107 protein-coding genes and 2 pseudogenes (1 of these 109 only partly in view) are annotated in these 113985 nt (G+C 68.0%); 65 read left to right on the top strand and 44 right to left on the bottom strand.

Translation table 11 applies throughout. The annotated features are described in order from the left end of the window. The 5 genes from AB0N66_RS25810 to AB0N66_RS25790 form a co-directional block, all read right to left on the bottom strand. Window positions 1-1297, bottom strand: the 5' portion of a protein-coding gene (locus AB0N66_RS25810) for a hypothetical protein (protein WP_365439259.1). It extends 812 nt beyond the left edge of the window; the window shows 1297 of its 2109 coding nt (coding positions 1-1297); it begins with the start codon at window positions 1295-1297; the stop codon falls past the left edge of the window. A 128-nt stretch (window positions 1298-1425) separates the two neighbouring features. Beyond that, window positions 1426-2376 carry a 2-oxoglutarate and iron-dependent oxygenase domain-containing protein gene (locus tag AB0N66_RS25805; protein ID WP_365439438.1) on the bottom strand — a complete coding sequence of 317 codons (951 nt, stop codon included), beginning with the start codon at window positions 2374-2376 and terminating at the stop codon, window positions 1426-1428. 91 nt (window positions 2377-2467) lie between these two features. Further along, window positions 2468-2953, bottom strand: coding sequence for a nucleoside deaminase (locus AB0N66_RS25800; protein WP_365439436.1), 486 nt, complete (start codon window positions 2951-2953; stop codon window positions 2468-2470). Window positions 2954-3038: 85 nt separating this feature from the next. After that, window positions 3039-4163, bottom strand: a complete 1125-nt coding sequence (locus tag AB0N66_RS25795) for an abortive phage infection protein (protein WP_365439257.1) — start codon at window positions 4161-4163, stop codon at window positions 3039-3041. A 132-nt stretch (window positions 4164-4295) separates the two neighbouring features. Further along, on the bottom strand, window positions 4296-4994 hold the full coding sequence (locus AB0N66_RS25790) for a TioE family transcriptional regulator (RefSeq protein ID WP_365439255.1): 699 nt from the start codon (window positions 4992-4994) through the stop codon (window positions 4296-4298). A gap of 101 nt (window positions 4995-5095) precedes the next feature. Between AB0N66_RS25790 and uvrA the strand changes: the two genes are divergently transcribed. Beyond that, window positions 5096-7696 (top strand): excinuclease ABC subunit UvrA, encoded by a 2601-nt coding sequence (gene uvrA, locus AB0N66_RS25785; RefSeq protein ID WP_365439253.1) that lies wholly within the window; start codon window positions 5096-5098, stop codon window positions 7694-7696. 216 nt (window positions 7697-7912) lie between these two features. Here the strand turns inward: uvrA and AB0N66_RS25780 are convergent, their stop codons facing one another. Next, window positions 7913-8551: a hypothetical protein gene (locus tag AB0N66_RS25780; RefSeq protein ID WP_365439251.1), complete on the bottom strand. Its 639-nt coding sequence runs from the start codon at window positions 8549-8551 to the stop codon at window positions 7913-7915. Between the two features lie 160 nt (window positions 8552-8711). On the opposite strand from AB0N66_RS25780, the gene AB0N66_RS25775 reads away from it, so the two are divergent. Together AB0N66_RS25775 and AB0N66_RS25770 are read left to right on the top strand one after the other, a co-directional pair. Continuing rightward, window positions 8712-9608, top strand: a complete 897-nt coding sequence (locus AB0N66_RS25775; protein ID WP_365439249.1) for a helix-turn-helix transcriptional regulator — start codon at window positions 8712-8714, stop codon at window positions 9606-9608. After that, window positions 9571-9687, top strand: coding sequence for a DUF397 domain-containing protein (locus AB0N66_RS25770; RefSeq protein ID WP_365439247.1), 117 nt, complete (start codon window positions 9571-9573; stop codon window positions 9685-9687). Before AB0N66_RS25775 ends, AB0N66_RS25770 begins: the two co-directional genes overlap by 38 nt. A gap of 10 nt (window positions 9688-9697) precedes the next feature. On the opposite strand, the gene AB0N66_RS25765 is transcribed toward AB0N66_RS25770, so the two are convergent. Then, window positions 9698-10348: a methyltransferase domain-containing protein gene (locus AB0N66_RS25765; protein WP_365439245.1), complete on the bottom strand. Its 651-nt coding sequence runs from the start codon at window positions 10346-10348 to the stop codon at window positions 9698-9700. A gap of 90 nt (window positions 10349-10438) precedes the next feature. Between AB0N66_RS25765 and AB0N66_RS25760 the strand changes: the two genes are divergently transcribed. Beyond that, complete coding sequence (locus tag AB0N66_RS25760; protein ID WP_365439243.1) at window positions 10439-10858, top strand: CoA-binding protein; 420 nt, start codon at window positions 10439-10441, stop codon at window positions 10856-10858. A gap of 177 nt (window positions 10859-11035) precedes the next feature. After that, a complete protein-coding gene (locus tag AB0N66_RS25755) occupies window positions 11036-12103 on the top strand; it encodes an EamA family transporter (protein WP_365439241.1) in 1068 nt (355 codons plus the stop codon). Here the strand turns inward: AB0N66_RS25755 and AB0N66_RS25750 are convergent. Next, window positions 11991-12893: a LysR family transcriptional regulator gene (locus AB0N66_RS25750; RefSeq protein WP_365439434.1), complete on the bottom strand. Its 903-nt coding sequence runs from the start codon at window positions 12891-12893 to the stop codon at window positions 11991-11993. The two genes, AB0N66_RS25755 and AB0N66_RS25750, sit on opposite strands and share 113 nt — an antisense overlap. Window positions 12894-12971: 78 nt before the next feature. Then, window positions 12972-13370: a PLD nuclease N-terminal domain-containing protein gene (locus tag AB0N66_RS25745; protein WP_365439239.1), complete on the bottom strand. Its 399-nt coding sequence runs from the start codon at window positions 13368-13370 to the stop codon at window positions 12972-12974. 88 nt (window positions 13371-13458) lie between these two features. On the opposite strand from AB0N66_RS25745, the gene AB0N66_RS25740 reads away from it, so the two are divergent. Both AB0N66_RS25740 and mqnP read left to right on the top strand, forming a co-directional pair. Then, complete coding sequence (locus AB0N66_RS25740; RefSeq protein WP_365439237.1) at window positions 13459-14910, top strand: menaquinone biosynthesis decarboxylase; 1452 nt, start codon at window positions 13459-13461, stop codon at window positions 14908-14910. 31 nt (window positions 14911-14941) lie between these two features. Beyond that, complete coding sequence (gene mqnP, locus AB0N66_RS25735; RefSeq protein ID WP_365439235.1) at window positions 14942-15844, top strand: menaquinone biosynthesis prenyltransferase MqnP; 903 nt, start codon at window positions 14942-14944, stop codon at window positions 15842-15844. Window positions 15845-15955: 111 nt separating this feature from the next. Here mqnP and AB0N66_RS25730 read toward each other — a convergent pair whose 3' ends face one another. Next, the gene (locus AB0N66_RS25730) at window positions 15956-16579 is read right to left on the bottom strand and encodes a hypothetical protein (RefSeq protein WP_365439432.1); all 624 of its coding nucleotides are present in this window, start codon (window positions 16577-16579) and stop codon (window positions 15956-15958) included. A gap of 183 nt (window positions 16580-16762) precedes the next feature. Beyond that, window positions 16763-17389, bottom strand: a complete 627-nt coding sequence (locus AB0N66_RS25725; protein WP_365439430.1) for a rhomboid family intramembrane serine protease — start codon at window positions 17387-17389, stop codon at window positions 16763-16765. Window positions 17390-17480: 91 nt separating this feature from the next. Here AB0N66_RS25725 and AB0N66_RS25720 point away from each other — a divergent pair, with 91 nt between their 5' ends. From AB0N66_RS25720 to AB0N66_RS25695, 6 genes are all read left to right on the top strand, one after another. Next, entirely contained in the window at window positions 17481-18155 is a 675-nt protein-coding gene (locus AB0N66_RS25720; RefSeq protein ID WP_365439233.1) for a UbiX family flavin prenyltransferase, read from the top strand. Window positions 18156-18238: 83 nt separating this feature from the next. Next, window positions 18239-18694 (top strand): Lrp/AsnC family transcriptional regulator, encoded by a 456-nt coding sequence (locus AB0N66_RS25715; RefSeq protein ID WP_365439231.1) that lies wholly within the window; start codon window positions 18239-18241, stop codon window positions 18692-18694. 71 nt (window positions 18695-18765) lie between these two features. Further along, on the top strand, window positions 18766-19929 hold the full coding sequence (gene mqnE, locus AB0N66_RS25710) for an aminofutalosine synthase MqnE (RefSeq protein WP_365439229.1): 1164 nt from the start codon (window positions 18766-18768) through the stop codon (window positions 19927-19929). A 13-nt stretch (window positions 19930-19942) separates the two neighbouring features. Further along, window positions 19943-20476, top strand: a complete 534-nt coding sequence (locus AB0N66_RS25705) for a GNAT family N-acetyltransferase (protein ID WP_365439227.1) — start codon at window positions 19943-19945, stop codon at window positions 20474-20476. Window positions 20477-20710: 234 nt separating this feature from the next. Beyond that, window positions 20711-21016, top strand: a complete 306-nt coding sequence (locus AB0N66_RS25700; RefSeq protein ID WP_365439225.1) for a DUF4229 domain-containing protein — start codon at window positions 20711-20713, stop codon at window positions 21014-21016. Between the two features lie 46 nt (window positions 21017-21062). After that, window positions 21063-21725, top strand: coding sequence for a TetR/AcrR family transcriptional regulator (locus tag AB0N66_RS25695; RefSeq protein ID WP_365439223.1), 663 nt, complete (start codon window positions 21063-21065; stop codon window positions 21723-21725). Between the two features lie 51 nt (window positions 21726-21776). Here the strand turns inward: AB0N66_RS25695 and AB0N66_RS25690 are convergent, their stop codons facing one another. The 3 genes from AB0N66_RS25690 to AB0N66_RS25680 all read right to left on the bottom strand — a co-directional run bounded on the left by AB0N66_RS25690 (window position 21777) and on the right by AB0N66_RS25680 (window position 25344). Further along, the gene (locus AB0N66_RS25690) at window positions 21777-22769 is read right to left on the bottom strand and encodes a hypothetical protein (protein WP_365439221.1); all 993 of its coding nucleotides are present in this window, start codon (window positions 22767-22769) and stop codon (window positions 21777-21779) included. A gap of 238 nt (window positions 22770-23007) precedes the next feature. Further along, window positions 23008-24300: a DUF6716 putative glycosyltransferase gene (locus AB0N66_RS25685; protein ID WP_365439219.1), complete on the bottom strand. Its 1293-nt coding sequence runs from the start codon at window positions 24298-24300 to the stop codon at window positions 23008-23010. A gap of 219 nt (window positions 24301-24519) precedes the next feature. Further along, complete coding sequence (locus AB0N66_RS25680; RefSeq protein WP_365439217.1) at window positions 24520-25344, bottom strand: MaoC/PaaZ C-terminal domain-containing protein; 825 nt, start codon at window positions 25342-25344, stop codon at window positions 24520-24522. Between the two features lie 434 nt (window positions 25345-25778). Between AB0N66_RS25680 and AB0N66_RS25675 the strand changes: the two genes are divergently transcribed. Further along, the gene (locus tag AB0N66_RS25675; RefSeq protein WP_365439215.1) at window positions 25779-27683 is read left to right on the top strand and encodes an AMP-dependent synthetase/ligase; all 1905 of its coding nucleotides are present in this window, start codon (window positions 25779-25781) and stop codon (window positions 27681-27683) included. A 120-nt stretch (window positions 27684-27803) separates the two neighbouring features. Here AB0N66_RS25675 and AB0N66_RS25670 read toward each other — a convergent pair whose 3' ends face one another. Beyond that, on the bottom strand, window positions 27804-28007 hold the full coding sequence (locus AB0N66_RS25670; protein ID WP_037627265.1) for a cold-shock protein: 204 nt from the start codon (window positions 28005-28007) through the stop codon (window positions 27804-27806). A gap of 358 nt (window positions 28008-28365) precedes the next feature. On the opposite strand from AB0N66_RS25670, the gene AB0N66_RS25665 reads away from it, so the two are divergent. Both AB0N66_RS25665 and AB0N66_RS25660 read left to right on the top strand, forming a co-directional pair. Continuing rightward, a complete protein-coding gene (locus AB0N66_RS25665; RefSeq protein ID WP_365439213.1) occupies window positions 28366-29214 on the top strand; it encodes a menaquinone biosynthesis protein in 849 nt (282 codons plus the stop codon). Window positions 29215-29279: 65 nt separating this feature from the next. Next, on the top strand, window positions 29280-31052 hold the full coding sequence (locus AB0N66_RS25660) for a protein kinase (protein ID WP_365439428.1): 1773 nt from the start codon (window positions 29280-29282) through the stop codon (window positions 31050-31052). Here AB0N66_RS25660 and AB0N66_RS25655 read toward each other — a convergent pair. Further along, window positions 31039-31656, bottom strand: coding sequence for a hypothetical protein (locus AB0N66_RS25655; RefSeq protein WP_365439211.1), 618 nt, complete (start codon window positions 31654-31656; stop codon window positions 31039-31041). The genes AB0N66_RS25660 and AB0N66_RS25655 overlap by 14 nt on opposite strands. A gap of 87 nt (window positions 31657-31743) precedes the next feature. On the opposite strand from AB0N66_RS25655, the gene AB0N66_RS25650 reads away from it, so the two are divergent. The 3 genes from AB0N66_RS25650 (at window position 31744) to AB0N66_RS25640 (ending at window position 39214) form a co-directional block, all read left to right on the top strand. Continuing rightward, window positions 31744-34080 carry a PQQ-binding-like beta-propeller repeat protein gene (locus AB0N66_RS25650; protein WP_365439209.1) on the top strand — a complete coding sequence of 779 codons (2337 nt, stop codon included), beginning with the start codon at window positions 31744-31746 and terminating at the stop codon, window positions 34078-34080. A 60-nt stretch (window positions 34081-34140) separates the two neighbouring features. Continuing rightward, window positions 34141-34599: a hypothetical protein gene (locus tag AB0N66_RS25645; protein WP_365439207.1), complete on the top strand. Its 459-nt coding sequence runs from the start codon at window positions 34141-34143 to the stop codon at window positions 34597-34599. 157 nt (window positions 34600-34756) lie between these two features. Beyond that, window positions 34757-39214, top strand: a complete 4458-nt coding sequence (locus tag AB0N66_RS25640) for an FtsK/SpoIIIE domain-containing protein (protein WP_365439205.1) — start codon at window positions 34757-34759, stop codon at window positions 39212-39214. 123 nt (window positions 39215-39337) lie between these two features. On the opposite strand, the gene AB0N66_RS25635 is transcribed toward AB0N66_RS25640, so the two are convergent. After that, complete coding sequence (locus AB0N66_RS25635; protein WP_365439203.1) at window positions 39338-39604, bottom strand: WXG100 family type VII secretion target; 267 nt, start codon at window positions 39602-39604, stop codon at window positions 39338-39340. 186 nt (window positions 39605-39790) lie between these two features. Between AB0N66_RS25635 and AB0N66_RS25630 the strand changes: the two genes are divergently transcribed. From AB0N66_RS25630 to AB0N66_RS25620, 3 genes are all read left to right on the top strand, one after another. Continuing rightward, window positions 39791-40108: a hypothetical protein gene (locus AB0N66_RS25630; protein ID WP_365439201.1), complete on the top strand. Its 318-nt coding sequence runs from the start codon at window positions 39791-39793 to the stop codon at window positions 40106-40108. Between the two features lie 138 nt (window positions 40109-40246). Beyond that, complete coding sequence (locus AB0N66_RS25625; protein ID WP_365439199.1) at window positions 40247-42364, top strand: hypothetical protein; 2118 nt, start codon at window positions 40247-40249, stop codon at window positions 42362-42364. Between the two features lie 54 nt (window positions 42365-42418). Beyond that, on the top strand, window positions 42419-43096 hold the full coding sequence (locus AB0N66_RS25620; protein ID WP_365439197.1) for a hypothetical protein: 678 nt from the start codon (window positions 42419-42421) through the stop codon (window positions 43094-43096). A gap of 17 nt (window positions 43097-43113) precedes the next feature. Here AB0N66_RS25620 and AB0N66_RS25615 read toward each other — a convergent pair whose 3' ends face one another. The 8 genes from AB0N66_RS25615 to AB0N66_RS25580 form a co-directional block, all read right to left on the bottom strand. Continuing rightward, the gene (locus AB0N66_RS25615; protein ID WP_365439195.1) at window positions 43114-44304 is read right to left on the bottom strand and encodes a hypothetical protein; all 1191 of its coding nucleotides are present in this window, start codon (window positions 44302-44304) and stop codon (window positions 43114-43116) included. Window positions 44305-44392: 88 nt separating this feature from the next. After that, window positions 44393-44848: an RDD family protein gene (locus AB0N66_RS25610; RefSeq protein WP_365439193.1), complete on the bottom strand. Its 456-nt coding sequence runs from the start codon at window positions 44846-44848 to the stop codon at window positions 44393-44395. Window positions 44849-44852: 4 nt separating this feature from the next. After that, the gene (locus AB0N66_RS25605; RefSeq protein WP_365439191.1) at window positions 44853-45119 is read right to left on the bottom strand and encodes a hypothetical protein; all 267 of its coding nucleotides are present in this window, start codon (window positions 45117-45119) and stop codon (window positions 44853-44855) included. Window positions 45120-45132: 13 nt separating this feature from the next. Continuing rightward, complete coding sequence (locus AB0N66_RS25600; RefSeq protein WP_365439189.1) at window positions 45133-45993, bottom strand: hypothetical protein; 861 nt, start codon at window positions 45991-45993, stop codon at window positions 45133-45135. A 42-nt stretch (window positions 45994-46035) separates the two neighbouring features. Next, entirely contained in the window at window positions 46036-47073 is a 1038-nt protein-coding gene (locus AB0N66_RS25595) for a hypothetical protein (RefSeq protein ID WP_365439187.1), read from the bottom strand. A gap of 125 nt (window positions 47074-47198) precedes the next feature. Next, window positions 47199-48284 carry a hypothetical protein gene (locus AB0N66_RS25590; RefSeq protein WP_365439185.1) on the bottom strand — a complete coding sequence of 362 codons (1086 nt, stop codon included), beginning with the start codon at window positions 48282-48284 and terminating at the stop codon, window positions 47199-47201. After that, window positions 48275-48946 (bottom strand): hypothetical protein, encoded by a 672-nt coding sequence (locus tag AB0N66_RS25585; protein ID WP_365439183.1) that lies wholly within the window; start codon window positions 48944-48946, stop codon window positions 48275-48277. Before AB0N66_RS25585 ends, AB0N66_RS25590 begins: the two co-directional genes overlap by 10 nt. A 224-nt stretch (window positions 48947-49170) precedes the next feature. After that, entirely contained in the window at window positions 49171-49518 is a 348-nt protein-coding gene (locus AB0N66_RS25580) for a hypothetical protein (RefSeq protein WP_365439181.1), read from the bottom strand. A gap of 471 nt (window positions 49519-49989) precedes the next feature. On the opposite strand from AB0N66_RS25580, the gene AB0N66_RS25575 reads away from it, so the two are divergent. From AB0N66_RS25575 to AB0N66_RS25560, 4 genes are all read left to right on the top strand, one after another. Then, window positions 49990-50217 (top strand): GntR family transcriptional regulator, encoded by a 228-nt coding sequence (locus tag AB0N66_RS25575; RefSeq protein WP_365439179.1) that lies wholly within the window; start codon window positions 49990-49992, stop codon window positions 50215-50217. Window positions 50218-50331: 114 nt separating this feature from the next. Further along, window positions 50332-50742, top strand: a complete 411-nt coding sequence (locus AB0N66_RS25570) for a hypothetical protein (RefSeq protein ID WP_365439177.1) — start codon at window positions 50332-50334, stop codon at window positions 50740-50742. Window positions 50743-51321: 579 nt separating this feature from the next. Continuing rightward, entirely contained in the window at window positions 51322-51774 is a 453-nt protein-coding gene (locus tag AB0N66_RS25565; protein WP_365439175.1) for a hypothetical protein, read from the top strand. Next, entirely contained in the window at window positions 51759-52790 is a 1032-nt protein-coding gene (locus tag AB0N66_RS25560) for a hypothetical protein (RefSeq protein WP_365439173.1), read from the top strand. The genes AB0N66_RS25565 and AB0N66_RS25560 overlap by 16 nt, the downstream gene beginning before the upstream one ends. 256 nt (window positions 52791-53046) lie before the next feature. Here AB0N66_RS25560 and AB0N66_RS25555 read toward each other — a convergent pair whose 3' ends face one another. Then, window positions 53047-53541 (bottom strand): MarR family transcriptional regulator, encoded by a 495-nt coding sequence (locus AB0N66_RS25555; RefSeq protein WP_365439171.1) that lies wholly within the window; start codon window positions 53539-53541, stop codon window positions 53047-53049. A gap of 66 nt (window positions 53542-53607) precedes the next feature. Between AB0N66_RS25555 and AB0N66_RS25550 the strand changes: the two genes are divergently transcribed. Then, window positions 53608-54909, top strand: coding sequence for a multidrug effflux MFS transporter (locus AB0N66_RS25550; RefSeq protein ID WP_365439169.1), 1302 nt, complete (start codon window positions 53608-53610; stop codon window positions 54907-54909). A gap of 78 nt (window positions 54910-54987) precedes the next feature. On the opposite strand, the gene AB0N66_RS25545 is transcribed toward AB0N66_RS25550, so the two are convergent. Together AB0N66_RS25545 and AB0N66_RS25540 are read right to left on the bottom strand one after the other, a co-directional pair. Beyond that, window positions 54988-55296: a hypothetical protein gene (locus AB0N66_RS25545; RefSeq protein WP_365439167.1), complete on the bottom strand. Its 309-nt coding sequence runs from the start codon at window positions 55294-55296 to the stop codon at window positions 54988-54990. Then, a pseudogene (locus AB0N66_RS25540) lies at window positions 55296-55448 on the bottom strand (type II toxin-antitoxin system RelE/ParE family toxin); the annotation flags it as partial. The pseudogene AB0N66_RS25540 and the gene AB0N66_RS25545, both read right to left, overlap by 1 nt. A gap of 138 nt (window positions 55449-55586) precedes the next feature. Between AB0N66_RS25540 and AB0N66_RS25535 the strand changes: the two are divergent. The 11 genes from AB0N66_RS25535 (at window position 55587) to AB0N66_RS25485 (ending at window position 65264) form a co-directional block, all read left to right on the top strand. Further along, window positions 55587-56234 carry a hypothetical protein gene (locus AB0N66_RS25535; RefSeq protein ID WP_365439165.1) on the top strand — a complete coding sequence of 216 codons (648 nt, stop codon included), beginning with the start codon at window positions 55587-55589 and terminating at the stop codon, window positions 56232-56234. 205 nt (window positions 56235-56439) lie between these two features. Further along, entirely contained in the window at window positions 56440-58131 is a 1692-nt protein-coding gene (locus tag AB0N66_RS25530) for a RecQ family ATP-dependent DNA helicase (protein WP_365439163.1), read from the top strand. Window positions 58132-58542: 411 nt separating this feature from the next. Next, on the top strand, window positions 58543-59250 hold the full coding sequence (locus AB0N66_RS25525; RefSeq protein WP_365439161.1) for a hypothetical protein: 708 nt from the start codon (window positions 58543-58545) through the stop codon (window positions 59248-59250). A 20-nt stretch (window positions 59251-59270) separates the two neighbouring features. Then, window positions 59271-60134, top strand: a complete 864-nt coding sequence (locus AB0N66_RS25520; protein WP_365439159.1) for a hypothetical protein — start codon at window positions 59271-59273, stop codon at window positions 60132-60134. After that, window positions 60131-61444: an ATPase, T2SS/T4P/T4SS family gene (locus AB0N66_RS25515; RefSeq protein ID WP_365439157.1), complete on the top strand. Its 1314-nt coding sequence runs from the start codon at window positions 60131-60133 to the stop codon at window positions 61442-61444. The genes AB0N66_RS25520 and AB0N66_RS25515 overlap by 4 nt, the downstream gene beginning before the upstream one ends. Window positions 61445-61449: 5 nt before the next feature. Further along, a complete protein-coding gene (locus AB0N66_RS25510; protein ID WP_365439426.1) occupies window positions 61450-62433 on the top strand; it encodes a type II secretion system F family protein in 984 nt (327 codons plus the stop codon). Next, on the top strand, window positions 62430-63359 hold the full coding sequence (locus tag AB0N66_RS25505) for a type II secretion system F family protein (RefSeq protein ID WP_365439155.1): 930 nt from the start codon (window positions 62430-62432) through the stop codon (window positions 63357-63359). The genes AB0N66_RS25510 and AB0N66_RS25505 overlap by 4 nt, the downstream gene beginning before the upstream one ends. 42 nt (window positions 63360-63401) lie before the next feature. Beyond that, the gene (locus tag AB0N66_RS25500) at window positions 63402-63653 is read left to right on the top strand and encodes a hypothetical protein (RefSeq protein WP_365439153.1); all 252 of its coding nucleotides are present in this window, start codon (window positions 63402-63404) and stop codon (window positions 63651-63653) included. Window positions 63654-63787: 134 nt separating this feature from the next. Continuing rightward, window positions 63788-64168, top strand: a complete 381-nt coding sequence (locus AB0N66_RS25495) for a TadE family protein (RefSeq protein WP_365439151.1) — start codon at window positions 63788-63790, stop codon at window positions 64166-64168. After that, window positions 64168-64608: a TadE/TadG family type IV pilus assembly protein gene (locus AB0N66_RS25490; protein ID WP_365439149.1), complete on the top strand. Its 441-nt coding sequence runs from the start codon at window positions 64168-64170 to the stop codon at window positions 64606-64608. Before AB0N66_RS25495 ends, AB0N66_RS25490 begins: the two co-directional genes overlap by 1 nt. Before the next feature lie 218 nt (window positions 64609-64826). Beyond that, the gene (locus tag AB0N66_RS25485) at window positions 64827-65264 is read left to right on the top strand and encodes a pilus assembly protein TadG-related protein (protein ID WP_365439425.1); all 438 of its coding nucleotides are present in this window, start codon (window positions 64827-64829) and stop codon (window positions 65262-65264) included. Window positions 65265-65467: 203 nt separating this feature from the next. Here AB0N66_RS25485 and AB0N66_RS25480 read toward each other — a convergent pair whose 3' ends face one another. From AB0N66_RS25480 to AB0N66_RS25455, 6 genes are all read right to left on the bottom strand, one after another. Beyond that, on the bottom strand, window positions 65468-66100 hold the full coding sequence (locus AB0N66_RS25480; RefSeq protein WP_365439147.1) for a class I SAM-dependent methyltransferase: 633 nt from the start codon (window positions 66098-66100) through the stop codon (window positions 65468-65470). Between the two features lie 183 nt (window positions 66101-66283). Next, window positions 66284-67564, bottom strand: coding sequence for an MFS transporter (locus AB0N66_RS25475; RefSeq protein WP_365439145.1), 1281 nt, complete (start codon window positions 67562-67564; stop codon window positions 66284-66286). A 147-nt stretch (window positions 67565-67711) separates the two neighbouring features. Further along, entirely contained in the window at window positions 67712-68050 is a 339-nt protein-coding gene (locus tag AB0N66_RS25470) for a hypothetical protein (RefSeq protein WP_365439143.1), read from the bottom strand. Between the two features lie 79 nt (window positions 68051-68129). Then, a complete protein-coding gene (locus AB0N66_RS25465; RefSeq protein WP_365439141.1) occupies window positions 68130-68390 on the bottom strand; it encodes a hypothetical protein in 261 nt (86 codons plus the stop codon). A gap of 46 nt (window positions 68391-68436) precedes the next feature. Beyond that, window positions 68437-68640 (bottom strand): DUF397 domain-containing protein, encoded by a 204-nt coding sequence (locus tag AB0N66_RS25460; protein ID WP_365439139.1) that lies wholly within the window; start codon window positions 68638-68640, stop codon window positions 68437-68439. 8 nt (window positions 68641-68648) lie between these two features. Next, window positions 68649-69500 (bottom strand): helix-turn-helix transcriptional regulator, encoded by an 852-nt coding sequence (locus AB0N66_RS25455; protein ID WP_365439137.1) that lies wholly within the window; start codon window positions 69498-69500, stop codon window positions 68649-68651. 238 nt (window positions 69501-69738) lie between these two features. Here AB0N66_RS25455 and AB0N66_RS25450 point away from each other — a divergent pair, with 238 nt between their 5' ends. Continuing rightward, window positions 69739-70146, top strand: coding sequence for an ATP-binding protein (locus AB0N66_RS25450; RefSeq protein WP_365439135.1), 408 nt, complete (start codon window positions 69739-69741; stop codon window positions 70144-70146). Window positions 70147-70158: 12 nt separating this feature from the next. On the opposite strand, the gene AB0N66_RS25445 is transcribed toward AB0N66_RS25450, so the two are convergent. Together AB0N66_RS25445 and AB0N66_RS25440 are read right to left on the bottom strand one after the other, a co-directional pair. Continuing rightward, window positions 70159-71211, bottom strand: coding sequence for a hypothetical protein (locus AB0N66_RS25445; protein ID WP_365439133.1), 1053 nt, complete (start codon window positions 71209-71211; stop codon window positions 70159-70161). Continuing rightward, a complete protein-coding gene (locus AB0N66_RS25440) occupies window positions 71211-71867 on the bottom strand; it encodes a hypothetical protein (RefSeq protein WP_365439131.1) in 657 nt (218 codons plus the stop codon). The genes AB0N66_RS25445 and AB0N66_RS25440 overlap by 1 nt, the downstream gene beginning before the upstream one ends. Window positions 71868-72188: 321 nt before the next feature. On the opposite strand from AB0N66_RS25440, the gene AB0N66_RS25435 reads away from it, so the two are divergent. From AB0N66_RS25435 to AB0N66_RS25420, 4 genes are all read left to right on the top strand, one after another. Next, window positions 72189-75203, top strand: a complete 3015-nt coding sequence (locus AB0N66_RS25435) for a BTAD domain-containing putative transcriptional regulator (protein WP_365439129.1) — start codon at window positions 72189-72191, stop codon at window positions 75201-75203. Next, entirely contained in the window at window positions 75200-76195 is a 996-nt protein-coding gene (locus tag AB0N66_RS25430) for an A24 family peptidase (protein WP_365439127.1), read from the top strand. Before AB0N66_RS25435 ends, AB0N66_RS25430 begins: the two co-directional genes overlap by 4 nt. A gap of 99 nt (window positions 76196-76294) precedes the next feature. Continuing rightward, complete coding sequence (mqnC, locus tag AB0N66_RS25425; RefSeq protein WP_365439125.1) at window positions 76295-77494, top strand: cyclic dehypoxanthinyl futalosine synthase; 1200 nt, start codon at window positions 76295-76297, stop codon at window positions 77492-77494. Between the two features lie 28 nt (window positions 77495-77522). Further along, window positions 77523-77969, top strand: coding sequence for a hypothetical protein (locus tag AB0N66_RS25420; RefSeq protein WP_365439123.1), 447 nt, complete (start codon window positions 77523-77525; stop codon window positions 77967-77969). 118 nt (window positions 77970-78087) lie between these two features. On the opposite strand, the gene AB0N66_RS25415 is transcribed toward AB0N66_RS25420, so the two are convergent. After that, window positions 78088-79113 (bottom strand): chitinase, encoded by a 1026-nt coding sequence (locus AB0N66_RS25415; RefSeq protein WP_365439121.1) that lies wholly within the window; start codon window positions 79111-79113, stop codon window positions 78088-78090. A 391-nt stretch (window positions 79114-79504) separates the two neighbouring features. On the opposite strand from AB0N66_RS25415, the gene AB0N66_RS25410 reads away from it, so the two are divergent. From AB0N66_RS25410 to AB0N66_RS25395, 4 genes are all read left to right on the top strand, one after another. Beyond that, the gene (locus AB0N66_RS25410; protein WP_365439119.1) at window positions 79505-79825 is read left to right on the top strand and encodes a hypothetical protein; all 321 of its coding nucleotides are present in this window, start codon (window positions 79505-79507) and stop codon (window positions 79823-79825) included. 19 nt (window positions 79826-79844) lie between these two features. Next, entirely contained in the window at window positions 79845-82184 is a 2340-nt protein-coding gene (locus tag AB0N66_RS25405; protein ID WP_365439117.1) for a bifunctional polysaccharide deacetylase/glycosyltransferase family 2 protein, read from the top strand. 132 nt (window positions 82185-82316) lie between these two features. Then, on the top strand, window positions 82317-83594 hold the full coding sequence (locus AB0N66_RS25400) for an acyltransferase (protein WP_365439423.1): 1278 nt from the start codon (window positions 82317-82319) through the stop codon (window positions 83592-83594). A 109-nt stretch (window positions 83595-83703) separates the two neighbouring features. Further along, window positions 83704-84396 carry a demethylmenaquinone methyltransferase gene (locus AB0N66_RS25395; RefSeq protein ID WP_266831057.1) on the top strand — a complete coding sequence of 231 codons (693 nt, stop codon included), beginning with the start codon at window positions 83704-83706 and terminating at the stop codon, window positions 84394-84396. A gap of 165 nt (window positions 84397-84561) precedes the next feature. Here the strand turns inward: AB0N66_RS25395 and AB0N66_RS25390 are convergent, their stop codons facing one another. Both AB0N66_RS25390 and AB0N66_RS25385 read right to left on the bottom strand, forming a co-directional pair. After that, entirely contained in the window at window positions 84562-84903 is a 342-nt protein-coding gene (locus tag AB0N66_RS25390) for a PASTA domain-containing protein (RefSeq protein ID WP_365439115.1), read from the bottom strand. A gap of 92 nt (window positions 84904-84995) precedes the next feature. Next, entirely contained in the window at window positions 84996-85502 is a 507-nt protein-coding gene (locus AB0N66_RS25385; protein WP_365439113.1) for a GNAT family N-acetyltransferase, read from the bottom strand. Window positions 85503-85600: 98 nt separating this feature from the next. Between AB0N66_RS25385 and AB0N66_RS25380 the strand changes: the two genes are divergently transcribed. Next, complete coding sequence (locus AB0N66_RS25380; protein WP_365439111.1) at window positions 85601-86896, top strand: geranylgeranyl reductase family protein; 1296 nt, start codon at window positions 85601-85603, stop codon at window positions 86894-86896. Window positions 86897-86997: 101 nt separating this feature from the next. Here AB0N66_RS25380 and def read toward each other — a convergent pair whose 3' ends face one another. Both def and AB0N66_RS25370 read right to left on the bottom strand, forming a co-directional pair. Continuing rightward, the gene (gene def / locus AB0N66_RS25375) at window positions 86998-87627 is read right to left on the bottom strand and encodes a peptide deformylase (protein ID WP_365439109.1); all 630 of its coding nucleotides are present in this window, start codon (window positions 87625-87627) and stop codon (window positions 86998-87000) included. A gap of 199 nt (window positions 87628-87826) precedes the next feature. Beyond that, on the bottom strand, window positions 87827-88669 hold the full coding sequence (locus AB0N66_RS25370) for a C40 family peptidase (RefSeq protein WP_365439107.1): 843 nt from the start codon (window positions 88667-88669) through the stop codon (window positions 87827-87829). A gap of 712 nt (window positions 88670-89381) precedes the next feature. On the opposite strand from AB0N66_RS25370, the gene AB0N66_RS25365 reads away from it, so the two are divergent. The 14 genes from AB0N66_RS25365 to nuoN are packed head-to-tail and all read left to right on the top strand — an operon-like array spanning window position 89382 to window position 105360. Beyond that, window positions 89382-89741 carry an NADH-quinone oxidoreductase subunit A gene (locus AB0N66_RS25365; RefSeq protein ID WP_365439105.1) on the top strand — a complete coding sequence of 120 codons (360 nt, stop codon included), beginning with the start codon at window positions 89382-89384 and terminating at the stop codon, window positions 89739-89741. Between the two features lie 14 nt (window positions 89742-89755). Then, window positions 89756-90310 (top strand): NADH-quinone oxidoreductase subunit B family protein, encoded by a 555-nt coding sequence (locus tag AB0N66_RS25360; RefSeq protein ID WP_301983200.1) that lies wholly within the window; start codon window positions 89756-89758, stop codon window positions 90308-90310. Further along, window positions 90307-91044: an NADH-quinone oxidoreductase subunit C gene (locus AB0N66_RS25355; protein WP_365439103.1), complete on the top strand. Its 738-nt coding sequence runs from the start codon at window positions 90307-90309 to the stop codon at window positions 91042-91044. The genes AB0N66_RS25360 and AB0N66_RS25355 overlap by 4 nt, the downstream gene beginning before the upstream one ends. After that, window positions 91041-92384 carry an NADH-quinone oxidoreductase subunit D gene (locus tag AB0N66_RS25350; RefSeq protein ID WP_365439101.1) on the top strand — a complete coding sequence of 448 codons (1344 nt, stop codon included), beginning with the start codon at window positions 91041-91043 and terminating at the stop codon, window positions 92382-92384. Before AB0N66_RS25355 ends, AB0N66_RS25350 begins: the two co-directional genes overlap by 4 nt. Beyond that, a complete protein-coding gene (gene nuoE / locus AB0N66_RS25345; RefSeq protein WP_365439099.1) occupies window positions 92381-93223 on the top strand; it encodes an NADH-quinone oxidoreductase subunit NuoE in 843 nt (280 codons plus the stop codon). The genes AB0N66_RS25350 and nuoE overlap by 4 nt, the downstream gene beginning before the upstream one ends. After that, on the top strand, window positions 93223-94608 hold the full coding sequence (gene nuoF / locus AB0N66_RS25340) for an NADH-quinone oxidoreductase subunit NuoF (RefSeq protein WP_365439097.1): 1386 nt from the start codon (window positions 93223-93225) through the stop codon (window positions 94606-94608). The genes nuoE and nuoF overlap by 1 nt, the downstream gene beginning before the upstream one ends. Next, window positions 94605-97109: an NADH-quinone oxidoreductase subunit G gene (locus AB0N66_RS25335; RefSeq protein ID WP_365439095.1), complete on the top strand. Its 2505-nt coding sequence runs from the start codon at window positions 94605-94607 to the stop codon at window positions 97107-97109. Before nuoF ends, AB0N66_RS25335 begins: the two co-directional genes overlap by 4 nt. Continuing rightward, complete coding sequence (nuoH, locus tag AB0N66_RS25330) at window positions 97106-98479, top strand: NADH-quinone oxidoreductase subunit NuoH (RefSeq protein ID WP_365439093.1); 1374 nt, start codon at window positions 97106-97108, stop codon at window positions 98477-98479. Before AB0N66_RS25335 ends, nuoH begins: the two co-directional genes overlap by 4 nt. Next, a complete protein-coding gene (nuoI, locus tag AB0N66_RS25325; RefSeq protein WP_365439091.1) occupies window positions 98472-99101 on the top strand; it encodes an NADH-quinone oxidoreductase subunit NuoI in 630 nt (209 codons plus the stop codon). Before nuoH ends, nuoI begins: the two co-directional genes overlap by 8 nt. Further along, the gene (locus AB0N66_RS25320) at window positions 99098-99913 is read left to right on the top strand and encodes an NADH-quinone oxidoreductase subunit J (protein WP_365439089.1); all 816 of its coding nucleotides are present in this window, start codon (window positions 99098-99100) and stop codon (window positions 99911-99913) included. The genes nuoI and AB0N66_RS25320 overlap by 4 nt, the downstream gene beginning before the upstream one ends. Continuing rightward, the gene (gene nuoK, locus AB0N66_RS25315) at window positions 99910-100209 is read left to right on the top strand and encodes an NADH-quinone oxidoreductase subunit NuoK (protein ID WP_003974374.1); all 300 of its coding nucleotides are present in this window, start codon (window positions 99910-99912) and stop codon (window positions 100207-100209) included. Before AB0N66_RS25320 ends, nuoK begins: the two co-directional genes overlap by 4 nt. A 14-nt stretch (window positions 100210-100223) precedes the next feature. Continuing rightward, window positions 100224-102137 (top strand): NADH-quinone oxidoreductase subunit L, encoded by a 1914-nt coding sequence (gene nuoL / locus AB0N66_RS25310; RefSeq protein ID WP_365439088.1) that lies wholly within the window; start codon window positions 100224-100226, stop codon window positions 102135-102137. 5 nt (window positions 102138-102142) lie between these two features. Then, window positions 102143-103714, top strand: a complete 1572-nt coding sequence (locus AB0N66_RS25305; RefSeq protein ID WP_365439086.1) for an NADH-quinone oxidoreductase subunit M — start codon at window positions 102143-102145, stop codon at window positions 103712-103714. Then, complete coding sequence (gene nuoN, locus AB0N66_RS25300; protein ID WP_365439084.1) at window positions 103711-105360, top strand: NADH-quinone oxidoreductase subunit NuoN; 1650 nt, start codon at window positions 103711-103713, stop codon at window positions 105358-105360. The genes AB0N66_RS25305 and nuoN overlap by 4 nt, the downstream gene beginning before the upstream one ends. Before the next feature lie 73 nt (window positions 105361-105433). Here nuoN and AB0N66_RS25295 read toward each other — a convergent pair whose 3' ends face one another. Continuing rightward, window positions 105434-105916: a hypothetical protein gene (locus tag AB0N66_RS25295; RefSeq protein WP_365439082.1), complete on the bottom strand. Its 483-nt coding sequence runs from the start codon at window positions 105914-105916 to the stop codon at window positions 105434-105436. A 271-nt stretch (window positions 105917-106187) separates the two neighbouring features. On the opposite strand from AB0N66_RS25295, the gene recQ reads away from it, so the two are divergent. Then, the gene (gene recQ, locus AB0N66_RS25290) at window positions 106188-108197 is read left to right on the top strand and encodes a DNA helicase RecQ (protein WP_365439080.1); all 2010 of its coding nucleotides are present in this window, start codon (window positions 106188-106190) and stop codon (window positions 108195-108197) included. Between the two features lie 298 nt (window positions 108198-108495). Here the strand turns inward: recQ and fahA are convergent, their stop codons facing one another. Continuing rightward, window positions 108496-109734: a fumarylacetoacetase gene (gene fahA / locus AB0N66_RS25285; protein WP_365439078.1), complete on the bottom strand. Its 1239-nt coding sequence runs from the start codon at window positions 109732-109734 to the stop codon at window positions 108496-108498. Window positions 109735-110094: 360 nt separating this feature from the next. Here fahA and AB0N66_RS25280 point away from each other — a divergent pair, with 360 nt between their 5' ends. After that, the gene (locus tag AB0N66_RS25280; protein ID WP_365439076.1) at window positions 110095-110901 is read left to right on the top strand and encodes an HAD family hydrolase; all 807 of its coding nucleotides are present in this window, start codon (window positions 110095-110097) and stop codon (window positions 110899-110901) included. Window positions 110902-110963: 62 nt separating this feature from the next. On the opposite strand, the gene AB0N66_RS25275 is transcribed toward AB0N66_RS25280, so the two are convergent. After that, window positions 110964-113198: an MMPL family transporter gene (locus tag AB0N66_RS25275; protein ID WP_365439074.1), complete on the bottom strand. Its 2235-nt coding sequence runs from the start codon at window positions 113196-113198 to the stop codon at window positions 110964-110966. 323 nt (window positions 113199-113521) lie between these two features. Between AB0N66_RS25275 and AB0N66_RS25270 the strand changes: the two are divergent. Then, window positions 113522-113985: pseudogene (locus AB0N66_RS25270) on the top strand (hypothetical protein); the annotation flags it as partial.

The raw sequence follows: 113985 nt of genomic DNA, 5'->3' as shown, positions 1-113985 counted from the left end.
GGAGCTCCTGGTAGGCGGCCCGTCCCTCGCGGTCGTCCAGCAGGGCGACGTCGGTGGTGAGCAGCGCGCCCAGGGTGCCGGCCTCGGGGAGATTCTGGTGGGCGGACTCGGCCAGCACGGCGATGCCCAGCGGATTGCCGCCGGTCAACCGGTGTGTGGCGTGCGGGAGTTGGGGCGGGACCGGGACGTCGAGGCAGGTGGCGCCCACGATGTGCAGGGTGTCGTCCGGAGTCAGCGGCGGCAGCGACACGAGCAGCGCGCGCGAGGAGGGCGAGGTGTCCGGCGTCCAGTCGCTGCGCCGGGCGACGTCGGGCAGCGTGCGGCGGACGGCGTTGCGCAGCGCCGGATGGCTGTATCCCCGTAGGGAGGTGAAGAAGACGACCTGGTCGGCGATGCCGTCGGCGCGGTCCCGCAGCACCGACTCCATCAGGCCCTGCCCTGCGGGTGCCTGCACGTTGTCGACGAGCACGACCGGACGGCCGAGCCGGTGCGAGCGCTGCAACGCCCCCGTGTACGCGTCGTCGAGGTCCGCCAGCAGCGCTCGTACGAGATAACGCTCCGCGTGCGTACGGGAGTTGCCGCCCGCCCTGAAGTGCCGGGAGAGCAGGATGAGTCCGAGTTTCGGGTTGCCGCCCGCGTTGGGATAGTCGCGGTACCAGGCCGCCGCCTTGCGCAGCCGGTGATGGGTGGGGGAGACGCCCTCGGAGAACGCCTCCAGGGTCGCCTCGATGATCGGCTCAAGTACTGGTCCCGTACCGGACATTGAGGCGATCAGCTTGGCGACGACCTTGTTCACCCAGCGGTTCGCGAAGCCGGAGAGCCAGGAACCGGACTCGTTCAGCAGCAGGATCCGCTCCGCCTCCTGCCGGATCCGCGGCAGGTCACGATCGCTCCAGCCGCTCGCCGCGACGGCCAGCAGCCCGGCCGCGAGCCGCGGGAAACTGATCCGCTTGGCGCCGGTCACCGGCTCCGCGAGCTGCTCGGCGATCGTGGTGAGCGCCTGCGCGACCGGCGACCAGGACTCGGCGGGACGCTCCGGCGGCGGTCCCGCGAACTGTGCCTCCTCGCCGTCCACCAGCGCGACCGGCGTATGCCCCTTGCACGCCTTCCGCAGCTCGGCGAGCAGCGCGGTCTTGCCGAGGCCCCGGCCGCCCGCGAACACCACGAAGGGCAGTTCCTTCGGGTGTTCCTGCGGCGTCGAGCGGTGCTGGTACGGACGCAGGCCGACGAGCCGTGGAGCGAGACCGGGCGGATCGCTGTCGAACAGCGCCCCCCGGCCGTGCAGCCCTCTGTGCACCGCAACTCCCCCCGGGGCGGTCAGGTCCGATGTGCTGCTGTGAGGTCTATCAACACCAGTGTAAAAAGGGGGACTTGGTTCGGGATAGGGCGCCTGGTGACCGTTGGGTTACGAAAGTTTGCGGTCTGTCAGTGGACTGTGATCGAGTCGAGCTTCTCCCGCAGGTAGACATGAGAGTCCACGGGCGGGTAGGCGACCCGGCCCACCGGCGCCGGTACGGACTCGACGAGCGTCCCCGGGGTGCACTCGCCGAAGTAGACCAGCGACATCAGCTCCTCGGTCGGTTCGTCGGCGGGCGGCGGCAGCACGCGGTGCCGGCCCGAGCGCCACCTGTCTCCCGTCCAACGGGCCATCAGATCCCCGATGTTGATCGTGAAAGCCGCCGGGTCGAAGGGCGCGTCCTCCCAGCCGCCCTCGTCAGTGAAGACCTGGAGCCCACCCTTGCCGGCCTGCCGGTCGAGGATCGTGACGGTCCCGAAGTCGGAGTGCGGGCCGATGCGGAACTGGCCCGGCTCCGGCTCGCCGACGACCTCCGTACCCGGATACCAGTTGATGTTGAACCCGTACGTCGGGTGGTCCATGTGCTTCGTGAAGAAGTCCGGCTCCAGGCCCAGAGCATCGCCGAGGAGCGCGAGCAGGTGGTTCTCCAGCTCGCCCATCCTCGTCAGATACTCCTCGCACAGCTTCTGCAACTCCGGCGCCTCGGCGGGCCACACGTTCGGTGCGTACCACTCCGCGTTGGTCTCCGGGTCCTCGAACGCCTCGTGCGTCGCGAAGGTCAGCGACTCCTTGAGGTCCGGCGGGGTCTCCGTACCCTCCGAGTAGCCGTTCGCCTCGGCACCTGGGCCGAGCCAGCCACGGCCGCCGACCCGGGCGGCGTACGGCTGCTTCCTCTCCGCGGGCAGAGCGAAGAACGCGCGGGCGGCCTCGCGGATGCCGCTGCGCAGCGACGGGTCCACGCCGTGTCCCGTGACGAGCAGGAAACCGGCGGTCCGGAGGGCCTGGTCGACGGTGCGGGCGATGTCGGCGCGGGCGTCCGGGTCGCCGGAGAGCCAGGGGCGCAGGTCGATGGTGGGGATGCGGGGGGTGGCGGGGGTGCGGGGGGTGGGATCGGGGCCGGGCTGGGGTTTGGCGTCGGCTTGCGGTTTGGTGTCGGCCGGGGGCTTGGCGTCAGTCACCGATGTCCTCGTTCCAAAGGGCGGGGTGGTTCTTGATGAAGTCACGCATCAGGGCGGTGCAGTCGGGGTCGTCGAGGACCACGATCTCAACGCCGTGTTCCGCGAGCCAGTCATGTCCGCCCCGGAAGGTGGCCGATTCGCCGATGACGACCCGGGTGATCCCGAACTGCCTGACCAGACCGCTGCAGTACCAGCAGGGGGAGAGGGTGGTCACCATCGTCGTACCGCGGTACGAGCGTTGCCGTCCCGCGTTCCGGAAGGCCGCCGTCTCCGCGTGCATGGACGGGTCGTCGTCCTGGACGCGGAGGTTGTGGCCGCGGCCGAGGAGGGTGCCGTCCGCGCCGTACAGCGCGGCCCCGATGGGGATACCGCCCTCGGCGAGTCCGGCGCGGGCCTCGGCGAGGGCGGTGGCGAGCCAGGCGCGGGCCTGTGCCTGGGCGCGGGCCTGTGCCTGCGCCTGCGCCTGCGCCTGGTCCATGGGGTGATCCGTGTCCATGGGTGGATGCATGCCTCCACTGTCCGTCGGCGCAAACACCGAGGCAACGTGTGGATCCGTAACCAGGTCAGCAGCCCGCGCCCGCCCTCCGGTACTGACGGGCCAGCGCGCGGAAGGACTCCTTCGGCTCCCAGTGCCAGCCGGACGCGGGGTCATCGGGCCGGTCCTTGATCGGCTTCACGATTCCGTAGCTCGCCATGTCGAGGTCGTGGCGCGGGTCGTGGGGGAGGTGCGGGGCGTCCGGGGTGACGAAGGTGAACGCCATCGCCGAGTACAGGCCCATCGACTCGAACACCGACTGCACGTCCGTCAGGTACGCGGCCTGAGTGTGCTCACTGCGCACCGGACCGCCCTTGATCTCGGGCGGCTCCTTCGTGTAATCGACGACGTCCCAGCCCATGCCGCCCGCCTCCGGCGCCCCTTCGAAGGTGCAGCAGCCGAACTCCATGATGGCGACCGGCTTCCCGAAGCGCCGGAACCGGTCGAGATCGCGGACGTACTCGGCGCGGCTGCGGAAGTACGAGTAGTAGTCGATGCCGACGAGGTCGAACAGGCCCCAGTCGACGTCGTCGTCCTGGGCGGCCGCGTAGGTCAGTTTTCCGCGGAAGACGGACCGGCCGACAGCCGCCGCCTTCGCGGTGAAGCGGCTAAGGCGGCGTGCCATCAGCACCGGATCGAAGTTGCCCTTCACCAGGTTCTCGATCCGCTCCACGGCGTTGTCGCCGGGCACGATGCCGGGTACGAAGAGCCAGAACTCGCAGCCGACGCTGAGGTGCACCCCGGCGCCCTGCCGCCGCAGCCGCTCGGCGAACCGCCCTGTCTCCGCGAGGTGTTCGAGGATCTCCTTCTCCGGTACGTCCCCCAGCGTGGGTTCGAGCCAGACGTTCAGCCCACGCTCCGCCGCCTCGGCCGCCGTGGCCGTGAGCCGCTCGACACCGGCGCCGGTGACCTTGACGGAGTTGGCGTGCAGTTCGCGGTCGATCGCCCGCATGTCGGCGCGCATGCGCCGGGTACTCCAGGCCGTGCCCGGCGTCTCCCCGTCAGCGACCTCATAGACGACACCCCGGTACGTCAGCCCGCGCCCGCCCCCGCCCCCGCTCGCCGAAGCCCGCCCCGCCGCCACCGGCAGCACCGCGGCACCCCCGACCCCCGCGGCCATCCCCAGAAACCGTGCCCGAGTAATCCCCTGCATAGCGCCTCCCCAAGTCGTCGTCCCGACCCAGTCTGGGAAGCGACCCCGCGTCCCGCCGTCCGCCGATGGTCTAGGCACGGACGCCGAAGGTATGAAGTCGGGGGCGACTTATGGCGGGTGGTCGGGGAGAGCTCAGCCCTGGGTCACATAGGAGTGCAGCGCGCCCGCGCCGTCCAGCATGGCCGTCGTGCGGGCGGTCAGCGCCGTGTTCCGGGCCGCGATCGCCGTACGCAGCGCGGCGGAGCTGCCCGTGCGGCGCAGCCCGTCCAGGACGGGCTGGATCTGGGGGAGGGGGTAGTGGCTCTGGCGAAGGGTGTGGATCAGGCGGGCGTCCCGTATGTCGGCGGGGGCGAAGAGCCGGTATCCGGTGCCGCGTTCGCGCCGGGGTGTCAGTAGGCCGGCGGTCTCCCACACCCGCAGCGCGGAGGTGCGGACGCCGAGGCGCGCGGCGACCTCACCGATGCGCAGGTCCGGTGCGGGTGCCTCCCGAGAGTCCGCGAGCGCCTGCAAGGCCTCGCTCGCCGCCCGCAGTGAGACCCGCTCCTCGTGCAGCGCGGCATGCGTGGCGTCGACGAGCGCGAGTGCGCCGGGTAGGTCCTCGGCATGCACGGCCCGCATGATCTCCGTCGCCCGCGTGGGCCCGTACCCCTTCGAGAGCGACCGGTATGTGAGCAGCGCGCGACGGTGTACGTCGCCGAAGGTGCGGTATCCCGACGCGGTGCGCGGCGCCGGGGGCAGCACGCCGTGGTCCTCGTAGTTGCGTATCTGCTGGGTGGAGAGTCCGGAGAGACGGGCCAGATCCACGGGGCGCAGTCGTGCGGGGTTCATCACGGATTTGAAGGTTACGCGCGACCAGATCACGGTGATGCAGGTGATGCAGCACGGGTATGAGTAAAAGTCCCAACACGTTGTTCAATGAAAAACTTGAAGCCATGGCCGACTTCATTCACGTCAAGGGCGCCCGTCTCCACAACCTCAAGAATGTCTCCCTCGCCATCCCCAAGAACCGCCTCGTCGTCCTGACCGGTCTCTCCGGCTCCGGCAAGTCCTCGCTCGCCTTCGACACCCTGCTCCGGGAGGGCCAGCGTCAGTACCTGGAGTCGCTCGGCCTCGTCACGAACTGGGTCAGCAAGCCCCCCGTCGACTCGATCACGGGCCTGTCCCCGGCGATCAGCGTCGACCAGCACCTGACGAACCGCAGCCCGCGCTCGACGGTCGGCACGGTCACCGAGGTCTTCACGTATCTGCGGCTCCTGTGGGCGCGGATCGGCAGCCGCGCCTGTCCGGGGTGCGGGGCGGGCATTGCGCCGTCGTACGAGTCCGGGGACGCCTGGGACGAGGAGGCACCCGAGGGCGAGTCGGTACCCTGCCCGCACTGCGCGACCCCTGTCCCCGAGTTGGTGATGGGCAACTTCTCCTTCAACAAGCCCGCCGGAGCCTGCCCCGCCTGCACAGGACTGGGCGTCGCCTTCCAGGCGGACGTGCGCCATCTGCTCGACGAGAGCCGGAGTGTGGCCGGGGGAGCCGTCCTCGGCTGGCACCCGAGACTCACCGAGCGCAACGTCGCCGTGCTGCACGCCGCGGCCCGGCACTACGGGTTCACCTTCGACGCGGATGCACCGGTAGGTGAACTGGACGCTACGCAAAGGGACTTGCTCCTGCACGGCGTCGAAGGCCAGGCATTCCAGCGGCACTTCCCTTCCTCCGAAGCTCCCTCCTCCGAAGCTCCCTCCTCCGAAACTCCTTCCTCCGATGTCCCCTCCCCCGAAGTCCCCGCCACCGTCACCGCCGGTCGCTTCGAGGGCGTCGTCACGAATGTCATGCGGCGCTACGCCGAGCGCATCGAGGACGCCGACTACCGGGAGAAGACGGAGCGGTTGCTGGTCAAGGAGGTGTGCCGGGAGTGTGAGGGCACCCGGTTGCGTCCGGAGAGCCGGGCGGTGACCGTCTCCGGGCGCACGATCGTCGACGCGGCGCGCATGCCGCTGGACGAACTCGCCAAGTGGATCGACGACTTGGAGGTCGGGACGGAGGAGCAGCGACTTGTCACCGAACCGGTCGTCGCGGATCTACGTGATCGCGTACGCCGGCTCGTCGACGTCGGCGTGGGATACCTGACCCTGGAGCAGCCGACCCCCAGCCTCTCCGCCGGGGAGACCCAACGGCTCCGGCTGGCGGCTCTGCTCGGCTCCGGGCTCACGGGCGTGCTGTACGTCCTCGACGAGCCGACGATCGGCCTGCACCCGGCGGACACGGCCCGCCTGATCGAAGTCCTCCGCAAACTGCGGGACTTGGGCAACACGGTGCTGGTCATCGAGCACGACCTCGATGTGCTGCGCGCGGCCGACCATGTCGTGGACGTGGGTCCGGGCGCGGGGCGGGACGGCGGCCGGATCGTCGCCGAGGGGACGCCCGCGGAGGTGGCCGCGAGCGAGGGTTCGGTGACCGGCGCGTACCTCTCCGGCCGTCTGCCGATGCCGGTGCCCGAGGCCCGCCGCCCCGGCGACGGCAAGGCGCTCACGATCCACGGCGCCCGTGCCCACAACCTCAAGGACATCACCGTACGCATCCCGCTCGGCATGCTGGTCACGGTCACCGGACCGTCGGGGTCGGGCAAGTCGACGCTCCTGCTGGACATCCTGGACCGGGCGGGACGCTGCCGCTTCTACGGCGCGAACGAGGCGCCCGCGGAGCACGACAGGATCGAGGGCTGGAACCTGCTGGACAAGATCATCACGATCGACCAGCAGCCGATCAGCCGCATCCCCCGCTCCAACGCCGCGACGTACTCCGACGCCTTCACCCCCATCCGCGAGACCTTCGCCGCCCAGGCCCCCGGCCTCACCCCCGGCCACTTCTCCTTCAACGTCCCCGGCGGCCGTTGCGAGCGCTGCGAGGGCGCGGGCGTCCTCACCGTGCGGATGCACTTCCTGCCCGCCGTGGAGGTGCGCTGCCCCGCGTGCCAGGGGCGCCGATTCCGGCGGGAGGTGCTCGGGGTGCGGTACGAGGAGTACGACATCGCCGAGGTGCTTGAGGCGACCGTCGACGAGGCGCTCACGGTCTTCGCGGACGTACCGCCCGTCGCCGCCCGCCTGCACCGCATGTCGGACGTGGGCCTCGGCTATCTCCCGCTCGGCCAGCCCGCCACCACCCTCTCCGGAGGCGAGGCCCAACGCATCAAGCTGGCAAAGGAGTTGGGCCGCAGAGCCTCCGGACGCACGCTGTACCTCCTGGACGAGCCGACAACCGGCCTGCACGCCGCAGACACCGCCCGCCTCCTCGGCGTACTCCAACGCCTCGTCGACGCGGGCAACACGGTGGTCACCATCGAGCACGACCTCGACGTCGCCCGCGCCTCCGACTGGCTGATCGACCTCGGCCCGGAGGGCGGCACGAACGGCGGCCGGCTGGTGGCGGAGGGCACGCCGGAGGCGGTGGCGGGGGTGCCGTCTTCCCGAACGGGGGTGCTGCTGGGCGGCCGCCGTCCTACGCTTTCCGCTCCCCGACCCCGAAGGGAGAACGCCAACTACTGAGCGCCCGCCCTGTGCCGCTCCGGAGCCTCACCAATCCTCCCGCCAATGCAAAGATCCACGATTGGCAGATTTGTCCCACCGCTCGGGGAGAAACCCCAGGTGAGAGAGGCTCATGCATGGGACAGATCTGCCAAACACGTTGCGGACCGGGCCTGCCCGGTCCGGGGAGGCGGGGACGCGGGGAGGCGGGTGTCCGGGGAAGCGGGGACGCGGGTGTCAGGGGTTGGCGGGCTCCATGATCGCGTAGTCCGCGAAGTTGCGGCGGTAGCGGGTGTGCCGGGTTTCCTGGGTGTGGGTGCGCTGCCACTCCTCTACCTCCGCCGGGCCGTCGCAGGGGCCGGACGCGGCACCGCAGTCGGCCTCGTCGCCTGAGACGCACCGCGCCTCGTACTCCGGTTCCGCGGTCGCGTCCTGAACGATCGAATACGGCACGTAGCGGAAGATGCGGCGGCGGCTGCCCGGCACGTCGTGGCCTCCTCGCAGATGTCGGCGCAGCAGCACGTTGGCGTCGGTCTCCTCGGTGCCGTCGCACCGGGCGCGGGCTTCGTCACGCCGTACGGCGAGGCCCTCGCACGTCGCGCAACCGGGGACGGGCTCGGGCGGGCGGCTCGCTTCATCGCCCTGGGGCGCCGCCACACCACCTGCCTGCCCGGAACGGCTGTTGGCGGCCCGCACTCCCGCGCTGAGCCGTTCCTCTGCCGTGGCCCGGCGGATCAGCGCGGGATCGGCCTGCCATTCCCGGCCGCCGCCGACGGGGCGCAGCATCGCGTACGGGCCGGTCCTGTCCCGGTACTCGCCGACCTTGTCCGTACGCGGGTCGTAGACCAACGTCCCCGTCTCCCACTGCTCGGCCATGCTCACTCCCGTACGTTCGTCATCACTCTGGGTGTATCGAGCGTGACTCAGGGGAACGGTCGGTATCAATGGCGGACGCGTGACAGTGGTCCACTGTCACGGAGGGGGTGCGGTGAGCCGACGTAATGCCGACGGGGGAGCGGCCGTCACGACTGCCGCCGTGTTCGGGGAGGTGTTGAAGCACTACCGCGAGGCGCATGTCCTGACGCAGGAGGATCTCGCGCGCCGGATCCCGTGCGACCGCTCGCAGGTGGCCCGCGTGGAGGCAGGTGCGCGGGTACCGCAGGACACCTTCGCCAAGACGTGCGACGAACTGCTCGATACCGGCGGGGTGTTGCTGCGACTGTGGAGCCGGATCGACTGGTATCCCCAGGTGGAGCATCCGGACTGGTTCCGGCGGCGGGCCGAGATGGATGCGGTGGCGGTGGCTCTGCGGGAGTATCAAGAGCGGGTCGTACCGGGTCTGTTGCAGACGGAGGATTATGTGCGGGCGCTGTTCAGCCGTCGTCGCAGGAGCGTCGACGAGGTGGAGGAGCGGGTCCGCGCTCGGCTGAGCCGGCAGCAGCGATTCCTGGAGGCTGACGGCCCGTTCTACGCCGTCGTGCTGGACGAGAGCTGTTTGCGCAACCTGGTGGGGAGCGCGGCCGTCATGCGCGACCAGGGTGCGCACCTGCTGCGCGTAGGCCGGCGCCCCAATATCCACATCCAGGTCGCCCCCTCCGACCTTGCATTCGTCCGCCCCAGTGGCTCCATGTCGCTCATCACGCTGCCCGATGGGCACCAGTGGGTCTACTCGGAGTCCCTGGACCGTGGCCATTTCAATGATGATCCGGCCGTCTACGAGCGCCACAGCCAGACCTATGATGTGCTCAGGGCGGACGCTCCGTCAGCCCGAGAATCCGCCGCTCTGATCAGCGACGTGATGGAGGGGTACGGGCATCATGGACAGGCACGAGCTGGGCGCGGCGACCTGGATCAAGAGCAGCCACAGCGACGACAACGGCGGCAACTGCATCGAAGTGGCCCCCGATTTCCCCGCCGTCGTCCCCGTCCGTGACAGCAAGAACCCGCACGGCCCGGTGCTGGTCATCGACCGCTCGGCCTGGGCGGCGTTCGTCGCGGGCGTGCGGCAGTAGTCACCGGTATTCAGCGCACCTCCGGCTTCCGGGCCAGGATGAACGCCTGCGGAGTGCCCTCCGGCGCCTCCGCCTCGCGCACCAGCCGCGCGACCTCGACAAGCCCCGCCGCGCGCAGCAGTCCAGCGACGCGCTCGGGTGGGAAGCGGTGGACTTCGAGGTCCAGGTCGTGGCCGTACGCGTGCGCCAGATGCACGTGCTCGTCGCCCACCTTGAAGGCGAGGAGGAGATGACCGCCGGGGGCGAGGACGCGGTGGAACTCGCTGAAGAACAGCGGTAGTTCGTCCACCGGTGTGTGCACCGTGGAGTACCAGGCGAGGGCTCCGGCCAGGGAGTCGTCCTTGATGCTGTCCAGGGCGGTCATCGTGCCGACCTCGAAGCGCAGGTGCGGATGGTCGCGCCGGGCCACCTCCACCATCCCGGGGGACAGGTCGATGCCGAACGCGTCGAGGCCGAGCGACTCCAGGTGCGCGGTCACCCGACCCGGCCCGCAGCCCAGGTCCGCGACGGGCCCGCCCCCGCCCGCCCGCACGTGCCCGGCGAACGCGGCCAGCATGGCGCGGTCCAGCGGCTTGTTCTCCAGTTGGTCCCTGAGGATCTCGGCGTAGTCGGCGGCGGCGGTGTCGTACGACGCCCGGGTGGCGTCCAGATGAGAGGTCATGGCCGGAAGGCTAGAGCCAGGATCTGACAGTGCGGTCGCCATTCTGACGGCACCATCGCCATATTGGATCCTGTATGCCATCCTGTGGCGATGACCTATGGCGACGACGCGACAGTCAACGACATCCTCACCGGCGCCGGAGACATCTGGGCCGTGGTCGGGCTGTCCGACAACCCCGAACGGGCCGCCTACCGCGTGGCCGAGAAGCTTCAACGCATCGGCAAGAAGGTGGTGCCCGTGCACCCCAAGGCCGAGGTGGTGCACGGTGAGCAGGGCTACGCCTCGCTCGCCGAGATCCCCTTCCCGGTGGATGTGGTGAACGTGTTCGTCAACTCCACCCTGGCCGGCGGCATCGCGGACCAGGCTGTCGCGCTCGGCGCCAAAGTGGTCTGGTTCCAGCTGGGCGTCATAGACGTGGCCGCCTACGACAGGACCCGCGAGGCCGGCCTGCGGATGGTGATGGACCGCTCCGCGGGACGGGAGATCACCCGGCTGGGGCTACTGGCCTGAGCCATCGGCGCCATCGGCTGATCGATCCGCGCCATCGGCTGATCGATTCACGGGATCTGCTGATCGATTCACGGCATCGCTGATCGATCCGCGCCATCGCCCCCGCCGATCCCCCCATCGGCAGGACCCCCCACTGGCTCGTGGACCGGCGATGGCCCCCGCTCGTAGCTTCAGGCCATGGCCTACGAAAGCAGCCCCGAGCACAAGGGCACCGTCCAGCTCACCGCCGCGATGGTGCTCTCCGGAACGCTGGGCATCTTCGTCGTCGAGTCCGGCGCCTCCCCGTTCAACGTCGTCTTCTTCCGCGTCCTCTTCGGCGCACTCGCCCTCGGCGGCTACGCCCTCGCCCGCGGCTACTTCCGCGACCACGGCCTCACCCCGCGCAAGCTCGGACTGGCCGCGCTCGGCGGGGTGTTCATCGTCTTCAACTGGGTCCTGCTCTTCCAGTCGTACGAGAACACGTCGATCTCGGTCGCGACGGTCGTCTACCACACACAGCCGTTCTACGTCGTCCTGCTGGGCGCCCTGCTCTTCCGCGAACGCCTCACCGCGGCGAAGGTGGGCTGGGTCGGCGTCGCGTTCGTCGGCCTGATCCTGGTCTCCGGGATCCGTCCCGCCGACTTCACCGGCTCGGACACCACCTACCTCCTCGGCATCGGCCAGGCCCTCCTCGCGGCCATCCTCTACGGCCTCTCCACCCTCGTCACCAAGCGCATCACCGGCGTACGCCCGCACCTGATCGCCCTCGTCCAAGTCCTCATCGGCATACCGCTGTTGCTCCCCTTCGCCGACTTCGGCGCGATGCGCGGCACGGGAGCGGACTGGGGCTGGCTGGTCGGGCTCGGGCTCATCCACACGGGCCTGATGTACGTCCTCCTGTACTCCGCGTACGCCAAACTCCCGACCGCGAAGATCGCCGTACTGGCCTTCACCTACCCGGCGGTCGCGATGGTCGCCGACTGGGCGGTGTACGGCCACCACATCGGCCTCGTCCAGGCGTTGGGCGTCCCGCTGATCGTGCTGGCGAGCCTGCGCGTCACCCTGGCGAAGCCGGTGGAGGTCACGTCTGCGACGACGGCATCCGCGTCGGTGGAGGTCACGCCTGCGACGACGGCACCCGCGCCCGTGGAGATCACGCCTCCGACGACTGCTCCCGTACCAGCCGCCTCGCCTGTTCCACGAACAGCCGCACATGTGCCGGAAGCCGCTTCCCGGCCCGCCACGCCAGCTGAGTCCGAAGCGTGAACGGCGCCTCCCACGGCAGCCGCAGGAGGCTGCCGTCCGCCAGTTCCGCCGCGACCGTCACCTCGGGCAGCAGCGCGATCCCGAGGCCGGCCGCCGCGGCACGCTTGGTCGCCTCGATCGTGCCGAACTCCGTGAAGGCGACCGAAGAGCCCTCCCGAGCAAGGGAGTTGAGCTCCAGCTCGAACAAGTCCCGGTAGGCGCAGCCGGGTTCGGTGCCGAGCAGGGACTCCCGTACGAGATCGGCCGTGAGCACGGCGACGGAGGCCAGCCGATGACCCGGCGCCGCGACGAGCGCCAGCGGCTCGACCGCGAGCACCACGGTCTCCAACCCCGCGTGCTCGGTCTCCCGCTCCATCAGGAAGCCCACGTCGTACGTGCCCTGCCGCAGCGCCTGCCGGGTCTCGTCACCGATGGTCGTGCGGAGCGAGAGCCGGACGGCCGGATAGCGGTGGTGGAACAGCTCAAGGAGGGGCAGCAGACGGTACGCGGTCAGCGACTCCATCGTGCCGACGGTCAGCGCGCCGGCCGGCTCCTCTGCGCCGACGACCGCCGTCCGCGCCTCCTCGCTCAGCTCGATGATCTGCCGGGCGTACGGAAGGAGCCGCTCGCCCGCCTCGGTCAGCCGGATCCTGCTCCCCAGCCGGTCGAAGAGCTCGGTCCCGAGCGAGGACTCCAGGGCGCGGATCTGACCGGTCACGCTGGACTGCGCGTACTTCAGCTCGGCGGCGGCCTGCGTGAAGCTCAGCACGGTCGCGACCTTCTCGAAGGTGACGAGCAGCCGTAGTTCCATGTCGGCCATGGCCGGCTCAGATCTCGTTCGTATAAGGCATGGCGTGCTCAGGCCTCGTTCGTATAGGGCATACCGGGCTCAGGCCTCGTCCTCGCGCTCGCGCCGCTTCAGTTCCTCCTCGCGGCGCTGGAGGTCGGCCTCCCACTTCTTGAGGAGCGCCTCGTCGTCCTTGCCGCCGCCCTTGTCGACCTTCTTGAGGGACTTGAGGAACTCGGGGTTGTCGTCGGGCGCGACGAAACCCGTGCGCTGGTCGCGGCGCCACGCCGAGGGCGCGGAGCCGTCTCCGGGTGCCCTGCGCTTCTTGCCCGCCACCAGCCAGGCGACCGGACCGACCAGAACCTCGCCGAAGAGCAGGATGATAATCACCCACACCACCTTCGGCAGGCCCCGTACTTCCTTCTCCGGCGTGTTCAGGCAGTCGATGAAGGCGTAGATCCACAGCGCCAGGACCAGCAGGAAGGGCAGATACCTGAGCATGGGCGGACGTTCCCCCAGTGAGCGGCGGCGGAGCGGCGAAGGGCCCCGGTGACGGGCACAGGTTATCGGGTGGCCGATACTGGGACGCATGGCTTACGACGATCTTCGCTCCCTGTTGCGGGCCCTGGAGCGCGAGGGTGACCTCAAGCGCATCAAGGCCGAGGTGGACCCGTACCTGGAAGTCGGGGAGATCGTCGACCGGGTGCAGAAGGCCCAGGGCCCGGCGCTGCTCTTCGAGAACGTCCGCGGGTCGGCGATGCCGCTCGCGATGAACGTGTTCGGGACCGACCGGAGGCTGCTGAAGGCCCTGGGCCTCAAGTCGTACGGCGACATCTCCGAGAAGATCGGCGGGTTGCTGAAGCCCGAACTGCCGCACGGGTTCGTCGGGGTGCGCGAGGCCTTCGGGAAGCTCGGCGCGATGGCTCACGTACCGCCGAAGAAGGTCAAGGACGCGCCGGTCCAGGAGGTCGTGCTCCGGGGTGAGGACGTGGACCTGGACCAGCTTCCGGCGCTGTTCACCTGGCCGCAGGACGGCGGGTCCTTCTTCAACCTGGGCCTCACCCACACCAAGGACCCCGACTCCGGCATCCGCAACCTCGGGCTCTACCGCCTCCAGCGGCACGACAAGCGCACCATCGGCATGCACTGGCAGATCCACAAGGACAGCCGCAACCACTACCAGGTGGCGGCCCGGCGCGGCGAGCGGCTGCCGGTCGCCATCGCCTTCGGGTGTCCGCCCGCCGTGACGTACGCCGCGACCGCCCCGCTGCCCGGTGACATCGACGAGTACCTCTTCGCCGGGTTCATCCAGGGCAAGCGGATCGAGATGGTCGACTGCAAGACGGTGCCGTTGCAGGTGCCCGCGAACGCCGAGGTCGTCATCGAAGGATGGCTGGAGCCGGGCGAGATGCTCCCGGAGGGGCCGTTCGGCGACCACACCGGGTTCTATACGCCGCAGGAGCCGTTCCCGGCGCTGACCATCGACTGCGTGACGATGCGGAAGCGGCCGCTGATCCAGTCGATCGTCGTAGGCCGCCCTCCGACGGAGGACGGACCCCTCGGCCGGGCGACGGAGCGGTTCTTCCTCCCCCTGTTGAAGATCGTCGTGCCGGACATCGTGGACTACCACCTCCCCGAAGCAGGCGGTTTCCACAACTGTGCGATCGTCGCGATCGACAAGAAGTACCCCAAGCACGCCCAGAAGGTGATGCACGCTGTGTGGGGAGCCCACATGATGTCCCTCACCAAGCTGATCGTGGTCGTCGACTCCGACTGCGACGTCCACGATCTGCACGAGGTCGCGTGGCGGGCGCTGGGCAACACGGACTACGGACGCGACCTCACCGTCGTGGAGGGCCCGGTCGACCACCTCGACCACGCCTCGTACCAGCAGTTCTGGGGCGGCAAGGCGGGCATCGACGCGACGAGGAAGTGGCCCGAGGAGGGCTACACCCGGGACGGGGGCTGGCCCGAGATGGTGCTGTCCGACCCGGAGACGGCGTCGAAGGTCGACCGCCGCTGGAAGGAGTACGGCCTGTGAGGTCGCCCAACAACGGAAAGGCGGGAGGCCGGTGAGCAGCGCTTCCGCGGCACTCCCGCAGCCGGGCCGCACCAAGGCGTTCCTGCGTCTCGTTGTGATCGAGCACTCGGTGTTCGCGCTGCCCTTCGCCTACATCGCCGCGCTGACCGCGATGTTCCAGTGGGACGGCAACATCCACTGGGGACGACTGCTGCTCGTCACCATCGCGATGGTCGGGCTGCGTACGTTCGCCATGGCCGCGAACCGGATCATCGACCGCGAGATCGACGCCCGCAATCCCCGTACGGCCCATCGCGAGCTGGTCACCGGCGCGATGAGCGTGAAGCACGCCTGGACGGGCGCGCTGGTCGCCCTCGTCTTCTTCCTCGGCGCCGCGGCCCTGCTCAACCCGCTGTGCCTGGCCCTCGCGCCCATCGCGGTCATCCCGATGGTCGTGTACCCGTACGGCAAGCGGTTCACGAACTTCCCGCAGGCCATCCTGGGTCTCGCCCAGGCCATGGGCCCGATCGGCGGCTGGCTCGCGATCAGCGGCGAGTGGTCCTGGGACGCGGTGATTCTCGGACTCGCGGTCGGTATCTGGATCGGCGGCTTCGACCTGATCTACGCCAGCCAGGACGTCGAAACGGACCGGGCGGTCGGCGTGATGTCGGTGCCGGCCCGGTTCGGCATCCCCGCCGCGATCCAGGGCGCGCGCGTCTGCCACGCCGTCACCACGGCCCTCCTGGTCTGGTACGCCCTCGCCACCGACGCCGGAACGTTCTTCTGGGTCGGCCTGGTGATCGTCGCGGGCGCCTTCCTCTACGAGCACTCCATCGTCAAACCCCACGACCTGTCCCGCCTGAACCGCGCGTTCTTCAGCGTCAACGGATTCATCGGCATCGCACTCTTCGTATGCGCACTGCTGGACCTGCTGGTGCGCGGACTCAGCGTCTGATTTGCTCCTCGGACTGAAGCCAGGCAGAAGCCCGAGAATTCTGGCCTTCTCGTATGTACGGCCGGCCGCGGTTGCCCCCCAGTCGTCCCCACCGCGGCCTGGCGCTACTCGTCAGCTGAGGGAGCTGTCAATTGAGGACAGTGGCACGGAGAACAGCACCCGTTGCGGAATCGCGTTGCCGGTACCCGTCCAGTGCCGCGCTGTCGGCCGCCCATTCGGTGAGCGTCCACACCCGGCCCGTACTCCACCAATAGGACATGCTCTCGGTGTGCTGGCCCCAGCAGGCGTACGCGATGTCCTGCCCGCAGTTGGCGGCCGCCTTGGCTCCGGTGGTGTTCTGCCGCCACAGGATGCCGTGCTGGCCGACACCGCCGCGTGCGTCGTCGACGTAGAAGTTCGGTGTGCCGCCGCTGGTGGCGCTCCGATGATGGTCACTGGTTCGGGTCCGGCGCTTATCTCGAACGGCCGCGACGAACTGCTGATGTGGATGTCGCTGGTCCGATACGCGATTTCCTGCCTGCCCCGGGTGGCCGATCCATTCCCTTGCACCAGGAAAGAGAGGTGATAGACCTCGGGGTCGGACTGGCGTATGAGTCTTTGGGTCCGGCGGAAGACCAGGGAGTCGAAGGTCGCCGGCCACACCGTCACGTCCGCGAGCTCGATCAGCCGCTGGCGTCCGCGGTAGTTCGCCGCGCGGTCGCTGGACAGTTGCATGGGTGCGTGAGTCCGCCCCATTCGCTGAACCCACGCCTCGAACCGGTCTTCCCTCGGCAGATCCATGGTGTGAAAGATCGACTCCTGCAACACGGCCGTAGTCAATCACAGGAACCGTCGGCGGCGACCAACTCTCCGTGGTCAGGCGGTACATCCCGGTAGCTGTAGCTGTAGCTGTAGCTGTAGCTGTAGCTGTAGCGGTACTTACGCGGTGACGGCCCGTCGGTCGGTCCTGCGTCGGAACAGGAACGCCGCTGCCACCCCCGAGACCAGGCCGACCAGGTGGCCCTCCCAGCTGACGCCTGTCTGTGTCGGGGCGAGGCCTATCAGGATCGAGCTGCCCCAGACCGCGCCGACCAGCAGGCCGACGAGGACGCCCAGTGGGCGGCGCTCGATGAAGCCGCTGACGAGGAGGAAGCCGAACAGGCCGAAGATCAGGCCGGAGGCGCCCGCGGTGTTGGTGTTCGCCGGGGATATGAGCCAGACGCCCAGGCCGTCCGCGACGATGATCACCGCGCAGACCGCGGCGAACCGGCGCAGCCCGCCGAGGGCCGCGAGAAAGCCGAGGACCAGCAGCGGCACGCTGTTGGCGGCGACATGGCCGAAGCCGAAGTGGATGAAGGACGCGGGCACGATGTCGACCAGCTCGGAGGCCTGGCGCGGGACGATGCCGAGGCCGTCAAGCGCGTGGCCGCTGACCACGTCGACCACTTCGAGCAGCCACAACAGGGCTACCCAGCCCACCATCAGCTTGGCGGCGGCCCGCGCCCGGTCGCCCCGCGTCCACTCCAGTGCCGCACCCGACCTCGTACCCGACCCCGCACCCGACATGGCAACCCCCACGGTCAACTCGTCCCCTCCGGGGAACGCTCCGGACCCCTTGGCCGGTTCCCACCCCGCGACGCCGGATAGGCTCAGCATCATGAACCCAGGACAGACGCAGCGACGGCCTTGGATCGTGGGGGTGTCGGGCGCGTCCGGTACCCCGTACGCCGCCGCCGTGCTGCGTGCGCTTCTGGATGCGGGGGAGAGCGTGGACCTGGTGGTCTCCCGCGCCTCCCGGCTCACCCTGCTCGACGAGACGGGGCTCGCCTTCCGGGACGCCCACTGGCAGCAGGACCTGCGCGAGTGGCTGGCCAGGGGCGCCGACGGGAAGCCCGACACCTTTGACGTGCGCATCGATGACGTACGGCACTGGAGCGCGCGTGACCTGGCAGCCGGGCCCTCCTCCGGCTCGTACCCCACGAAGGGCATGCTCATCGTGCCCGCCTCCACGGCCTGCGTGGCCGGAGTCGCCCTCGGCCTCTCGAAAGACCTGCTCCAGCGCGCCGCGGGCGTCACTCTCAAGGAGGGCCGCAAGCTGGTCGTCGCGGTCCGCGAGACCCCGCTGAGCGGGCAGACACTTCGGCAGCTGGTCGCCCTGGACGACGCGGGCGCGACGGTGCTGCCGGCCTCGCCGGGGTTCTACGCGGGGGGCACGCACATCCAGGACCTGGTGGACTTCGTCGCCGGGCGGGTCCTCGACGCGGCGGGCGTCGAGCACAGCCTGTACCGGCGGTGGGAGGGCGAACTCGGCGGGGGTTCGCGCGCCACGTGAGTACGGCGATCGGCACCACCTGGGCACCAAGCAGGACCCATTCAGCACTTTCAGGAACTCTTCAGCGGAAGGCTATCGATCGCATGGACGCGGTGGACAGGCAGCTCATCCAGGCCCTGAGAGAGAACGGCCGGGCTTCCTACGCGGAACTGGGGCGCCTCGTCGGTCTGTCGGGACCCAGCGTCACCGACCGCATCAACCGGCTGGAAGCGGCCGGTGTCATCACCGGCTACCGCGCGACCGTCGACTCGGCCTCGCTCGGTCTGGGCGTGATCGCCCTGATCGGCATCTCGCTCTCCGACGCCGCCGACCACGAGGACGTGGCGCGCCGGATGCGGGACCTGAGCGAGATCGAGGACTGCTGGTTCATCGCCGGCGACGACTCGTTCATGCTCAAGGTGCGCGCGAGTGACGTGGACGGCCTGGAGAAGACCATCCGGCGCCTGTCGGGAACGAAGGGCGTCTCCAGGACCCGTACGACCATCGTGCTCTCCACGAAGTGGGAGAACCGGGTGGGAGAGCTGCCCGAAGAGGAGTAGCCGCCTGCTTCGAGAGGGCCGGGAAGCTAGGCGTACGGTTGACAGGGTTCGTCAAAGGGAGAGGTACACGCATGGATGTCGGGCTCAAGCGCGAGCTGGAGGACAAGGTCCGGGCCGGTGAGCGGCTGACCCGCGAGGACGGCATCGCGCTGTACGAGTCGGACGACCTGGCCTGGCTCGGCGGTCTCGCCCACGAGGTGCGGATGCGGAAGAACGGCGATGTCGTCCACTTCAACATCAACCGCCACCTCAACATGACGAACGTGTGCACCGCGTCCTGCGCGTACTGCTCGTTCCAGCGCAAGCCGGGCGAGAAGGACGCGTACACGATGCGCATCGAGGAGGCCGTCCGCCTCGCCAAGTCGATGCAGGGCGAGAACCTCACCGAGCTGCACATCGTCAACGGCCTGCACCCGAACCTTCCGTGGCGGTACTACCCGCGGTCTCTGAGCGAGCTGAAGAAGGCCCTCCCGGAGGTCTCGCTGAAGGCCTTCACGGCGACCGAGATCCACCACTTCGAGACGATCTCGGGGCTGAGCGCGTCCGAGATCCTCGACGAGCTCATCGACGCCGGTCTGGAGTCCCTCACCGGCGGCGGCGCGGAGATCTTCGACTGGGAGGTCCGGCAGCACATCGTCGACCACCGCACCCACTGGGAAGACTGGTCGCGCATCCACCGGCTCGCGCACGAGAAGGGTCTCAAGACCCCGTGCACGATGCTGTACGGCCACATCGAGGAGCCCCGCCACCGCGTGGACCACGTGCTGAGGCTGCGTGAACTCCAGGACGAGACCGGCGGTTTCCAGGTCTTCATCCCGCTGCGCTACCAGCACGACTTCGTGGACGTGAAGGACGGCAAGGTGCGTAATCGCCTTCAGGCGCGTACGCAGATGGCCACCGGCGCCGAGGCCCTGAAGACCTTCGCGGTCTCCCGGCTGCTCTTCGACAACGTTCCGCACGTCAAGGTCTTCTGGGTCATGCACGGCGTCCAGACCGCGCAGCTCGCCCTCCAGCACGGCGCCGACGACATGGACGGCTCGGTCGTCGAGTACAAGATCACGCACGACGCCGACAACTACGGCACCCCGAACAAGCTGACCCGCGAGGACCTCCTCGACCTGATCCGCGACGCCGGCTTCCGCCCGGTCGAGCGGAACACGCGGTACGAGATCATCCGCGAGTACGACGGTCCGGACCCGGCGCGCCGCGAGTCCCCCCAGCCGATGCGGGTCTGAGCGGGCGCGCACGATGGCACTGACCTTCCAACTGGACCCGACCGTCGGTCCGGAGCTGCGTGACGGCGTGATCGGCCTGTGGGCGGACGTCTCCAACGCGGGCGGCTCCGTCGGCTTCGTACCCCCGGTGGACGCCGAGGACATCCGGCCCGAGTGGCGCAGGCACCTCACGGCGATGGCGGACGGCCGCACCCGGCTGCTCGTCGGATACGACGAGCACGGTGTCGTCGCGGCCACCGCGTTCTTCAGCTTCAACACGCACCGGCTGATGACGCACTGGGTGTGGCTGTACACGGTGATGGTGCATCCCGGGCACCAGGGCGAGGGGTACGGGCGCCAGCTGCTGGCCGCCGCCGAGGAGGCCGCCGCCGGCTTCGAGGGGATCGACGCGGTACGGCTCACCTGCCGGGGCGGAGAAGGCCTTGAGCGGTTCTACGGCTCGTGCGGCTACAAGGAGGTCGGCCGGGTGCCCGACGCGATCCGGGTCGCGCCCGGCGACGACCGGGACGACATCACGATGCTGCTGACGCTCGCCTCCCGCGACTGAGGTCATGCCTGACGCTCGCCTCCCGCGACTGAGGTCATGCCTGAGGCTCGCATCCGGTGGCTGAGGTCACGCCTGAGGCTCCCCTCCCGCGGCTGAGGTCACGCCGCTCATGACGGCCGAGGCCCTGCCTCCTTCGCCCGGGGCCCGCCTGCAAGATCCCTGTCCCGCCGTGCTTCACTGGACGGTGCCCTTTGGGATGTTCCAAACGGATTCGGATCGGAAGAGTGGATTGACATGGGCCGCTACACGCTGATGCGTCTTGGAGTCTTCGCGGGCTGCCTCGTGGTCGTCTGGGGCCTGGTCTCCCTCGGTCTCGCCCCGCGCGGCTTCGGTGACTCCAACTACATGTGGATCGTCCTGCTCTCCCTGCTGATCTCCGCCCCGATCAGCTTCGTCGTGCTGCGCAAGGAGCGCGACCGTGCCTCGGCCCAGGTCGTCGCCCGAGTCGACCGCATCAAGACCAACCTGGATGAGAACCGCAGTCAGGAGGACAGCGTGGACGACGCGGCCCGCGGCGGCGCGCAGAGCCAGCCCTCCTGAAGTTCCCCTTGCACGGCCGGCGGCGGCCGATCGTACGCTTGCCCGCATGGGTGCTGTGAAGAGCGACACGGGTGCTGTGAAGAGCAAACGGATGCCGCGCGCGATACGTGAACAGCAGATGCTGGACGCGGCCGTGCGGACCTTCGGGCAGTTGGGGTACCGGGCCGCGTCGATGGACGAGATCGCCGAACTGGCCGGCGTGTCCAAGCCGTTGGTGTATCTGTACCTGAACTCGAAGGAAGACCTCTTCACCGCCTGCATCCGGCGCGAGGCCGAGGCGCTCACCGGCGCCGTCATGGCGGGCGTACAGCCGGAGCTGCCCGCCGACCGCCAACTCTGGGACGGACTGCGGGCGTTCTTCACGCACACCGCGGAGAACCCCGACGGCTGGTCCGTGCTGCACCTCCAGGCACGTACGCACGGCGAGCCGTTCGCCGCCGAGGCCGGCGCGATGCGCGAGGAACTCGTCGCGTTCGTCACGCGGTTGATCCTCGTCGCGGCCCGCGAGGCACACCATGACCCGTCCCTGCCGGAAGGCGAGGTCGCCGGGCTCGCCGAGGCCCTGGTCGGCGCCGCCGAGTCGCTCGCGGCCTGGGCCAACGCCACGCCGGGTGTCTCGGCGAAGCAGGCCGCTGCGACCTTGATGAACTTCGCCTGGGCCGGCCTCGGCGGTCTCATGGAGGGCCGGCCCTGGTCACCGCCCGCCTGAGGGAGTTGTTTCAGGTCATCTGTGTCATCTGTGGCGTCTGTGGCGTCTGTGTCATCTGTGAATTACCTCTTGTAGGAAGGCTGCCGCCCGCGGCGAGGTATCCGGCTCCAGCCAGTCCATGACGTCCGCGCAGACGGTGATCTCCACGCCCGTACCGGCGAGGACGAGCGGCAGGGTGTGCAGAACCGTGGAGGGCAGACTGACCAGGGTTTCGGCGACCGGGCCCCTCAACAGTTCGAGTTCCAGGGGCAGTTCGGGTCGTACGACCTCCAGCTCGGCGTACTCGGCGATGAGCCGCAGCTTGTCCGGGTCCTCGCGGCGGTGTGCGAAGTAGCGTTCCGCGTTCGTCTCGTCGGCGAGGGCGATGATCTCCCGTATGTACCGCTCGGGGTCGATCAGGCCGGTCTCGGCGAGCGAGCTGCCGATCAGGTCCACACCGGGGAGGACCCGCGGCGGTCCGTACCGCCGGCGCGCCCAGCTGTAGGTGTTGACCGAGGCGATCCCGCCGGGCGGCAGTCTGAGGCCGGCCGTCAGGCAGGAGAAGACCTCAAGCTGCCGCCCGTGTCCGGGAGTTATCCGGCGGGCGGCGCGGGCGGCCGCGGCCGGAGCGGAGCCCGTGCGGTGCCAGCGGACCAAGGGGCGGCCCGCGAGCAGATGGCGGGAGAGTTCCAGGGTCGCCGTACCGTCGTCCACGAGCACCAGGTCCCGCGCCCTGGCCAGTGACAGCAGCCGCTGGATCATCCCCGAGAACGGATCGCCGATCACCAGGCGTCCCGCCCCGGCCAGCTTCGGCACGAGCGACGCCAGCGCGAGCGGGAAGCCGGCCGGCACCTTGCGGATGTCGTACATACCGACCCCGATGCCTTCCGCGCGGGCCAACTCCGCCATCGCGCGGAGCTGTTGGCGCGAAGTCGGGTCGCGCGGCAGCAGGACCGCCACCTCGCACCGGGCGGGATCCGGCGCTCCGTCGCGCTCACCCAGCGCCCACTCAAGGAGGTTGAGCAGCTGGGCGGGGCTCTCGACGAGCGCGAGGGTGCGGGTCATGGTCGTATTCCCTCGGGGTTGCGGATCACGGTGTGCTGGCGGCGGGGTTGCGGATCCGCTGTGGGCCGGGGGCGGGCGCGGATCAAGATGTGCTGCCGGGGCTGGGCGTCACGGTGCGCTGCCGGGGTCGGATGTCACGCTGTGCTGCCCTGGTCGGGCGTCATGGTGTGCCATCGTGGTCGGGCGTCACCGTGTGCTGCCGTGTTCGGGGGCCACGGCGGCCCACCGTGGGCGGGGGTCATGTCTGCCCCCAGCGGCGGAGTGCGGGGGCGACCCGCTGGTAGCCCATGCGGTAGAGCCGCTTGGCGCCGCGCCGCGTGGCACCGCGGACGGCCGCCTTGAGGGCGCCGTCACCGGCCCCCAGCGCGGGCAGCGGCCGGCCCTTCTCGTCGAAACCGTTGCGCTCCAGCAGACCGCCGAGGTAGATGCCGGCCCGCTGAGGCGAGTAGTACGGCCGCAGTTGGGGCAGCGGACCCGCGGCGCGCAGCGCGGCGATACGTGCCCGCGTGGCGGCGTACGGGTCGGTCTTGCCGATGCCCTGCGCGGCCGCCCACGCCGGGTCCACCCGCGGCAGTGCGCCGGCGTCGAGCTCGTCCCACGAGGCGAGGGAGCCGGATTCCACGAAGTAGTGGTTGCCGTGCGCCTCGCGGACACCGAAGTCGGTGAGGATCGCGGTGGGGATGTTCCGGTGCATCGACTCCAGCGCGGCAGTGGAGCTGACCGTCACCAAAAGGTCGGTGCGGTCGAGGACTTCACCCATGTTTCCGTACACCAGCTGGAGGTTGGAGGGGGCGGGCTCGGCCAGGTCCTCGATGAGTTCCTGGTACGGGTTCGCCTCGACGTGGGTCGTGTGCTCGCCCGGCAGACTGCGCAGCTTCATCAGGACGAGGCGTTTGGGGTGCCGTCGGGCGTGTGAGGCAGCGCGCTCCAGGAGCGTGAGCCGTTCCTCCCTGCCCTTGGGCACCGAGGGCTGCACGGCGAAGGTGAGCGTGAAGGGGCGGTCGGTGGAGGGCGCGTACGGGTCGCCGCCGAGGAAGGGCAGTGCGCATTCGACGACCGTGTCCGGGTCGATGCCCACGTTGGCGAAGACGCCGCGGAACCGCTCGCTGTCGTAGGCGCTGTTGGCGAGGACGACGTCGGCGCCGGCGCGGGTGAGCAGGCCGTCGACCATCTTCTCGTAGACGACTCCGACGTAGCCGGTGACGGTGACGGGCCGCTCGGCACGCGCCTGCCATGCCAGACCGAGACTGTGGACGAGCGCGAGCGCCGTACCGCCGATGATCGACAGGACCACGATGTCGGCGCTCGCGAACTCCTCGTCGTCGACCAACTCGGCCGCGGTGACGTCGCGTCGGGTGTCCGGTGCGATGCCGACCTCCGCGAGCTGACGCTCCGTCGGAGTGGCCCGGGTGCGCAGGAAGTACGCGTCGAGGGCGTGGTCGGGAGCGATCTGGCGTGCCACGGAAGCGCCCCACTTCCAGCGGGTGTCCGAATCGGCGAGTACGGCGATACGTCTGAGGGAGGGGGGCATGGCTCGGGAGCCTTCCTGGCGTGGTTCCAGCAGGTGGACCGAGGCTAGGAAGGGTGTCTGAGCGTGGACTGAGCGGAGGCTTGAAAAAACCTTGGTGATGCTTAGGGTTTACTGTGGGCGATTTCTTACCTCGGGCCCCTCGACCGGTGTATTGCCTGTTGAGGGGCGGTGCACGAGGGGGCGGTGAGGGTGAAGGCCCGCTGATTGTTTGCCCGTTGTTCACATGGGAGCTGTCTGTATCTCGCCTGTGAGATGCACCCCGGGCATCGAGTCCCCCTCCGCGCCGCGGAGTTCGAAGCGGCTGCCTTCGGCCGCATAGGTCACCGTTCCCGGGAGGAGGACGGGTGCCTTGAACTCCGCCCGCACGGTGAGGAATTCGCCGTCAGCGGGGAGCTCGGCGAGGCAGCGGGCGACGGTCCACATGCCGTGGGCTATGGGCCGGTGGTAGCCGAACAGGCGGGCCGTGAGCGGGTACAGATGGATGGGGTTGCGGTCGCCGGACACGGCGCCGTACCGCCGCCCGACGTCTGAGGCGAGCCGCCACTGGGCGAGGGCGGGCAGCGGCGGGTCAGTTTTCCGAAGCCCGGGAGCGCCGCCCGTCGTCTTGTGCCGCGCGAGATACGTACTCCTCGACTCCCATACGAGTCTGCCCGCGCGCCTCGCCCCGGTCACCACGGTCGCCTCCGTGCCGCGTCGGTGCGGTGACAACCCCTCGACGTGCACGCTGAGTTCGTACTCCCCGGTGGCGGGCAGGGTGCACCGCTGCGTCATCTCCACCGACGTGTGCACGAGCCCGAGCACCGGAAGCGGAAACGCACGGCTCGCCATGACCCGCAGCGTCAGCGGAAACGCCAGCACCTGCGGATACGTGACCGGCATCGCCTCCGCCCCGGTGGCGAACCCGCACACCCGCTCGTACGCGGCGAGCCGCCCGAGGTCGACGCGAACGCCCGAAAGGACATGGGGGGCCGAGGGTGCGACGGCGTCGGGGCGGGGGCGCTTGAGGGGGGAGAGGAGGGCGGCGCGGGCGAGGAGGAGGTGCACGAGGGGTTCCCTTCCAGCCCGTCCGGCGTTTGAGGACGAGGCCGTTCAGGCTGATACGGGGGTCTGGGGGCGGAGCCCCCGGATACGGGACGGGTAGGGGCGGAGGGGGCGAAAAGAACCAGGCGCGGCATCAGCCGGACACCAACTGACGCCGAAGTAAAGTTACCCGGGGTAAGCCCATGTCGGACCCCCAGGCCCAGGAGAGCGCGACAGGCGCCGAAACACGCGCCCCCCACGCCCCCGGAGTACCCGCGGTAACTCGCACGCCGCCCGCCCGCCAAAGCCACAAACCCCACACTCCGGCGCCGTACGATCCCCACCTCACCCGGTTTCAAACACTCGTCCGCCCCACTTGAACCCCGGACTCCCCAGCAACGTATGAGGAATCGGGCATCTCACCCCGCCCCGGCCCCCGGCCGACAAGGAGCCACCCCGTGTCCAGCCAGTACTCCTCCGAACCTCCGTACCTGGAGCCCGAGATCAAGCGGCTGGACGGGGTCGTGCGCGAGGTGGCCACACCGCCGCTGGTCGCCCCGATGACGCACGGCTCCCTCGCGGACATACCGTTCGACAACGAGACCGCGGCCCCGCAGGAGGCCGTCCTCAGCCGCAAGGGCCCGGACGGCGAGTGGACCGACGTGACCGCGGCCGAATTCGCGGCCCAGGTACAGGCGGTGGCGAAAGGCCTGATCGCGGAGGGACTCGCCCCCGGCGACCGCATCGCCATCATGGCGCGGACGACGTACGAATGGACGCTCCTGGACTTCGCCGCCTGGGCGGCGGGCCTGGTCACCGTCCCCGTCTATCCCACCTCCTCCGTCTTCCAGGTCCGCTGGATCCTCCAGGACTCGGGAGCCGTCGCGCTCGCCACCGAGACCGTCGCGCAGGCCGCCGCCCTCGGCCCGGAACGCGACCGGATCCCCGACCTGCGGCACATGTGGGTCTTCGAGAAGGGCCACGTGGAGCGGCTGGCCGAGCTGGGCCGGGACGTCCCCGACCAGGAAGTGGGCGTACGGCGGGGGGTGTTGGGCCCCGACACCCTCGCCACCCTCATCTACACCTCGGGCACGACGGGCCGCCCCAAGGGCTGCGCGATCACCCACGGAAACTTCTTCGCCGAGATCGACAACGCGGTCGAACTGCTCTTCCCGATCTTCAGGACCCGCACCCAGGACGCGGCCTCCATGCTTCTCTTCCTGCCCCTCTCGCATGTCTTCGGCCGGATGGTCGCGGTCGCCTGTCTGCGCGCCCGCGTGAAACTCGGCCACGCGCCGAGCCTCCAGACCGAGGACCTGCTCGCCGACCTGGCCTCCTTCAAGCCGAGCGTCCTGCTGGCCATCCCGTACGTCCTGGAGAAGGTCTTCAACACGGCCCGTGCGACGGCCGAGCGGATGAGCCGCGGCTCGTCTTTCGACCGGGCGGCGCGTATCGCGCAGCGGTACGGCGAGGCGCTGGAGGCCCGCCAGCACGGCACGGGTTCAGGACCGGGCCGGGCCCTGCGCACCGCCCGCGCCCTCTACGACCCCCTGGTCTACCGCCGTATCCGCAACGCCCTCGGCGGCAAGGTCCGCTACGCGATCTGCGGCGGCTCCCCGCTCGGCCGCCGCCTCGCCGCGTTCTACGCCGGCGCAGGCATCGAGATCTACGAGGGGTACGGCCTGACGGAGTCGACCGCCGCCGCCACGGTCACCCCTCCGAACAAACCCCGGCTGGGAACGGTGGGCCGCCCCCTCCCGGGCACCCGGGTGCGGATAGCCGCCGACGGGGAGATCCTGCTGAACGGCGGGCAGATCTTCCGCGGCTACTGGGACCCCCACGCGGGCGGCGTGGTCGACGCGGCCCCGGACGGCTGGTTCGCGACCGGCGACATCGGCGAACTGGACGACGGCGGCTACCTGACCATCACCGGCCGCAAGAAGGAAATCCTGATCACGGCGGGCGGCAAGAACGTGGCCCCGGCCCCCATGCAGGACTGGCTCCGCGCCCACCCCCTCATCGCCCAGTGCATGGTCCTGGGCGACCGCCGCCCCTACGTCACCGCCCTCATCACACTCGACCCCGACGGCATCAACCACTGGCGCCAGATGAACGGCAAGCACGCGGTCCCCGCCGAGCTGCTCGTCGACGACGAGGAACTGCTCGCGGTCCTCCAGCGCGCCATCGACGAGGCGAACAAGCTCGTCTCCCGCCCCGAGTCCATCCGCCGCTTCGCCGTCCTCCCGGGCGCCTTCACGGAGCAGGCGGGTCACCTCACCCCCACCATGAAGCTGAAGCGGGACGCGATCGCGGGCGACTTCGCCAGGGAGATCGAGGGCTTGTACGCGGACTACGAGAAGTAGGCGAGGGCGCGGGGGCGGCCCGGCGGGCAAAGGCAGGAGCCCCGCGACAGGCTGCCGCGGGGCTCCTTGGGTACTGCTATCCGATCCTGTTCAAAGCACTGGGCTCATGGAGCCGCAGGCTTAGAGCGGGGTTACGTTCTCCGCCTGCGGGCCCTTCGGACCCTGCGTCACGTCGAAGGAGACCGACTGGTTCTCCTCGAGTGAACGGAAACCGTTGGCGTTGATCGCGGAGTAGTGGACGAAGACGTCCGGTCCTCCGCCTTCCTGGGCGATGAAACCAAAGCCCTTTTCGGCGTTGAACCACTTCACGGTTCCGGTAGCCATAAGCCCTCCTTGGGCCCAAAGGGTTGCCCTGCTCCAGAACCTGCAAGGTGTAAACATCTGCGTGTAAACAACTGCATTCATCTGAAAACGACGAGAGCCCGCGGTCACATGCTCCGCAGGCTCTGTACTGCAAGGGAAACCAAACTGCAACTTGCGGGCGAGCTTAGCTACCCGGGCAGCTGAAAGCAATAGAGGGCAAGATCACGTCACCCAGAGGTTTGACCAGCAAGGCATCTGGGTTGACGGCGCAGTGGATCAGTACCTGTCACAGGGGTTGACACGAGAGGTACGGACGGTTTCCGAAACCACTCAGGGACCCGAAGCCTGCACCGTACCTCACTGGGTCTAGCCTCGCGATGTGGACAATTCTCGCAACCGGCCGCGCGTCGGCCACATCCAGTTCCTGAACTGCCTGCCCCTGTACTGGGGGCTCGCGAGAACAGGCACGCTCCTCGACTTCGAGCTCACCAAGGACACCCCGGAGAAGCTCAGCGAGAAGCTGGTGCGGGGCGACCTCGACATCGGGCCCATCACGCTCGTCGAGTTCCTCAAGCACGCCGACGAGCTCGTCGCCTTCCCCGACATCGCGGTCGGCTGCGACGGCCCGGTGATGTCCTGCGTGATCGTCTCGCAGGTCCCCCTCGACCAGCTGGACGGCGCCCGCGTCGCCCTCGGCTCGACATCTCGTACGTCGGTCCGCCTCGCCCAGCTTCTGCTGGCCGAGCAGGTCGGCGTCGAGCCGTCGTACTACACCTGCCCCCCCGACCTCCCGCTGATGATGCAGGAGGCCGACGCCGCCGTACTGATCGGCGACGCGGCGCTGCGCGCCAACCTGACCGAGGGCCCGAAGCTCGGCCTGGAGGTGCACGACCTCGGCGCCATGTGGAAGGAGTGGACGGGCCTGCCGTTCGTCTTCGCCGTCTGGGCGGTCCGCCGCGACTACCTGGAGCGCGAGCCCGCCGTCACCCGCAAGGTCCACGAGGCCTTCCTGGCGTCCAGAGACCTGTCCCTGGACGAGGTCGGCAAGGTCGCCGAGCAGGCGGCACGCTGGGAGGCCTTCGACGAGAAGGTCCTGGAGCGGTACTTCACGACCCTCGACTTCCGCTTCGGCGGCCCGCAGCTGGCGGCCGTACGGGAGTTCGCCCGCCGGGTCGGCTCGACCACCGGATTCCCGTCGGACGTGAACGTACGGCTGCTGGAGTCCTGAGGCCCCGGGGGCTCACGGCACTACTCTGCTAGCAGTAGTGCGTACGGGGGAGAGGGATGAGCGCCATGCAGCCGCTCGGAGTCGACGAACCCACGGTCGTGGGGCCCTACCGGTTGCTCGGCCGGCTGGGGTCCGGCGGCATGGGCCGGGTGTATCTGGGCCGCAGCGCGGGCGGGCGTACGGTCGCGGTCAAGATCGTGCACCCGCACTTCGCGCTCGACGAGGAGTTCCGCGCCCGTTTCCGCCGCGAGGTCGATTCCGCGCGGCGGGTGGGCGGCGCGTGGACGGCCCCGGTCCTGGACGCTGACCCGGAGGCGCCGGTGCCGTGGGTCGCGACGGGCTACGCGGCCGGCCCGTCGCTCGCGGCCGCCATCAACGACACCGGCCCGCTTCCGCTCCATTCCGTACGAGTCCTGGGCGCCGGCCTCGCCGAAGCGCTCTCGGCGGTCCACGCGCTGGGCCTCGTCCACCGCGACGTCAAGCCGTCCAACGTCCTGCTGACCCTCGACGGCCCCCTGCTCATCGACTTCGGCATCGCGCGCGCCACGGACGGCACGGCGTCGCTGACCTCGACGGGCGTCTCGGTCGGTTCCCCCGGCTACATGTCTCCCGAGCAGATCCTCGGCAAGACCGTCGCGGGGGAGGCGGACGTCTTCTCGCTGGGCGCGGTGCTGGTGTACGCGGCGACCGGTGAGCCGCCCTTCCCCGGCGACTCCTCCGCGTCCCTCCTCTACAAGGTGGTCCACGAGGAACCCCGACTCGGCTCCCTGGAAGGCGAGTTGCGCGACCTGGCCGCCGAGTGCCTGGCGAAGGACCCGGGCGAGCGGCCGACTCCCGGTGACATGGCCCGCCGCCTCGCCCCGGACGGAGCGGCCCGGCTGGTGACAGCGGGGTGGCTGCCGGGACCGATGGTGGAGCAGGTCAGCCGCAGCGCCGTGCGGTTGCTGAACCTGGAGACGGGGGAGACGGGGTGGCCGCCGGCTTCGGGGCCGGTGGAGTTCAGCCGGCCTTCGGTGGGGACCGGTGAGCTTTCGGCAGGGACCAGTAGTCCTTCGGTGGGGACCGGCGGATCTGTGGCGGGCGGCGGCAGTCCTTCGGTGGCCGGGGAGTTCGGGCCGCCGCCGGTCATGACGCCGGCCGGCCCCAGCTACGTACCGGATCGACGCGGGACCTACATCCCGGATCAACGTGAGACCTACGCCCCGGATCCACGCGAGCCGCGCGATGCGACGCCACCGCCCGCCGACCGCCCCGGCAAGGTCTCCGTCAGTGTGGCCGCCATCTCCGCGACCGGTGTGAACGGCCGTGGCCGCAGGCTGAGTTGCACGGTCGCTCTGGCGGTCGCGGGAGCGCTGGCGGCGGTGACGGTGGGCTCGGCGTTCCTCTTCGACCTGCTGCCGGGCGAGGACAAGCCGACCCAGTCGGGCGACTCGGCGACGGACACCCGCCCCTCCACGTCGACGAGCGCGTCCGCTCCCGGGGAGCAGTCGATCCCCGCCTCCTACCTCGGCACCTGGGAGGGCGACGGCCTGGCGCTCAGCGGCACCCTCCCCATGGGCACCATCCGCGTCACCGTCCACCAGGCTGCCGTGGGCGAGGAGTTGGGCACCTTCCGCCAGACCGATCAGATCGGCGGCATCTGCGACGACGTACTCATCCTGAAACAGGTGACGTCCAAGCAGCTCGTCGTCACAAGCGTCGCCGAGGAGTCCAACCGCGACGTCTGCACGACCGGCGAGCACGAGGTACGCCTGACTCCCGTCGGCGACGACCTCAAGTACGAGACGGACAACGCGGAGGCGGGGGATCCGGTGGCTCGGATGTCTAGGGTCGAGTAGTGGACGGGGCACCGGCGTCGGAGGTCCGGCGCCGCCTGTCGTAGGCGGCGTAGGCCGCGAGGAGCAGCACCGAGCCGACGAGAGTCGCGGCCAGGCCCACGAGGGAGACATAGGGGTAACGGCCGCTGATCCAGCAGTGTTCGCTGGACGACGAGCAGCCTCCGGAGCCGCTGCGGCGTGTGGGGTGCCAGGTCTGCATGGCGATGGCCGAGATGAGGACGGCGGATGCCGCTCCCGGCAGTGAGAGCGCGATCCACGGCAGTGAACGAACTTTGTCCTGCCGCCACTTCACCCGAGTCAGCGGCATCCCGAAGAGTGGCAGCGAGACAGGGAACAGCAGTCCCGCCGTGACGGCGAAACCGTAGCCGCCGCCCGGCCAGTCCGGAGCCACCTCGTGCCACAGGTCACCGGCCCACGCGAGCGGGCCCATGGCCAGGGCGACAACGGCGCCGAGGCCGATGAGAACGACGAGACAGGCGAAGCCGACGGCGCGGGATCGCCTCCAGGAACGCCCCGTTGCTGACGGCCTGCCGGCGCCGGAACTGCTGTACCCGAGGGCAGGCGCGGCCGCCCGTCGCCGCTTCGGTCGCGTCGATCCGCTCACTGGACCTGCCCTCCCCGTCCGCCCCACCCGTTACTACTGTGTCTGCGATAGCGAACACCATCATCACGCAACGGGGAAGGCTCGACCATGGAGATACTGCAGCCGGACGATCCACGGGGATTGGGCAGCTACCGGTTGCTGCGAAGACTGGGCGCGGGCGGCATGGGCCGGGTGTATCTGGCCCGTTCGCCCGGTGGACGCACCGTCGCGGTGAAGGTCGTACGCCCTGACCTCGCGGCGGACGGCGACTTCCGCCGCCGGTTCGAGCACGAGGTCGAGATAGCCCGGGCCGTCTCGGGCCGCTACACCGCTCCCGTCGTGGACGCCGACCCGAGTGCACCGCTGCCGTGGCTGGCGACGTCGTATGTGCTCGGCCCCGACCTCACGGACGTGGTGGAAGCGCACGGGGCTCTTCCCGAACTCACGGTCCGCGCGCTGGGTGCGGGCCTGGCCGCCGCCCTCCAGGAGATCCACGCGGCGGGCCTGATCCACCGCGATCTCAAGCCCTCGAACGTCCTCCTTGCCGCCGATGGCCCCCGCGTCATCGACTTCGGCATCGCCCGCGCGGTGGACGGAAACCGTATGACCCAGACGGGAGTTGTGGTCGGCTCACCCGGCTACATGCCCCCGGAACAGGCGCTCGGCAGGGACGTCGGAACGCCCGGCGACGTCTTCTCCCTCGGCGCCGTCCTCGCCTTCGCGTCGACCGGCCGCAACATCTTCGGCGACGACGCGGTCTCCCACGCGGCCATGCTCTACCAGGTCGTCCACGGCGAACCCGACCTCACCGGCGTACCGCAGTCCCTGCTCGGCCTGATCCGCGCGTGCCTGCTGAAGGATCCGGCACAGCGCCCGGCCCCGACTGAGATCGTGGCGGCCCTGGCCCCGGGCGGCGTCGAGAACGTACTGACCAACTGGCTCCCGTCGGCGGTGGCTTCGACGATCGCCACGCACGCGGCGGGGATCCTGGACCTGGAGGCTCCGGAGGAGCCTGCACAGGTGCAGGTACTGGCACAGACCTTCGGCCCGGCTCCGTCGATGCCAGCCGGGACGCCTGTGCCCGGTGGCACGCCTCTGCCGAGGTATGGGACACCGCCGACCGGTACCCCCGTACCCGGCTATGGCACCCCGCCAGGCGGCACCCCGGGATACGCCAGGTCTTCCCCGGGTACCGTCCACCTCGGCCCGCCCGCCCCGGCCCCCGCCCCCTCCCGCCGACGCTTCCTCGGCCTGACCGCGGCCGGTGTCGCGGGCGTCGCGGCGCTCGGCGGCGGCACCGCCTGGTGGCTCTCCCGCGACGGCACCTCCTCCGGGACGTCGACGAGCTCAAACGGCAACGGCAGTTCGGCCGAACCGGCCGCGGAGAACTTCACCACGCCACCCGCCGGCACCGCACCGCAGCCGCTGTGGCACAAATCGGTGGCGGAGGACAGCACGACCGACAGCCTGCCGCTGCTCACCCACGACGGCGTGCTGCTGATCAGCGGTGACCCCCTGGTGGCGTACGACGTGAAGACGGGCAAGGCGCGCTGGTCCCGTAAGGAGGCCTGCCGCCCGGGTGCCCACCTACTGCTGGCCGACGGCAGGTTGTTCCTGGCCGACACGGACTACGACGGAGTGCTCATCGCACGGGACGTGGCCACCGGCGAGGAATCCTGGCGCAGCCGCCTGAGCAAGGAGCTGCAGGTCGACGGGACGATCGCCATCGACGCGAAGAACGTCTACGCCAAAGTGACGGACTATGGCGAATCACGCAGTGCCACAGACTTCCGCCTGGCCATTGCGGCGATCAGCCACAGCACGGGCAAGCAGGTGTGGCTGCAGAAGCGCGACTGGGGCACCAAAGACTGGGACGTCGAGGGCGTGGTCAATGGGAAGTACCTCGTCTACGCCGACTCCAACTACAACCTCACCGTCCGCGACACCGCCACCGGCGCCCAGCTGTGGACCAAGAAACTGGGCGACGACTGGAGTTGGACCCCCACCGTCGCCGCCGGCCTCGTCTTCCTTCCCGGCGAGACGCTGACGGCGATCGACGCGGACTCCGGGAAGACGAGTTGGACGCTGTCGCCCAACGGCCGTCGCGGTTTCCACGAGCCCACGGTCATCGACGGCGTGCTCTACGTCAGCGACTACGACCACGGCGTGTGGGCCCTTGATGCCAAGACGGGCAAGAAGATATGGCTCTGCGAGGACCCCGGGGCCGACGAGGCCGCGAAGACGTTCCTCCGGGCCGGGGAGACCCTGTATGCGGCCACGCTCATGGACGGAGGCGGGATCTACGCCCTGGAAGCGAAGACGGGCAAGCCACGCTGGGTCTACAACGACAACAAGGATCCGGGGGAGCCGTGGCAGGTTGCGATCTCGGGGAACCGGCTGTTGGTTACGCATGGGTATGAGATCTATGCGCTGCCGGCGGTGTGAGATAGGCCAGAGAGTTCTTGTCAGGTAGGTAGTCAGCGAACCCGAGCGATTGCGATCGTCATGTCTGCAGATTCGTCGTCAGCGTACGAAGTCCACTTCACCTGGACGCCTTTCCAGCTGCTCAGCGGCGCGTGGAAGAAGCGACTCGTCGCGTTCCGCGTCGATCAACAAGGCGTGACCTTGGGTGGTGCACCCGCACGGCATGAGCGTCAGACCGCCTTCGTTCCCTGGAGCGACATCGAAGCGGTGGTGTTGTGGCAGCAGGACACTGCCGCGTTGACGCCGATGCGTTACGTGGGCCTCCGCCGCAGAGCGGGTGCCCCTGTGCTTCCGGGGCCCAACGCTGCCCTGAGCCGGGATCAGACTGGCCGCCTGGCTTCGCATGTCGATCACGAGGTCTTCCTGGCGAGTAGGCACATCAACCTCTGGACGCTCGACCGAGAGCGTTTGGCTGAGGCCATGCGCACGTTTGCTCCGAGGGTCCCGTTGGAGGAGATGGCCAATCCGGAGGATAAATAGAGAAAAGAGAGAACTATCCCAATTTGTCGCATAGTTAGTCCCTCCCCGATATGTGCACAGCGCCGCACCCGGATGGCTGACCACTGCGGGCTAAGCTCTGAGCGGCTTGGTTCAGATCATTACCGGCAGGATTCGAAGGGGAGGGGGACACGTCCCGATGCGAGTGCGGGCGACCGTAGTCCGGGAAGGAGTCGCACCACAGGACGCGGTTATCAACGTTGACGACGGTACGACCGCAGGTGAAGTGGCTGCGGCCGTGGACCGGCTCTATGGGCGAGGCGGTCCTGCGTCGTTCTCGCCTCAGCGGGTGCTGACGCCTCTTCCGCATCAAGCCCCTTCGTGGCAGCGGCCGGCCGCCGTTGCAGGGCTGTGGGTGGACGGCAGGCTCTGCGAACCAGAGGCAAAGATCGGGAGTGCGCTGAGGGACGGGGTCCGCCTCACGACCGACCCATCTGTCGGCCCCTTCATGGTTAGTGGCGAGCCCGTCGGCAGGTATGAGGTCACCGTCAGCGGTGGCGCCGGGGCAGGCCGAGTTGCCCGGCTGTCCGCAGGAGTCAGCACGATTGGCTCCGGGCCCACTGCCACACTCTCGGTAGAGGACCCCTATCTTGCGCAGCTGGCCGCGAGGGTGACCGTCGGCGTCAAGGGGCGGATTGAGATCGCCCCATTCGACGGCGCCGAACTCACCCTGGATGACGAGCCGGTGTCCGGCCCGCAGGCGTGGCAGCCGGGAGCACTGCTGAAGTCCGGCGAATCACTGTTCAGCCTCTCCGAAGTCGGTGAACCCGATGCTCACCTCTCGCCCGCCGGAGCGGGTGGTCTGGCCTACAACCGCCCGCCGCGCCTGACTTCGCCGAGGGCGAAGCCGCGACTGATCGTCCCCGCACCGCCGAACAAGGACGAAGCCCAGCGCTTCCAGCTCATTTCTGCGGTGCTCCCCCTGTTCTTCGGAGTGGGCATGTACTTCGTCACCAAGATGATCTACATGCTCCTGTTCTGCCTTCTCTCGCCCATCATGATCTTCGGCCAATGGGTCAGCGACAGGCGTCACGGTAAGAAGAAGTACCGAGCGGCCATGAAGGAGTACAGGAAGGCCAAGGCCGAGCATGAAGTCGAGGTGGAGCGGCTGAGCGAGCTCGATCAGCGCCGCAGGCGGGAGGCCTACCCGGACCCGGGTCAGCTCTTGTTGTTCGCCACCGGTCCGCGGCGGCGCTTGTGGGAACGCCGGATCACTGACCCGGACGCGATGCACCTGAGGGTCGGTTTCAGTGATCTCCGTGCAGAGATCGACCTGGCCAACGCCCGCACTGCCAGCGCGGACGTGGACGACCCGGAACCTCCAGTGGTGACCAACGTGCCGCTGACACTGCCATTCGCAGAGCTCGGAGTGGTCGGCATCGCAGGAGACCGGCCACGGGCGGTAGCCAGCGCTCGGTGGATGGCTGCTCAGGCTGCGGTCCTCCACAGCCCTCGTGACCTTTCCGTGGTGGTGCTGACCTCGGCGACGGACGCTGCGGAGAACTGGAGTTGGGCGCAATGGCTGCCTCACACGAGTCCTCAGCAGGGCCAGAACTGCGTCGCCTTGATGGGCACCGATGCGGAATCCATCTCGCGACGGGTCGCCGAACTCCTCGCGGAACTCACCAGACGCCAGGCAGTCGCCAGGGAGAACGGCGGGCTGAATGTGCTCCGTCCCGACCCGCAGGTGCTGCTCATCCTTGATGGCGCTCGGTTGCTGCGCAGAGTGCCCGGCGTCCCTCAACTGCTCCAGGAGGGGCCGGCTCACGGAATCTTCGCGCTGTGCGTCGACGAGGACGAACGGCTTCTGCCGGAAGAGTGCCGCACTGCCATCTGCTGGACACCGGAATCGGCGAGCAGGGTTCACCTTCGGGGATACGGATACGAGGCCGCAGGAGACGTACTGGCAGATCAGGTCTCCACTGCCTGGTGCGAACGGATGGCCCGTGCTCTCGCACCCGTGGTGGATGTGAGCCGAGACGACGCAGACAGTGCGCTGCCCACGGCCGCGCGCCTGCTCGATCTGCTGGAGATGCCGAACCCGACCGGTGCCGACATCGCCTCGATCTGGCAGCGAGGTGGGGCGACCACGGCTGCTCCGATCGGACTGGCCGCCGACGGTCCCTTCGTCCTGGACATCCGGCGGGACGGACCGCACGCACTGATCGCAGGCACGACCGGTGCCGGTAAATCGGAGCTGCTGCAGACAATCATCGCTTCGCTGGCCGTGGGTAACACTCCGGATTCCCTCAACTTCGTGCTCATCGACTACAAGGGCGGAAGCGCCTTCCAGGACTGTGCGCGGCTGCCGCACACCGTTGGCATGGTAAGCGACCTTGATGCCCACCTGACGGAGCGTGCGCTCGCGTCGCTCGCCGCGGAGTTGAAGCGACGGGAGGAAATTCTCTTCGAAGCCGAGACCAAGGACATCGAGGACTACAACGATGCCCGAAGACTGAGGCACGAACTCGAGCCCATGCCACGGCTCATGCTCGTCATCGACGAGTTCGCCTCGCTGGTCGCGGAGCTTCCCGACTTCATCGCGGGGCTCGTGGACATCGCGAGGCGGGGCCGGTCGCTGGGTGTGCACCTCATGCTTGCGACGCAGCGCCCAGCAGGTGTGGTCAGCGCGGACATCCGGGCCAACACCAACCTTCGTATCGCGCTTCGCGTCACCAACGGCGAGGAATCGCGCGACGTCATTGACGCCCCCGACTCGGGCAACATCTCGAAGGCGACACCCGGTCGCTGCTATGTACGGTCCGGAGCCCAGTCGCTCGTCGGAGTCCAGTCCGCGCGTATCGGTGGGCGTCGGCCCGGCCTCGACACTGCGCCTCAGGTCAGCTTGAACCTCCTGGACTGGGTGGCTTACGGACATCCGCCACCGCGAGCCACGCAGGCCGACGGCGACGACGGCACGATGGTCACTGACCTGGCTGTACTGGTGGAGGCGATTGGCTCGGGGGCACAGCAGCTCGGCTGTGCCACTCCCCGGAGCCCGTGGCTGCCGCCAATTCCCTCGCACGTGCTGACCTCGGAGCTGCCCGCTCTGCCCGAGGCGGGTCCGGGCGCCGATACGGTCCGCCCCGTGCCCTTCGGACTCACCGACCTGCCGGCCCAGCAAGCACGTGCCGCACTGGCGCTAGACCTGGCCGACGGGGAGCACCTGATGATCGCGGGTGGTCCGCGCTCCGGGCGGTCGACAGCACTGCGGACGGTCGCAGGAGCGCTTGCGCAGAACTGCGCACCGAACGACGTCCATATCTACGGCATCGACTGCGGAGCCAACGCGCTGCTCCCGCTGACCAGCCTTCCGCACTGCGGCGCGGTCGTAACCCGTGATCAGACTGCTCGCGTCGATCGTCTGCTGGGACGGCTCCTTGACGAGGTCACACGACGACAGATGCTCCTCGCGGAGAAGGGCCAGTCAAGCGCTGCTGAGCAACGCGCCGCCGCGGAGCCCGCGGACCGTCTGCCGTGGATGGTCGTTCTCATCGACGGGTGGGACGCTTTCCGCCTGGCGTTTGAGAACTACGACTACGGACGCCTCGTCGAAGCAGCGAAGCGGCTGTTCCGCGAGGGTGCCGCCGTTGGCGTCAAAGTAGTTCTCGCCACGGATCGCAGCGGCCTCATGGGCGAGATCGCCAGCTCCTTCGCCGAACGGCTCGTACTGAGGCTTGCCGACCCACAGGACTACTCGTTCGCGGGCATCACGCCGAAGGACGTACCCAAGGAGGTGCCGTCCGGCAGGACCCTCAAGGCGACGGACGACGGCGTGCAGGAGAGCCAGATCGCGCTGCTCGCCGAGAACCCGAGTGGCCAGGCGCAGGTGGCGGCGCTACAGGAGATCGCACGGATGGCGGTGCAGACCTGGCCACGTCCGGTTCCTCATCAGAGGCCCATCCGGGTCGACGTGCTGCCGGCGCGGATCAAGGCCTCTGAGGCCCTGGCGCTGCAGCCCGACTCCACTCCGCCGTCGGAACTGTGGGCGCTCTTCGCGGCAGGCGGGGACGAACTGTCGCCGCTCGGTATGGACTTGGAGGAGTCGGGGCCCGGCTTCGTCATCTCGGGTCCGCCGAAGTCAGGGCGCTCCAGCACTCTGGTGGCGGCGGCGATGTCGTTGCTCGGCCGTGGCACGGAGGTCATTCTCATCACCCCGCGGCGTTCTCCCTTGCGTGACCTGGCCTCGGAGCCCGGTGTGCTCGGGTCGCTCGACAGCGAGAGCTCGTCCGACGATCTTCAAGCACTGACGAGCAGTGCGCGGGGACCGTACGTGATCCTTGTGGATGACGCTGAGTTGATCTATGACACCCCGCTTGACGAGGCGCTCGAGGAGGAACTGCGCCGTGGCATGGACGGAGGCCTTGGCCTGATCGCGGCTGGCGCGGTCGACACGCTGTCGTCGCAGTACCGCGGCTTCGTGGTGCAGGCACGGCGTTCGCGCAACGGCTTTCTGCTCTCCCCGCAGGGCACGGCGGACGGTGAGATGTTCAATATCCGCCTGTCGTCGAACAGCGGGGGTGGCGGGCCGACCGGTCGTGGACTCTTTGTTCGGAGCGGAGAGGCCACGCCGGCGCAGGCGGTGTTGCCGGACTAGGGGCGCCTTATCTCTGAGGCGTAGCAACGCATTCGGGCCGGACAGCTCCAAGGCTGTCCGGCCCGAATGCGTTTGCTCGAAGCGGGGTCGGTCGACCGACCCGCAGCTACGACTAATCCTTGACTAGTCGTTGATAGTGTCGTTCGCCTGGGCGGCGTCGTTCGTCTCCTTGCGAGCATTCTCAAGAGACGTGAGGAAGTTCTGAAGCTGCGGCTTCAGTTTGTCCCATTCCTCGCGGAATCGGTTGGCTCGGCCGCCCTTCCAGAACTCCTCGCTGTGGCCCGTACCCGCCGAAATGGCCCGAATCAGATCGTCCAGGTTGCCGTGCTGAGTCTTGAAGGTGGTGGAAAGACTCCGCAGTCGAGTGGTATCTGCGCCCTTTAGCGTCATGACTTCCTCCCCGTGTGTCGATAGCTAGACGAACCCTCCGTCCGCCGAACCCGATGCTATCGCAACGGGCGGAGCTGCGTCAGCTACCGGAGTGCTCCTTGCCCGGGTCACTGGAAGCTCCGTATTCTTGAATCGGAAGTCCTGTAAAATTTCCGAACGGTATCTTGACATCGCGCTGGAGGGCCAATGGGGGAGACGAACGAACAACCGAAGGTCGACAACCCTTATCGAACTCATCTCGAGACGTTGAAGGGGAATCTCGTGGATGAGGTCAAAGAGCTCAAAAAATGCCTGAAAACCGCATCTCAGGATGTTGGGGACAAAAGAAAGTCTTGGGTCGGCAAGACCGCCAACGGATGGCATGACGAAATTGAAGGCAACCGTGGCCGCATGATCAGGGAGATCGACAAGCTCATCCCGGCGGTGCAGAAGAAGATCGACTCCCTGCCTGAGAAGGTGCCGCTTTCCGAGGCGAAGATGATGCGGATGGATCTGCGTTACTGACGCTCGCACGCTCGCGCATGGAGCGCTTGCCCGAGGAATCCGCGCAAAATATTCGCAGAAAATTCACGAAGATACGAAGACATGCCAGGCAAGCCAGGCATCTGAAGCACGCAAGATTTACTGAACGGGGAGACTTTCATGGGAAGTGGCAAGGACGGCGGCAGCGGTGGGGACGGGTTCTCCGGTATCGACCCTGATCAGCTGGCCAAGACGATCCAATCGCTCCAGAAGGACCAGGAGAAGCTGAAGTCCAGCGCGACGTGGATCAAGTCGAGTTTCGAGCGATACGGCGTCGAAACGGCCCCGCTGACCGACCTGCTTGCCATCGCCGGGTGGGCCGAGAATCAGCTTCCCATGCTCAGGCGCCGACACCATCTCGCCATCGGGGAGGACCAGAAGTACGGCCACGGCTACAAAGGCATGGTGCAGATCAAGGAAAGCATGGTCGGACAGACCAAGCAGTCACAGGCTGACGGAAAGAAACTGGGCGATGAGTTCAAGGAGAAGTTGAACAACGGGGACAACATCAGTCCTGAGATGTTCGCTGAATTGCGCGCCAACGAGGCAGATGCGGATTATTTGAAAGCTTTCTATAACACACTTGGATCGCAGCGCCTGATGTGGATGTCCAACGAAATGGGCGACCACAACAATGATTTCTACAAGGATCACCCTGACCAGCGAGAGAAGGATCGTGCGGTCATCGCAGACACCTTCGGAACATTCACGAAGGTGGCCTTCGAGGGGAATTCGCCCAAGGCTAAGCAGCAGGCATGGAACAAGTGGTTCGACGATTCCGCATTGGGAGAGTATGAGGGATTTCGTCCTGACCGGCTAACTCCGTTCCTTAAGGGAGGCTCGCACGACAAGGACTTCCTTGTAGCCTTTGGTGATCGAGTTTTCAAGAAGGATACGAAGACCGACGAGACTCGGTTCTTCGGGAATAGCGGAATGGGTGAAGGGGAGTGGGGAAAGGATAACTATACTCAGCTCTTCGACGCTATTTCGCAAAACCCGGAGGCCTCCGGTGAGTGGTTTGACCATAATAATGGTTTCGCCCTGAAGGCCCTTTACCCAACGGGCCCGTGGAAGGTGGATGAGCCGAAGGAACGCGGGAAGGCGTTCTTTGACTTGCTCAATTCCGGGACTGTGGGACTCAAGAGCGAGAACCCATCGCTGGCCGAGAAGAACACAGCACGGATCCTGTTTGACAATTATCAGCACAGGAACGGATCCGACACAAAGGGGCTGCATCCGGTCGACGGAACTCAGGCTCTCTATGCGAGCATCATTACAGCGTATTGGAAAGACCTTGAATACGCGGTCACCTCGCCGGTGGGTAATTCACTCTGGGGGGGCGATATCGTGGCCAAAGGTGAAGCGAAGTTCAAGGATGCCAGCAAATGGAGCCTCGCGGACTACATGAAAGGCCAGGACGGCAGCCGTCCTGGCCTTGAAGCATCCGCGAGCATGTGGCGATCACTGATGGAGGAATCAGCTCGTGATCCCAAAGCGGCCGGCACTCTCAGTGCGCTTTTCCAGTCCTACGACAAGAAGGAACTTGATCACGCGTACGGGACTCACGAGAGCTCCAAAGATGCTGGCTCGTATGATTCCATGAAACGCGGCATGATGCAGCAGTTCTATGTGACCACATTCAAGACGGCCTCGACCGAACTCGATATGGGCATCGATAAATGGGTCAATGACACAAATGCCTTCCGGGCTTCGGTGATCGACAAGGCCGGCGCTGTGGCGATGGGTGCAACGGGCGGAGCAGGGTTGGCCGGTGCCAAGGGTGCAGCTATCGGGGTCGCTTACGGACTGGGATCGGACGTTGCCACTGGTTGGATCAAGGAGCTTGTGAAGGTCGATGCGAACGATGCTCCCAAGGGTCTGAAAGAGCAATTTAAGGGAGTCAAGGAAGCGACAGCTGATTTCTCTTGGCAGACCGACTACCAGAATAATGCAGACTCGGCTCGGGAGCATGACAGGATCGAGAAAGTGACGATTATGACTGACGGAGAGAAGGGAGAGAAGACCACCAAGGAGTACACGGGCGATCCCAAGGACTACGCAAAGGGTGACGGGAACTTCCTGGACAAGGGCGGCAAGATCAAGGATGTTTCCGACATGACGAATGCGCAGCGCACTGCCTACGGGAAATGGCTGCAAGATCCGGCGGTTGTCAACGCGGTCTGGCCAGAATTCTCAACGGGCAGGGACGGGCGGGACTATCCCGGGCAGGATGGGTAATTGTGCCAGGCTGGTGACATTCATCTAGAAAGCACTACAAGTGAGGTGCGCGCAATGGGTATTGTCGGAAAAAGAGTTGCTGCGACCATCGCCACGACCGTTGTTCTACTCAGTGCAACGGCGTGCGGAGGAGATGAGGGAACGGCGGGAAGTGAGCCGCTGACCAAGGCGCAAATAAAGCAGGCAGCACTGAATCAGGGTGATGTGCCCGGGTACACGATCCGCGATAATTCGGACATCAAGTCCGATCCGTCGGCACAGGCTGTGCAGAAATCATGCCAGCCGATTGTTGCGGTGATGGCTCCTGTGGTTTCGTCGAATGACGAGCGTCTGGCGCTGCGGAGCATTGTCAGGACATCGACTGGTTCCGAGAGTCCGGAAGCAAGCTTTCAACTTGTGCTGTCGAGCGCCGGGTCGGAGTCGGCGGCCGAGCAGGCCGTGCAGGACTTGAGGAACGCCATCTCGTCTTGCAGTTCGGGGTTTGAGGTGACACTTTCCGGAGAGGACTACAGGATTCGCCAAGTAGCGGCGAACAAGACCGATCTCGGAGATAAGTCCGTGGACTTCTCACTTGAGTACCAAATGGGCCGGAAGATTCGCTACGTGATGGTCCAGAACGGGGCATCGTTGACCAAGATCTCCGCCTCGGATCAGTTCGAGCACAATTTTATTGCCATACCGCAAAAGATCGTTGATGCGCAGCAGCGTAAGCTGGATGAAGCGGCAAAGTAAGTCGGCACGCGCTTTTCTTACTTACTCTCGGGAAGTTGCAGTTGGACTACTGCCGTTCTCCGGTTCTCCGGGTTACTTCTGTCGTCTCCGGACTGGGATTCCACTGCGACGAACAGAGCGCTGTCGGAAGCAGCGATGGCTTGAACTCCTCCGATTACAGGAGCCAATTTGCCATTGGTTACTCGGTAGACAAGCTTGCCATTGGTCGATTTTTCGATGAGCTCTTTCTGCGAATCGGATGTGACACCACGCCAGCGATACGAGCCTTCCAGGGAGGGGGTATATTTATCCCCTGCCTCTGTGTAGTAAACCTCGCCACGCCCCGGAACTACGGCCAAGTCGCCTCGAGTGCCATCGGAGGCGTTGCGTTGGATCTCCGCATCGAGAGCACGGCCCACACTTTCGAAAGGACCTTTTGCTTCAGTGATCTTTCCAGGAGAAGCGGCTCCAACGAACGGGCTCAACGTGCCGTCATTGTTGACCTGGACAATCCCAAGACCAGTCCTCCAATAGAGGCCTTCCTTGCCGGACGCGAGCCAACCAGAGTTCCAGTTATCCGTAACCAGCACATCTTTCGCTTTTGTTCCGGCGGTCGGATTGATGCCGTTCTTCACTGCCGGGTTGGACTGCTTGTAGGACTCGCCGGCTTGTGGCGGGCGCCCCGCCGCAAGCTCGATGGAGTTGCCATTGAGCTTGTGAACATACGAGGCGATGTCCCCCCAATTCACCTGATCGCCGATGTAGACAGAGCCGTCCTCGGTGACAGTCACCCCTGTGACCTGCCCGGTGCAGAACTCCTTGACTGCTGTGGCGAGCGGAGTGGGCTGTTCGCAGCTTGTGTCGATGACCTTGGTTGCCTTCCCTCCTGGGCTGATCCTCCAGAGGTCGCCTGCGGCGAGGTAGACGGACCCGTCGGGCGCCACGGCTGCTTGCTCTGCCGTGGCCGTGTCTAGGCCGGTGACGGGGATCCGTTCGGCGGCACCAGATGGCTTCTTCCGCCACATCGCCATCCCGTCCTTCTCTTGAGTGAACAGATAGACGGTGCCATCGGAGGAGGCGGCGAGGCCTTCGTATGAGCCAACGATGGCCAACTTGTCGCCCTTGCCGTTTACCTCAGCCCCGCCCCCGAGTATGAAGTCGACGTTCAACGGCTGGTCCGCATCGCTTGATGTCACCCGATAAATGGTGAATCCGGCGATTGCGGCCATGGCTACGCCACCACCAATGATGGTCCGTCGCCTGCGGGACAAGGAACTGAAGCCGCTCAACAGACTCTGCCTCTCTGTACTGACGGGACTAGGATCGGGGCACTCGACGCACCATATGGAGGCTTACCACGTCCTGTTGCTCCACATCGCTATCCGTTGCCAGATGGATAGGAACAAAGACGACCATCCAGTAGAAGCCGAAAAGCCAGCGGCCGATGAGGCGGAAGAAGCCCGGGCGTCCGCCGTCGGATGTGCGGACCACTTGCAGTCCGGTGAGTAGTTTTCCGAGGCTGGCCCGGGTCGTCACCGTGAGTAGGACGTGGTTGAGGAAGGACAGTCCGAGGGCCGCGCCGAGCGCTGCGCCCCACACCGTGGGGGACTGCGGCCGGAGCTCGACCACTCCGTCGACCACCTTCACGCCGGCCGTGGCTCCGGCCGCGAGACCGCATACCAAGGCGGCAAGCGCGTCGATGGTCGCGGCGGTTACCCGGCGTGCCTGAGTGGGGGATGCGTCGCGAGCCGGAGTGCGTTGCTGGTTGGCCACGGCGCTAGTTCCCGGTTCCTGTCTTCTTCTTGTCTTCCTCTTCCTGCTCCACGCGCTTGAGCGCTTTGTCTATCGCGGCGCGCGCGTTGGCCACGGCGTCCTTGATCTGCTTCTTGTGACCGGACCACTCGCTGCGGAATCGATCACTCTTGGGCCCCGTCCATGTGGCAGGACCGGAGAGGGTCTGGACGTTGTCGACGGAATGCTCAAGTTCGTCCGCGTACTTTTTGAGCAGGCGTACGTCCTCACGGCAATCGCTCTCTCTGGACACGTCTCCGCCTTCCTCAGCTCGGGGTGATCAGCTTGATGATCAGCTTGAGTAGCGTCGCCTTGCCGACGGGGCGTGCTTCAATGCCGGTCGCAGCGTTCGGCTTCTCGACGTAAACCGTCCACAGGGCTTTATCGGTGGCGTACGTCGTCAGGAGCGGACCTGGCGCGTCGGCGAGGAGCACTGTCTGGCCGACCACCAGCGCGTTGTTGATGGCCTCGCTTAGGGCGCTGCCGACGTTGTCAGCGCTGATCTGCTCTGGAGTGATCTGCTGGGCGCGGCCGTCCTTGTCTGCGACCTCGAAGGGATCGATGAAGAGTTGCACCATCTCCGCCGCGTCCTTGACGGAGCTGGCGAGAGTGAACATGTGCAGGCCGCCAGCGGTGACACGCTCCACGAGGTAGAGGTCCTCGGCGTGTATGTAGACCAGCATGTGCGTGACACCGGTCGAAGTGTGCTGCTCGACAGCCAGCGCCCGCGCGGCAGTTCGCCGCAGGGTCAGCGCGAGGCTTACCTCGGGCGTGATACGCATGTCGAGGTCCACACCGGAAGGGGTGGATGCCGGATTGCTGCCCGCGTCGGAGTCACCGTCGCCGGACCCGGAGGTCACGGAAGACGCTCGAAGCACGGCGTCGAGTTCGTCGATGTTGGCGATTTCCACCGCCTCACGCGAGACGAGAGACCGTAGCGCGGTGGCGTAGACCCATTCGCGTTCCTGGGCGGAGAGTTCACCGATCCGCGGTGTGGGGGCGACGCATTCGGTCAATGAGTCGGGATCGAGAATGGCTATCTCTTCATCGGTGAGCCTCAGGAGGGGTTGGGTCCCTCCTTCGGCGAGCGCCTCAGCCAGGATTCCGCGGAACTCCTGGAGGTCCATGTCAATTTCAGGGCTTTGCATGCTTTAGCGTCCGATGCTCGCTTACCAGAACTTGTATTTTCGGATGGTGTTAGGGACTAGGTTGGTGACGGCACTCTTGGCTCCGTTGACGATCTCAGCACCCTTGTCCTTGATGTCGCCGGCCCACTCCGTCGTGGCCTTCCATGCTTGCTTGGCGCCGTCCTTGATGTCGTCCCCCCACTTGTCCCAGGCCCAACTGCCCAGGAAGTAGGCCCCGGCCACGCCAAGGGCGACCCAGCCTACGACGGGGACTGCGGCGGCCACTGCGGCGGATGCTCCAAGGGCTGTGGCCATACCCGCGCCGCCCAGCACGGCTACGGCACCCGCGGCCTGGATGCCTCCCATGCCGCGGTCAGCCCAGCCCTGGGCGCCTTCGTGAGTGGGGAGGAACATCTCCTTGACGCCGCTGATGATGCTGAGGGGAAGGAAGACTCTCTGCGCGAGCATGCCTGCCCCCGGTGCCTTGGTGAAGAGCTTCGCGGCGAACGGGATCTTGAGGCGTATGGCAGTGTTCCGGACTGCCTGCTGCCATTTCCAGGGCTCCTTGTACCAGTTGCGAATCTTCTGGTCCTTGAGGAGCTCCTTCAGGAGCTCGCCACGCTTCGCCGCGATGCGCTCGGCGGATGATCCGAAGTACTTGTTGAGTTCCCAGACCGCCCGTGCGCCCGCTACGTTCTGGCCCTGGGCCCACCGTTCGTAAAGGTGGATCGAAGCCTCAATAGCGGTCGGAATCTTGAGGATTTTGAGGGGTGTCTTGATGTCCTTGAGGGTGCCCTCTTTGAACTCTTTCCACGTCTCTAGCGCACCAGCGAGGCCTGCGAAGGTGAGGATCGCCTCCGGATCGTCCTTGGACAATCCCAGGCGGCGTCGGATGTCTTTGGCCTCGTCTTGTGCCCACGATGCCTTCTTCGGGAAATCAGAGACGCCTTCCGCCTTTGCGTCCCATTTTGCCAGAATGTTGCTGATCAACCCACCTTGGATGGTGAGTGTTCCCCCCAAGACATCGACGGCGGCAGCCAGTTTCGGTGCCTGGACATCGTCCATCCCCTTGAAGCCCACTGCTTTGATCCTTTCCTTCCTTGATTCTTTTCGCTAGCGGCAAAAACTCGCCTGCCACTGTGTGAGAACCTGTGCCAGCACGAGAGCGGTCAACTTGTCTCAGCGTTGGCTTTGTCGGGGGACGCTTACCGGTTGACGGACTGGATTTCCTGGACGGTGATTTCCTGGACGGCCTCAATCGTGCCGTTGGGCATGCCGACCGGGCCGGCCTGGCCGGTGCCCGTCCAGCTGATCTCCCAGGTAAGGGCGGCCTTGAGGGGGAACGTGCCGTCGCTGGAGGAGCGGCGGTAGATGATGCCGCAGGGCGGGGTCTCCTCGGACCTGCCCTTGGCGTAGGGCTCGCCGATCTTGCCGTCGACAATGGGGCATTCGCCGTTGGCGGGGATGGTGATCGCGTCTTCGGTGCCGGGGTCGAGGGTGAGGGACTTGGGGGTGGCGGTCGTTGTCGCCTGGATGTTGAAGCCGGGGACGTTGATGGCTGCCGTCGCTTGGACCTTGTCGAAGACTGCGTCGTCGAGCCAGGCCCAAGTCGGCAGGTTCACTTTGGTGTTGCCCTCGGGGGCGAGGGTGACCTTGGTATCGGGGAGCCGCATGTGCTGGTACGCGAGAGCGGCGAGCATCTCTGGAGTAATGGCCTCTTCGTACTGGGGCGGCGGGGCGTCGCCGTTGTCGACCCAGAAGGGCAGGTCGGTACACGATTTCCGCTTGAGATAATCCGGCTCGCTGGGGTTTTCGACACCAGCCCAGAACATCCCCTTGCCGTCCTTCTCGACGTTGTAGTCCTTGTAGCCGGGGGTGTCGGTCCAGCCGTACTCATCCTCGTAGTGGCGCTCCATCTCGCCGATCGCCGCGCCTGCGTGGCCAGCCATGCCGGGCGCGTTCTTGGAGCTCTCGATGTCCTTGGACATCTTTTCCTTGAAGTCCTTGGCGCCGAGGTAAGGGGCGTACCAGCAAGGTGGCGGCGTCCAGTTGACGTCGGACGAGGTCACGTTTCCACTGCTGCCGTCTTTGGCGACAGCTCCGGAGTACTGGACCTGTGCGGCGGCGTAGATGCCGGTGCCGTCTCCGCCGCCTTGCTGATCTGCGCTGGCTCCCTTGTCGGAACCCACAGGCTTTGCCGCGTAAGCGGATTCCGTGAGTACGAAGGCACTGAGGGCCAGTGTCAGGGCCGCGGTGCTGAGTACTGTGCGCCGCGATGCGTTCACTGGCACTTCGCCGCCTTCGTCTCGACGAACACCTGGGACGCCTGCCACAGGTCCGTACCCGTGGGAAACTTGACCATGATGATCTTGTAGTAGTCGAAGTCTTCGATGCTGGGCTCGGTCTTAAGGACCTTCGCGGTCTTGATTTCCTTGCCGTAGAACTTGCCCGAGTCCGCGCAGAACGCCACCTCCACCGCGTTGCCGTTCGTGGTGGAACGTGTGGTGGCTTGGTAATGGCGCAGGGTGCCGGTGGCGGTCCAGCCGCCGTCGATCCAGGCGTCGATCTGCGTCTTCGCGTAGTTCAGCCCCTCGCCGGTGGCGTAGGCAGCCACGGCCGCGTCCTTGGTCGTGCGCTTGTCGACGCCCCGGTAGATGGCCCGGAAGAAGTTGGCGGCGTCAGCCATCGCGGCCGCCTCGTTCTCGCTCTCCGGCTTGTCCCAGTCGAAGACCAGGTTCATGTCCTTGGGCAGGGACACGTCCACGCCGTCCGGCTTGTCCTCCGCCGGTGCTGCCGGCGATTCCGACGACGCCTTCGGCTTCTCCGATCCCTGTTGAGCGCCAGCGATCTTGTCACCGTCGCTGGACTTGTCGTCCCCACCGCCGCACGCGGTCAGCAGCAGGGTTGCGGTCGCGGCGAGCGCGGCAGCAACGGGCAAAGAGCGGCGCTTCAAAGTGGACTCCCCGTAAGACAAAAATGCAGTCAAGAGCAATGACGGTATCGGTGGGGCTGTTGGTTTCGCCAGGCTGGACTTCCTTCAAGAGGTGACTGATTGATGATCTAGCGGGGCAAAACGGTCGCCTTCTGTGCCCTGATCGTGTCGGCTCTTGATGGGGCTGGCCCCGGACGCTCGGGGTGGCGTCCGGGGGTAGACCTATGGGTGTGTCTTCGCTGGAGCTATCGGGCTGTCCTGCACCTTGGGCAGCTGCACGGTGGGAAAGCCGAGGTCTGTGGGGTGGGGTCGATGCGGCTGCCCGTCCAAGTACGGATCGCGCCGCCCTCCTGGACGACGGCGCCCCCTGCGTCGACCTTGTAGACGCGGATGGTCATCCGGGACGGTCTCGGGGCCTCGGCTTCGAGGAGTTCCAGGGGGTCCGTCATGGGTGGGTAGTGGTCGGCGCAGTCCGGGCAGGCGTAGACGTTGAAGCCGGGGCCGGTGGCCGCGTGTACCTCGTGGACCAGGACCGGTTCGTCGGTGGTGCATTGGCAGCGGGCGCACATGCGGACCGGTGGGCGGGCGGTCATTGGGTGGCTCCCACGGGGATGCCGTGGATGTGAGCCGAGCCGACGTCGATGCCGAGTGTTGCTAGGTAGAGGGCGTAGCGGCGTTCGCGTTGCCTGCGGCGTTCCAGGTGTGACTCGGCGTCGCCCAGGAGGTAGGGGCGTACGAGTGATGATGCGTAGCCATCAAGTGGGCTGACGCGGTGGGGGAGTTGGAGAGCGGGCGTAGCTGAGAGGCGCCGGGTGAGACGTGTTGCTCGGTGTCGGCCGCTCGGGCGCGGTGTTAAGGCGGTGAGGATCCATCCGAGGAGTCGGAGGATAGGGTTTTGCATGCTGGCGCTCCTTCGAAGCGTTCGGCCATGCCCCCGGGCCGTCCCATCGGTCGCGGGGGTCTTCTGTCGTCCCACGGTAGGTCGACATGTAATGACCTGTCTATACCTAGGTTATTAAAGGGGCTGCTATGCCTAGCTCCGTATGTCTACGTACACTTCGCTTGTGTTCGAATTTGACCCCACGAGGCCCAAGTGGCAGCAGATCGCCGAGGTGGTCCGACAGCGGATCGCCAGCGGCGAATACCCCGTGCGCGGACTCATCTCGGAGGTGAAGCTGGAGCAGGAGTTCGACGTCTCCCGTGTGACCGTGCGCAAAGCCACCGCTGCCCTGCGGGCAGAAGGGCTGATCACCACCACCCGGGGGATGGGCTCCTTCGTCGCCGACCGGTGACCAGGTGGAGGCGGCGACAGGCAGGTCGTCGGCAAGTTCACCGCACGTGACGGGGTATGGATCGCGACAGGCGCGATCGCGCTCGCTGTCGCGGCCGGCGTCGCGCTGTGGGTAATGGGCGCCTGGAAGTGGCTGGTTCGGCAGACGGTGCCGGTTCTGCTGGTGTGGCCCGGAGGTTCGTGGGGATTCGGGGTTCTCTGCGGGTTGGTCAGCGTGGCGGGCGGGATCGGTGTGCTGTGGTTCTTCGGGACTGAGCCGGGGAGTTTGCGGCTGCGGCGCTCGGAGCGGTCGGCGGGGCTGCCGGTGTGCGTGGTGGTGGTGGCGTACGGGCCGTCCCCGTACATGCTGAGTGCGCTGCCCGGGAGGCATTGCCCGTCGGGTGAGTCGCAGTGGCGCTACATCCCTGGAACCGGCAGCACGTTCCTTGCCTACGTCGTCACGGTCGCACTCGTCGGGTGGACCCTCTGGCGGGTCCTCAGCGCCCGCGCCGAGTTGCAGGTGGTGAGGGGAAGCGGGCGCGGATGAAGAAGCTGCGTAGGAAGGGCATGGGGAAGAGCAGGGCGGAGCAGGGGCGGTGAGCGTGACGTGCGGTCGCGTGAGCGTTCTTACCCTCGACCTTGTGTCTGCCTGCGTGCCCGGAGTCGTCGGCTACTTCGTCCCGCGTTCGCCGTGTCCAGTCGCAGAGGGGATGGTGGACCCGCCCACGCAGCGGCCGTACGCCTCGATCGCGGGATCGCTGCGCTGGACGCTGGATTGCGAGACGTGTCAATTCAGTGAAGCCGTGGTGTGCGGTGTTTTGCGAAGCAATCACGGCTTGCTGCCGCACTTGGCCCAAGGTGTGCCCGTCATGCCATCATCTCTTGGCACGCTGATCATCTACCCCTGAGGACGCCCGCCATGCTGACAATGCGACGGAGGGCGGCTGCGGCCTGTCTCATTGTTGCTGCTGCCCTGTCCGTGACTGGTTGCAGTGGTGATTCATCCGACACCGGCAACGACAAGATCGCAGGGGCGGATTCGGGTGAATCGGATTCCGCGTCGCCTTCTGCCTCCGCATCGGCCGAGGCGGGCGCGCCGACCTTCGATCTTCCTGCGGACATTGAGGTGACCGTCGAGAGGCAGTCGACCGGGGACGCGACGAAGGACGCCATTCTGCGGGACACGGCGTATGCGGCTCAGGCTCGCATTGAGGCCTTCGCCAAGGGGGATGGTCAGACCGTGAACATGAATCGCTACTTCGCGGCCTACGCCCGTACCTATTGGGTCGAGAACGCCGCGACGTTCAAAAGAGACGGGCTCACCGTCACCGGCGACTACCGGTACTTCGACTTCGAGGTCACGGACGTCGCGAACGGCAAGACGGCGGCTGTCCACTACTGCGAGGACCAGAGCAAGGCGTACAACAAGGAGATCAAGACGGGGAAGGTGCAGCGGACCCAGCCCAGCGACAAGGACTTCGTCCTGTACACGCTCCAAGCCGTGCAGGACTCCGCCGGGGACTGGCAAGTGACGCAGCAGAGTTGGAAGAAGGGGGACGCGGCATGCGTGCAGGGATAAGGGCAGACGTTGCTCGTCCGGTTCTCCGGACGGCCGCGGCCGCAGGCCTGGTGGTGGTGCTGGCAACGGGCTTCCCCGCGTATGCGGGCGAGACCACAGCGGACGATCAGGGGAGTGTTCAGCCCGACCCGCCCACCCCCGACTCCAACGCCACCTCCGGTAACGGCACCATCGGCGCCAACATCCGCATCGCGCAGAGTAGAACCGGCTCGGGCGAGTCCACCACGACCGCCACGTCGTCGAACGCGAGCTGGAAACCTCCGGTCTGCTGGTACGAGCCCATGTACACGCCGGAGGAGTACGAGGAGTTCATCAAGTCCTCGTACGGCGGGGCGCTGGAGCCTGCGGCGAGCTACGCCAAGAAGCGGGAGGAGGAGAAGTACCACGAGGACGACGAAGGTCTTTGGTGGCAGGTGAAGTTCCGTGACGACAACTACACCGAGGCCTGTCCTGTCACCACGGACAGCTGGGAGATCTGGGTCCCGCCGGCGGATCCGCAACCGGACCCCAACAAGCTGACTCCGGAGATCCTCTCCGAACTGGCCTACAACTCAACCAAGTTGCCTGCGCCGCCTGTCGAGTTGAGCCCGAGTGAGGACCGGCTGATCGTCAATCTCGGTACGCGGGTCGCGTTCAAGGGCGACTTCGATCGCGTGTGGACGACCGCGAGCATCAACTACAAGGGTGTCCAAATGGCCGCGACCACCGTCGCGACCCCGGTCGCGCTCAAGGTCGAGGCCGGCACCGACGAGGCGGACCCGCAGAGTTGCACGTACGACCTCGTCAAGGGCGAGGACGGCTATTCGGTCGACAGTAAGAACGCGGGCTGCAACGTCACGTACCGTCGCTCGTCCGGTACCGGAACCTATCCTTTCAAGGCGTCGATCACCTGGCAGGTGACCTGGACCGACTCCGCTGACCCGGACGGCCCCGCGCGGCAGCCGGCTCTGCCGGACGGATTGTCCACGTACGAGCAGGACGTGACGGTCAAGGAGATCCAGTCCGTGAACCGCTGACGGATCACCGAGGCATAGAAGCACCCCGCGAACGCGCGATCCGTGGAGTCCACTGGGCGCAGGCGGGCGGCGAGCCTTGAGACGTTCGCTGACGAGTAGGCCTGGCGGGGCCATCGACTCTGCCGTACGTTCGCTGAACGCGATCACCTGGCCCCCGACGTCCTACGGTGCCGGGGGCCAGGTTTTTCATCCGTTGTTTGCCGGCAGAACCGCCGGTCCGGGCCCCCGACTCCGGCGGAGTGATCTGCAAAGTTCGCTAGCCCCGCCCCAAATGCCCCTCCATCACCCCCGCCAACCGCCCCAACGCCCCCATGACCCACTCCCGGTCCTCCCCGAGTCCTGCCAGCAGCTCCACCTCCGCGGCCAGTTGCCGGGGGAACAGGTCGTCGACGGCCTTCTTGCCCGCCGGTGTGACGGTGACCAGTGCTGTGCGCCGGTCGGCGGGGTTGGGGGTGCGTTGGATGAAGCCGCGTTTCTCCAGTCTGGCGAGGGTCTTGCTGACGCCGGCGCGGGAGAGGCCCATCTGTTGGGCGAGGCGGCGGGCGATGGCCGGTTCGGTCGCGTGGCGGAGGGGGATGAGCATGTCGACTTCCGGGGCGGTGAGCGGGGCGCCTTCGTAGAGCGGCTCGACGGCGCGGTCGAGCAGTGCGGTGATGCGCTTGAGCAGACCGATGAGTTCCATCGGGGAGGTGTCGAGGCCGGGGTTGTGCGCGGCCCACTGCCCGCGGACATCGGCGGTCGGGAGTGACATGCGGATCACCCTTTTTTAACCTGGTGGAAATTGTTAACCAGTGAACCATCAGTTACCTTTAAGTCCATGGTAGCCCTGTCCTCCGGTCACAAGACCGTCCCCCACGACGCCGATGGCGACGCCGACACCCTCACTCCCGCCCAGCCGTCGAAGCGCGCAGCGGCGCTCCTCGTGGTGGTCCTCGCGGCGCTCACCGCCGTCGCTCCGCTCGCCATCGACATGTATGTCCCCGGCTTCCCCTCGATGGGCGACTCGCTGCACGCGAGCAGCTCGGCGGTGCAGTTGACCATGACGGCGTTCCTGGCCGGTCTCGTGGTCGGGCAGCTGGTGATCGGCCCGATCAGTGATGGTCTCGGACGGCGCAGGCTCCTCATATCGGGAGCCGCGGGCTTCGTCGCCTTCTCCCTCGTCTGCGCCATCGCGCCGAACATCATCGTCCTGACCGGCGCCCGCTTCCTGCAGGGCGTCGCCGGAGCGGCGGGCATGGTTCTGGCGCGCGCGGTGCTCACGGACCGTTTCCACGGCCCGGACATTCCCCGCTACTTCGCGCTGCTCTCGCTGATCCTCGGCGTGGCACCGATCGCCGCGCCGGTACTCGGCGGCGCGATCCTCTCCGTGTCCACCTGGCGTGCGGTGTTCGTCGCCCTCACCGCCATGGGCGGCGCGCTGCTGCTCGCGGTACTGCGGAAGGTGCCCGAGACGCTGCCGCCCGAGCGCCGACAGAGCGGCGGCCTCGCCAGCACCTTCCGTGCGATGGGCGCTCTGCTCGGCCGCCGGACCTTCATGGGGTACGTCCTTGTCCTGGCCCTCTGCTCTGCGGCGATGTTCGCGTACGTCAGCGGATCGAGCTTCGTCTTCGAGAACCTGCACGGGGTCTCGTCGACGACGTACTCACTGATCTTCGCCTCCAACGCTGTCGGCATGCTGATCGCCGGTGCCGTGTTCGCCAAGCTGGCGGGGCGCGGCGTACGCCTGAACACCCTCCTCACGGCGGGCGTCTGTACGGCCGCGCTCGGCACGCTCGCCCAGGTCGTCCTGGTCACCACCGTCGGCGAGACCCTCGCGGGCACCTGGGCCACGCTGTTCGTGACCATGACCGGCGTCGGCATGGTCTACCCGTCGACGACGAGCCTTGGCCAGACCCTGGGCCGTGCCGCCCCGGGCGCCGCCTCCGCGCTCCTCGGCGGCCTGCAGTTCCTGTTCGGCGCCCTCGCCTCCCCGCTCGTCGGCCTGTTCGGCGAGGACAGCTCCGTGCCCATGGCGGTCATCATGCTGATCGCCGTCGCGGGGGCGGGAGCCGCGCTGGTGGGGCTTGCGCGGCCTTGGGAGGGGCGGGGGGAGCCGGGCGGCTCGGAGGGCGGACACTAGGGCCGGGGCCGGGGGAGCGGGAGTAACGCGGCGGGGTTTGCTCGTATTCGCTCGTACCAGGTCGTCGCAGGCGGGGCCTCAGGCCGCGTGGCCCTCGAAACGGAACTCGGGGGTTGTGCGCGGGTCGATCCGTGCACCCGATTCAAGGGCGGCGGTCAGTTGCTCGATCAACTCAAGAGTCGGGTCGACACCGCTCTCCTCGATGGACTCGATGTCCTCCTCGGACATGTCGGCCCGATCAGCCAGCTCGGCCGTCCTCCAGCCCAGGGCGGAGGGCCCGGTCGTAGACCGCCTGGGCGAAGTCCATCCGCCGCCCGCAGCGCGATACTCCGGGTCTTCGCGGTGCTCCGGCGGGACCTTCCAGCTGGTGTGGTATCCGCTGCTCATCAGGCCTCCTCCCTTCTACCGTAGACGTCGTGCTCACCGGCTGGCGGGTGCTCGGACTCGCACCGCTTCCGAGCCCGATGTGCCTTCAGGACCTCGTCGGTCTCGCGCATCCTCGTCTTGCGGAACACGGTGAGCAGAACCGCTCTCCTTCCTTGGACGCGGCCGGAGCGCCCGGGGTCGGGCCCGGGCCCGACCCCGGATACCTCGTAGGCTGACCCGAGCCGATCAGTCGATCAGGTGTACGGCGAGCAGGCGTGCGTAGGGGCAGGCAGAGGGACGGGGGAGACACCATGGCCCGCTACATGGAGACGCTCACCATCGAGCGTGGCGGTTTTCGGATCAAGGTGCCGCAGTCGTGGTGGGAGTTCGACGTGCGGCCCGAGTCGCGTGACGACTCGATACGGCGGATGGTCGACGAGCGGGTTCGGCAGCGTCCGGAGCTGGTCAAGTACCGCGACACGTATGCGGCGTTCCTGCAGAAGGCGGCCGCCGATGCCTGGAAGTCCGGTGCGCTGTACTGCGGTTGCATGGCGGAGGCCTTCGGTGGTGACACCCCGATCACCGGTTCGGTCACCGTCTCGATCGTCGGCGGCCGTTCCGCGACCGGGGAGCCGCTCTCCACCGACCCCCAGACCATGGCCGGCCAGCTCTCCGTGCGCGAGGCCAAGAAGGAGGGGGACGCCTGGCGCAAGGTGACGACCGTCGACATCCCCGGCGTGGGCCCCGCCGCGCGCACGTACGGCATCGAGGACATCGTCGTACCCGACGACGCTCTGAACCGCACCATTCGCGCCGTGCTCATGCAAACCTTCGTGCCCGTGCCGGGACAGGAGGGCAAGGTCGCCCTCGTCGCCGGGAGCAGTCAGGTCCTCGACCTCGCGGACTCCTTCTTCGACATCTTCGACGCGATCACGTCGACGTTCCGCTTCGCTGAGTAGTTGGAGTAGTCGGAAGTGGGCGGAGTAGTCGCGGTGGTCGCGGTGGTCGGGGTGGTCCCGGCGGGCCCGCCTCGTGGTCGGCCGGTCGATTCCTCGTCCGCGGGATCCGGTCGCCGACGGACTGCTTCCGGCGGGGGTGGGCACTAGACCCACCACCGCCCGTCCGGTTCCGCCCCGGCCGCGCGCCACCGCTCCGGGAGTCCCTTTGCCGATCAGCCTGTTCGTCGCCCGCCGTCTCCGCAGAACCGCGCGGGAGGTCTTCGGATGGGACGCGTTGCGTCCCGGCCAGCTCACCGCGATGAAGGCGGTCATGGGCCGTCGGGACGCCATGGTGGTGATGCCGACCGGTTCGGGCAAATCGGCGGTGTACCAGGTGCCGGGCATGCTGCTCGCCGGTCCGACGCTCGTCGTGTCACCGCTGATCGCCCTCCAGCGGGACCAGATCGCCGGACTGCTGCGGAACAGTGGCCAGACCGCCGTCGCGGTCAACTCGTCCATGTCCAGGACGCAGAACGAGCAGGCCTGGGAGAGCGTGAGCGACGGAAAGGCCCAGTTCCTGTTCCTGGCCCCCGAGCAACTGGCCAAGCAGGAGGTGGTGGAGCGGCTGTCCGCGCTGAAACCGTCTCTCTTCGTCGTGGACGAGGCGCAGTGCGTCTCCTCCTGGGGCCACGACTTCCGCCCGGACTACCTGAGACTCCGACAGGCCGCCGAGAGCATCGGACGCCCGCCGATCCTCGCCCTCACCGCCAGCGCAGCCGCACCGGTGCGCGCCGACATCGTCGAGCAGCTCGGCATGTGCAAGGTCCGCGAGGTGGTGGCCGGCTTCGACCGGCCCAACATCCGCCTGGAAGTCACCCGTTTCCAGGACGACTCGGCCAAGCGCCGCGCCGTGGTGGAGCGGGCGGCGGCCGAGCCCAAGCCGGGCATCGTGTACGTCGCCACCCGCAAGGACGCCGAGGCGTACGCCACCGAGCTGGGCGAACTCGGCCTGAGCGCGGCCGCTTACCACGCGGGCAGCCGGTCGGCCGACCGCAGCGCGGTCCATGACCGCTTCCTCGGTGGAGAGTTGGACGTCGTGGTGGCCACGTCGGCGTTCGGCATGGGCATCGACAAGGCCGACGTACGGTTCGTGCTGCACGCCTCGGTACCCGGGTCGCTCGACGCCTACTACCAGGAGATAGGCCGGGCGGGCCGGGACGGCGCGGCCTCCCGGGCCATCCTGCTCTACCGCACAGAGGATCTGGGCCTCCAGAGGTTCTTCTCCACCGGCCGCCCGGACGCGGACACGATCGCGGACGTCGCCCGCCGGGTGCGGGACCGTGCGACCGCGGTGACACCGACCGAACTCCAGCAGGAGACCGGCTTGTCCGCCACCAGACTGACCGCGGTCCTCAACCTCCTGGAGAACGCCGGAGGCGTCACCACCGAGCGCGGAAAGGTGGCCCCGGTGCCAGGGGCCGACGCCGAGGAAGTCGCCGCACGGGCGGTGGAGTTGGGCATCGCCCACGAGAGCATGGAACGCTCCCGCGTCGACATGATGCGCGGCCTGGCCGAGACCACCGGCTGCCGACGGCGTTTCCTGCTCGGCTACTTCGGCGAACGGCTGCACGGTCCCTGCGGCAACTGCGACAGGTGCGAGCAGCGGCCCACGGGCGCGGGTGGCGGTGCCGGTGCCGGCGATGTCCCGGGCCCGCCCCGCTCCCGGACCGCCGCCTCGCCCACGCGCCACGACCACCCGTTTCCGCCGGGCACCAGGGTCCGCCATCCGCAGTGGGGTGACGGCGAGGTCCTCAGCGGAGAGGAGAGCCGGATCACCGTCCTGTTCGCCTCGGTGGGCTACCGGACTCTGTCACTGCCGGTGATCCTGGAGAAGAACCTGCTCACGGCTGTTTCCTGATGCGGACGACCGTTTCCTGTTCTGGATCTGGCCGAAAGATCACGCTGCCCCGCCGCTATCAGTGAGCACCTCGTGCAGGCCTCGTGCACACCCCGTAACGAGACCCCGCGGCGGCACGACAGAAGATTCGCTGCTGCGCAGCATCTCCCCCTCCCGGATCCCCGTGCTCAACAAGGCGTCCCCCACTCCTCATTGCAGCTGTATAACGTCGAGCCCCCTGAGGTCCGCGGGCCGTAACGCGCCTTGAGGGGCTTATGCGCGGCTGATACGGTGCCATGGCTTGAGACTCGCTTCCGCGCTGGCTGTTTCGCCAGGTCGGGCGGTACGTCCGGCAAGGGCGGACCGGGGTGGAGTGTCCCGGTTGGCGCGGTAATTGGTCGAAATCTTCTTGGGTGTACGGGGAGCGGTTGCGTGAAGATCCAAGAGCGTACGGGGGCGGGCAACAACCGTTCCGCTGCGCCGGTCCATCCGGCGATGGGCGAGCGCCTTCCCGCGCCGCCTCGCGAGCGCAAACCCGCGCTCGCCGCTCTCGCGGTGCTTCTGATCCTCGTGGGCGCGCTGGGCGCGACCATGTTGGTGCTGCGTGCCGGGGACCGGATCGAGGTCGTCCAGGTGACGGCCAACATCCAGGCCGGGGACTCCGTGGGCGACAACGTGAAGTCCGTGATGGTCGCGGACGACACCGGTGTCAACTACATCACGTGGGCTCAGGTCAAGGCGCTCAAGAAGCTCAAGGCCAAGTCGCCGATCTACGACGGGACCCTCGTCATCGGCGAGATGTTCGAAGAGGTCGCGGCCATCCCCGAGGGCAAGGCCTCCGTAGGCCTCGCCCTCAAGGAAGGCCAGTACCCCAACGGCATCAAGTCGGGCGACACCGTGGCCGTGTACCGCGTCAGCGAGGACAGCGGCGCCGGCAGCAGCTCGTCGAGTGCCGGAGGCGCCGACAGCACACTGATCGTCGACCGGGCCGAGGTCAAGAACGTCAAGACGTCGACGGACAGCACGATCAGCAGCACCAGCCTCCCGGTCACGCTCACCGTGGACAGTGCCGACGCGGCCGCTGTCGCGCAGGCCTCCTCGGCCGGCGAAGTCGCCCTCGTCCTCATCCCCGGCAACTAAAGGCGAGTGAGTAAAGAGACATGGCGCTCATCGCCCTCGCCGCCGACAAGGGTTCCCCCGGCGTCACCACCGCCGCGGTAGCCCTGTCGGCCGTCTGGCCCCGCCGGGTCCTGCTCGCCGAGACGGACCCCGCCGGCGGCGACCTCGTCTACCGCAGTGCCGCCGCGCACGGCGGTCCGCTCAACCCCAACACCGGCATGCTGTCGATAGCGGCTACGGCCCGCCGTGGCCTCGTACCGGACCAACTCTGGGACCACGTTCAGCCGTTGAGCGGCGGGCTCGAAGTCCTCGTCGGCCTCGGTGTCGCCGAGCAGGCCGCCGGGCTCGCCGGGTTGTGGCCCACCCTGGGCCGCGCCTTCGCGCAGCTCGCCGACTCCCCGCACGCACCCGCCGACGTCATCGCCGACTGCGGCCGGATCAGCGGAGACACCCCCGCCGTCGAACTCTTCCCGCACGCCGCCCTCGTACTGCTGCTCGCCCGCACGGAGCCGGAGTCGATCGCCCGTGTCCGGGACCGTGCCGCCGCCCTCTCTGCCAAGCTGCACGGCGGCGCGCGTGGCGCGGCCACCCTCGCGAACCCCCTCATCGGCGTCATCCTGATCGCCGAACCGAGCGAGTCCGCAAAGCTCGTTCACCAGGTCAACGACATGCTCGTAGCGGCGCAGACCGGTGCGCGGGTCGTCGGCACGCTCGCCGACGACCCCGCCGGAGCCGACCAGTTGGCCGGGCGCAAGCGCGGGCGGCTCGACAAGTCGCTGCTCATCCGGTCCGCCCGCAAGGTCACCGCGGATCTGTACCAGCAGTACGGCGCCGCCTGGGCCGTACCCGCCCATGGCCAGGTCCCCGGACCTCACGGACAGCTTGCCGCCGGAGCCGGGCGATGACCGCGGTCGACCACCAGCTGGTCAAGCGGTTCCGGCAGGACGCCGGTGACCGGATCTCCGAGCAGCGCCGCGAGGACCAGGTCCGCGGCGTCACGCCGATGTCCAACGAGGACGAACGGCACTACGCGCGTGCCGTGATCGCTCAGATACTTGAGGACTACGCCCGTACCGAGATCAACCTCGGCCGGACACCTCTCGACGCCGAGACCGAGGAGCAGTACGCGGCCGCCGTGCACGCCGCGCTCTTCGGCGTCGGCCGCCTCCAGCCGCTGCTCGACAACCTCGAAGTCGAGAACATCGACATCAACGGCTACGACCAGGTCTTCGTAGGCTTCGCGGACGGCAGCGAGGTCAAGGGCGATTCCGTCGCGGAGAGCGACGAGGAGCTGATCGAGCTCATCCAGATCCTCGGTGCGTACTCCGGGCTCTCCTCGCGGCCCTTCGACTCGGCCAACCCCCAGCTCGACCTGCGGCTTCCGGACGGTTCGCGACTGTCGGCCGTGATGGACGTGACGCGTCGGCCCGCGCTCTCCATCCGTCGCGCGCGGATGGGCAAGGTCTTCGTGTCCGACCTCGTCGGCAACGGGACGATCTCGCCCGAGGTCGCGCACTTCCTCGCGTGCGCCGTCCGCGCGCGCAAGAACATCATGATCGCGGGCGCCACGAACTCCGGTAAGACGACCCTCCTGCGTGCCCTCGCCAACGAGATCCCGCCGCACGAGCGCCTCATCACCGTCGAACGCGCCCTGGAACTCGGCCTCGACACCTTCGCCGAGCTTCACCCCAACGTCGTGGCCTTCGAGGAACGGTTGCCCAACTCGGAGGGCCAAGGCACCATCTCCATGGCCGAGTTGGTGCGCCGGTCGCTCCGTATGAACCCCTCGCGCGTCATCGTCGGTGAGGTCCTCGGCGACGAGATCGTGACGATGCTCAACGCGATGTCGCAGGGCAACGACGGCTCGCTGTCCACGATCCACGCGAACAGCTCCAGCGAGGTCTTCAACCGCATCTCCACGTACGCGCTCCAGGCGACCGAGCGGCTGCCCATCGAGGCCAGCCAGATGCTCATCGCGGGCGCCGTGAACTTCGTCGTCTTCATCCAGCGGCGCAACAACTACGAGACCGGCGGCCGCCTCCAGCGCATGGTCACCTCCGTCCGCGAGGTCAACGGCGTCGACGGACGCGTGCTCTCCAGCGAGGTGTTCGCCGAGGCCCCGGACGGCCGGATCGTCCCGCACGCACCCATAGCGTGCCTCGAAGACCTCATCGCGCAGGGCTATCGGCTCCCGGGCAGCGGGAGTTGGGGATGATGACCATGACCCGGGACACCCACACCACTTCACTTGCCGCACTCGACTCGCTCGGTTCCATGGGCGGGCTGTTCTCCACGTCCATTCTGTACGCGCTCGTGTGCGGGGTCGCCGTCGGCGGCGGACTCGCGCTGCTCGCCGTCGCCGTACGCGGGCTTCCCGTCAAGCCCGAGCACGAGAAGCAGAAGGCGAGCGAACGGGCCAACGAGCTGATCCGGTTCGTCGGGCAGCGCGGCTCGATCGCCGCCATCGCCGGGCTCGTCGTCCTCCTGCTCACCCGCTGGGCCGTGGCCGGAATCGCCGCCGGGATCCTCGTCTTCTTCTGGGACAAGCTCTTCGGCGGCGCCTCGGAGGAGAAGTCGGCGATGCGCCGCGTGGAGGCCCTGGCCTCCTGGACCGAGTCGCTCCGGGACACGATCGCGGGCGCGGTCGGCCTGGAACAGGCGATTCCCGCGGCGGCACGCGCGGCGGCACCCGTGCTGCGGCCGCACCTGGACGCGATGGTGGACCGTCTCCGCTCGCGTACCCCGCTTCCCGAGGCCTTGCAGCACCTCGCCGACGAGATCGACGACGCGTCCGCCGACATCATCGTCGCCGCGCTCATCCTCAACGCGCGGCTGCGCGGGCCGGGCTTGCGCCAAGTCCTGGGCGCGCTGGCCAAGTCGTCGCGCGAGGAGGTCGACATGCGGCAGCGGGTGATGGCGCAGCGGGCTTCAACTCGCCGCTCGGTCCAGATCGTTGTCGCGGTCTCCATCGCCTTCGTCCTCGGCCTGTCCATCTTCAACCGCGACTTCGTCGAGCCGTACGGCACGGCGGTCGGACAGCTCGTACTCGCCTGTGTCTGCGGCCTGTTCGCGCTCGGCTTCTGGTGGCTGCGGAAGCTGTCGACGATCGAGACTCCGGAGCGGTTCCTGGTGCGGGACGAGGCGTCGGTGCAGTTCGTACGTCCTCGCACGCCGGTTTCTGGGGATGAGGCGGTACGCCGATGAACCTGACCCTGCCGATCGTGATCGGTGCCGTCCTGGGCCTGGGTGTCTACGCCCTCGTACGGGCCCTCATGCCGTCCAAGCGCAGCGCGGTCGCGCAGGTCGCGCGGATCGACGCGATGCGGGCGCGGGGCGCGGCGTACGAGTCCGCGCACCACGGCGGCACCGGCAAGGATGCCGGGCGGCTGGGCAGCGCACGGGCCCGAGTGGGCGTCCGGGTCTCCGAGTTCTATCTACAGCAGGGCTGGGAGCTGCGGTCACTCCGCGCCGACCTGGCCGTCCTGGACCGGAGTTGGGAGAACTTTCTGGCGACGAAGGTCCTGCTTGCTGCGGGGGGTGTCTTCTTCGGCCCGCTCCTGTTCGCGGTGGTTTGGACGATCGGCTTCAGCCGTAGCCCGATCATCCCGGTCTGGCTGGCTCTGGTCTTCGCGGTCGTCTTCTTCTTCCTCCCGGATCTGGAGGTACGGCGGGACGCGGCCGACAAACGGCGCGACCTGCGGCGCGTGATCGGCGCGTATCTGGACCTGGTGTCGATGAGCCTGGCCGGTGGCCGGGGTCTTCCCGAGGCGTTGATGGCCGCCGCCGAGATCTCCGACGGCTGGGCGACGCGGCGCATCCGCAGCGCGCTGGCCGACGCCCGGATCACCGGCGTCAGCCAGTGGCAGGCGCTCGGTTCGCTCGGCGAGGAGCTGGGCGTCGAGGAGCTGAAAGACCTGTCGGCCTCGCTGGCGCTGGTCGCGGACGACGGCGCGAAGGTACGAGAGTCGCTCGCCTCGCGCGCCGAGACGATGCGGCACCGCGAACTCTCCGAGATCGAGGGCAGCGCGGGCGAGAAGTCGCAGTCCATGCTCGTGGCGCAGCTGTTGCTGTGCGCCGGCTTCCTGGTCTTCCTGATTTTCCCGGCCGCGATGCGCGTGTTCCAGGTCTGACGTCCATTCCCTACCCGTTTGAATTCGAGAGGACAACTCACCATGAACGGACGGAACTTCAACACCGGGATCCCGGGGGTGGACTTCCTGATCACCTTCCTCCAGGGCCGGGTGCAGCGTGCCCGCTCCGGCGAACTCGACCGGGGTGCGTCCGCGGTGGAGTGGGTCATCATCTCCGCCGTCGTCGTGGCGATCGTCGGCGTGGTCGCCGCGATCATCAACACCGCGCTGAGCGACGGCGCCAACAAGGTCGGGGACTGCATCGCGGGCGCCAACCAGAGCGGTACCTGCTGATCCACCCGTCCACCCGTCCATCCGTCAACTCGTCTACTTCGGAAGAACGAGAACCGCTCGTGTGCGTAAGTCGCTGGGTCCGCCGCCGGGTGGAGGCCGCCAAAGGTGCCCCCTCCACCCGCGGTGACTCCGGCATGACCGCGATCGAGTTCGTCTTCCTCACGCCGGTGCTGTTCTTCATGATCTTCGCGACGGTGCAGTTCGCGCTGTACTTCTTCGCGGATCACGTGGCCCAGGCGGCGGCCCAGGCGGGCGCACGCAAGGCCCGCGCCACGGCCGACGAGCAGCCCGGCGCATGGCGCGGCGAGGCCCGTGACGTCGTCGACAGCTACATCCAGCAGCTCGGCCCGCAGCTTGTGCTGTCCCCCGACGTGACGATGCTCCAGCCGGAGCAGAACACGGTGGGGGTGGAGATCACGGCGAAGGTGCCCACGGTGTTCCCCGGGTTCGACCTGACCGTGCACGCGCAGTCCTCGGGGCCGGTGGAGAGATTCGTACCGGAGGATGGGCCTTGATGGGTTTCCCCACCTGGATCCGCTGGATCCGCGCGCGCGGCGCCGCCGGACGGGACCTGGGGCTGTCCACGATCGAGGTGGTGATCCTCGCTCCAGTGATGATGCTCTTCATCCTCGTACTGGTGGCCTTCGGGCAACTCGTCGACGGGCGCGGAGCGTTGGACGGCGCCGCACGGGACGCGGCGCGTGCCGGATCGATTCAGAAGGAAGAGGGCACCGCGATGGCGGAGGCCCGAGCGGCGGCCGCGGCCGACCTCACGGACGTCTGCTCCGGCCCGGTGACCGTGACCAAGACGAGCACCGGCTGGGCGGAAGCCGAACTCTTCACCGTCGAGGTGAGCTGCGAGGTACGGGGCCTGGCGATGCTGGGCCTGGACATCCCGACCCGGCTGACATCGACGTTCACCTCGCCGCTCGATCCCTTCAAGCGGAAGGCGTGATGGGGCAGGTGAGAGCTTTGGCGGAGGTCGGAACCGCTGCCCGCACGCGGGTGGACACCGGTGTACGCGGCTGGGTAGGGACCCGTGTACGGGGCTGGAGGGACAGCCGTGTACGGGGCTGGACGGGCACCCGTGCACAGGGCTCGACGGACACCCGTGCACAGGGCTCGACGGACACCCGTGCACAGGGCTCGACGGACACCCGTGCACATGGCTGGGTGGAGACCCGTCGCGCCCGCCTCGACGACCGCGGCTCGGGCGCCGGCGCGGTCATCATCTTCGCGCTCGTCTTCCTCTCCCTCTCGGCCTTCGTCATCGACGGCGGCATGTCCATCTCCAAGCGAGAACGTGCCGCCGACATCGCGGAACAGGCGGCGCGCTACGCCGCCCAGGACATAGACGTCGAGGACCTCTACGAGAACCAGAACGGTCCCGCGCCCATCAACTTCGCGAACTGCGGCGCCCGCGTAAAGGCCTTCGCCCGCGAAATGGGCATGTCCGGCGCGGACATAGCGGCAACCCACTGCATCGCCGCCAACGCCGACCAGGTCGAGGTCGAGGTCCAGCTCACCTACTCCCCGATCTTCACGGGGATGTTCTACGACGGCGACGTGGTCGTCCATGGACAGGCGGTCGCGGAGAACGAGGTGGGCTGAGGGGCCCGGCCGGAGTGAACCTTGCGGTCGGGGCTGTTGCGGCCTCGGCGTCCGATCCCTGGCCCGGCTCGCGCACAGCGCGAGGAGATCGTCCAGCCGCTCCGCGAGGACGCCGCCGGAACAAGCCGAGTCCGCCGCCTCCCAGCACCACGAACCACAGTGATCGGGATTTGCAGTTGAGGTGGGCGCGGGCAGTGGTCTCGTCAGCCGCAGTTGCGAAAGACGAGCAGATAGCGCCAGAAGAGGAGCCTGCGGATGCTGCATCCAGGCAGCAGGACCGCGGCCTCCTGACGGATCTCCAGCAGGGGAACGGTCGGCTGGCTCACCGGTGCTTTCACCTGTTCTCGACCGGTCGAAGCCGCGGCAGGGCGAAGCCTGTCCTTCAAAGCGACGGTCAGCCTGGCGACAGCGTTGACGGGCACGGCCGCCAGGCTCCAAGTCCAGTCGAGCCGGGTCTTCTCCGGATAGCAGCCCAAGATCACGAGGACGCCGCCGGGTGCGAGTGCGTCACGCAGTGCGGCGACGGTGTCGAAGGGCATGTGATGGATGGTGGCGAGGCACGAGATGAAGTCGTAGTGAGCCTTGGGCAGTTCGACCTCGGTGACGTTCGCGTGTTGGAAGCGCGGCCTCCGGTCACCGGCTATCCGTCCCGACAGCGCGTGGGCCTCCGCGAGGGCCTCCTCCGACGGGTCGATCGCATCGACCTCTACGCCCAGGTGAGCGAGCCGATGAGCGAACCGGCCGGTCCCACAGCCGACGTCCAGGGCCGCATCGCAATTCCGCGGCACCTGGCGCAACAGCAGACGGTGATAGTGGTCGTTGTGATCGAAGGGCATGGTCCAAACCTGCCACAGCGGACGCGCACGGCTCGGCGGTTCCACCACCAAGACCCAGGCAGTGAAGTGCGTCGTACCGGCGGGGCTGCAATGCAATACGCGCCGCTGTCACCGTCGCGAACGCGGTTCCGACAGCGGACCTGCGAAGTCACGGAGCAGCCCCGAAAACCTCAGAAGCGGTCGCTACGCCTGCTGCTCTATCTCGCGATCGTCATTCGCTGCCCTCGACTCACCTTTCGGCGCGAGCCGGTTGACGCGGTGCACATCCGGGACGCAGAGGTTGAGGACGGTCGTAAGTGCAATTATTCCGGCGCAGGCCAGTAGCACTCCCTGGCTGTTCCACGAGTGGGCCGCGAGGGCGGTGAGGAGGTAGCCGAGGGGGATGGCGAGGCGTTCCCCGACACCGTTGAACGCACTCATGCGACCCTGCTCCGCCTGGGGCACCTGCTGTTGAAATGCGGTGTTCCAGGCAACGATCGCGACATCGAGTCCGATACCTGCCAGCAGGGCGGCCACGAGAACAAGTGGCAGAGACAGGCTGCAGGCCATGGCGGTCAGAGGGAGCGCGAGGGCACCGCTCGTCGCCACCGCAACCGTGAGCAGCCGGTACGGCTTCCAACGAAGGCACACAAGGGTTCCCGCCAGAAGGCCGGAGGCGAGAGCCGCCTGGATCAGACCCCAGTCGCGTGCGCCGGCGTACTGCCGCACGGCAACAAGGGGGCCAAGAAGCTGAAAGCCCGCCAGCCATGCGGCGACGAGGACCGTGCCGGCGGCTGTATAGGTCCACAGCCAGGTACGGGACCAAAAGCCTGTCCATCCTGCCCGCAGATCGGCCAGGACGCCGCCGGGTGTAGTGGGCGGGACCTCCAGGCGCAGGCCAAGAAGCAGGACAGCCGCGATGGCGAACGTGAACGCGTCCCAAGCCAGTGCCCATGCCGCGCCACTCACGGCGACGACGAATCCGCCGACGACCGGACCCAGCACCCTCACCGCGTTGCTCGGGAGTCTGAGCAACGCGTTGGCCTGCTGAAGGTGCTCCTCGGGAACGATCTGTGCGACGGCACCTTGCGTGGCTGGAACGATGAACGACGCCGCGGTTCCCGAGACGAAGCCGCACGCCGCGATGGACATGGTCGTCGCATGCCCCGTGGCCACGGTGACGGCCAGCGCACCTTGCGCGCCCGCGGCCAGCAAGTTCCCCAGGAAGAGGAGTCGGCTTCGGGACAGTCGGTCGGCGAAGAGGCCGCCCATGAGCAGGAACACAATCGTGGGTACGGTGTTCGTGGCCAGGACCAGGCCAAGAGATCCGGCCCCTCCACCTTGCTCAATGACGGAGTAGGCCAGCGCGAGGGGAGCCATCGCGGACCCAGTCGCCGAGATGAGATTGGCCGAGGCGAACCGCCGGAAGGCACCGATCTTCAACGGTGTGCTGATCATCTTCGATGACTCGGCGGCGGTCTTCATGATCTCCCTTGGCTCGGCGCAGCGAGCACCTTAGTGCAGCAGTACGCCGTGCCGGACACCAGCCAGAGTCGGCCGAGCAGCCATACCGCTGTTTCACCAGTACGCGGGCTCTGAAACGGCGGGGCCGGGCCACGTGAGTGAGGGTGTCTACGAGTCGCCGCTAGTCTTCGGTCCGTTGTCCTCCTGCTTCACGCCCTCCGAGACGTCCTTGGCGAGCTGGTCGTCGAGTTTCTTGAATTCGCGGACAACGGCGTCGGACATGTCGGCGAGGGCGTCGAGGGCCTGGGTGATGTCCTCGCGGCCGTCCTCCCAGCCGGACTCGAAGTCGTCGAGGGCGTCGTAGACGGTGTTGTCGCCGAGGTCTTCCTTGTAGGACTCGAAGAGCTTCTTGGTCCGGTTCATCCGGGTCTTGATGGACCGCAGCCGACTTCCGTAGTCCTCCAGCTCGCTCAGCGGGAGCGCGAGGTCACTCTTGCCGTTGCCCATGTCGGGTCCCCCAAGGTCGGAAGGTGCCGGTCAGCGCCATATGAAGGGTACGGGTGTCGCCCTGACGATTCCGGCGCTGTCACGCGAAGAACTTACGGATCTCTTGAGGCGGGTGGCCCTGTCTCTTCCACTGTGTCAGCAGGTGGGCGGCCATCAGCGGGAACCCTTTGATCATGTCCGGATCCTCGATGAGGTTGCCGTCGGAGTCCGACGGGCGAATCGAGTCGGCCTCCTCGTCGAGGATGAGGAACACCTCGTGAGTGCCGTCGACCTCGCCTCTGTAGAGGAAGGGGGGAGACGAGCTGCCCTGAATCAGGGTCAATCGGAAGAAGTAAGTCACACGTTTTCCCCCCGTGAACACCGACCCGGGCTTCGTCGAGGGGCTGTTACGCCCAAGGCGTGGGGACCGTGCCCGTGCGTATGGCCTGGAGGAGGTGGGCCAGGGGAGTGGGGGTGGTCGTGAGGTGGGTGGTGGGGGTGTCGCTTTCGCGGAGGTGGATCTCGGCTGGGCCGGTGGCGAGTTCGAGGCAGGAGTTGCCGTCGCCGCCACCGGAGAAGGATGACTTCTGCCAGTTGTGCGGGTTCGTCATGGTGCGCCTCACAGTTCTTTCGTCAGCCTGTGGATGAAGTCACGCGACCGTGCGGGCTCGAGTGACACACCCTCCACTCTACGGAAGAGCGTTCGAAAGCTGCTGAGTTGAGCTTCGGAATCGACGAAGGCCGAGCCATGCGGTGCATCCCGTACGACGGTGTCCAGCTTGGGGACGGCGCCGCCCGCGTACACCATCGCGCTTCCGGCATCGATGAAGCGGTCCAGGTCGAAGGGGATGACCCGTACGGTCACATGGTCCGCTTCCGAGAGTTCGAGGACCCGGTCGAGCTGCGCACGTGATGCGGCGCGGTCGCCGACCCTGATGCGCAGTGCCGCTTCGTGCACCACTGCCTTGTAGGGAATGGGTTGGGCGCCGTCGATGATGGTGCGCCGTTTCATCCGGTGCTCGATGCGCAAGGCGAGCTCGCTCCGGGGGAGTTCGGGCACTCTGTGTGAGAAGACCCCGAGGGCGTACTCCTCGGTCTGGAAGAGACCCGGGATATGAAGGAAATCCACATCCCACCGAAAAGTGGCGTGGTGCTCCAGCTCGGACAGGTCCAGGAAAGGCGTGGGCAGCAGGCCCCGGTACTCCTCCCACCAGCCCCGCGTGCGGTCCGTTGCCCATGCCACCAACCCGTCGATCAACTCATCGTCAGCGCAGGAGTAGTGCGAGGCGAGGCGGCGCACGCGTTCCTCGCTCACGCCCGCGACGCCTGCCTCGATCTGGCTCATCTGGGCGGAATTCGCTCCCAGCAGGGTCGCTGCCTCGGTGGCCTTCAGGCCCGCGGCGTCCCGCAGCTTGCGCAGCTCGGCGCCCAGTCGCATCTGTCGAGCGGTGGGGTGTCGCCTTGTTGCCATGTGCCCAGCTCCCTGGTCCAACTCGCCTGCCGGGGTGCCCCGTTCGGGTGTCAGGCTACGCGAACGGCTTGCGTGGTCGCAAGTTTAAGGCATACGGTTAGTGACGCTACGCACACACTGCGGGATCTCGGGACTCCGGAAGTGCACCACCCCGTCATGCCGTGACGGCCGTGAAACTGCCACCGCCCGCGCCCCGCCGTTCCCCCTCAACTCCGCACACCTCAAAGGGAGTTCACCCATGCCAAAAAACGACAACGAACCCTGGGAGTACGTACTCCACATCCCCCACGACGCCCGTGCCGTCACCGTGTGCCGCCGTACCGTCCGGCTGATCCTCACCATGCACGGCCTGATCCGCCTCGCGGACGTCGCCGAGTTGCTGGCGGCGGAGCTGGTCTCCAATGCCGTACGGCATACGAAGGGCCCCGCGGCCCTACGCCTGCACCACCGAAACGGAGTGCTCCGCATCGGTGCGTGGGACGCCAGCCCGGTGCCGCCCCCGTACGATCTGGCGGTCGCCGCCGACGGGGAAGCGGGCCGCGGCCTCGCGCTCGTCCGGGCGTGCGCCGACAACTGGGGCTGGCATCCGCTTCGCCAGGGCGGCGACACCGGCAAGTACGTGTGGTGTGACCTCGGTGCCGCGTAATGCGGCTCGCGTTCAGCGGTTGACCGACTGGATCTCCTGGACGTTCATGTTCTGGGTCGTCTCGAAGGTGCCGTCGGGGAGGTCGCCGCCGGTGCCGTCGGAGCCGGTCCAGGTGATCTGCCAGGTGACGGAGGCCTTCAGTTCGTACGGGTTTCCGTCGGTGGCGCGGAGGTAAGTGAGGCCGCAGGGCGGGGTCTTGTCGGCGTCGCCCGTCCTGTACGGGATGCCGATGGAGCCGTCGTCGTTGATCTTGCACTCGCCGGAGGCGGGGTAGGTCTCGGCGTCAGCCGTCCCGGGTTCGAGGTGGAGGCTCACCGGCTTCGCTGTGGTCTCCGCCCAGAGGCCCGTGTCCGGGAGTTCCGCACGGACCTTGACCTCCTGGAACGTGCCCTTGTCGAGCCAGACCCAAGTGGGCAGGTTCACCGTGGACTTGGTGGCGGGCTTCAGCTCGATCTCGGTCTCGGGGACCTTGACCTTGTCGTAGGCGTACTCGGCGAGGGTCTGCGGCGTGGGTGCGTTCGGCACGTCGGGGATCTCGCCGGCGTTCTGCCAGAACATGAGCTGACCGCACAGCGACGTGTCGTCGACGTTCGCCAGGTCCGGAGCGACTCCGCGCCAGAAGTAGCCGTCCTTGCCGAGGTTGTAGTCCTTGTAACCATTGGCGGTCGACGGTGTGGCGAAATAGTTGGGGGCGTCCTGCTCGTCCCTGAAGTGGTCCGTCCACAGGCGCGTTCCGTCCCAGGCCTGCCGGAGGCTGACGTCACCGTCGGCACCGGTCTCCGAGAAGGCCTTCAGCTGAGCGGGAGTGAAGACGGGCTCGTACCAGCAGGGTGGTGGCTTCCAGTTCACGTTGGTGGACGAGAGGGAGCCCTGCTTTCCGCCGGTGGGGCCGCTCACCTGGGTGACCTTGATCCGGGTGTGGGAGGAGGCGGAGGCGGCGATGTTTCCCTTGTCATCGACGGATCCGTTGGCGCCGCCGTCTCCGATGGCATGGGCCGGTGTCGACGCGAGAACGATCGTGATCAGTGGGGCAATGGTGAAAGACGGCCATCCGCGAAGGCTCATTACTGGCAGGCGCCCCTCTCTGAGCGGGTCGACACGTTCTGCCAGACGCCCTGAGAATTCTTGGCCAGGGAGGCGATGTAGAAGACCTCAGGGTCTGTTCCCGCGGGGTTTCCGGCGACCTTGCCGGTCGCGCGGTTCCTTGAGTACGCCTTGCTCTCGTCGGTGCAGTAATTGAGCGACGCGCTGGTCTTGTTCGATCCCATGGTGACCTTGGGATCGAAGGCGGGCAGGTCGCCGAACACCGTGAGGTCCTTGTCCGAGTAGGACTTGATCCACTGCCGGTCCTGGGAAAGGCCGGATTCGGTGTCGTAGAAGGCAAGGGCCGGACCGCCGTCGGGCTGCTTGGCGATGATGGCCGCGTACCCGGCGCGGAGTTGTTCCTTGGCGTCGTCGAGAACCGCCTGCTCGTCGGCGTCGCCGCTGGTCCAGCCCTCGAAGGTCAGCTTGAAGTCGCTCGGCAGGGTGATCTCAGGGCGTTTGACGTCGGATGCCGATGATGCGGAGGCCGAGGCAGAGGGCGACGGGCTGCTCGTCCCCGTGTCCGCCCCCTTGATGTCGTCCGAGGACGAGTCGTCGCTTCCGCCGCAGGCGGTGAGCAACAGGGCCGTGCTCGCGGTGAACGCGACGGCGGCGGTGGTCAAGGTACGACGGGCCACGGGCCTGATCCCCCAGTGTTCGGCTGTGTGCGACAGAGAACGAAACTATCAAGGGTGAGTAGAGGCGATCAGGGCGGTGGTAGGGGATTGTGTGAGGGCCGTGAGAAGTGTGGTGTGACGGTTGCGAATGGTGTGGAGGGTGGGCGGCGCGAGAGTCGCGAACCGACGGGCAACTCGGGCTTAGCGGGCGGAAGGTGAGAAATCGGTCCAGGTGGCGGTACCCGCCCTCTGGTTGGCCTTCCGCGCCAAACATAAGATCTCAGTAGGCTCAGTACGCCCCCCTTATCCCACCCCTCCACACACGACCCCAGGACACCCGCCATGGCCCGACGCACCACTTCTTCAAGCTCCACGGGAAGCCCGCCGGGTCCGAGGAATCGGACGCCGCAGCCCCTGCCCCGGCGTCGTCGGACGTTCGGGGACTTCGTGAAGGCGTTCGGGGCGTTCCTCGCTCTGGTCGTGCTGCTGGTCGGGGTGCCCGGCGCGCTGGCGACGCAGATCGGGTGGCCGCTGCCGAGTGGGGCTCCGACGCTTGACTGGTTGCAGCAGCCGATCACGGTGAGCACCTTCATCAATGTGCTCACCGTGATCGTCTGGTTCGCCTGGGCCCAGTTCACCGCCTGCGTGCTCGTCGAGGTGAAGGCCGCGCTGTCGGGCGTGGGGATGCCGAACCGCGTACCGGGCGCCGGGCCGAGCCAGTTGCTGGCCCGCCAGCTCGTCGCCGCGCTGCTGCTCGTGGGCGCCGCCGCGGCCAGCTTCACGCCGGGACTCTCGCAGTTCGGGCAGGGCATGGAGGGGAACCAGCGGGGGACCGTCGCCGCCGCTCAGCAGACGCCGGGCGGGCTGTTCGGACAGCAGCAGGAGCAGGCCGCCTCGAACGCGGCCGCCGCCATCGCCGAGCAGGCCGCCAACGCCGCGTCGCACGCCGACAGCGGGAGCGGGGCCAGTACGGCCACGGAAGGCGACACCAAGTACTACCGGATCCAGCCGCCCGAGGGCCGTCACCACGACTCGATGTGGGAGGTCGCCGAGCGGCATCTGGGCGACGGGCGCCGGTACAAGGAGATCTACGAGCTCAACAAGGACCGTACGCAGCCCGACGGTTCCAAGCTGTCGGAGGCGAGTCTCATCCGGCCCGGCTGGATCCTGGAGATGCCCGCCGACGCCCGCGGCGGCGACCTCGTCGAGATGCCCGACGAGGCGCCCAAGGCCGCGGAGCCGACCCAGCGGCAGATTCAGGAGTACGCCAAGACCGGGGCAGCGGACCAGCAGCAAGGCGCTCAGCAGGGCGCTCAGCAGGGCGCTCAGCAGGGCGCTCAGCAGGGCTCCGGCGACCGCGACACCGCGCACATCCACGTGCCCCAACAGCGGCCCGAGAGCACTGACCAGGGCGGCAGCAACCAGCAGCACGCGCCCGCCGCTCAGGCCTCCTCCGACGACAGCGGCTTCTCCTTCGGGCTGCCCGAAGCCCTCGTCGGTGCGCCCCTGCTCGCCGCCGGGCTGCTCGGTGCTCTCGGGCGCCGACGCCGCCAGGCGCTCTGGCAGTCGGCGCTCGGCGCCGTCGGCGGGCGCCGCGGTATGGAGCCGCCGACCCCGACAGGATCCGCCGCGGACGCGCAGGACGCGCTGCTCGTGGGCGCCGACCCCGAAGGCGTACGCCTCCTCGACCTGTCGCTGCGCGGACTCGCCGCGGCGCTCGCCGCCGAGTCGCGCCCACTGCCGACCGTCTACGCGGCCTGGCTCAGCGGCAACGGCGATCTGCACCTCCAGCTCGCCCAGCCGGCCGGGAAGCCGCCCGCGCCGTGGCAGCTCGGGCAGGACCAGACGTTCTGGATGCTGGCGCGGACGGACGCGGAGCGGTACGAGGATGTCGACACCGCCGCTCCGTACCCGGGGCTCGTCTGCCTCGGGACCATGGACGACTCCCGGCTGCTGCTCAATCTCGAATCCGTCCCCGGGATCGTCTCCCTCAGCGGCACCGAGCGCGACCGTGCCGGTGTCTTCGCCTCCGTGGCCGCCGAGTTGGCCACCAACGGCTGGTCCGACCGCATGACGATCACGCTCGTCGGGTTCGGGCAGGACCTCACGCCGCTCGCGCCCAACCGGCTGCGCCACCTCGACGACATCGAGGCGCTCCTTGAGACCATGGAGGCGGAGACCCGGCAGCGGCGTGGCGCGCTCGGCGCCGCCGGGCAGGACTCCGTCCTCACCGGGCGTACGGGCCCTGCCCAGCACACCCGTTGGGCCCCGCACCTCGTGCTGCTCGCGGCCGAGCCGCAGGGCGAGGACGCGGTCAGACTCGCCGAACTCGCCGCCGACGCAAGCCGGTTGGGCATCGGATACCTCGTCGGCACCGAGAGCGGCGATCTGCCGGGCGCCGCCTGGGAGATGGAGATCACCGGCGAGGGCAAGCTGCTCGCCCCGCTGCTCGGGCTCGAACTCGACGCACAGACACTGCCGTTGGCCTTGCAGCAGGCGGTCGTGGAGCTGTTCGTCGAGGCGGACCCGGAGCGGGCGAGTACCAACGCCGCCGCGCCGCCGTTCCTCGTCGACATCAGCGAGCAGGGGCGGCCGGCCGTGTACGCACGGCTCGTGGGCCCGTACGAGATCATCGGCCTCGATACGCCCGACGGTGAGCGCAGCCCGCTGATGCATGAGGCGTTGGCGTTGCTGCTGCTGCACCGCGAGGGTGTGCACCCGCGGGTGCTGTCCTCCGCGCTGTGGCCGCGCGGGGTCACCGACGACGTACGCGACGCGCTCGTCGAGCGGCTGCGGAGCTGGCTGGGCAGCGACCCGGACGGCACGCCGCGGCTCGGCACCGACGAGAGCGGGCGGCTCACGCTCGCGAAGGCCGTCGTCTCCGATCTGGATGTGCTGCGGTCGCTGTACCACGAGGCGACCCAGGGGCAGGGCGTCAACAGCCGTGCGGTGCGCGGGCGTCTGCTCACCGACGCGCTCGTTCTCGTACGCGGTCCACTGCTCGCCGACCGCCCGCAGGGCCGGTACGGCTGGCTCACCCACGAGATCATCGACGCCCAACTCCCGCTGCTCGTCGCGGACATCGGGCTCGCGCTAGCCGAGTTCCACCTGGAGAAGGGGCGCGCCGAAAAGGCCATCGAAGCCCTCAATGCCTCCCTGAACTCGGCTCCCTCCGACGAACGCCTCTGGAACGAACTGCTGCGCGCGACACACGCGACGGGCGACAGCGACCGCCTGAAGCGCCTCGCCGCCGACCTCGTCTCCCGCAGCGGCGCCCGCGGGGTGCCGCCGCGTACGGAGGCGCTCCTCGACGAACTGCTGCCGACCTGGCGCAGTGGCGTGGCAGCGGTGGGATGAGCGAACTCGCGCTGACCGCCGTCGCCGCCCTGTGGGGCGCGGCGGCGGGCCTGTTCGTACCGCGAGCCGCGTACCGCTTCGCGGTCGAACCTGACGAGACATGGCGGGACAGCTGCCCCGCCGGGCACACGATCACAGGCCCCGCCAAAGGCTGGCTCGGCTTCGCGAGATGCGGTACCTGTACGGCGGGGGAGCCGCCGGTACGGGAAGACTCCGCGGGGGCGGCGCCGGGGGACACGGAACGGGACGCCTCCGAGGGGGCGGCGCCGGGGGACGCGGAACGGGACGCCTCCGCGGGGGCGGCGCCGGGGGATCCGGTACGGGACGCCTCCGCGGGGGCGGCGCCGGGGGATCCGGTACGGGAAGACTCCGCCGGGGCGGCGCCCGGGGACGCGGAACGGGCAGCCTCCGCGAGTGTGCCGTCGTACGGACCCGCGAGCGTGCCGTCGTACGGCCCCAGCACCCCCCTCGTCTCCCTGGCCACCGCCCTTCTCTGCGCCGCCCTCGCCCTGGCCACCGGCACCCGCCCCGAGCTCGGCGTCTGGCTGCTGCTCGCGCCGCTCGGGGTGCTGCTCGCGGTGGTTGACTTCAAGGTGCAGCGGCTGCCCGATGCGCTGACGCTGTCGCTCGCGGCGGCGGCCCTGGCGCTGCTCGGGGTGGCCGCGGCCGTCCCCGAGCACGCGGGGGAGTGGCTGACCGCGCTGTTCGGGGCGCTCGCGCTCGGCGGTGCGTACTTCGTCCTCTTTCTCATCAACCCGAACGGCATGGGGTTCGGGGATGTGAAGCTCGTGCTCGGGCTCGGGGCGGTGCTCGGCTGGTACGGCTGGAGCGTGGTGTTCCTGGGGACCTTCGCCGGGTTCCTGTTCGGGGCGCTGTACGGGGCGGGGCTTGTCGTGGCGCGGCGCGCGGGGCGCAAGACGTCGATCCCGTTCGGGCCGTTCCTGATCGCGGGGGCGTACGCCGGGCTCCTGATCGGGGCGTACGCCGCCTGACGCCGGGATCGGGGAGTACGCGGCCTGACGTCGGGCTTGTCGGACGGCTGGCGTAGTCTGGCTTGGTCCGTCCACACCCTTATGAAAGGGACACTCCCGGTGACCGAGAAGGCCGACCTTCAGTCCGTCCTCGACCGTGCCGCCGAGGGTGGGCGAATCACCCCGGAAGAGGCGCTCGACCTCTACCGCGACGCTCCGCTGCACGCGCTCGGCGTCGCCGCCGACGCCGTACGCAAGCGGCGGTACGCGGGAACCGAGCACATCGCCACGTACATCATCGAGCGCAACATCAACTACACGAACGTGTGCGTCACGGCGTGCAAGTTCTGTGCGTTCTATGCCGCACCGAAGGACACCGCCAAGGGCTGGTCGCGTGACCTCGACGACATCCTGCGCCGCTGCGCGGAGACCGTCGAGCTGGGCGGCACGCAGATCATGTTCCAGGGCGGGCACCACCCGGACTACGGCGTCGAGTACTACGAGAAGCACTTCGCCGCGATCAAGGAAGCCTTCCCCCAGCTGGTCATCCACTCCCTCGGCGCGTCCGAGGTCGAGCACATGGCCCGTATCTCCAAGGTGTCGGCGGAAGAGGCCATCGCGCGGATCCACGCGGCGGGCCTCGACTCCTTCGCCGGCGCCGGTGCCGAGCTGCTGCCCGCGCGGCCGCGCAAGGCCATCGCCCCGCTGAAGGAGAGCGGCGAGCGCTGGCTGGAGATCATGGAGATCGCGCACGGTCTTGGCGTCGAGTCGACGTCCACGATGCTGATGGGCACCGGCGAGACCAACGCCGAGCGCATCGAGCACCTGCGGATGATCCGCGACGTACAGGACCGGACCGGCGGCTTCCGCGCCTTCATCCCGTACACCTACCAGCCCGAGAACAACCACCTCAAGGGCCGCACCCACGCCACGATCTTCGAGTACCTGCGAATGATCGCGATCGCCCGCCTCTTCATGGACAACGTCGCCCACATCCAGGGCTCGTGGCTCACCACCGGCAAGGAAGCGGGCCAACTCTCCCTGCACTACGGCGCGGACGACCTCGGCTCGATCATGCTGGAGGAGAACGTCGTCTCCAGCGCGGGAGCCAAGCACCGCTCCAACCGCATGGAGATCATCGACCTGATCCGCAAGGCGGGGCGCGTCCCGGCCCAGCGGACCACGACGTACGAGCACATCGTCGTCCACGACGACCCGGCGAACGACCCTGTCGACGAGCGGGTCATGTCGCACATCTCGTCCACGGCGATCGAGGGCGGCACGGCCCACCCCGAGCTGAAGCTGCTCGCGTCCAACTGACAACCGAGGATCGGCAACTGACCCCGCCGTGCTGACGATTCACGCCGCCGACGAGGTGCGGCGCGCCTGGGACTCGGCACCTCTCAAGGACGGTGCCGTCGCCGTCGAGGGTGACCGGGTCGCGGGCGTCGGCACGCTCGACGAGCTGCGCGAGCGGTTTCCGGCGGCGCGGGTGCGGCACTGGCCCGGAGTCCTCGGGCCCGCCCTCGTCCACGAGGGGCCGCTGCCCGAGGCGCCGTCACCGCGCGAACGCCTGCACGCCGTACTGAAGTCGGGCGCCACCGCCGTACTGGCGGAGTACGTCGGCACGCCCGACCTGCGCACCGCCGCCTCCCGCAACGACATCGCCGTACTCCCCGGCATGAAGAAGCCCGCGATCGCCGACACCGGACGTGCCGACCTCGCGGTCTTCGACGCGGACGGGGCGTGCGTCGCCACCGTCTGCGCGGGGCGCCTGGTCCACAGGCGTCGTTAGACCGCTAGACCGCTAGACCGCTAGACCGCTAGACCGCTAGGCAGTTAGGCAGCTAGGCAGCTAGGACCTGTGCTGGCTGCCCCAGCCGTCCGGGTGGTGCCCCAGCCGCCCGGGTGGCTCACCCGGCGAGCGCCCCCGCGAACGCCCCCGCGCTCTGCTCGACCCCGCTGCAGTCCGTAGCCGCGTCGTCGTTCGCCGAGTCGCCCGCACACTGCTGGTCGCGGAAGGTCGACCACAGTGAGACCCAGGCGACCCCCTGCTCCTCGGCGAACGTCCGGACCTGGGCCGCGTCGGACAGGGTGAACGTCTCGTTGTCGATGTCGTTGACGCCGATCATCGAGGTGAGGGCGAGGCCGTGCCAGGCGTTCGCGGAGGAGAGGCCGAAGACGTCCGCCAGTTGGGTGTGGGCGGCCTTGGCGGAGGTGATCGCGTAGTCGCCCATGTCACCGTCGTACGAACTGCCGTAGTTCATGGTCATGATGTTGATGGTGGAGACCGCCACGGAGTTGTCGTTGGCGGATTCCAGGAGCGCCAGGCTGTCGGCGTCGAGGCCGGACGGCATCACGGGCAGGGTGAAGGAGACCTCGAGGTCGGTGCGCTCCTTCTGGAGCAGCGCGATCGCCTCGGAGCGCAGCGCGACCGAGGCGGAGTCGGTCAGCGCGTCGCCCTCGATGTCGAAGTCCGCCTGTGTCGACCCGGCGGCGTCGAGCGCGGCGCCGTAGGCCGCGGCGAGCGCGGATGCGCTGTCGCAGGTCTCGGCGAGCTCTGTGCCGGACGCCCCGCCGAAGGAGACACGCACGCTCGCGCCGGACTCCGTGAGGGCGGAGATCCGTGACTTCACGGCCGAGTCGTCGATGGCGGACGTGTCGTTCCACTTCGGCGTGCAGTCGCTGCCGTCCGAGATCACGAAAGCCAGGTTGTACGTCGTGGGGGACCCGGTGGAGTCCGTGTCGGAGGCGGTCGTGGCGCTCACATAAGGGGCGTACGAGGTGGACGACGACGTGGACTGCGCGGGGGACGAGCTGGTCTGCGAGGGCTCCGAAGTCGCCGCGCCCGAGCTGTCGTTACCGCCCGAGGAGCACCCCGCACAGGCCAGAGCCACCAGGCAGACGAGCCCGGCGGCCGGCTTCAGGAAACTCCTCATTGCGCATGCACCCGCTCTCGTGATTTCTGTCTCAGGATGGAAACAAAGCACGTTTCCGCAGTGGAAAGGTGTCACATCCGGCCTTGATTCATGAATACAGGAAAGACACAGACGACTCATGGGAAAGTGCTCATGAATCGGATAAGTCGGGCGTGGAAATGGCGCATAAGGTATATATGTGACCACCCTGGGCTGGGAGGATGTCCATGGATTCTCTCAGGGAAAAGACAGGTTAAGACGCTTCTCATTGGCGGCTCACATGGGAACCCGAGTTTTTGACACATAAACCCCTCCTAATGTCTGGGGAATGCAATCCGAGTCCGCCATCGATAACCGTGCCACTGCGCACGGCCGCCGCAAGAAACGTGGCAACGGGTCCGCGGACGGTCCCGTGTTCGTTGACAACTCCGGGCGCAGATCACGTCTGCTGCGCCGAATCGGCACCCTCCTCGGTGTCATCTGCCTGGGGTACGCGGTCGTGCTCGGCATGGCCTTCATGGGCTGGGGCATCTCGGTGACGCCCTCCGCGCTGCTCCCCTTCAGGGGCGGCCAGGCAGGCGGCGCACCCGGGGCCGGGGGCCACGGGCAGCTGCCGGGAGGCTTGGCCCGCACCGGAACCCCGCCCGCGCAGCCCGCCGACGTCCCCACGGGTGAAGCCACGTCCTCGCCGTCCACGTCCCCCTCCGCGTCCGCCTCCACCGGCGCCAACTGACCGGAGCGCACAGACACTTATGACTACGACGCCCTCGCGCGGTCGCCGACGGGCCCCCTCCAGGATGGAGCGGGCCGCCGGCCGGGCCGCGGCGCTGCAGAAACCGCGTGTGATCCTTGCCGTGCTGCTCCTGCTGGCCCTCTCCAGCGTGATGCTCCTCGACGGCTATCTGCGCTCGGAGATCGGCAACGATTCGCGCATCCGTGACGGCGCGGCCTACGACAAGGTCCCCCAGAAGGTCCTTGACGGCGGCCCCATCCTGACGTTCGACGACGGCGCGGAGAAGACGCAGTCCGTGCCCGACAAGACCATCGTGCTCACCTTCGACGACGGTCCCAACCCGACCTGGACTCCACAGATCCTCAAGATCCTTGAGGAGAACGACGTACACGCCACGTTCTTCGAGGTCGGTTCGGCGGTCTCGCGCAATCCGGGCATCGTGAAGGACCTGGTGGCCCAGGGCAATGAGGTGGGCATCCACACCTTCACGCACGTCGACCTCTCCTTCCAGAGCACGGCGCGGCTCCAGCGCGAGTTGAAACAGACGCAGCTCGCACTGGCGGGTGCCGCGGGGATCCAGACGACGCTGTTCCGCGCCCCGTACTCCGCCGAGATCGACGCCGTCGACAACTACAGCTGGCCGGTCTACGAGGAGGTCGGCGCCCTGGGCTACACCACCGTCTTCGTCGACGACGACAGCGACGACTGGAAGCAGCCGGGTGTCTCGGAGATCACCAAAGGGGCCACGCCGAAGGACGACAAGGGCGCCGTCGTCCTGATGCACGACGCCGGCGGCAACCGCGAGCAGACGGTCGCGGCGCTCAGCGCGTACATCAAGGACATGAAGGCGAAGGGGTACTCCTTCACCACGGTCAGCGGCGCCGAGGCCAAGCTGCGCAGTCAGGACTCGGGCGACGCTGAGGCCGTGGGGGTCGCTCAGCAGCCCGGTCAGTCAACGGAGTCCGGTCAGTCTGCAGCGCCCGGTCAGTCCGGGGCGTCCGGTCAGCAGCCGCCGGGGGCGGCGCAGGGCACCGCCGGCCGGAACACCGAGCAATCCGCCCACACCAAGGCCACCGGCGCCATCCTCTACGAGGGCAAGGCCCTCGTTGCGGCGGTCGCGGTCGCCGAGTGGGTCGTACCGGTACTCGCCTGGTTCCTGGGCGTCGTCGGCTTCGCCGTCATGGGCAGGTTCGGCATGATGCTGATCCTCGCCCGCCGCCACCACAGACAGCGCAACAGGAAACGCGGCAAGCGCGGCGAGTTCAGTTGGGGACCGACCGTCACCGGGCCGGTGACCGTGATCGTGCCCGCGTACAACGAGAAGGAGTGCATCGCCAACACCCTTCACTCGCTGGCGAAGAGCACCCATCCGATCGAGATCATCGTCGTCGACGACGGTTCCACGGACGGCACGAAGGAGATCGCGGAGTCCCTCGGCATGCCGAACGTCCGGGTCATCCGGCAGGAGAACGCGGGCAAGCCGGCCGCGCTCAACAACGGTGTGCGCAACGCGAGTTACGACATCGTCGTGATGATGGACGGCGACACCGTCTTCGAACCGGACGCCGTGTTCCAGCTCGTGCAGCCCTTCGCGCGCCCGGAGATCGGCGCGGTCGCGGGCAACGCCAAGGTCGGCAACCGCAACACGCTCATCGGCGCCTGGCAGCACATCGAGTACGTGATGGGCTTCAACCTCGACCGCCGCATGTACGACCTGCTGCGCTGCATGCCCACCATCCCGGGCGCCATCGGCGCGTTCCGCCGGGACGCGGTCCTTGAGGTCGGCGGCATGAGCGAGGACACGCTCGCCGAGGACACCGACATCACCATCGCCATGCACCGCGGCGGCTGGCGGGTCGTCTACCAGGAGCACGCCATCGCCTGGACGGAGGCGCCGGGTTCCTTCAAGCAGCTGTGGTCGCAGCGCTACCGCTGGTCGTACGGCACCATGCAGGCGCTCTGGAAGCACCGCAAGTCCCTTGTGGACAAGGGTCCTTCAGGCCGCTTCGGCCGTGTCGGCATGCCGCTGGTCGTGATCTTCCAGATCGTCACGCCGATCTTCGCGCCGCTCATCGACGTGTTCACCATCTACTCGATGATCTTCGTGGACTTCCAGGCGGCACTGCTCGCCTGGCTGGCCGTCCTCGGTATCCAACTCTTCTGCGCGGCCTACGCGTTCCGCCTCGACAAGGAGAAGTACCGCTACCTGGCGATGATGCCGCTCCAGCAGCTCGCGTACCGCCAGATGATGTACCTGGTCCTGATCCACTCCAGCGTCACGGCCCTGACCGGCGGACGACTCCGCTGGCAGAAGCTCAAGCGCACGGGTGAGGTCGGGACTCCGGCGGGGGTGAGCTAGGTGAGCTGGGGGCCTGAACAACCGGGGCAGGGAGGGCAGCCGCGGCAACAGGGGCAAGAGGGGCAAGAGGGGCAACAGGGTTACGGGCAGGAGGGGTACGGCTACGGGTACGGGGAGCAGCCCCGGCCGTACGTGCGGGGGTACCCGCAGCAGTACGACCAGGGGTACGTACAGCAGCCGTACGCGCAGCCGCCCGCGCCTTACGAACCCTACGAGCAGCCCTGGCAGTACGTTCTCGAGGAGCCGGAAGGGGTCTCGACCACCGCCCAGTTGACGCCGGTACGGTCCGCGCCTCCGGATCTCGTGCCGGAAGAGCCGGAGCCGGAGCCGGAGCTGGAGTCGGAACAGGATCCGAAGCCCCCGCCCAAGCCGAAGTCCGGCGGCCGTGACCGCTACTTCGACGCCCTGCGCGCAGTGGCACTCGTCCGCGTGGTGACCTACCACACCTTCGGCTGGGCGTGGGCCGGCCTGGTCTTCCCGTCGATGGGCGTGATGTTCGCGCTCGCCGGCACGCTGATGGCCAAGTCCCTTGAGCGCCCCGCGTTCAAGGTGGTCAAGAGCCGGATGCGGCGACTGCTGCCGCCGTTCTGGTTCTGGGGTGTCTTCGTCGTGGTGGCGATGATGATCCACGACTGGATGCCGGGCTGGCAGATCGTCTTCTGGATCGTGCCGGTCGGTGATCCACCGGGCAACAAGTGGGGCGTCCAGGCCTGGGAGATCCTCTGGTACCTGCGGACGTACCTCTGGTTCGTGCTGCTGTCCCCGCTGCTCCTGTGGATCTTCCGGAAGGCACCTCTTCCGGTCCTGCTCCTCTCCCTCGTCCCGATCGTGGTGTTCCAGTACGAGTGGACGCCGCCGTGGAACCGCTTCGGCAGCGCCCTCACGGACCTCGCCACCTATCTGTTCTGCTGGCTGGTCGGCTTCGCGCACCGCGAGGGCGTGCTCCAGCGGCTGAGACCTCCTCTGGTGGTGCTGGCCTCGCTGGCGGCGCTGGCGTACGGCGGCTGGTACGCCTTCGCCCACCAGGGGGAGTTCGGCACGTACGACCTGGACGAGATCCCGCTCGCCCAGGCCTTCTGGTCGGCCGGCTTCGTGACGCTCCTGATGTACTTCAAGGCGTACCGCGACGTCGACTTCGCGTGGCTGGCCCGCTTCAAACGGCTCGACAGGATCGTGACGATCTTCAATGCGCGAGCCGTGACGATCTATCTCTGGCACGAGATCGCACTGGTACTGGCGGTTCCACTGATCGACCAGTTCTGGAAGGTTCCCGCGTTCGAGAAATGGCTGCCGCTGGAGAGCCAGTGGTTCATGTTCGGCATCGGCTGGGTGCTGATCTGGATCGCGATCCCGCTCTTCGGCTGGGTCGAGGACGTCGCGGCGAAGAAGAAGCCGAAGCTGCTGCCGTAGGCCTGCTTGCTCAGGTCGCCGCCGTGAGGCGTTAAGTCCTTTTTGTTTAAGACCGGCGTACGGGCCGGGCGCTGGAGAGTCGCCCGGTCCGTACTGCCACAATGGGGGTGTGACCCGCGCATCCCTGAACAAGCAGCCGCACGAAGTCGCCTCGATGTTCGACGACGTCGCGGAACGCTACGACCTGACGAACGACGTGCTCTCCCTCGGCCAGGACCGGGTGTGGCGCAAGGAGGTCGCGAAGGCGGTCGACGCGCGGCCCGCGCAGAAGATCCTGGACCTGGCGGCGGGCACGGCCACCTCGTCGCTCCCCTTCGCCCGCACCGGCGCGTACGTCGTCCCCTGCGACTTCTCCCTCGGGATGCTCCGCGTCGGCAAGAAGAACCACCCCTGGCTGCCGCTGACGGCGGGCGACGCGACGAAGCTGCCCTTCAAGGACGACACCTTCGACGCGGTCACGATCTCCTTCGGGCTGCGCAACGTGCAGGACACCGACGCGGCGCTGCGCGAGCTGTACCGTGTGACGAAGCCCGGCGGCCGGGTCGTCATCTGCGAGTTCTCGCATCCGACCTGGGCGCCCTTCCGCACCGTCTACACCGAGTACCTGATGCGCGCGCTGCCGCCGGTCGCCCGCGCCGTCTCCTCCAACCCCGACGCGTACGTCTATCTCGCCGAGTCCATCCGCGAGTGGCCCGACCAGCCCGCGCTGGCCGAGCGCCTGCGCAAGGCAGGCTGGTCCAAGGTGGCGTGGCGGAACCTGACGGGCGGGGTCGTGGCGCTGCACCGGGGCTTCAAGGCCTGACCCAGGGGCTGCGGTCGGGGGCTTCGGTCGTACCTGAGGACCTCGAACGGAAGGCCTGAGCCAGGTGCTCTGCTCCGGTCGAGGGCTCCGGTCAACGGAAGGCCTGAGCCAGGTGCTCTGCTCCGGTCGAGGGCTCCGGTCGGCGGCTTCGATCAGTGGCTCCGGTCAGTACCTGAGTACCTCGAACGGGTCGCCCGGCTCGTCGAGTTCGCGGTGCAGACCGCCCGGCGAAGGACCGGTCCGGCGCGGCTCGTGCACCCCCGCGCCCCCGCCACCCTCGGCGTCGCCGAAGTCGAACCACACCGTGATCACGGTGCCGCGCGGCACCTCCGAGCCGGGCGGCGGATACTGCCGTACGACGTAGTCGACGACCGTGAGATGGAAGTCGGGCCGGTCGGGCGCGATGAGCCGCACACCTCGTGCCTCGGCAGTCTCACGCGCGTCCACAGCCATCAGGCCCACGAGCCGCGGTACGCGCACTTCGGGTGTCTTGGGTGTTAGGCGCACGGACGTCACCCCCAGCGGTACCGGAAGGGTAAGCCTCGGCCCTGCCCTTCCGGAAGCCGTCGGGCGACGGGCCGTCGGCCGTTCAGCAGCCGTCAGAGGGCCAGCTGGAACCTGTGTGCCAGTAGGGGCGAGGCCGGCGACGTGTGCGTCTGAGCGAACTCCATGCCGAGCCGTCTCGTCACGGCGATGGAGCGTTCGTTGCGTGAGTCGACCATGGCGACGACATCGCAGACTCCCGCCGCGCGGAGCCGCTCCAGGGTGGTGCGCGCGGCCGCGGTCACATACCCCTTGCCCCAGTGCGCCCGCCCGAGCCGCCAGCCGATCTCGATCTGCCCCGTCGGCCCCCACGCGTGCGGCCACGGCTGTGCGCCGGTGAACCCCAGCACCTCGCCCTCCGAACCGAGCATGGTCCACAGACAGAACCCGAGCTCCGCGTCGTGCCGGCGCTGCCGCGCGGTGAGCTCCTCGTACACGGACAGCTCGGCCGCTCTGCCCCCGTGGAACTCCATGACCTCCGGGTCGGCGAAGATCCGGTGCCAGGCGAAGGCGTCCTCGTCGGTGGGGACTCGGAGTGTCACGTCGGGGAGAGCTCGGTTCACGGGGCAGCCCTTCAGCCAGCTGATCAGTACCGCTGCATAGACTGCCCATGTCCAGTGCCCGTCGGCACCTTGATTGCGAATCTTGGGGAGAACCCGCCGTGACCGAGCCCCAGCCCCTCTCCGAAAACACCGCCGATGTCATCGTCGTCGGGGCCGGGCCAGCCGGTTCGACCACCGCGTACTACCTGGCCAAGGCCGGACTTGATGTCCTGCTCCTGGAGAAGACCGCGTTCCCACGGGAGAAGGTGTGCGGCGACGGACTGACCCCGCGCGCCACCAAGCAGCTCGTCTCCATGGGCATCGACATCTCGGAAGAGGCCGGCTGGCTCCGCAACAAGGGCCTGCGCATCATCGGCGGCGGCGTCCGCCTCCAGCTGGACTGGCCGGATCTCGCCACCTTCCCCGACTACGGACTCGTCCGCAAGCGCGACGACTTCGACGAGCAACTCGCCCACCAGGCGCAGAAGGCGGGCGCGCGCCTCTACGAGCGCTGCAACGTCGGCGCCCCGATCATCGACGACCGCACCGGCCACATCACGGGCGTAAACGCCAAACTCGGCGACACCGGTGAAAAACGGGACGTCACCTTCCACGCCCCGCTCGTGGTCGCGGCCGACGGCAACTCCACCCGCCTCTCCCTGGCGATGGGCCTGCACCGCCGCGAGGACCGCCCGATGGGCGTCGCGGTCCGTACGTACTTCACCTCCCCGCGCCACGAGGACGACTACCTGGAGTCCTGGCTGGAGCTCTGGGACCGCCGGGGCGCCGAGGACCGTCTCCTCCCCGGCTACGGCTGGATCTTCGGCATGGGCGACGGCACGTCGAACGTCGGCCTCGGTGTCCTGAACACCTCCGACTCCTTCAAGGAACTGGACTGGCGCGAAGTCCTCAAGGCCTGGTGCGCGTCGATGCCGGAGGACTGGGGCTACACGCCGGAGAACATGACGGGCCCGATCCGCGGCGCCGCCCTGCCCATGGCCTTCAACCGTCAACCGCACTACACGAAGGGGCTGTTGCTGGTCGGCGACGCCGGCGGCCTGGTGAACCCCTTCAACGGCGAGGGCATCGCCTACGCCATGGAGTCCGGCCAGATCGCCGCCGACGTCATCGTCCAGGCGCACGCGCGGGCCACTCCCGGCCAGCGTGAACTGGCCCTCCAGCGCTACCCGCGCGTACTCAAGGACACCTACGGCGGCTACTACACGCTCGGCCGCGCCTTCGTGAAGCTCATCGGCAACCCGAAGGTCATGAGGATCGCGGCGGAGCGTGGCCTGACCCACCCGCTCCTGATGAAGTTCACGCTGAAGATGCTCGCCAACCTGACGGACCCGACGGGCGGCGACGCGATGGACCGCATCATCAACGGACTGTCGAAGGTGGCTCCGAAAGCATGATCATGCGGGACCACCTCCGACTCGGTCCTACCAAGGCGGCACCCAAGGCCTGACCGTGGCCGCCGGGCGGGGCATGGCGGGTCACCGCCCGCGCAGACGGGTCACTGCCCGCTCAGCCCGGCTTCCTTGACCGCGCGGCGGGCGAGGACCCGCTCACGCCGGTCCTCCATCTGCCGCAGCGCGTCCCGGCGTTCCCGCTTGGAGAGCCGGTCCAGGTAGACCTGACCGTTGACGTGGTCGGTCTCGTGCTGGAGGCAGCGGGCGAAGTACCCCGTCCCCTCGATCGCGAGGGCGTTCCCGTCCTTGTCGAAGCCGCGCACGACGGCGCGATCGGGGCGGGGTACGTCCACGACGGCGCCCGGCACCGACAGGCACCCTTCGCCCTCGTCGAGGAGTCGTCGTCCGGCCGGGGCGAGCTGATCCAGGACCGGGTTGGCGATATGACCGACATGCCGGACTCCGTCGTCGTCCGGGCAGTCGTACACGAACAGTCGCAGATCGACGCCCACCTGATTGGCGGCGAGGCCCGCTCCGTCCGCGACCCGCATCGTCAGGAACATGTCGCCGATGAGCGCCGCGAGATCGGGACCGAACTCGGTCACGTCCCGGCACGGCCGGTGCAGCACTTCTTCCCCGACCTCGGTGATCCGGCGCACCACTCCGCGCCGGGCTTCCGGCGAGAGTGCCGGATACGAGTCGACGGGCTTGCCTTGTACGAACACTCGCGGCATGGCTGTGTCTCCTTCAGGTGTGAGGCTGTTGTGAACCCTTGTGGGTCCTCGTGGAGCCTTGCGGCTCACGACAGCAGAACACCTGGCACAGCGCCAGCAGCACACCGGACACGGCGCCAGCAGCACACCGAACACGGCGAAGGGACCGCCGCTCTCCCGAGCGACGGCCCTCAACCGCAATGAATTCCTGCGAGTCGGTTCAGAGAACCCGCACCGCACCGGTGGCCGGGTAGCCCGAAAGGTCCTGAATCACCACACCCTTGGAGGGGTTGGCGGCGTCCAGGTACTGGCCGTCGCCGATGTACACACCCACGTGGTACGCCGAACCGGCCGAACCCCAGTACAGGATGTCCCCGACCGCGAGGTTGGACAGCGAGACCGGCGTACCGGCCGTCGACTGGTCACCCGAGACGCGCGGCAGGTCCACGCCGGCCTGCTTGAACGCGGCCTGCACGAGACCGGAGCAGTCCCACGAGTTGGGGCCGGTGCCGCCCATCACATACGCGTCACCGACCTGCGCCTTGAGGAAGGCGATGACGGTCGCGACACTGCCGCTGGCCGGGGCGGAGACGGTCGTCGACGTCGACGCCGAGGCGGACAGGGTGGTCCGCTCCGAGGAACGCGAGGCGGCCTCGGCAGCGGCGGCCTTGCGCGCGGCCTCGTCGGCGGCCTTCTTCTTGGCCGCCGCCTTCGCCTTTGCGTCGGCGAGGTCCACCTTGGCCTGCTGTGCGGCCTTGGCGGCCGCAGCGTCACGCTCCGCCTGCAGTTCGTAGTTGGCCGCGGCCTGCTGGGTGGCATCCGCGGACTGCGCGATCTGAGTGGCCAGATCGGCCGTCAGGGCGGACAGGTCGAGCGTCTGCGTCGTCGTCGAGTCGGCGGCGCTCGCCGAACCGGACGCCCCAGCCACTGCCAGGGTGCTGAGAACGCCACCGGCAACTCCGGCGCGCATCGCGAGCGTCGAGCCGTTGCGGCGGGGTTTCCGGTGGCTGCGTATGTGAGCGGTGTGGGACATGAGTACAACCGGTACCAGGGACTCCCTCATACCTTCAAGAAACGTGTGCTGCGCCACAGTTGTTCAATCCCTGTGCCGAATTCACCTGGCGTCACTCCTTATTGACGCCGTAACGGGCATTGCGGACACGACCCATCAAGCCCGTGATCATGGGCTTTCCGCATTACGTCCGGATTGCCCGCCGCCTATCACCGGTTGGATCGATGGCCAAGCCCTGCTTATTCGGACCATAGGGAGATGTGGTGCAGGTCACGGAACGGTCACCGCGGCGACGGCGTCTCGCGCGGAATCCCGACCGCCGTCGCTCGTGAACGCGTGCACGCGTCCACATCCGCCCTTCGCTCTCCCTCTGACGTGTGAACGTGCCCTCTATCAAGGCGGTGCGTCCAGCACCAATTTGCATGCAGCGGAAGTCTCTTGATATGGAGACGCCGTCCTGGACCTGGGGTGACGAGCAGAAATATCACCTCTCGTGACCGGGTGGACGCTTCACGTACGAAGATCTGCGCTCGTCCGACTTCATGATCGTTCGCCAGGTGGTGGAGATCACAAAGTCGTTGTCGTACCCCGTGTCGCAGATCACAGACCGGCGGGCATAAGATGCGGGGCAGTTGGGCTTGTGACCTGCTTCACATGTGCGCGATCTTCGCCGGGACGGGTGGAGCTCGTGAGGCACGCGGGGCAGGAGTACTTGCCCGACGCAACCGCCAGCAGTCAACGCCGACTGAGAGGAGCGAGGAGCGTGAACGCGTATGCGCCGATCCTCGTACTGGGAGCCCTCGGGGCAGGCTTTGCGATCTTCTCCGTGGTTATGGCCACGCTTATCGGTCCAAAGCGTTACAACCGGGCCAAGCTTGAGGCCTACGAGTGCGGCATCGAGCCGACCCCCACGCCGGCCGGCGGCGGGCGCTTCCCCATCAAGTACTACCTGACGGCGATGCTCTTCATCGTCTTCGACATCGAGATCGTCTTCCTCTACCCCTGGGCCGTCACCTTCGACGCCCTGGGTGTTTTCGGGCTCGTGGAGATGTTGTTCTTCGTGCTCACCGTCTTTGTCGCGTACGCGTACGTATGGCGGCGCGGCGGTCTGGAATGGGACTGAGGGGCCTTTAAGACATGGGACTCGAAGAAAAGCTGCCGAGCGGATTCCTGCTGACCACCGTCGAGCAGGCCGCGGGCTGGGTGCGTAAGTCGTCCGTCTTCCCCGCCACGTTCGGACTCGCCTGCTGCGCCATCGAGATGATGACGACCGGCGCCGGACGCTATGACCTGGCGCGCTTCGGTATGGAGGTCTTCCGCGGATCACCGCGGCAGGCGGACCTGATGATCGTCGCCGGCCGGGTCAGCCAGAAGATGGCGCCGGTGCTGCGGCAGGTCTACGACCAGATGCCCAACCCCAAGTGGGTGATCTCCATGGGGGTTTGTGCCTCATCGGGTGGAATGTTCAACAACTACGCGATTGTGCAGGGAGTTGACCACATCGTCCCGGTCGACATCTATTTGCCCGGCTGTCCACCGCGGCCCGAGATGCTGATCGACGCGATTCTCAAGCTCCACCAGAAGATCCAGACCTCCAAGCTCGGCGTGAACGCCGAGGAGGCGGCCCGCGAGGCGGAGGAAGCGGCGCTCAAGGCGCTCCCCACCATCGAGATGAAGGGGCTGCTGCGGTGAGCGACGCCAGCAACGGGGTCAACCCCGAGAAGGACCTCGGCGCCTCCAACCTGCCCGGCCAGCGTGGCGACGGCGGCGAGGAGATCCGCGTCCAGCGCGGCATGTTCGGCGCCAACAACGGCGGCGACACCTCCGGCTACGGCGGCCTGGTCCGCTCGATCCGGCTGCCGGGCCCGACCAACCGCCCCTACGGCGGCTGGTTCGACGAGGTCGCCGACGAACTGGAGGGCGCCCTGGAGGAACAGGGACTCGTCCCCGAGAACGTGATCGACAAGACGATCGTCGACCGCGACGAGATCACGTTCCACATCGAACGCGAGTACCTGGTCGCCGTCGCCCAGACCCTGCGCGACGACCCGGCCCTGCGCTTCGAACTGTGCACCGGCGTCTCAGGCGTCCACTACCTGCACGACAAGGGCCGCGAACTGCACGCCGTCTACCACCTGCGCTCGATCACCCACAACCGGCTGATCCGCCTGGAGGTCAGCGCCCCTGACGCCGACCCGCACGTCCCCTCGCTCGTCGCCGTGTACCCGACGAACGACTGGCACGAGCGCGAGACGTACGACTTCTTCGGGTTGATCTTCGACGGTCACCCGGCGCTGACGCGGATCATGATGCCGGACGACTGGCCGGGCTTTCCGCAGCGCAAGGACTACCCCCTCGGCGGCATCCCCGTCGAGTACAAGGGCGCCCAGATCCCGGCTCCGGACCAGCGGAGGTCGTACTCATGAGCACACAGACCCCTTCTTCCGGCGCGTCCGCCGCCGCGGCCCGCGAGACGACCGAGGGCACCGTATACACGGTCACCGGCGGCGACTGGGACGAGGTCGTCCAGTCCGCCGCGAAGTCCGACGACGAGCGCATCATCGTCAACATGGGCCCGCAGCACCCGTCCACGCACGGCGTGCTCCGGCTCATCCTGGAGATCGACGGCGAGACGGTCACCGAGGCCCGCTGCGGCATCGGCTATCTGCACACCGGCATCGAGAAGAACCTCGAGTTCCGCACGTGGACGCAGGGCACCACGTTCGTGACGCGCATGGACTATCTGACGCCGTTCTTCAACGAGGCGGCCTACTGTCTCGCCGTCGAGAAGCTCCTCGGCATCGAGGACCAGATCCCCGACCGCGCCACGATCATCCGCGTGCTCCTGATGGAGCTGAACCGGATCTCGTCCCACCTGGTGTGCATCGCCACCGGCGGTATGGAGCTGGGCGCCACCACGATCATGATCTACGGGTTCCGTGATCGTGAACTCATTCTCGACATCTACGAACTGATCACCGGCCTGCGAATGAACCACGCGTACATCCGCCCCGGCGGACTCGCCCAGGACCTGCCGCCGGGCGCGGTGGACCAGATCCGCGAGTTCGTGAAGAAGATGACGAAGAACCTTCCCGAGTACGACAAGCTCGCCACCGGGAACCCCATCTTCAAGGCCCGTATGCAGGACGTGGGTTATCTCGACCTGGCCGGCTGCATGGCCCTCGGCGCCACCGGCCCGGTCCTGCGCTCCGCGGGCCTGCCGCACGACCTGCGCAAGTCGCAGCCCTACTGCGGCTACGAGACGTACGACTTCGAGGTCCCGACCGCCGACACCTGCGACTCCTACGGGCGCTTCCTGATCCGCCTGGAGGAGATGCGCCAGTCCCTGCGCATCGTCGAGCAGTGCCTGGACCGGCTGCAGCCCGGCCCGGTCATGGTCACCGACAAGAAGATCGCCTGGCCCGCCCAGCTCGCGCTCGGCCCCGACGGTCTCGGCAACTCCCTCGACCACATCAAGAAGATCATGGGCACCTCCATGGAGGCCCTGATCCACCACTTCAAGCTGGTGACCGAAGGCTTCCGCGTCCCGCCGGGACAGACGTACGTGGCGGTCGAGTCACCCAAGGGCGAACTCGGGGTGCACGCCGTTTCCGACGGAGGCACCCGCCCCTTCCGGGTCCACTTCCGCGACCCGTCCTTCACCAACCTTCAGGCCATGGCGGCGATGTGCGAGGGCGGCCAGGTCGCCGATGTCATCGTCGCCGTCGCGTCCATCGACCCCGTGATGGGAGGCGTCGACCGGTGACCACCACTCCCTCCCAGGGTGTAGGCCTGGGCATGCCCCAACTGCCCGCGCCCGTATACCCGGACGACGTCCGAGCGCGGCTCGAAACCGACGCGCGCGAGATCATCGCCCGCTACCCGGACTCCCGCTCCGCGCTCCTTCCGTTGCTGCATCTCGTGCAGTCGGAGGAGGGCCATGTCACGCGCACGGGGCAGCGGTTCTGCGCCGAGGTGCTGGACCTGACCACGGCCGAGGTAGCCGCGGTCGCGACCTTCTACTCCATGTACCGGCGCGGGCCGAGCGGTGACTACCAGGTGGGTGTGTGCACCAACACCCTGTGCGCGGTCATGGGCGGCGACGCCATCTTCGAGGCCCTCCAGGACCACCTGGGTGTCGGCAACGGCGAGACCACCGACGACGGCAAGGTCACCCTGGAGCACATCGAGTGCAACGCGGCCTGCGACTTCGCGCCGGTCGTGATGGTCAACTGGGAGTTCTTCGACAACCAGACCGTGCCCTCCGCGAAGCGCCTCGTGGACGACCTGCGCGCGGGAGTCCCGGTCGATCCGACCCGGGGCGCCCCCCTGTGCACCTTCAAGGAGACCGCCCGGATCCTGGCGGGCTTCCCCGACGAGCGCGAGGGCGCCGTCGAGGCGGGCGGCAGTGCGGGACCGGCCTCACTGATCGGGCTGCGCCTGGCCAAGGGCGAGACGCAGCCTGCGCGCGTAGTACATCCGCGTGGTCGTGGTCCCCAGGACCAGCCGCCTGCCGAGCATCTGAGCTCACACGACGCGCCGCAGGACACGTCGGCGTCCGACCCGGCCAACCCGGCGGGTCCTGTCGCCGAGGAGGGGGAGTGATGACCTTGGCACCCGAAAACGGGGGCACCGCCCACGCGAGCGAATTCGGCCGTGGGGGAGAGACGAGCCCCGAGAAGCTGCTCGCACCCGTGCTGTCGGCCTTCTGGGACGAAGAGAAGTCCTGGACTCTGGACGTCTACCGAAGGCACGAGGGGTACGAGGGTCTGCGCAAGGCGCTCGCGATGTCGCCGGACGACCTGATCGCGTACGTCAAGGACTCCGGTCTGCGCGGCCGCGGCGGTGCGGGATTCCCTACCGGAATGAAGTGGCAGTTCATTCCTCAGGGCGATGGCAAACCTCACTATCTAGTTGTCAACGCCGACGAGTCGGAGCCGGGAACCTGCAAGGACATCCCGCTCCTCTTCGCGAACCCGCATAGCCTCATCGAGGGCATTGTGATCGCGTGTTATGCCATCCGGTCTTCGCATGCCTTCATCTATCTACGTGGTGAAGTGGTCCCTGTATTGCGCCGGTTGCACGAGGCCGTACGGGAGGCCTACGCGGCCGGCTTCCTCGGCGAGAACATCCTGGGCAGTGGACTGGACCTCCAGCTCACCGTGCACGCGGGCGCGGGCGCGTACATCTGCGGTGAGGAGACCGCACTGCTCGACTCGCTCGAAGGCCGCCGTGGTCAACCGCGGCTCCGTCCCCCTTTCCCTGCTGTCGCGGGGCTCTATGCGTGCCCAACTGTTGTAAATAACGTCGAATCGATCGCGTCAGTTCCCGCCATTCTGCAAAAGGGCAAGGAATGGTTCCGGTCGATGGGCAGCGAGAAGTCCCCGGGCTTCACGCTCTACTCGCTCAGTGGCCACGTCGTCAGCCCGGGCCAGTACGAGGCCCCGCTCGGTATCACGCTCCGCCAACTCCTCGACATGAGCGGCGGGATCCGCCCCGGACACCGGCTGAAGTTCTGGACACCGGGCGGCTCCTCGACGCCGATGTTCACCGATGAGCACCTCGACGTCCCTCTTGACTACGAAGGAGTGGGCGCCGCGGGTTCCATGCTCGGCACCAAGGCGCTCCAGTGCTTCGACGAGACGACCTGTGTCGTACGGGCGGTCACCCGCTGGACCGAGTTCTACGCCCACGAGTCCTGCGGCAAGTGCACACCGTGCCGCGAAGGGACGTACTGGCTCGTGCAGTTGCTGCGCGACATCGAGGCCGGCAAGGGCGTCATGTCCGACCTCGACAAGCTGAACGACATCGCCGACAACATCAACGGCAAGTCGTTCTGCGCCCTCGGTGACGGTGCCGCCTCGCCGATCTTCTCCTCGCTCAAGTACTTCCGCGAGGAGTACGAGCAGCACATCACGGGCCGCGGCTGCCCCTTCGACCCCGCCAAGTCGACCGTCTGGGCGGACAACCACACGGAGGTGAACGCATGACAGTGACCACCAGCGCTCCCTCCGGAGGTGGGGAAGCGGCGGTCCCGCCCGAGGACCTCGTCGCGCTGACGATCGACGGCGTGGAGATCAGCGTGCCCAAGGGCACCCTGGTCATCCGGGCCGCCGAGCAACTCGGCATCGAGATCCCGCGGTTCTGCGATCACCCGCTCCTCGACCCGGTCGGCGCCTGCCGCCAGTGCATCGTCGAGGTCGAGGGCCAGCGCAAGCCCATGGCGTCCTGCACGATCACCTGTACGGACGGGATGGTCGTCAAGACCCAACTGACTTCGCCCGTCGCCGAGAAGGCCCAGCACGGTGTGATGGAGCTGTTGCTCATCAACCACCCGCTGGACTGCCCGGTCTGCGACAAGGGCGGCGAGTGCCCCCTGCAGAACCAGGCGATGTCGCACGGCCAGTCGGAGTCCCGCTTCGATGGCAAAAAGAGGACGTACGAGAAGCCGGTCCCGATCTCCACGCAGGTACTGCTCGACCGTGAGCGGTGCGTGCTGTGCGCCCGGTGCACGCGGTTCAGCAACCAGATCGCGGGCGACCCGATGATCGAGATGGTCGAGCGGGGCGCGCTCCAGCAGATCGGTACCGGGGAGGGCGACCCCTTCGAGTCGTACTTCTCCGGGAACACCATCCAGATCTGCCCGGTGGGCGCCCTGACGTCGGCGGCGTATCGCTTCCGCTCGCGCCCCTTCGACCTCATCTCCTCGCACTCCGTCTGCGAGCACTGCTCCGGAGGCTGCGCCACGCGCACCGACCACCGGCGTGGCAAGGTCATGCGGCGCCTCGCGTCCGCCGACCCCGAGGTCAACGAGGAGTGGCTCTGCGACAAGGGGCGGTTCGGATTCCGGTACGCGCAGCAGCGGGACCGGATCGAGACGCCCCTGGTGCGCTCCCCGGAAGGGATCCTTGAGCCGGCTTCGTGGCCCGAGGCACTGGAAGCCACCGCTCAGGGGCTGTTGGCGGCTCGCGGCAGGACCGGCGTCCTGACCGGCGGCCGTCTCACCGTCGAGGACGCCTACGCGTACAGCAAGTTCGCGCGCGTGGCCCTCGACACGAACGACATCGACTTCCGCGCGCGCGTGCACAGCGGCGAGGAGGCCGACTTCCTGGCCGCCAAGGTCGCCGGACGCGGACGGGATCTCGACGGTTCGGGCGTCACGTACACCTCTCTGGAGAAGGCGCCCGCCGTCCTGCTCGTCGGTTTCGAGGCCGAGGAGGAGGCGCCCGGCGTCTTCCTGCGGCTGCGCAAGGCGTGGCGCGGGCACGGGCAGAAGACCTTCTCGCTCGCCACGCACGCGACACGCGGTCTGGAGAAGGCGGGCGGCACGCTGTTGCCCGCCGCGCCCGGCACCGAGACCGAGTGGCTGGACGCGCTCGCGAGTGGATTCGGTCTGGAGGGCGACGGCGCCAAGGCCGCCGAAGCGCTGCGGGCCGAAGGCGCGGTGATCGCTGTGGGAGAGCGGCTCGCCGCCGTGGCGGGCGGGCTCACCGCAGCCGTACGGGCCGCGTCCTTGACCGGTGCCCAGCTGGTGTGGATTCCGCGCCGGGCCGGCGAGCGCGGCGCGATCGAGGCGGGGGCACTGCCCACGCTGCTGCCGGGCGGACGTCCGGCGACCGACCCGCGCGCGCGGGACGAGGTCGCGGTGGCCTGGGGAGTCTCCGAACTCCCGCACCGCCACGGCCGCGACACAGGCCAGATCGTCGAAGCGGCCGCCAGTGGTGAGTTGCAGGCCCTGGTCGTCGCCGGTGTGGAGGTCGCCGACCTTCCCGAACCGGCACGCGCGCGTGAAGCACTCTCCGAAGTGGGCTTCCTGGTGTCGCTCGAACTGCGTCCCAGTGAGGTCACCGAGCACGCGGACGTCGTGCTCCCGGTGGCCGCGGTCGTCGAGAAGGCGGGCACCTTCCTCAACTGGGAGGGCCGGGCACGCCTCTTCGAGGCCGCGCTCAAGCCCGACCAGATGACACGCCGACTGGCGCCCAGCGACGCGCGCGTCCTGCAGATGCTGGCCGACGCCATGGACGTACACCTCGGTCTGCCGGATCTGCGCACCGCGCGCGGGGAGTTGGACCGGCTGGGTACCTGGGACGGGCCACGGGCGACCGATCCCCTGGAGACCGGGGTGGGGCTGCCGCGGCCCGCCGCCGGGGAGGCCGTGCTCGCGGGGCACCGCCTGCTGCTCGACCAGGGCCGTCTCCAGGAGGGCGACGACGCGCTCGCCGGGACCAGGCACGCGGCACGCGCACGCGTGTCGCCCGCCACGGCCGCCGAGGCGGGCGTCAAGGAGGGCGACCTGCTGGCTGTGACCGGCCTCTTCGGAGTGGTCGAACTGCCGCTGCAGATCACCGAGATGCCCGACCGGGTGGTCTGGCTCCCGCTGAACTCCACCGGTGGGGGCGTCGCCTCCGACACCGGGGCGCTGCCCGGCGCACTCGTCCGCATCGGTCCGGCGACGCTCGCCACCGAGGCTCCCAAGGAGGTGGAGGCATGACGCCGTACCTCGCCGCAGAAGACCTCTCCATGTTCGGCACCGACCCCTGGTGGCTGGTCGTCGTCAAGGCGGTCTTCTGCTTCGCCTTCCTGATGGTGACCGTGCTCTTCTCCATCGTGTGGGAGCGCAAGGTCGTCGCCTGGATGCAGTTGCGCATCGGCCCCAACCGGCACGGCCCCTGGGGCATGCTCCAGTCGCTCGCCGACGGCGTGAAGCTGATGCTCAAGGAAGACCTCATCGTCAAGCGCGCGGACAAGGTGGTCTATGTCCTCGCGCCGATCGTCGCGGCCATCCCGGCCTTCATGGCGATCGCCGTGATCCCCTTCGGGCCCTCCGGCAACGAGGTCTCGATCTTCGGTCAGCGCACCACGATGCAGCTCACGGACCTGCCGATCGCGATGCTCTTCATCCTCGCGGTCGCCTCGGTGGGCATCTATGGGATCGTGCTCGCCGGCTGGAGCTCCGGATCCACGTACCCGCTGCTCGGTGGTCTGCGGTCCTGCGCGCAGATGATCTCGTACGAGATCGCCATGGGCGCCGCGTTCGCCTCGGTGTTCCTCTACTCGGGGTCGATGTCGACCTCGACGATCGTCGACGCGCAGCAGGACCGCTGGTACATCGTCCTGTTGCCGGTCTCGTTCCTGATCTACATCGTGACGATGATCGGCGAGACCAATCGCGCCCCCTTCGACATGCCCGAGTCCGAGGGTGACCTGGTCGGCGGCTTCAACACCGAGTACTCGTCGATCAAGTTCGCGCTCTTCATGCTCGCCGAGTACGTGAACATGGTGACGGTCTCGGCCGTGGCGACCACGCTCTTCCTGGGCGGCTGGCGAGCCCCGTGGCCCATCAGCACCTTCTGGGAGGGCGCCAACCACGGCTGGTGGCCGATGCTCTGGTTCGTGGTGAAGGTGCAGCTGCTGCTGTTCTTCTTCATCTGGCTGCGCGGCACGCTTCCGCGCGTCCGCTACGACCAGCTGATGAAGCTCGGCTGGAAGGTCCTCATCCCGGTCTCCGTGGTCTGGCTGATGCTCGTCGCGACCGTGCGGACGCTCAGGAACGAGAACTACGACTTCGCCGACATCGCGTTGTACGTCGGCGGCGGCGTCCTCGTCCTGCTGTTGCTCTCGTTCCTCGTGGACATCTTCCGGGAGAAGCAGGGAGCCGAGGAGGCGCCCGCCGAGACCCCGGCATTCGACCCGATGGCCGGTGGATTCCCCGTACCGCCGCTGCCGGGGCAGGAGCTCCCACCGGTGCCACGGCGCCGCCCGCGCCGCGAGCGGGAGTTGATTGTCAGTGGTGGGTCCGATACTGCGAGTGACGGATCAACTGGCGGATCTCGTGACGGAAAGGAGGGGTCCGATGGCTGAGGAGCCCAAGGAGACCAAGCCCGGTTTCCAGAACCCCGTTGCCGGCTTCGGCGTGACCTTCAAGGCCATGTTCAAGAAGCGGCTGACCGAGCAGTACCCGGAGCAGCCGAAGACCACCGCCCCGCGGTTCCACGGCCGGCACCAGCTCAACCGCCACCCGGACGGTCTGGAGAAGTGCGTCGGCTGCGAGCTGTGCGCCTGGGCCTGCCCCGCGGACGCCATCTATGTGGAGGGCGCGGACAACACCGACGAGGAGCGCTACTCGCCGGGCGAGCGGTACGGCGTCGTCTACCAGATCAACTACGCCCGTTGCATCCTGTGCGGCCTGTGCATCGAGGCGTGCCCCACGCGCGCGTTGACGATGACGAACGAGTTCGAGCTCGCCGACAGCAGCCGCGCCAACCTGATCTACACCAAGGAGCAGCTGCTCGCCGGGCTCGAAGAGGGCATGGTCGACAGCCCGCACTCGATCTTCCCCGGCACGGACGAGCAGGACTACTACCAGGGGCTGGTCACGGAGGCCGCGCCCGGTACGGAGCGCCAGGTCGCCGTCTCCAGAGGCGAGCTGTATCCATCGGCAGACCCTTCGGGCGCGGCCAAGGAAGAAGGGGTGGGCGCATGAGCAACCTGGCCGCCTACTCCACCTCCACCGGAGAGGCCTTCCAGTTCTGGGTCCTCGGCACCGTCGCCGTGATCGGCGCTCTGTCCACCGTCTTCATGAAGAAGTCCGTGCACAGCGCGCTCTCGCTCGCCGGGACCATGATCATCCTTGCGGTGTTCTACCTCGCCAACGGCGCGTACTTCCTGGGCATCGTGCAGATCGTCGTCTACACGGGCGCGATCATGATGCTGTTCCTCTTCGTGGTCATGCTCGTCGGTGTCACCGCGGCGGACTCCCTGACGGAGACCATCAAGGGGCAGCGCTGGCTGGCCCTGGTGTGCGGACTCGGCTTCGGCATCCTGCTGTTCGCGGGCATCGGCAACGCGTCCATCACGGAGTTCAACGGCCTGGCCGCGGCGAACGCGGGCGGGAACGTGGAGGGTCTCGCGGCCCTCATCTTCACGAAGTATGTGTTCGCCTTCGAAATCACCGGCGCCCTGCTCATCACGGCCGCCGTCGGCGCCATGGTGCTCACGCACCGCGAGCGCACCGAACGGGCGCTGACCCAGCGCGAGATGTCCGAGAAGCGCGTACGTGAGGGCAAGCACCTGCCGCCGCTGCCGGCGCCCGGTGTGTACGCCCGGCACAACGCTGTGGACATCGCGGGCCTCCTCCCGGACGGCACCCCGTCCGAGCTCACGGTCAACAAGACGCTGCGGGACCGCGGCCAGATCCGCGATGTGTCGACCGAGGCACTGAGCGACCTGAAGGCCCTGGAACAGCGCGCCGAAGAACGCCTGGAGCGCACGAAGACAGAGGAGGCGTCGAAGTGAACCCCGTCAACTACCTCTATCTCGCCGCCCTCTTGTTCACGATCGGCGCCACCGGTGTGCTGATCAGGCGGAACGCGATCGTGGTGTTCATGTGCATCGAGCTCATGCTCAACGCCTGCAACCTCGCGTTCGTCGCCTTCTCCCGTATGCACGGCAATCTCGACGGCCAGATCATCGCCTTCTTCACGATGGTCGTCGCCGCCGCGGAGGTCGTGGTCGGGCTCGCGATCATCGTGTCGCTGTTCCGTTCCCGCCACTCGGCCTCGGTCGACGACGCCAGCCTGATGAAGCTGTAAGGGGTCGCTGAATCGTGGACAACCTGATTGCGCTGCTCGTAGCGGCGCCTCTGCTCGGAGCGGCCGTACTGCTGTGCGGCGGGCGGCGGCTGGACGCCGTCGGCCACTGGATCGGTACCGCCCTCGCGGCCTCCTCCTTCGTGATCGGCGCGATCCTCTTCGCCGACATGCTGGGCAAGGACGCCGAGCACCGGGCCATCGGCCAGCACCTGTTCAGCTGGATCCCGGTCGAGGGCTTCCAGGCGGACGTCGCCTTCCAACTGGACCAGCTGTCGATGACGTTCGTCCTGCTGATCACCGGCGTCGGCTCGCTGATCCACCTGTACTCGATCGGGTACATGGAGCACGACGAGCGGCGCCGCCGTTTCTTCGGCTATCTGAACCTGTTCCTGGCGGCGATGCTGCTGCTCGTCCTCGCCGACAACTACCTGCTGTTGTACGTCGGCTGGGAGGGCGTCGGCCTCGCCTCGTACCTGCTGATCGGCTTCTGGCAGCACAAGCCCAGCGCCGCCACCGCCGCGAAGAAGGCCTTCCTGGTCAACCGCGTCGGTGACATGGGCCTGTCGATCGCCATCATGCTGATGTTCACGACCTTCGGGACCTTCGCCTTCGGACCGCTGCTCGGCACCCATGAGGAGCCGGGGCTCGTCGGCGACGCCACCGAGGGCAAGCTCACGGCCGTCGCGCTGATGCTGCTGCTCGCGGCCTGCGGCAAGTCCGCCCAGGTGCCGCTGCAGTCCTGGCTCGGGGACGCGATGGAGGGCCCGACCCCGGTCTCGGCCCTCATCCACGCCGCGACGATGGTGACCGCTGGCGTGTATCTGATCGTCCGCTCCGGCGCGATCTTCAACGCGGCGCCGGACGCGCAACTGGTCGTCACGGTGGTCGGCGCCGTCACGCTCCTCTTCGGTGCGATCGTCGGTTGCGCGAAGGACGACATCAAGAAGGCCCTCGCCGGGTCGACGATGTCGCAGATCGGCTACATGGTGCTGGCCGCAGGGCTCGGCCCCATCGGCTACGTCTTCGCGATCATGCACCTGGTGACACACGGCTTCTTCAAGGCCGGGCTCTTCCTCGGCGCCGGTTCGGTCATGCACGGCATGAACGAAGAGGTCGACATGAGGAAGTACGGCGGCCTGCGGAAGTACATGCCGGTCACCTTCGTCACCTTCGGCCTCGGCTACCTCGCCATCATCGGCTTCCCCGGCCTGTCCGGCTTCTTCTCCAAGGACAAGATCATCGAGGCGGCCTTCGCCAAGGGCGGCACCGAGGGCTGGATCCTCGGCGGCGCGGCCCTGCTGGGCGCGGCCATCACGGCGTTCTACATGACGCGCGTGATGCTGATGACGTTCTTCGGAGAGAAGCGCTGGCAGCCGGACGCCGAGGGTCATGAGCCGCACCCGCACGAGTCGCCCAAGTCGATGACGATCCCGATGATCGTGCTCGCCTTCGGGTCGGTCTTCGCGGGCGGCTTCTTCAGCATCGGCGACCGGTTCCTGCACTGGCTGGAGCCGATCACCGGGCATGACCACGGCGACGCACCGATCAGCGCCACGACGGTCACCCTGGCCACCATGGTGGTACTCGTCATCGGCGTCGGAATCGCGTACGCCCAGTACGGGCGCCGTCCCGTCCCGGCCGTCGCCCCACGCGGTTCGCTGCTCACCCGGGCGGCCCGGCGCGACCTGCTCCAGGACGACTTCAACCACGTCGTGCTGGTGCGCGGCGGGGAGCACCTCACCCGTTCCCTGGTGTACGTCGACCACACCCTGGTCGACGGGGTCGTCAACGGCACGGCGGCCTCGATGGGCGGCCTCTCCGGCCGTCTCCGCAAGCTGCAGAACGGGTACGCGCGGTCGTACGCGGTCTCGATGTTCGGCGGCGCGGCGATCCTCATCGCCGCGACCCTGCTGATGAGGGCGGTCTGATACCGATGTCGTTTCCTCTGCTGACAGCGACGGCGGCGCTCCCGGCCCTCGGGGCGATCGCCACGGCCGCCGTGCCGGCCGCGCAAAGAGTCGCCGCCAAGTGGCTGGCGCTGCTCGTCTCGCTGGCCACGCTGGTGCTGGCGATCGTGGTCCTGGTCCGCTTCGATCCCGACGGCGACCGCTACCAGCTCACCGAATCCCACGCCTGGATCGCGGACTTCGGGGTGCGGTACGAGCTGGGCGTGGACGGCATCGGCGTGGCGCTCGTCGCGCTGACTGCGCTGCTGATCCCGTTCATCATCCTGGCGGGCTGGCACGACGCCGACCCGCACGAGACCGGGAACAAGCGTTGGCGGCCGACGCAGGGCTTCTTCGCCCTGATCCTGGCCGTCGAGGCGATGGTGATCATCTCCTTCGAGGCCACCGACGTCTTCCTCTTCTACATCTTCTTCGAAGCCATGCTCATCCCGATGTACTTCCTCATCGGCGGCTTCGGGGACAAGGCCCACGAGCACGGCGACGAAGTGGCGGCCACCCAACGGTCGTACGCCGCCGTGAAGTTCCTCCTCTACAACCTGGTCGGCGGCCTGATCATGCTGGCCGCCGTGATCGGTCTCTACGTAGTGGCCGGAAACTTCTCGCTCCAGGAGATCGCCGAGGCCCGGGCCAACGGCTCGTTCGAGATGGCCACCAACACGGAGCGGTGGCTCTTCCTGGGCTTCTTCTTCGCGTTCGCGGTGAAGGCGCCGCTGTGGCCGCTGCACACCTGGCTGCCCAACGCCATGGGGGAGGCCACGGCCCCGGTCGCGGTACTGATCACGGCGGTGGTCGACAAGGTCGGCACCTTCGCGATGCTCCGCTATTGCCTCCAGCTCTTCCCGGAGGCCTCGAAGTGGGCGACGCCCGTCATCCTCGTACTGGCGCTCATCAGCATCATCTACGGGGCGCTGCTCGCGGTCGGCCAGCGGGACATCAAGCGGCTGGTGGCGTACGCGTCGATCTCGCACTTCGGGTTCATCATCCTGGGCATCTTCGCGATGACCAGCCAGGGCCAGTCCGGCGCGACGCTCTACATGGTCAACCACGGGATCTCGACGGCCGCCCTGATGCTGGTGGCGGGCTTCCTGATCTCGCGGCGCGGTTCGCGTCTGATCGCCGACTACGGAGGGGTGCAGAAAGTCGCCCCGGTGCTCGCGGGCACCTTCCTGATCGGTGGCCTGGCGACTCTCTCGCTCCCCGGGCTCGCGCCCTTCGTGAGTGAATTCCTGGTCCTGGTCGGCGTGTTCGCGCGCTATCCGGCCGTCGGCATCATCGCCACCTTCGGCATCGTCCTCGCCGCGCTGTACACGCTCGTCCTCTACCAGCGGACGATGACAGGCCCGGTAAAGCCGCAGGTGGCGCAGTTGCCCGACCTCAGGGTGCGTGAACTTCTGGTCGTCACCCCGCTGATCGCCCTGCTGATCTTCCTGGGCGTCTACCCGAAGCCGCTCACCGACATCGTCAACCCGGCGGTCAAGCAGACCATGTCAGACGTCCATAAAACGGACCCCCAGCCCGAGGCGGAGGCGGCCAAGTGAGCGCAGTAGCCGTCCACAGCCTGTGGACAACCGCAGCCGACCCGATCTCGAAGATCGACGCGCCGAAGATCGAATACGCGCAATTGTCGCCCACCTTGATCGTTATCGGGGCAGCGATCGTCGGGGTGTTGATCGAGGCGTTCGTCCCGCGCAAGTCCCGTTACTACGTCCAGGTGTTCGTGTCCGCCGTCGCACTCGCCGCCGCTTTCGCCGCGGTCGTGGCCCTCGCGGCGAACGGATACGGCACCACGAAGGCGCACATCGCGGCCATGGGCGCGATCGCCGTCGACGGGCCCGCACTGTTCCTCCAGGGCACGATCCTGCTTGCCGGACTGCTCGGCGTGTTCACCTTCGCCGAGCGGCGGCTCGATCCGGAGGCGCACGGCAACCGGGTCGACTCGTTCGCCGCGCAGGCCGCGTCCGTACCCGGCAGCGACAGCGAAAAGGCCGCCGTGAAGGCCGGGTTCACCACCACCGAGGTGTTCCCGCTCCTGCTCTTCGCGGTCGGCGGCATGCTGATCTTCCCGGCGGCCAACGACCTGCTGACGCTGTTCGTCGCGCTGGAAGTCTTCTCGCTCCCGCTGTACCTCCTGTGCGCCGTGGCCCGCCGCAAGCGGCTCCTGTCGCAGGAAGCGGCGGTCAAGTACTTCCTGCTCGGCGCCTTCGCCTCCGCGTTCACGCTCTTCGGCATCGCCCTGCTGTACGGCTACGCGGGCTCGGTGTCGTACGCCACCATCTCGCAGGTCGTCGACGGCACCATCCAGAACGTCGACCCGGCGCTCGCCGACACCATGGGCAACGACGCGCTGCTGCTCATCGGCGCCGCGATGGTCGTCATGGGTCTGCTGTTCAAGGTCGGCGCGGTGCCGTTCCACATGTGGACCCCGGACGTCTACCAGGGTGCGCCGACACCGGTCACCGGCTTCATGGCCGCCGCGACGAAGGTGGCGGCCTTCGGGGCGCTGCTGCGCCTGCTGTACGTCGTCCTGCCCGGCCTGCGCTGGGACTGGCGGCCGGTCATGATGGCCGTCGCGATCGTCACCATGCTGGGCGGTGCGATCGTCGCGATCACGCAGACGGACATCAAGCGGCTCCTGGCGTACTCCTCCATCGCGCACGCGGGCTTCATCCTCGCGGGTGTCATCGCGACCTCGCCCGACGGTGTCTCCTCGGTGCTCTTCTACCTCGGCGCGTACTCGTTCGTCACGATCGGCGCCTTCGCCGTGGTGACGCTGGTGCGGGACGCGGGCGGAGAGGCGACGCATCTGTCCAAGTGGGCCGGGCTCGGACGCAGGTCTCCGCTGGTGGCGGCGGTGTTCGCGGTCTTCCTGCTGGCCTTCGCCGGCATCCCGCTGACCTCCGGCTTCGCCGGGAAGTTCGCCGTGTTCAAGGCGGCGGCGGAGGGCGGCGCGGGCGCGCTGGTCGTGGTCGGTGTGATCTCGTCGGCGATCGCGGCGTTCTTCTACATCCGCGTGATCGTGCTCATGTTCTTCAGCGAGCCGAGGCCGGACGGGCCGACGGTCGCCGTGCCGTCGCCGCTGACCATGACGGCGATCGGGGTGGGCGTGGCGGTCACGCTGGTGCTGGGAGTGGCTCCGCAGTACTTCCTGGACCTGGCCGGTCAGGCCGGGGTGTTCGTGCGCTGAGCCGGGCCGGGTACGGATCGGCCGGGTACGGATCGGGACCTGCTCCCTTCGGGGAGCGGGTCCCGACGCGTTTTCAAGGGCACTCCACCTCGGGGTTCCACGGCGCGAACAGGCCGCTGGGGTTGGGCTTGTAGATCCAGGCGTGGAGCGTGAAGTGGCCGGGGAGCTGGTCATCCTGGAAGGTCTCGCCGAACAGCGTCGGCGCGTCCTGGCCCTCGTCCTTGACGACCCACTCCACCGCGACCAGCTTGCGCGTCCCGGCGGCTCCGTCCTCGTAGAGGAGGGCCGCGGGCGTGGCCGGGTCGAGCGAGCCGATGTACTCAGGGTTGACGTAGTGATAGCCCATGCCGCCGGCCGGATCGGAGGCGCATGTGTCGGTGCGGGCGTATTCGGCCTTGACGCCGAACGGCTCGTACGCGTATGCACCGGTCGCCGTGTACGTCTTGTTGAGCTCGGCCCAGGCGCCGGGGTCTTCGCCGGCGGCGTGGGCCGGGGCGGCGGCCAGGGACAGGGCGGTGGCCAGGGCGAGGGCGCAGGCGGCCTTGAGGGGGGACATGTCGGGGGCTCCTAGGGGAGAGGGGCGAGGGGAGGGGGCGGGTGACGGTGGGAGTGAGGAGCGCCCTTGGGGTGCCTGTGGGCGGAGCGGGTCTCCCGCGTCCCGTACGAGCAGAATGTCCCGGCTTGTTCGGTGGCCGCCATCCGGCGAACCCATTGGGCTGACGGAGGGTGGGGCGGTCCGAGGGGCAGCCTGTGGATAACTCCGAGGCTGTCGGTGCGGAGGCCTAAGGTGGCTGTCGTGGGCGAAGTACGACGGACGGGGACGGGCGATGGGTGGGACGGGTGTGATGACCGAAGCGGGTGCGACGGAGACGCTGGGTGAGAGCGAGGCGCTGGCCACGCTCCACCGGGTCTTCGGGTACGACGCCTTCCGCGGCGAGCAGGAAGCGATCATCGAGCATGTGGTGACGGGCGGTGACTCCGTCGTCCTGATGCCGACCGGCGGCGGCAAGTCGCTCTGCTACCAGATTCCGGCCCTGGTCAGACCGGGTACGGGTGTCGTGGTCTCCCCGCTGATCGCGCTGATGCAGGACCAGGTGGACGCGCTGCGGGCGCTGGGCGTGCGCGCCGGCTTCATGAACTCGACGCAGGACTTCGATGAGCGGCGGACGGTCGAGGCGGAGTTCCTGGCGGGCGAACTCGACCTGATCTACCTGGCCCCGGAGCGGCTGCGTCTGGACACGACGCTGCATCTGCTGTCACGCGGGAAGATCTCGGTGTTCGCGATCGACGAGGCGCACTGTGTGTCCTCGTGGGGGCACGACTTCCGCCCCGACTATCTGGCGCTCTCGGTGCTGGGCGAGCGGTGGCCGGACGTCCCGCGGATCGCGCTGACGGCCACGGCCACGCGCGCCACGCACAAGGAGATCACCCAGCGCCTGGGCATGCCGGACGCCCGCCACTTCGAGGCGAGCTTCGACCGGCCCAACATCCAGTACCGGATAGTCTCGAAGGCCGATCCCAAGAAGCAGCTGCTGTCCTTCCTGCGCGAGGAGCACGCGGGCGACGCGGGCATCGTGTACTGCCTCTCACGCAAGTCGGTGGACACGACTGCCGAGTTTCTCTCCCGCAACGGCATCGAGGCGGTGCCTTACCACGCCGGTCTCGACGCGGGCACCCGCGCGCGCCACCAGTCGAGGTTCCTGCGCGAAGAGGGCCTGGTCGTGGTCGCCACCATTGCGTTCGGCATGGGCATCGACAAGCCGGACGTACGGTTCGTCGCCCACCTCGACCTGCCGAAGTCGGTCGAGGGCTATTACCAGGAGACGGGCCGCGCGGGGCGCGACGGACTGCCGTCCACGGCCTGGATGGCGTACGGGCTTCAGGACGTGGTCCAGCAGCGCAAGATGATCCAGGGCTCGGAGGGCGACGAGGCGTTCCGCCGTCGGGCGAGCGCCCACCTGGAATCGATGCTGGCTCTCTGCGAGACGGCCCAGTGCCGGCGCTCCCAGCTCCTGGCCTACTTCGGCCAGGACCCGCACACCCCCGCGTGCGGCAACTGCGACATGTGCCTGACGCCGCCCGAGACCTGGGACGGCACGGTCGCGGCGCAGAAGCTGCTGTCCACGGTGGTGCGGTTGCAGCGCGAGCGTGGGCAGAAGTTCGGCGCCGTCCAGATCGTCGACATTCTGCTCGGGCGTCGGACCGCCAAGGTGATCCAGTTCGACCACGACCAGCTGTCCGTGTTCGGCATCGGTGAGGATCTGGCCGAGAACGAATGGCGGGGCGTCGTACGGCAGTTGCTGGCGCAGGGGCTGCTTGCCGTCGAAGGTGAGTACGGGACGCTGGTGCTGACCGAGGCGAGTGGGACGGTGCTGCGGCGCGAGCGTGAGGTGCCGTTGCGCAAGGAGGCGCCGAAGCCGGTGGGTGCCCGTTCGTCTTCCTCCCGAGGGGAGAAGAAGGCCAAGGCCGCCGTGGCCGAACTGGCCCCGGAGCTCGTCCCCGCTTTCGAGGCCCTGCGGGCCTGGCGTGCCGAGCAGGCTCGCGAGCAGGGCGTTCCGGCGTATGTCATCTTCCACGACGCGACGTTGCGGGAGATTGCCACGGTGTGGCCCAAGTCGGTGGCCGAGCTGGGCACCATCAGTGGCGTGGGTGAGAAGAAGCTGGCGACGTGGGGGGAGGGGGTGTTGGGGGTGCTTGGGGCACTTGGGGGCGCTGCCGGGGCTGCTGACGCTTCCGGGAGCGCGGGAGCTGCTGCTCCGGCGATTGGTGAGGCGCCGGATCCGGACTGGCCGGAGATGGGGGAGGAGCCGGAGCCCGAGCCGGAGGACTGGGGGTAGCTCTCCGGGGTGAGGTCTGCCACCGGGCGCGGCGCTGGTCTCGGCAGGGTGCGGCGGTCGTGGGTGGGTCGGGGCCGTGCCGGTACGTCCCGCCCGTCGCCGCCGGATCAGACGTTGGTCAGGGGGCGCGGAGTCCGGTGACGCGAACGTACGCGACGGGCATCTGGACGTACCGGCACGGCCCCTTCGGTGGTTTGGCGACTGGGGGTGCGACCACGACTGCGGGTGCGGGCGCGACGGGTGCCTCCGGTGCGTGGGGCTCGTGGCTCCCGCCGGATCCGGGGAGCGGGGAGGTGGCTCAGGGGGTTGGCGTGATTCGGCCCGTTACCTCGCCCAGGCCCACGCGTGTTCCGCCGGGTCCTGGGGCCCAGGCCGTCAGTGTCACCTCGTCGCCGTCCTCCAGGAAGGTGCGCTTGCCGGTGGGGAGGTCGAGGGTGTCTCGGCCGTTCCAGGTGAGTTCGAGGAGGGAGCCGCGCTCGGACTCGGAGGGGCCGCTCACCGTTCCGGAGCCGTAGAGGTCGCCTGTGCGGAGGGAGGCGCCGTTGATCGTCATGTGGGCCAGTTGCTGGGCTGCCGTCCAGTACATGGTGGAGAAGGGGGGCTCGGAGACGACGTGGCCGTTGATGGCGACGGAGATGCGGAGGTCGTAGCCGCCGGGTTCGTCCTCGGAGTCGTCCAGGTAGGGGAGGAGGGGATGCGTGCGTGACGGGGGTGCGACCTGGGCGTCTGTCAGGGCGTCGAGCGGGGTGATCCACGCGGACACAGAGGTGCCGAAGGACTTGCCCAGGAAGGGGCCGAGGGGGACGTACTCCCAGGCCTGGATGTCGCGCGCAGACCAGTCGTTGAGGAGGCAGAGGCCGAAGACGTGGTCGCGGAAGGCGGAGAGGGGAACGGGGGTGCCCATGGCCGAGGGGGTGCCGACCACGAAGCCGACCTCCGCCTCGATGTCGAGGCGGATGGAGGGGCCGAAGACGGGGGCCGTGTCAGTGGATGCCTTGCGCTGGCCTGATGGGCGTACCACGTCCGTTCCTGACACCACGACCGTGCCCGACCTGCCGTGATAGCCGATGGGCAGGTGCTTCCAGTTGGGGGTGAGGGAGTCGGCCGCGTCGGGGCGGAAGATCTGGCCGACGTTCCGGGCGTGGTTCTCCGAGGCGTAGAAGTCGACGTAGTCCGCGACCTCGAAGGGGAGGTGCAGGGTCACCTCGGAGAGGGGGTGGAGGTGGGGTTCGAGTGTCTCGCGGTGGGCCGGGACCGTCACCCACGCGGTGAGGGCGCGGCGGACGTCCGACCAGGCGGTGCGGCCGGCTGAGAGGAGGGGGTTCAGGGTCGGCTGGGCGAGTAGATCCGCATAGGGGGAGCCGAGCGCCCTGGCTGCGGCGCCCGCGTCGAGTACGTGGTCGCCGAGGCGGACGCCGACCGTTCGATCGGAGGGGGTGGCCGGGCCGTTCGGGGTGCGGGCGTTCAAGGAGAACACCCCGTACGGCAGGTTGTGCGGGCCGAAGGGATCGCCCTGGGGGACGTCGAAGGGGGGCATCGGGTGGTGCCTCGCTCTCGTGGCTTGCGGGGGCGTACTCGCCATGCGGGACGTGCGTTATGTGGGATGTGCGTTACGTGGAACGTGTGCTAGGTGGGACGTGCGTTCTGTTTTGTCGCGGCACACGTTACGGGGGTGAACTTGGTGGGGCAGCGACCGGGGGGTGCGTAATGCCCCATAAGTCTCGTTCGGCTGCGTCGAGTTACGTCGGCCGCTGTGATTCGGGTGGCGGCCGTCTGGACTGCGTGCGGATCGTGGCGCTTGTAATCCCCGTGCGGTGAACGGCGTTGCTGACGGGATACCGGACGTCGTCCGGTTCACGCCGGGCCCATGAGTCGTTCGATCCGTATTCTTCGGATCATGGCCGCTCCGACTGCGTATTCACTTATCGCCACCGACCTGGACGGAACGCTGCTGCGCGGCGACGACACGCTTTCCGAACGGTCGCGGGCCGCGTTGGCGAGGGCCGCGGCCGAGGGTGCCCGGCATCTGGTGGTGACGGGTCGGCCCGCGCCGAGGGTGCGGCCGCTGCTCGACGAACTCGGCAGCCAGGGGCTGGCGGTGTGTGGGCAGGGGGCACAGTTGTACGACGCGGGGGCGGACCGTCTGCTGTGGTCGGTGGCCCTGGACAGGGAGCTGGCCGAGACGGCCCTCGGCAAGATCGAGGCGGAGGTCGGGCAGGTCTACGCGGCCGTGGACCAGGACGGTGTGGACGGGCTCACGCTCATCGAGCCGGGGTATGTGATGCCGCATCCGACGCTCCCGGCGGTGCGGGTGCAGCGGCGGGACGACCTGTGGGCGGAACCGATCAGCAAGGTGTTGCTCCGTCACCCGTCCTTGTCGGACGACGAGTTGGCGATGACGGCGCGTGCGGTGGCCGGTTCGCTTGCGACCGTCACCATGTCGGGACCGGGGACCGTCGAACTCCAGCCATGCGGCGTGACCAAGGCGACGGGCCTGGCTCTCGCCGCCCGTCGCCTCGGTCTCACGTCCTCCGCCACCATCGCTTTCGGTGACATGCCCAACGACATCCCCATGTTCGACTGGGCCGCGCGGGGCGTGGCCATGGCCAATGCCCACCCGGAACTGAAGGCGATGGCGGACGAGGTGACGCTGTCGAACGAGGAGGACGGGATCGCGGTGGTGTTGGAGCGGCTCTTCGGTTAGTCCGCGGCCGTCACGGTTAGCCCGCGGCCTTCACGAGGATCTTGCCGGCCCCCTCATGTGTGTCAGCGCTGTCCGCTGCGTTGGTGAGTGAGGGTGTGGCCGCCTTGCTGCTCCTCGGTGGGCGACGAGGGCTTGTGGTGTGCCAGTTTCTCTCCCTCGATGTCGACGTTGGGCAGGATGCGGTCGATCCAGGCGGGCAGGGACCATGCGCGTTCGCCGAGAAGGGCGAGTACGGCGGGGATGATGGTCATGCGGACGATGAAGGCGTCGAAGGCGACGGCGACGGCGAGTCCGAAGCCCAGTGACTTGATCATGGCGTCGTGGGCGCCGATGAAGCCGGAGAAGACGGTGATCATGATGAGGGCCGCGACGGTGACAACGGTGGCGCTCTGTTTGAATCCCGTCTCGATCGCAGTGCGGGCGTCGGCGCCGTGGACGTATGCCTCGCGCATGCGGGTGACCAGGAACACCTGGTAGTCCATGGCCAGGCCGAAGACGATGCCGACCAGCAGGACGGGCATCAGGCTCATGATGGGGCCGGTCTGCTCCAGGCCGATCAGATCCTTCAGCCAGCCCCACTGGAAGACCGCGACGAGCGCTCCCAGGGAGGCCAGTACGGAGAGCAGGAAGCCGAGGGCGGCCTTGACGGGCACCAGGATCGAACGGAACACCAGGATCAGTACGAGAACGGCCAGGCCGACGACGACCGCCAGGTAAGGCGCGATCGCCTTGCTGAACTTGGCGGAGACGTCGATGTTGAGGGCTGTCGTTCCGGTCACCAGGGAGCGGGCTCCCGTTTCCGCGCCGGTGCTGTCGGCCAGGGTGCGGATGTCGCCGACGAGTTCCTTGGTGGCGTCGCTGCCCGGTGCGCTCTTGGGGATGACCGTGATGATGGCGGTGTCGCCTGCCTCGTTGAAGACGGCCGGGGTCACGGCGGCCACATCGGGCAGGTCGGTGAGGGTCTTGCCCATCGCCTGGGAGCCGGTGCGTGCGACGGCGGGGTCCTGGTTGTCGACGGTCACGGTGAGCGGGCCGTTGAAGCCGGGACCGAAGGACTGCGACAGCATGTCGTAGGCCTTGCGCTGGGTGGAGGAGGCGGCCTTGGAGCCGTCGTCCGGCAGCCCGAGTTCGAGCTTCGTGGCGGGCAGGGCGACCACACCGAGGGCGATCACCGCCAGGGCCAGGACCTTGGCCGGCTTGCGCAGAACGTAGGAGATCCACCGCTGTGCCAGTCCCGTGCGGCCGGCGCGGATCCCAGCGAGTCGGGTGGTGGACTGCTTGCGTGCCTTGCCGCCGATGCGTTCGCCGGCGAAGCCCAGGAGTGCGGGGATCAGTGTGACGGCGACGAGGACGGCGACGACGACGGCACCGGCGGCGCCCAGACCCATCATGGTCAGGATCGGCAGGTTGACCACGGTCAGGCCCACGAGAGCGATCACCACGGTCAGGCCGGCGAAGACGACGGCTGATCCGGCGGTGCCGTTGGCGCGGGCGGCGGCTTCCCTGGCGTCATGGCCGGCGGCGCGCTCGGAGCGGTAGCGGGAGACGATGAACAGGGCGTAGTCGATGCCCACGGCGATGCCCAGCATCGCCGCCAGGGACGAGGTGCTGCTGCTGAGGTTGAGCGGCCCGCTGAGCGCCGTGATCGCGGACATGGTCACTCCCACACCGACCAGCGCGGTGACCAGGGGGAGGCCGGCGGCGACCAATGAGCCGAAGGTGATGAAGAGGATGACGGCGGCCAGGGCGAAGCCGATGGCCTCGGCCATGGAGCTCTCCGCGGCGACCGGCAGCGCGTTGCCGGTCGCCTCCACCGTCAGTCCATGATCGCGGCCCCACTCCAGTGCCTTGCCGAGGCCGGTGCGGTCACCGTCGGTCAGATCCGTATCCTTGACGGTGTAGGTGACCTGCGCGTAGGCGGTGGAGCCGTCCGCGCTGACCGTCTTCGCCGTGAACGGGTCGCTGACCTGGGCGACATGCGGCGAGGAGTCCTTCACCTCGGCCAGGGTCGCTTCGAGCGTCTCCTTGTTCCCGGTACTGCTGATCTTCTCCCCGGCGGGGGCCCGTACGACGACGCGGGCGGCGGCGCCTTCGGCGTTGGCGGACGGGAACTTCTCCGCCAGCAGGTCAATGGCGCGCTGCGCTTCCGTACCGGGCAGGGAGACGCTTGAGCTTTGCGGGCCCGAACTGCTGGCGGCGGCGACGCCCATGACGCCCAGGACGAGGGCCCACAGAAGGACGACCAGCCGGCGCCGCTGGAAGGCGGCCAGGCCGATTCGGTGCAGGAAGGTGGCCATGAGGGTGCGACAACTCTCTGTCTGTCGATGGTCTGGCGATGGTCTGTCGATATGAACGGGCAGTCCCCGGCTACGGGAGCTCAGTAGGAGGTCGGCGAGAACGGAGGAGACCGCCCCGTCGATGGAGAGCCCCCGTCCATGGAGAGGCCGGTACCGGTGATGAAGCCGACGGCCGGGCCTCGGGGGTGGGTTGCCGGCCGCCGTAGGCACCATGGTTCCGCCCGGTAGGGGAGTGCTGTGTCGGCCGTTCGGACCTCACGCGCACCGGCCTGTCGGTCATTCGGCCGACACCGATCCGGGCCTGCGCTCCTACGCTGATCTGTGTGGACTGGAAACTCCCGCTCAACCCGGCCGGCGGCCGGCTCATCAAGATCAGCAGCCTGGTGGCGTTCACGCTCACCTGGTTGGCGGACTTCGCTCTGCTCGCCCGGGGCCCCGATCCGTTCGGATCACCCACGGCATGGCTGCCCGTGATCGTCACCGGTCCGCTGATCGGGCTGCTCGCACTCGGCGTGCCGCGCTCGGCCGGCCTGGACAGGCGCGTCATCGGCGCCGTGACGATCTCCCTCGCCCTGACCGTCTGGAGCCTGGTCGAACCCCCCACCCTGCATTGGTGGGGGGCACTGGAGACCTGCGGGCTGCTCTTCCTCACCGTTCACACCACGGCGCACGCCTGGCGGCCGAGGCGCGCGACCGCCTACACCCTCGCGTTGGTCGCCGCGATCCTCGCACTGCCGCTGCGCAGCAGATCATGGGGCGCTTTCCTCGCCGGCGGCTACGTCCTGAC

This window comes from Streptomyces sp. NPDC093544 (assembly GCF_040683495.1).
Classification (GTDB): Bacteria; Actinomycetota; Actinomycetes; order Streptomycetales; family Streptomycetaceae; genus Streptomyces.
Note: the sequence above shows the minus strand (reverse complement) of the source record. Positions and strands in the feature narration are given on the sequence as shown.

Excerpts from the sequence above, each read along its gene's own strand:
- AB0N66_RS25795 (WP_365439257.1), bottom strand. The coding sequence starts at position 4,163 with ATGCAGGGGATTACTCGGGCACGGTTTCTGGGGATGGCCGCGGGGGTC.
- AB0N66_RS25670 (WP_037627265.1), bottom strand. The coding sequence starts at position 28,007 with ATGGCTACCGGAACCGTGAAGTGGTTCAACGCCGAAAAGGGCTTTGGT.
- AB0N66_RS25560 (WP_365439173.1), top strand. The coding sequence starts at position 51,759 with ATGCGTGCAGGGATAAGGGCAGACGTTGCTCGTCCGGTTCTCCGGACG.
- AB0N66_RS25555 (WP_365439171.1), bottom strand. The coding sequence starts at position 53,541 with ATGTCACTCCCGACCGCCGATGTCCGCGGGCAGTGGGCCGCGCACAAC.
- AB0N66_RS25490 (WP_365439149.1), top strand. The coding sequence starts at position 64,168 with ATGGGTTTCCCCACCTGGATCCGCTGGATCCGCGCGCGCGGCGCCGCC.
- AB0N66_RS25275 (WP_365439074.1), bottom strand. The coding sequence starts at position 113,198 with ATGGCCACCTTCCTGCACCGAATCGGCCTGGCCGCCTTCCAGCGGCGC.
- AB0N66_RS25685 (WP_365439219.1), bottom strand. The coding sequence starts at position 24,300 with ATGCCCCCCTCCCTCAGACGTATCGCCGTACTCGCCGATTCGGACACC.
- AB0N66_RS25695 (WP_365439223.1), top strand. The coding sequence starts at position 21,063 with ATGGGTGCTGTGAAGAGCGACACGGGTGCTGTGAAGAGCAAACGGATG.
- nuoI (WP_365439091.1), top strand. The coding sequence starts at position 98,472 with ATGGCTGAGGAGCCCAAGGAGACCAAGCCCGGTTTCCAGAACCCCGTT.
- AB0N66_RS25280 (WP_365439076.1), top strand. The coding sequence starts at position 110,095 with ATGGCCGCTCCGACTGCGTATTCACTTATCGCCACCGACCTGGACGGA.
- AB0N66_RS25405 (WP_365439117.1), top strand. The coding sequence starts at position 79,845 with ATGACTACGACGCCCTCGCGCGGTCGCCGACGGGCCCCCTCCAGGATG.
- AB0N66_RS25640 (WP_365439205.1), top strand. The coding sequence starts at position 34,757 with ATGCGAGTGCGGGCGACCGTAGTCCGGGAAGGAGTCGCACCACAGGAC.
- AB0N66_RS25600 (WP_365439189.1), bottom strand. The coding sequence starts at position 45,993 with ATGGACCTCCAGGAGTTCCGCGGAATCCTGGCTGAGGCGCTCGCCGAA.
- AB0N66_RS25625 (WP_365439199.1), top strand. The coding sequence starts at position 40,247 with ATGGGAAGTGGCAAGGACGGCGGCAGCGGTGGGGACGGGTTCTCCGGT.
- AB0N66_RS25705 (WP_365439227.1), top strand. The coding sequence starts at position 19,943 with ATGGCACTGACCTTCCAACTGGACCCGACCGTCGGTCCGGAGCTGCGT.
- AB0N66_RS25765 (WP_365439245.1), bottom strand. The coding sequence starts at position 10,348 with ATGACCTCTCATCTGGACGCCACCCGGGCGTCGTACGACACCGCCGCC.
- AB0N66_RS25535 (WP_365439165.1), top strand. The coding sequence starts at position 55,587 with ATGGCCCGCTACATGGAGACGCTCACCATCGAGCGTGGCGGTTTTCGG.
- AB0N66_RS25700 (WP_365439225.1), top strand. The coding sequence starts at position 20,711 with ATGGGCCGCTACACGCTGATGCGTCTTGGAGTCTTCGCGGGCTGCCTC.
- AB0N66_RS25435 (WP_365439129.1), top strand. The coding sequence starts at position 72,189 with ATGGCCCGACGCACCACTTCTTCAAGCTCCACGGGAAGCCCGCCGGGT.
- AB0N66_RS25520 (WP_365439159.1), top strand. The coding sequence starts at position 59,271 with ATGGCGCTCATCGCCCTCGCCGCCGACAAGGGTTCCCCCGGCGTCACC.
- AB0N66_RS25500 (WP_365439153.1), top strand. The coding sequence starts at position 63,402 with ATGAACGGACGGAACTTCAACACCGGGATCCCGGGGGTGGACTTCCTG.
- fahA (WP_365439078.1), bottom strand. The coding sequence starts at position 109,734 with ATGCCCCCCTTCGACGTCCCCCAGGGCGATCCCTTCGGCCCGCACAAC.
- AB0N66_RS25740 (WP_365439237.1), top strand. The coding sequence starts at position 13,459 with ATGGCTTACGACGATCTTCGCTCCCTGTTGCGGGCCCTGGAGCGCGAG.
- AB0N66_RS25515 (WP_365439157.1), top strand. The coding sequence starts at position 60,131 with ATGACCGCGGTCGACCACCAGCTGGTCAAGCGGTTCCGGCAGGACGCC.
- AB0N66_RS25475 (WP_365439145.1), bottom strand. The coding sequence starts at position 67,564 with ATGAAGACCGCCGCCGAGTCATCGAAGATGATCAGCACACCGTTGAAG.
- AB0N66_RS25430 (WP_365439127.1), top strand. The coding sequence starts at position 75,200 with ATGAGCGAACTCGCGCTGACCGCCGTCGCCGCCCTGTGGGGCGCGGCG.
- uvrA (WP_365439253.1), top strand. The coding sequence starts at position 5,096 with ATGGCCGACTTCATTCACGTCAAGGGCGCCCGTCTCCACAACCTCAAG.
- AB0N66_RS25360 (WP_301983200.1), top strand. The coding sequence starts at position 89,756 with ATGGGACTCGAAGAAAAGCTGCCGAGCGGATTCCTGCTGACCACCGTC.
- AB0N66_RS25660 (WP_365439428.1), top strand. The coding sequence starts at position 29,280 with ATGCAGCCGCTCGGAGTCGACGAACCCACGGTCGTGGGGCCCTACCGG.
- AB0N66_RS25715 (WP_365439231.1), top strand. The coding sequence starts at position 18,239 with ATGGACGCGGTGGACAGGCAGCTCATCCAGGCCCTGAGAGAGAACGGC.
- recQ (WP_365439080.1), top strand. The coding sequence starts at position 106,188 with ATGGGTGGGACGGGTGTGATGACCGAAGCGGGTGCGACGGAGACGCTG.
- AB0N66_RS25645 (WP_365439207.1), top strand. The coding sequence starts at position 34,141 with ATGTCTGCAGATTCGTCGTCAGCGTACGAAGTCCACTTCACCTGGACG.
- AB0N66_RS25650 (WP_365439209.1), top strand. The coding sequence starts at position 31,744 with ATGGAGATACTGCAGCCGGACGATCCACGGGGATTGGGCAGCTACCGG.
- nuoH (WP_365439093.1), top strand. The coding sequence starts at position 97,106 with ATGACGCCGTACCTCGCCGCAGAAGACCTCTCCATGTTCGGCACCGAC.
- AB0N66_RS25550 (WP_365439169.1), top strand. The coding sequence starts at position 53,608 with ATGGTAGCCCTGTCCTCCGGTCACAAGACCGTCCCCCACGACGCCGAT.
- AB0N66_RS25455 (WP_365439137.1), bottom strand. The coding sequence starts at position 69,500 with ATGGCAACAAGGCGACACCCCACCGCTCGACAGATGCGACTGGGCGCC.
- AB0N66_RS25755 (WP_365439241.1), top strand. The coding sequence starts at position 11,036 with ATGGCCTACGAAAGCAGCCCCGAGCACAAGGGCACCGTCCAGCTCACC.
- AB0N66_RS25445 (WP_365439133.1), bottom strand. The coding sequence starts at position 71,211 with ATGAGCCTTCGCGGATGGCCGTCTTTCACCATTGCCCCACTGATCACG.
- AB0N66_RS25635 (WP_365439203.1), bottom strand. The coding sequence starts at position 39,604 with ATGACGCTAAAGGGCGCAGATACCACTCGACTGCGGAGTCTTTCCACC.
- AB0N66_RS25780 (WP_365439251.1), bottom strand. The coding sequence starts at position 8,551 with ATGGCCGAGCAGTGGGAGACGGGGACGTTGGTCTACGACCCGCGTACG.
- AB0N66_RS25730 (WP_365439432.1), bottom strand. The coding sequence starts at position 16,579 with ATGGGGCGGACTCACGCACCCATGCAACTGTCCAGCGACCGCGCGGCG.
- AB0N66_RS25510 (WP_365439426.1), top strand. The coding sequence starts at position 61,450 with ATGACCCGGGACACCCACACCACTTCACTTGCCGCACTCGACTCGCTC.
- AB0N66_RS25415 (WP_365439121.1), bottom strand. The coding sequence starts at position 79,113 with ATGAGGAGTTTCCTGAAGCCGGCCGCCGGGCTCGTCTGCCTGGTGGCT.
- AB0N66_RS25720 (WP_365439233.1), top strand. The coding sequence starts at position 17,481 with ATGAACCCAGGACAGACGCAGCGACGGCCTTGGATCGTGGGGGTGTCG.
- AB0N66_RS25760 (WP_365439243.1), top strand. The coding sequence starts at position 10,439 with ATGACCTATGGCGACGACGCGACAGTCAACGACATCCTCACCGGCGCC.
- AB0N66_RS25630 (WP_365439201.1), top strand. The coding sequence starts at position 39,791 with ATGGGGGAGACGAACGAACAACCGAAGGTCGACAACCCTTATCGAACT.
- mqnE (WP_365439229.1), top strand. The coding sequence starts at position 18,766 with ATGGATGTCGGGCTCAAGCGCGAGCTGGAGGACAAGGTCCGGGCCGGT.
- AB0N66_RS25305 (WP_365439086.1), top strand. The coding sequence starts at position 102,143 with ATGTCGTTTCCTCTGCTGACAGCGACGGCGGCGCTCCCGGCCCTCGGG.
- AB0N66_RS25480 (WP_365439147.1), bottom strand. The coding sequence starts at position 66,100 with ATGCCCTTCGATCACAACGACCACTATCACCGTCTGCTGTTGCGCCAG.
- AB0N66_RS25460 (WP_365439139.1), bottom strand. The coding sequence starts at position 68,640 with ATGACGAACCCGCACAACTGGCAGAAGTCATCCTTCTCCGGTGGCGGC.
- AB0N66_RS25495 (WP_365439151.1), top strand. The coding sequence starts at position 63,788 with ATGACCGCGATCGAGTTCGTCTTCCTCACGCCGGTGCTGTTCTTCATG.
- AB0N66_RS25745 (WP_365439239.1), bottom strand. The coding sequence starts at position 13,370 with ATGCTCAGGTATCTGCCCTTCCTGCTGGTCCTGGCGCTGTGGATCTAC.
- AB0N66_RS25350 (WP_365439101.1), top strand. The coding sequence starts at position 91,041 with ATGAGCACACAGACCCCTTCTTCCGGCGCGTCCGCCGCCGCGGCCCGC.
- AB0N66_RS25545 (WP_365439167.1), bottom strand. The coding sequence starts at position 55,296 with ATGAGCAGCGGATACCACACCAGCTGGAAGGTCCCGCCGGAGCACCGC.
- AB0N66_RS25335 (WP_365439095.1), top strand. The coding sequence starts at position 94,605 with ATGACAGTGACCACCAGCGCTCCCTCCGGAGGTGGGGAAGCGGCGGTC.
- AB0N66_RS25580 (WP_365439181.1), bottom strand. The coding sequence starts at position 49,518 with ATGACCGCCCGCCCACCGGTCCGCATGTGCGCCCGCTGCCAATGCACC.
- AB0N66_RS25615 (WP_365439195.1), bottom strand. The coding sequence starts at position 44,304 with ATGGCCGCAATCGCCGGATTCACCATTTATCGGGTGACATCAAGCGAT.
- AB0N66_RS25570 (WP_365439177.1), top strand. The coding sequence starts at position 50,332 with ATGGGCGCCTGGAAGTGGCTGGTTCGGCAGACGGTGCCGGTTCTGCTG.
- AB0N66_RS25320 (WP_365439089.1), top strand. The coding sequence starts at position 99,098 with ATGAGCAACCTGGCCGCCTACTCCACCTCCACCGGAGAGGCCTTCCAG.
- AB0N66_RS25750 (WP_365439434.1), bottom strand. The coding sequence starts at position 12,893 with ATGGAACTACGGCTGCTCGTCACCTTCGAGAAGGTCGCGACCGTGCTG.
- AB0N66_RS25505 (WP_365439155.1), top strand. The coding sequence starts at position 62,430 with ATGAACCTGACCCTGCCGATCGTGATCGGTGCCGTCCTGGGCCTGGGT.
- AB0N66_RS25295 (WP_365439082.1), bottom strand. The coding sequence starts at position 105,916 with ATGTCCCCCCTCAAGGCCGCCTGCGCCCTCGCCCTGGCCACCGCCCTG.
- AB0N66_RS25800 (WP_365439436.1), bottom strand. The coding sequence starts at position 2,953 with ATGGACCAGGCGCAGGCGCAGGCGCAGGCACAGGCCCGCGCCCAGGCA.
- AB0N66_RS25450 (WP_365439135.1), top strand. The coding sequence starts at position 69,739 with ATGCCAAAAAACGACAACGAACCCTGGGAGTACGTACTCCACATCCCC.
- AB0N66_RS25725 (WP_365439430.1), bottom strand. The coding sequence starts at position 17,389 with ATGTCGGGTGCGGGGTCGGGTACGAGGTCGGGTGCGGCACTGGAGTGG.
- AB0N66_RS25690 (WP_365439221.1), bottom strand. The coding sequence starts at position 22,769 with ATGACCCGCACCCTCGCGCTCGTCGAGAGCCCCGCCCAGCTGCTCAAC.
- AB0N66_RS25620 (WP_365439197.1), top strand. The coding sequence starts at position 42,419 with ATGGGTATTGTCGGAAAAAGAGTTGCTGCGACCATCGCCACGACCGTT.
- AB0N66_RS25370 (WP_365439107.1), bottom strand. The coding sequence starts at position 88,669 with ATGAGGGAGTCCCTGGTACCGGTTGTACTCATGTCCCACACCGCTCAC.
- nuoF (WP_365439097.1), top strand. The coding sequence starts at position 93,223 with ATGACCTTGGCACCCGAAAACGGGGGCACCGCCCACGCGAGCGAATTC.
- def (WP_365439109.1), bottom strand. The coding sequence starts at position 87,627 with ATGCCGCGAGTGTTCGTACAAGGCAAGCCCGTCGACTCGTATCCGGCA.
- AB0N66_RS25470 (WP_365439143.1), bottom strand. The coding sequence starts at position 68,050 with ATGGGCAACGGCAAGAGTGACCTCGCGCTCCCGCTGAGCGAGCTGGAG.